At 62.4% G+C, this 103,837-nt stretch carries 102 protein-coding genes and 2 pseudogenes; 64 read left to right on the top strand and 40 right to left on the bottom strand.

The genetic code is table 11. The features are described 5' to 3' along the window. Nucleotides 1-96: 96 nt before the first annotated feature. The 24 genes from AC07XM_RS13130 to AC07XM_RS13015 all read left to right on the top strand — a co-directional run bounded on the left by AC07XM_RS13130 (nucleotide 97) and on the right by AC07XM_RS13015 (nucleotide 24,216). Entirely contained in the window at nucleotides 97-570 is a 474-nt protein-coding gene (locus AC07XM_RS13130) for a terminase small subunit (RefSeq protein WP_064314516.1), read from the top strand. Then, the gene (locus tag AC07XM_RS13125; RefSeq protein ID WP_102690114.1) at nucleotides 567-2,264 is read left to right on the top strand and encodes a terminase large subunit; all 1,698 of its coding nucleotides are present in this window, start codon (nucleotides 567-569) and stop codon (nucleotides 2,262-2,264) included. The genes AC07XM_RS13130 and AC07XM_RS13125 overlap by 4 nt, the downstream gene beginning before the upstream one ends. After that, a complete protein-coding gene (locus AC07XM_RS13120) occupies nucleotides 2,264-3,661 on the top strand; it encodes a phage portal protein (protein WP_256596980.1) in 1,398 nt (465 codons plus the stop codon). The genes AC07XM_RS13125 and AC07XM_RS13120 overlap by 1 nt, the downstream gene beginning before the upstream one ends. Before the next feature lie 13 nt (nucleotides 3,662-3,674). Then, nucleotides 3,675-4,550, top strand: a complete 876-nt coding sequence (locus AC07XM_RS13115) for a head maturation protease, ClpP-related (RefSeq protein ID WP_102690116.1) — start codon at nucleotides 3,675-3,677, stop codon at nucleotides 4,548-4,550. A gap of 14 nt (nucleotides 4,551-4,564) precedes the next feature. Continuing rightward, nucleotides 4,565-5,779 carry a phage major capsid protein gene (locus AC07XM_RS13110; RefSeq protein ID WP_102690117.1) on the top strand — a complete coding sequence of 405 codons (1,215 nt, stop codon included), beginning with the start codon at nucleotides 4,565-4,567 and terminating at the stop codon, nucleotides 5,777-5,779. Nucleotides 5,780-5,822: 43 nt separating this feature from the next. Further along, the gene (locus tag AC07XM_RS13105) at nucleotides 5,823-6,212 is read left to right on the top strand and encodes a hypothetical protein (protein WP_178086255.1); all 390 of its coding nucleotides are present in this window, start codon (nucleotides 5,823-5,825) and stop codon (nucleotides 6,210-6,212) included. 3 nt (nucleotides 6,213-6,215) lie between these two features. Next, a complete protein-coding gene (locus AC07XM_RS13100) occupies nucleotides 6,216-6,692 on the top strand; it encodes a head-tail connector protein (protein WP_102690118.1) in 477 nt (158 codons plus the stop codon). Continuing rightward, nucleotides 6,692-7,033 (top strand): phage head closure protein, encoded by a 342-nt coding sequence (locus AC07XM_RS13095; RefSeq protein WP_102690119.1) that lies wholly within the window; start codon nucleotides 6,692-6,694, stop codon nucleotides 7,031-7,033. The genes AC07XM_RS13100 and AC07XM_RS13095 overlap by 1 nt, the downstream gene beginning before the upstream one ends. Continuing rightward, on the top strand, nucleotides 7,026-7,490 hold the full coding sequence (locus tag AC07XM_RS13090) for an HK97-gp10 family putative phage morphogenesis protein (protein ID WP_102690120.1): 465 nt from the start codon (nucleotides 7,026-7,028) through the stop codon (nucleotides 7,488-7,490). Before AC07XM_RS13095 ends, AC07XM_RS13090 begins: the two co-directional genes overlap by 8 nt. A gap of 7 nt (nucleotides 7,491-7,497) precedes the next feature. Further along, nucleotides 7,498-7,866, top strand: a complete 369-nt coding sequence (locus AC07XM_RS13085; RefSeq protein WP_102690121.1) for a DUF3168 domain-containing protein — start codon at nucleotides 7,498-7,500, stop codon at nucleotides 7,864-7,866. A 52-nt stretch (nucleotides 7,867-7,918) separates the two neighbouring features. After that, entirely contained in the window at nucleotides 7,919-8,434 is a 516-nt protein-coding gene (locus tag AC07XM_RS13080; RefSeq protein ID WP_102690122.1) for a phage tail tube protein, read from the top strand. 9 nt (nucleotides 8,435-8,443) lie between these two features. Continuing rightward, nucleotides 8,444-8,782: a phage tail assembly chaperone family protein, TAC gene (locus AC07XM_RS13075; RefSeq protein ID WP_102690123.1), complete on the top strand. Its 339-nt coding sequence runs from the start codon at nucleotides 8,444-8,446 to the stop codon at nucleotides 8,780-8,782. A 29-nt stretch (nucleotides 8,783-8,811) separates the two neighbouring features. Next, nucleotides 8,812-9,066, top strand: a complete 255-nt coding sequence (locus AC07XM_RS13070; RefSeq protein WP_102690124.1) for a phage tail assembly protein T — start codon at nucleotides 8,812-8,814, stop codon at nucleotides 9,064-9,066. A 35-nt stretch (nucleotides 9,067-9,101) separates the two neighbouring features. Then, on the top strand, nucleotides 9,102-9,488 hold the full coding sequence (locus tag AC07XM_RS13065; RefSeq protein WP_102690125.1) for a hypothetical protein: 387 nt from the start codon (nucleotides 9,102-9,104) through the stop codon (nucleotides 9,486-9,488). Nucleotides 9,489-9,542: 54 nt separating this feature from the next. Beyond that, on the top strand, nucleotides 9,543-12,947 hold the full coding sequence (locus AC07XM_RS13060) for a phage tail tape measure protein (protein WP_102690126.1): 3,405 nt from the start codon (nucleotides 9,543-9,545) through the stop codon (nucleotides 12,945-12,947). A 9-nt stretch (nucleotides 12,948-12,956) separates the two neighbouring features. Then, entirely contained in the window at nucleotides 12,957-13,541 is a 585-nt protein-coding gene (locus AC07XM_RS13055; RefSeq protein ID WP_102690127.1) for a hypothetical protein, read from the top strand. Continuing rightward, nucleotides 13,542-14,138 carry a hypothetical protein gene (locus tag AC07XM_RS13050; protein ID WP_172455963.1) on the top strand — a complete coding sequence of 199 codons (597 nt, stop codon included), beginning with the start codon at nucleotides 13,542-13,544 and terminating at the stop codon, nucleotides 14,136-14,138. 5 nt (nucleotides 14,139-14,143) lie between these two features. After that, nucleotides 14,144-14,542 carry a DUF6950 family protein gene (locus AC07XM_RS13045; protein ID WP_063426714.1) on the top strand — a complete coding sequence of 133 codons (399 nt, stop codon included), beginning with the start codon at nucleotides 14,144-14,146 and terminating at the stop codon, nucleotides 14,540-14,542. Between the two features lie 95 nt (nucleotides 14,543-14,637). Further along, nucleotides 14,638-22,353 (top strand): carbohydrate binding domain-containing protein, encoded by a 7,716-nt coding sequence (locus AC07XM_RS13040; RefSeq protein ID WP_408981011.1) that lies wholly within the window; start codon nucleotides 14,638-14,640, stop codon nucleotides 22,351-22,353. After that, nucleotides 22,350-22,709 (top strand): hypothetical protein, encoded by a 360-nt coding sequence (locus tag AC07XM_RS13035; protein ID WP_102690359.1) that lies wholly within the window; start codon nucleotides 22,350-22,352, stop codon nucleotides 22,707-22,709. Before AC07XM_RS13040 ends, AC07XM_RS13035 begins: the two co-directional genes overlap by 4 nt. A 59-nt stretch (nucleotides 22,710-22,768) precedes the next feature. After that, complete coding sequence (locus tag AC07XM_RS13030; RefSeq protein WP_061202690.1) at nucleotides 22,769-22,993, top strand: hypothetical protein; 225 nt, start codon at nucleotides 22,769-22,771, stop codon at nucleotides 22,991-22,993. Nucleotides 22,994-23,054: 61 nt separating this feature from the next. After that, nucleotides 23,055-23,498 carry a structural protein P5 gene (locus tag AC07XM_RS13025; RefSeq protein WP_102690094.1) on the top strand — a complete coding sequence of 148 codons (444 nt, stop codon included), beginning with the start codon at nucleotides 23,055-23,057 and terminating at the stop codon, nucleotides 23,496-23,498. A 26-nt stretch (nucleotides 23,499-23,524) separates the two neighbouring features. Further along, a complete protein-coding gene (locus AC07XM_RS13020; RefSeq protein ID WP_256596977.1) occupies nucleotides 23,525-23,878 on the top strand; it encodes a hypothetical protein in 354 nt (117 codons plus the stop codon). Further along, the gene (locus AC07XM_RS13015; RefSeq protein ID WP_102690092.1) at nucleotides 23,875-24,216 is read left to right on the top strand and encodes a hypothetical protein; all 342 of its coding nucleotides are present in this window, start codon (nucleotides 23,875-23,877) and stop codon (nucleotides 24,214-24,216) included. Before AC07XM_RS13020 ends, AC07XM_RS13015 begins: the two co-directional genes overlap by 4 nt. Here the strand turns inward: AC07XM_RS13015 and AC07XM_RS13010 are convergent, their stop codons facing one another. The 6 genes and pseudogenes from AC07XM_RS13010 to AC07XM_RS12985 all read right to left on the bottom strand — a co-directional run bounded on the left by AC07XM_RS13010 (nucleotide 24,217) and on the right by AC07XM_RS12985 (nucleotide 27,548). After that, nucleotides 24,217-24,534: a hypothetical protein gene (locus tag AC07XM_RS13010; protein ID WP_102690091.1), complete on the bottom strand. Its 318-nt coding sequence runs from the start codon at nucleotides 24,532-24,534 to the stop codon at nucleotides 24,217-24,219. Between the two features lie 400 nt (nucleotides 24,535-24,934). Continuing rightward, nucleotides 24,935-25,285: an addiction module antidote protein gene (locus AC07XM_RS13005; RefSeq protein ID WP_102690090.1), complete on the bottom strand. Its 351-nt coding sequence runs from the start codon at nucleotides 25,283-25,285 to the stop codon at nucleotides 24,935-24,937. Continuing rightward, nucleotides 25,282-25,573, bottom strand: a pseudogene (locus AC07XM_RS13000) (type II toxin-antitoxin system RelE/ParE family toxin). Before AC07XM_RS13000 ends, AC07XM_RS13005 begins: the two are co-directional and overlap by 4 nt. A 363-nt stretch (nucleotides 25,574-25,936) precedes the next feature. Continuing rightward, entirely contained in the window at nucleotides 25,937-26,209 is a 273-nt protein-coding gene (locus AC07XM_RS12995; protein ID WP_096426658.1) for a DUF3077 domain-containing protein, read from the bottom strand. Nucleotides 26,210-26,342: 133 nt separating this feature from the next. Next, on the bottom strand, nucleotides 26,343-26,606 hold the full coding sequence (locus AC07XM_RS12990) for a hypothetical protein (RefSeq protein ID WP_063427412.1): 264 nt from the start codon (nucleotides 26,604-26,606) through the stop codon (nucleotides 26,343-26,345). A gap of 324 nt (nucleotides 26,607-26,930) precedes the next feature. Next, nucleotides 26,931-27,548 (bottom strand): LysE family transporter, encoded by a 618-nt coding sequence (locus AC07XM_RS12985; RefSeq protein ID WP_102690089.1) that lies wholly within the window; start codon nucleotides 27,546-27,548, stop codon nucleotides 26,931-26,933. A 499-nt stretch (nucleotides 27,549-28,047) separates the two neighbouring features. Here AC07XM_RS12985 and AC07XM_RS12980 point away from each other — a divergent pair, with 499 nt between their 5' ends. From AC07XM_RS12980 to AC07XM_RS12965, 4 genes are all read left to right on the top strand, one after another. Beyond that, nucleotides 28,048-28,908: an SH3 domain-containing protein gene (locus AC07XM_RS12980; RefSeq protein WP_070086720.1), complete on the top strand. Its 861-nt coding sequence runs from the start codon at nucleotides 28,048-28,050 to the stop codon at nucleotides 28,906-28,908. 8 nt (nucleotides 28,909-28,916) lie between these two features. Continuing rightward, on the top strand, nucleotides 28,917-30,806 hold the full coding sequence (locus AC07XM_RS12975; protein WP_102690088.1) for a hypothetical protein: 1,890 nt from the start codon (nucleotides 28,917-28,919) through the stop codon (nucleotides 30,804-30,806). 10 nt (nucleotides 30,807-30,816) lie between these two features. After that, entirely contained in the window at nucleotides 30,817-32,025 is a 1,209-nt protein-coding gene (locus AC07XM_RS12970; RefSeq protein ID WP_023047029.1) for a hypothetical protein, read from the top strand. Between the two features lie 204 nt (nucleotides 32,026-32,229). Continuing rightward, nucleotides 32,230-32,421 (top strand): YhfL family protein, encoded by a 192-nt coding sequence (locus AC07XM_RS12965; RefSeq protein WP_003254720.1) that lies wholly within the window; start codon nucleotides 32,230-32,232, stop codon nucleotides 32,419-32,421. 89 nt (nucleotides 32,422-32,510) lie between these two features. On the opposite strand, the gene AC07XM_RS12960 is transcribed toward AC07XM_RS12965, so the two are convergent. From AC07XM_RS12960 to AC07XM_RS12950, 3 genes are all read right to left on the bottom strand, one after another. Further along, nucleotides 32,511-34,952, bottom strand: a complete 2,442-nt coding sequence (locus tag AC07XM_RS12960) for a TonB-dependent siderophore receptor (RefSeq protein ID WP_102690087.1) — start codon at nucleotides 34,950-34,952, stop codon at nucleotides 32,511-32,513. Between the two features lie 258 nt (nucleotides 34,953-35,210). Beyond that, complete coding sequence (locus tag AC07XM_RS12955) at nucleotides 35,211-36,176, bottom strand: FecR domain-containing protein (protein ID WP_102690086.1); 966 nt, start codon at nucleotides 36,174-36,176, stop codon at nucleotides 35,211-35,213. 4 nt (nucleotides 36,177-36,180) lie between these two features. Beyond that, complete coding sequence (locus tag AC07XM_RS12950; RefSeq protein WP_016488625.1) at nucleotides 36,181-36,711, bottom strand: sigma-70 family RNA polymerase sigma factor; 531 nt, start codon at nucleotides 36,709-36,711, stop codon at nucleotides 36,181-36,183. A 332-nt stretch (nucleotides 36,712-37,043) separates the two neighbouring features. Between AC07XM_RS12950 and mqo the strand changes: the two genes are divergently transcribed. Further along, complete coding sequence (mqo, locus tag AC07XM_RS12945; RefSeq protein ID WP_016488624.1) at nucleotides 37,044-38,681, top strand: malate dehydrogenase (quinone); 1,638 nt, start codon at nucleotides 37,044-37,046, stop codon at nucleotides 38,679-38,681. An 86-nt stretch (nucleotides 38,682-38,767) separates the two neighbouring features. Here mqo and AC07XM_RS12940 read toward each other — a convergent pair whose 3' ends face one another. Beyond that, nucleotides 38,768-39,103 (bottom strand): ArsR/SmtB family transcription factor, encoded by a 336-nt coding sequence (locus tag AC07XM_RS12940; RefSeq protein ID WP_016488623.1) that lies wholly within the window; start codon nucleotides 39,101-39,103, stop codon nucleotides 38,768-38,770. A 49-nt stretch (nucleotides 39,104-39,152) separates the two neighbouring features. Between AC07XM_RS12940 and xenA the strand changes: the two genes are divergently transcribed. Next, on the top strand, nucleotides 39,153-40,244 hold the full coding sequence (xenA, locus tag AC07XM_RS12935) for a xenobiotic reductase XenA (RefSeq protein WP_016488622.1): 1,092 nt from the start codon (nucleotides 39,153-39,155) through the stop codon (nucleotides 40,242-40,244). 118 nt (nucleotides 40,245-40,362) lie between these two features. Here the strand turns inward: xenA and AC07XM_RS12930 are convergent, their stop codons facing one another. The 5 genes from AC07XM_RS12930 to AC07XM_RS12910 all read right to left on the bottom strand — a co-directional run bounded on the left by AC07XM_RS12930 (nucleotide 40,363) and on the right by AC07XM_RS12910 (nucleotide 46,941). Beyond that, nucleotides 40,363-41,610, bottom strand: coding sequence for an NAD(P)/FAD-dependent oxidoreductase (locus AC07XM_RS12930; RefSeq protein WP_102690085.1), 1,248 nt, complete (start codon nucleotides 41,608-41,610; stop codon nucleotides 40,363-40,365). 2 nt (nucleotides 41,611-41,612) lie between these two features. Beyond that, complete coding sequence (locus AC07XM_RS12925) at nucleotides 41,613-43,190, bottom strand: aldehyde dehydrogenase (NADP(+)) (protein WP_102690084.1); 1,578 nt, start codon at nucleotides 43,188-43,190, stop codon at nucleotides 41,613-41,615. Nucleotides 43,191-43,386: 196 nt separating this feature from the next. After that, a complete protein-coding gene (locus AC07XM_RS12920; protein WP_016488619.1) occupies nucleotides 43,387-44,334 on the bottom strand; it encodes a dihydrodipicolinate synthase family protein in 948 nt (315 codons plus the stop codon). Between the two features lie 44 nt (nucleotides 44,335-44,378). Continuing rightward, nucleotides 44,379-45,305, bottom strand: a complete 927-nt coding sequence (locus tag AC07XM_RS12915) for a 4-hydroxyproline epimerase (RefSeq protein ID WP_023047730.1) — start codon at nucleotides 45,303-45,305, stop codon at nucleotides 44,379-44,381. A gap of 22 nt (nucleotides 45,306-45,327) precedes the next feature. Beyond that, on the bottom strand, nucleotides 45,328-46,941 hold the full coding sequence (locus AC07XM_RS12910) for an APC family permease (protein WP_102689715.1): 1,614 nt from the start codon (nucleotides 46,939-46,941) through the stop codon (nucleotides 45,328-45,330). Nucleotides 46,942-47,320: 379 nt separating this feature from the next. On the opposite strand from AC07XM_RS12910, the gene AC07XM_RS12905 reads away from it, so the two are divergent. Continuing rightward, a complete protein-coding gene (locus AC07XM_RS12905; protein ID WP_016488616.1) occupies nucleotides 47,321-48,103 on the top strand; it encodes an AraC family transcriptional regulator in 783 nt (260 codons plus the stop codon). Here the strand turns inward: AC07XM_RS12905 and AC07XM_RS12900 are convergent. Continuing rightward, complete coding sequence (locus AC07XM_RS12900; protein ID WP_016488615.1) at nucleotides 48,091-48,978, bottom strand: LysR family transcriptional regulator; 888 nt, start codon at nucleotides 48,976-48,978, stop codon at nucleotides 48,091-48,093. The two genes, AC07XM_RS12905 and AC07XM_RS12900, sit on opposite strands and share 13 nt — an antisense overlap. Before the next feature lie 140 nt (nucleotides 48,979-49,118). On the opposite strand from AC07XM_RS12900, the gene moaB reads away from it, so the two are divergent. Then, nucleotides 49,119-49,685, top strand: a complete 567-nt coding sequence (gene moaB / locus AC07XM_RS12895; protein ID WP_016488614.1) for a molybdenum cofactor biosynthesis protein B — start codon at nucleotides 49,119-49,121, stop codon at nucleotides 49,683-49,685. Between the two features lie 30 nt (nucleotides 49,686-49,715). Here moaB and AC07XM_RS12890 read toward each other — a convergent pair whose 3' ends face one another. The 3 genes from AC07XM_RS12890 to moaA form a co-directional block, all read right to left on the bottom strand. Further along, nucleotides 49,716-50,777: an RHS repeat-associated core domain-containing protein gene (locus AC07XM_RS12890; protein WP_080641082.1), complete on the bottom strand. Its 1,062-nt coding sequence runs from the start codon at nucleotides 50,775-50,777 to the stop codon at nucleotides 49,716-49,718. 113 nt (nucleotides 50,778-50,890) lie between these two features. Then, nucleotides 50,891-51,790: a bestrophin family protein gene (locus AC07XM_RS12885; RefSeq protein WP_016488612.1), complete on the bottom strand. Its 900-nt coding sequence runs from the start codon at nucleotides 51,788-51,790 to the stop codon at nucleotides 50,891-50,893. Nucleotides 51,791-51,810: 20 nt separating this feature from the next. After that, on the bottom strand, nucleotides 51,811-52,812 hold the full coding sequence (gene moaA / locus AC07XM_RS12880) for a GTP 3',8-cyclase MoaA (protein ID WP_016488611.1): 1,002 nt from the start codon (nucleotides 52,810-52,812) through the stop codon (nucleotides 51,811-51,813). A gap of 225 nt (nucleotides 52,813-53,037) precedes the next feature. Between moaA and AC07XM_RS12875 the strand changes: the two genes are divergently transcribed. Then, nucleotides 53,038-55,368: an FdhF/YdeP family oxidoreductase gene (locus AC07XM_RS12875; protein ID WP_102689714.1), complete on the top strand. Its 2,331-nt coding sequence runs from the start codon at nucleotides 53,038-53,040 to the stop codon at nucleotides 55,366-55,368. Between the two features lie 126 nt (nucleotides 55,369-55,494). On the opposite strand, the gene AC07XM_RS12870 is transcribed toward AC07XM_RS12875, so the two are convergent. Next, nucleotides 55,495-55,956 (bottom strand): Lrp/AsnC family transcriptional regulator, encoded by a 462-nt coding sequence (locus AC07XM_RS12870; protein ID WP_016488609.1) that lies wholly within the window; start codon nucleotides 55,954-55,956, stop codon nucleotides 55,495-55,497. Nucleotides 55,957-56,048: 92 nt separating this feature from the next. Here AC07XM_RS12870 and AC07XM_RS12865 point away from each other — a divergent pair, with 92 nt between their 5' ends. Then, entirely contained in the window at nucleotides 56,049-57,230 is a 1,182-nt protein-coding gene (locus AC07XM_RS12865) for a trans-sulfuration enzyme family protein (protein WP_102689713.1), read from the top strand. A 157-nt stretch (nucleotides 57,231-57,387) separates the two neighbouring features. Here AC07XM_RS12865 and AC07XM_RS12860 read toward each other — a convergent pair whose 3' ends face one another. Beyond that, nucleotides 57,388-57,624 carry an HP1242/YdcH family protein gene (locus tag AC07XM_RS12860; RefSeq protein ID WP_016488607.1) on the bottom strand — a complete coding sequence of 79 codons (237 nt, stop codon included), beginning with the start codon at nucleotides 57,622-57,624 and terminating at the stop codon, nucleotides 57,388-57,390. Nucleotides 57,625-57,876: 252 nt separating this feature from the next. On the opposite strand from AC07XM_RS12860, the gene AC07XM_RS12855 reads away from it, so the two are divergent. The 4 genes from AC07XM_RS12855 to AC07XM_RS12840 all read left to right on the top strand — a co-directional run bounded on the left by AC07XM_RS12855 (nucleotide 57,877) and on the right by AC07XM_RS12840 (nucleotide 61,988). Then, entirely contained in the window at nucleotides 57,877-59,514 is a 1,638-nt protein-coding gene (locus AC07XM_RS12855; RefSeq protein WP_016488606.1) for a phosphoethanolamine transferase, read from the top strand. Between the two features lie 115 nt (nucleotides 59,515-59,629). Further along, the gene (gene rnd / locus AC07XM_RS12850; RefSeq protein WP_016488605.1) at nucleotides 59,630-60,763 is read left to right on the top strand and encodes a ribonuclease D; all 1,134 of its coding nucleotides are present in this window, start codon (nucleotides 59,630-59,632) and stop codon (nucleotides 60,761-60,763) included. Continuing rightward, nucleotides 60,760-61,053 (top strand): YcgL domain-containing protein, encoded by a 294-nt coding sequence (locus AC07XM_RS12845; protein WP_016488604.1) that lies wholly within the window; start codon nucleotides 60,760-60,762, stop codon nucleotides 61,051-61,053. Before rnd ends, AC07XM_RS12845 begins: the two co-directional genes overlap by 4 nt. Nucleotides 61,054-61,055: 2 nt before the next feature. Next, on the top strand, nucleotides 61,056-61,988 hold the full coding sequence (locus AC07XM_RS12840; RefSeq protein ID WP_016488603.1) for a D-2-hydroxyacid dehydrogenase: 933 nt from the start codon (nucleotides 61,056-61,058) through the stop codon (nucleotides 61,986-61,988). A gap of 21 nt (nucleotides 61,989-62,009) precedes the next feature. Here the strand turns inward: AC07XM_RS12840 and AC07XM_RS12835 are convergent. Further along, a pseudogene (locus tag AC07XM_RS12835) lies at nucleotides 62,010-62,561 on the bottom strand (nitroreductase family protein); the annotation flags it as partial. Between the two features lie 144 nt (nucleotides 62,562-62,705). On the opposite strand from AC07XM_RS12835, the gene AC07XM_RS12830 reads away from it, so the two are divergent. Continuing rightward, nucleotides 62,706-63,155: a YcgN family cysteine cluster protein gene (locus AC07XM_RS12830; RefSeq protein WP_016498373.1), complete on the top strand. Its 450-nt coding sequence runs from the start codon at nucleotides 62,706-62,708 to the stop codon at nucleotides 63,153-63,155. A 41-nt stretch (nucleotides 63,156-63,196) separates the two neighbouring features. Next, complete coding sequence (locus tag AC07XM_RS12825) at nucleotides 63,197-64,405, top strand: hypothetical protein (RefSeq protein ID WP_016488600.1); 1,209 nt, start codon at nucleotides 63,197-63,199, stop codon at nucleotides 64,403-64,405. A gap of 89 nt (nucleotides 64,406-64,494) precedes the next feature. Here the strand turns inward: AC07XM_RS12825 and AC07XM_RS12820 are convergent, their stop codons facing one another. The 3 genes from AC07XM_RS12820 to AC07XM_RS12810 form a co-directional block, all read right to left on the bottom strand. Beyond that, nucleotides 64,495-64,833 (bottom strand): YgaP family membrane protein, encoded by a 339-nt coding sequence (locus AC07XM_RS12820; protein WP_102689711.1) that lies wholly within the window; start codon nucleotides 64,831-64,833, stop codon nucleotides 64,495-64,497. Between the two features lie 79 nt (nucleotides 64,834-64,912). Next, complete coding sequence (locus tag AC07XM_RS12815; protein WP_016488598.1) at nucleotides 64,913-65,383, bottom strand: RNA methyltransferase; 471 nt, start codon at nucleotides 65,381-65,383, stop codon at nucleotides 64,913-64,915. Nucleotides 65,384-65,455: 72 nt separating this feature from the next. Next, on the bottom strand, nucleotides 65,456-65,827 hold the full coding sequence (locus AC07XM_RS12810) for a YajD family HNH nuclease (protein WP_016488597.1): 372 nt from the start codon (nucleotides 65,825-65,827) through the stop codon (nucleotides 65,456-65,458). A gap of 132 nt (nucleotides 65,828-65,959) precedes the next feature. On the opposite strand from AC07XM_RS12810, the gene AC07XM_RS12805 reads away from it, so the two are divergent. Further along, a complete protein-coding gene (locus AC07XM_RS12805; protein ID WP_095116753.1) occupies nucleotides 65,960-66,238 on the top strand; it encodes a hypothetical protein in 279 nt (92 codons plus the stop codon). Nucleotides 66,239-66,374: 136 nt separating this feature from the next. On the opposite strand, the gene AC07XM_RS12800 is transcribed toward AC07XM_RS12805, so the two are convergent. Further along, entirely contained in the window at nucleotides 66,375-68,417 is a 2,043-nt protein-coding gene (locus tag AC07XM_RS12800; protein WP_102689710.1) for a S9 family peptidase, read from the bottom strand. A 138-nt stretch (nucleotides 68,418-68,555) separates the two neighbouring features. On the opposite strand from AC07XM_RS12800, the gene AC07XM_RS12795 reads away from it, so the two are divergent. Genes AC07XM_RS12795 through AC07XM_RS12785 form a run of 3 tightly spaced genes read left to right on the top strand, consistent with a single transcriptional unit; the run spans nucleotide 68,556 to nucleotide 70,375 of the window. After that, on the top strand, nucleotides 68,556-69,053 hold the full coding sequence (locus tag AC07XM_RS12795; RefSeq protein WP_016488594.1) for a hypothetical protein: 498 nt from the start codon (nucleotides 68,556-68,558) through the stop codon (nucleotides 69,051-69,053). Nucleotides 69,054-69,070: 17 nt separating this feature from the next. Next, on the top strand, nucleotides 69,071-69,844 hold the full coding sequence (locus tag AC07XM_RS12790; RefSeq protein ID WP_016488593.1) for a class II glutamine amidotransferase: 774 nt from the start codon (nucleotides 69,071-69,073) through the stop codon (nucleotides 69,842-69,844). A 9-nt stretch (nucleotides 69,845-69,853) separates the two neighbouring features. Then, nucleotides 69,854-70,375 carry a DUF2937 family protein gene (locus AC07XM_RS12785; RefSeq protein ID WP_095116757.1) on the top strand — a complete coding sequence of 174 codons (522 nt, stop codon included), beginning with the start codon at nucleotides 69,854-69,856 and terminating at the stop codon, nucleotides 70,373-70,375. Nucleotides 70,376-70,404: 29 nt separating this feature from the next. On the opposite strand, the gene AC07XM_RS12780 is transcribed toward AC07XM_RS12785, so the two are convergent. Beyond that, nucleotides 70,405-71,316: a LysR family transcriptional regulator gene (locus tag AC07XM_RS12780; protein WP_095116810.1), complete on the bottom strand. Its 912-nt coding sequence runs from the start codon at nucleotides 71,314-71,316 to the stop codon at nucleotides 70,405-70,407. A 130-nt stretch (nucleotides 71,317-71,446) separates the two neighbouring features. Between AC07XM_RS12780 and AC07XM_RS12775 the strand changes: the two genes are divergently transcribed. The 4 genes from AC07XM_RS12775 to AC07XM_RS12760 are packed head-to-tail and all read left to right on the top strand — an operon-like array spanning nucleotide 71,447 to nucleotide 75,119. Continuing rightward, nucleotides 71,447-72,733 carry an MFS transporter gene (locus tag AC07XM_RS12775; protein ID WP_023048404.1) on the top strand — a complete coding sequence of 429 codons (1,287 nt, stop codon included), beginning with the start codon at nucleotides 71,447-71,449 and terminating at the stop codon, nucleotides 72,731-72,733. Between the two features lie 9 nt (nucleotides 72,734-72,742). After that, a complete protein-coding gene (locus tag AC07XM_RS12770; protein WP_016488589.1) occupies nucleotides 72,743-73,522 on the top strand; it encodes a 5-oxoprolinase subunit PxpA in 780 nt (259 codons plus the stop codon). Then, entirely contained in the window at nucleotides 73,519-74,205 is a 687-nt protein-coding gene (gene pxpB / locus AC07XM_RS12765; RefSeq protein WP_102689709.1) for a 5-oxoprolinase subunit PxpB, read from the top strand. The genes AC07XM_RS12770 and pxpB overlap by 4 nt, the downstream gene beginning before the upstream one ends. After that, nucleotides 74,202-75,119, top strand: coding sequence for a 5-oxoprolinase subunit C family protein (locus AC07XM_RS12760; protein WP_102689708.1), 918 nt, complete (start codon nucleotides 74,202-74,204; stop codon nucleotides 75,117-75,119). Before pxpB ends, AC07XM_RS12760 begins: the two co-directional genes overlap by 4 nt. A gap of 111 nt (nucleotides 75,120-75,230) precedes the next feature. Here AC07XM_RS12760 and AC07XM_RS12755 read toward each other — a convergent pair whose 3' ends face one another. The 3 genes from AC07XM_RS12755 to AC07XM_RS12745 form a co-directional block, all read right to left on the bottom strand. Next, complete coding sequence (locus AC07XM_RS12755; protein ID WP_016488586.1) at nucleotides 75,231-76,409, bottom strand: vWA domain-containing protein; 1,179 nt, start codon at nucleotides 76,407-76,409, stop codon at nucleotides 75,231-75,233. A 13-nt stretch (nucleotides 76,410-76,422) separates the two neighbouring features. Next, the gene (locus AC07XM_RS12750; RefSeq protein ID WP_016488585.1) at nucleotides 76,423-77,268 is read right to left on the bottom strand and encodes an AAA family ATPase; all 846 of its coding nucleotides are present in this window, start codon (nucleotides 77,266-77,268) and stop codon (nucleotides 76,423-76,425) included. A gap of 227 nt (nucleotides 77,269-77,495) precedes the next feature. Then, entirely contained in the window at nucleotides 77,496-78,569 is a 1,074-nt protein-coding gene (locus tag AC07XM_RS12745; protein ID WP_016488584.1) for a DUF748 domain-containing protein, read from the bottom strand. 134 nt (nucleotides 78,570-78,703) lie between these two features. Here AC07XM_RS12745 and cysK point away from each other — a divergent pair, with 134 nt between their 5' ends. The 4 genes from cysK (at nucleotide 78,704) to AC07XM_RS12725 (ending at nucleotide 82,102) form a co-directional block, all read left to right on the top strand. Then, entirely contained in the window at nucleotides 78,704-79,678 is a 975-nt protein-coding gene (gene cysK, locus AC07XM_RS12740) for a cysteine synthase A (RefSeq protein ID WP_016488583.1), read from the top strand. 173 nt (nucleotides 79,679-79,851) lie between these two features. After that, entirely contained in the window at nucleotides 79,852-80,787 is a 936-nt protein-coding gene (locus AC07XM_RS12735) for an aspartyl/asparaginyl beta-hydroxylase domain-containing protein (protein WP_016488582.1), read from the top strand. Between the two features lie 156 nt (nucleotides 80,788-80,943). Next, nucleotides 80,944-81,105 carry a hypothetical protein gene (locus AC07XM_RS12730; RefSeq protein ID WP_158248167.1) on the top strand — a complete coding sequence of 54 codons (162 nt, stop codon included), beginning with the start codon at nucleotides 80,944-80,946 and terminating at the stop codon, nucleotides 81,103-81,105. Between the two features lie 115 nt (nucleotides 81,106-81,220). Next, nucleotides 81,221-82,102, top strand: a complete 882-nt coding sequence (locus tag AC07XM_RS12725; protein ID WP_016488580.1) for a DMT family transporter — start codon at nucleotides 81,221-81,223, stop codon at nucleotides 82,100-82,102. A 3-nt stretch (nucleotides 82,103-82,105) separates the two neighbouring features. Here the strand turns inward: AC07XM_RS12725 and AC07XM_RS12720 are convergent, their stop codons facing one another. Both AC07XM_RS12720 and AC07XM_RS12715 read right to left on the bottom strand, forming a co-directional pair. Further along, complete coding sequence (locus tag AC07XM_RS12720) at nucleotides 82,106-82,564, bottom strand: DUF4265 domain-containing protein (RefSeq protein ID WP_024718078.1); 459 nt, start codon at nucleotides 82,562-82,564, stop codon at nucleotides 82,106-82,108. A gap of 13 nt (nucleotides 82,565-82,577) precedes the next feature. Next, on the bottom strand, nucleotides 82,578-83,453 hold the full coding sequence (locus tag AC07XM_RS12715; RefSeq protein WP_016488578.1) for a DMT family transporter: 876 nt from the start codon (nucleotides 83,451-83,453) through the stop codon (nucleotides 82,578-82,580). 184 nt (nucleotides 83,454-83,637) lie between these two features. Here AC07XM_RS12715 and aceK point away from each other — a divergent pair, with 184 nt between their 5' ends. Further along, complete coding sequence (aceK, locus tag AC07XM_RS12710; RefSeq protein WP_102689706.1) at nucleotides 83,638-85,347, top strand: bifunctional isocitrate dehydrogenase kinase/phosphatase; 1,710 nt, start codon at nucleotides 83,638-83,640, stop codon at nucleotides 85,345-85,347. A 129-nt stretch (nucleotides 85,348-85,476) separates the two neighbouring features. Here aceK and AC07XM_RS12705 read toward each other — a convergent pair whose 3' ends face one another. Beyond that, nucleotides 85,477-86,337 carry a DUF6279 family lipoprotein gene (locus tag AC07XM_RS12705; RefSeq protein ID WP_102689705.1) on the bottom strand — a complete coding sequence of 287 codons (861 nt, stop codon included), beginning with the start codon at nucleotides 86,335-86,337 and terminating at the stop codon, nucleotides 85,477-85,479. A 130-nt stretch (nucleotides 86,338-86,467) separates the two neighbouring features. Between AC07XM_RS12705 and AC07XM_RS12700 the strand changes: the two genes are divergently transcribed. Further along, nucleotides 86,468-87,304: a CvfB family protein gene (locus tag AC07XM_RS12700; protein ID WP_016488575.1), complete on the top strand. Its 837-nt coding sequence runs from the start codon at nucleotides 86,468-86,470 to the stop codon at nucleotides 87,302-87,304. A gap of 5 nt (nucleotides 87,305-87,309) precedes the next feature. On the opposite strand, the gene AC07XM_RS12695 is transcribed toward AC07XM_RS12700, so the two are convergent. Further along, on the bottom strand, nucleotides 87,310-87,690 hold the full coding sequence (locus tag AC07XM_RS12695) for a hypothetical protein (RefSeq protein ID WP_016488574.1): 381 nt from the start codon (nucleotides 87,688-87,690) through the stop codon (nucleotides 87,310-87,312). An 86-nt stretch (nucleotides 87,691-87,776) separates the two neighbouring features. Next, entirely contained in the window at nucleotides 87,777-89,249 is a 1,473-nt protein-coding gene (locus tag AC07XM_RS12690) for a right-handed parallel beta-helix repeat-containing protein (RefSeq protein WP_102689704.1), read from the bottom strand. A 243-nt stretch (nucleotides 89,250-89,492) separates the two neighbouring features. Between AC07XM_RS12690 and AC07XM_RS12685 the strand changes: the two genes are divergently transcribed. From AC07XM_RS12685 to def, 3 genes are all read left to right on the top strand, one after another. After that, the gene (locus AC07XM_RS12685) at nucleotides 89,493-89,672 is read left to right on the top strand and encodes a CsbD family protein (protein ID WP_016488572.1); all 180 of its coding nucleotides are present in this window, start codon (nucleotides 89,493-89,495) and stop codon (nucleotides 89,670-89,672) included. Nucleotides 89,673-89,827: 155 nt separating this feature from the next. Beyond that, nucleotides 89,828-90,787: a YihY/virulence factor BrkB family protein gene (locus AC07XM_RS12680; RefSeq protein WP_016488571.1), complete on the top strand. Its 960-nt coding sequence runs from the start codon at nucleotides 89,828-89,830 to the stop codon at nucleotides 90,785-90,787. Continuing rightward, on the top strand, nucleotides 90,784-91,320 hold the full coding sequence (def, locus tag AC07XM_RS12675) for a peptide deformylase (protein WP_016488570.1): 537 nt from the start codon (nucleotides 90,784-90,786) through the stop codon (nucleotides 91,318-91,320). Before AC07XM_RS12680 ends, def begins: the two co-directional genes overlap by 4 nt. On the opposite strand, the gene AC07XM_RS12670 is transcribed toward def, so the two are convergent. After that, nucleotides 91,275-91,679, bottom strand: coding sequence for a GNAT family N-acetyltransferase (locus AC07XM_RS12670; protein WP_256596964.1), 405 nt, complete (start codon nucleotides 91,677-91,679; stop codon nucleotides 91,275-91,277). The two genes, def and AC07XM_RS12670, sit on opposite strands and share 46 nt — an antisense overlap. A 321-nt stretch (nucleotides 91,680-92,000) precedes the next feature. On the opposite strand from AC07XM_RS12670, the gene AC07XM_RS12665 reads away from it, so the two are divergent. The 5 genes from AC07XM_RS12665 (at nucleotide 92,001) to AC07XM_RS12645 (ending at nucleotide 95,054) form a co-directional block, all read left to right on the top strand. Next, nucleotides 92,001-92,258, top strand: coding sequence for a DUF2790 domain-containing protein (locus tag AC07XM_RS12665; protein ID WP_016488568.1), 258 nt, complete (start codon nucleotides 92,001-92,003; stop codon nucleotides 92,256-92,258). Nucleotides 92,259-92,494: 236 nt separating this feature from the next. Beyond that, nucleotides 92,495-92,920, top strand: a complete 426-nt coding sequence (locus AC07XM_RS12660) for a YybH family protein (RefSeq protein ID WP_016488567.1) — start codon at nucleotides 92,495-92,497, stop codon at nucleotides 92,918-92,920. A gap of 44 nt (nucleotides 92,921-92,964) precedes the next feature. Continuing rightward, a complete protein-coding gene (locus tag AC07XM_RS12655; protein WP_016488566.1) occupies nucleotides 92,965-93,309 on the top strand; it encodes a YciI family protein in 345 nt (114 codons plus the stop codon). A 21-nt stretch (nucleotides 93,310-93,330) separates the two neighbouring features. Continuing rightward, nucleotides 93,331-93,816 (top strand): SRPBCC family protein, encoded by a 486-nt coding sequence (locus tag AC07XM_RS12650; RefSeq protein ID WP_016488565.1) that lies wholly within the window; start codon nucleotides 93,331-93,333, stop codon nucleotides 93,814-93,816. After that, nucleotides 93,816-95,054 (top strand): RNA polymerase sigma factor, encoded by a 1,239-nt coding sequence (locus tag AC07XM_RS12645; RefSeq protein ID WP_102689702.1) that lies wholly within the window; start codon nucleotides 93,816-93,818, stop codon nucleotides 95,052-95,054. Before AC07XM_RS12650 ends, AC07XM_RS12645 begins: the two co-directional genes overlap by 1 nt. A gap of 127 nt (nucleotides 95,055-95,181) precedes the next feature. Here AC07XM_RS12645 and AC07XM_RS12640 read toward each other — a convergent pair whose 3' ends face one another. Together AC07XM_RS12640 and AC07XM_RS12635 are read right to left on the bottom strand one after the other, a co-directional pair. Further along, nucleotides 95,182-95,652: a MaoC family dehydratase gene (locus tag AC07XM_RS12640; RefSeq protein WP_016488563.1), complete on the bottom strand. Its 471-nt coding sequence runs from the start codon at nucleotides 95,650-95,652 to the stop codon at nucleotides 95,182-95,184. Nucleotides 95,653-95,686: 34 nt separating this feature from the next. Continuing rightward, nucleotides 95,687-96,631, bottom strand: a complete 945-nt coding sequence (locus AC07XM_RS12635; RefSeq protein ID WP_102689701.1) for an alpha/beta hydrolase — start codon at nucleotides 96,629-96,631, stop codon at nucleotides 95,687-95,689. A gap of 218 nt (nucleotides 96,632-96,849) precedes the next feature. Between AC07XM_RS12635 and fadD2 the strand changes: the two genes are divergently transcribed. Then, nucleotides 96,850-98,538 (top strand): long-chain-fatty-acid--CoA ligase FadD2, encoded by a 1,689-nt coding sequence (fadD2, locus tag AC07XM_RS12630; RefSeq protein WP_095116770.1) that lies wholly within the window; start codon nucleotides 96,850-96,852, stop codon nucleotides 98,536-98,538. A gap of 359 nt (nucleotides 98,539-98,897) precedes the next feature. Then, nucleotides 98,898-100,595: a long-chain-fatty-acid--CoA ligase FadD1 gene (fadD1, locus tag AC07XM_RS12625; RefSeq protein ID WP_016488560.1), complete on the top strand. Its 1,698-nt coding sequence runs from the start codon at nucleotides 98,898-98,900 to the stop codon at nucleotides 100,593-100,595. Between the two features lie 157 nt (nucleotides 100,596-100,752). Here fadD1 and AC07XM_RS12620 read toward each other — a convergent pair whose 3' ends face one another. Next, nucleotides 100,753-102,060, bottom strand: a complete 1,308-nt coding sequence (locus AC07XM_RS12620; protein ID WP_096426622.1) for an NAD(P)/FAD-dependent oxidoreductase — start codon at nucleotides 102,058-102,060, stop codon at nucleotides 100,753-100,755. A gap of 24 nt (nucleotides 102,061-102,084) precedes the next feature. Further along, nucleotides 102,085-103,449 (bottom strand): glutamine synthetase family protein, encoded by a 1,365-nt coding sequence (locus AC07XM_RS12615; protein WP_102689700.1) that lies wholly within the window; start codon nucleotides 103,447-103,449, stop codon nucleotides 102,085-102,087. Between the last annotated feature and the right edge of the window lie 388 nt (nucleotides 103,450-103,837).

Raw genomic sequence — 103,837 nt, 5'->3', positions numbered from 1 at the left:
GTGGGGTGGGGTGGGTCGAGAGTTCATGGCTTTTCGCTTCCAGACCACCTGCCCCCGCACGCGTGAAATTTTTCCCTGTTTCAGAGGTTTTTGTTAATGGCGTTAACATCGAAAAAGCGCCGTTTTGTCGAGTCCAAGGCTGCTGGTGCCTCGAATCGCGAAGCGGCGGAAGCCGCAGGTTACGCGGCGGGCAGCGCTTCGGCTGCAGGTTCTCGGCTCGCCAAAGACCCTGACGTTGTTGCCGCCCTGGAAAAGTTAAAGGCGCCCCGAAATGTTAAGCCTGAGCCGGAGCGCGAGACCTTCGAGGCCGACCCGCCAGGTGACGAGTCGGGCGACCTGGTTGACCTACCCAACACCGATGATCCGCTCGTTTGGTTACTGGCGCTGATGAACGATCCCCAGGCCAAGATCTTTGATCGGCGCAACGCCGCCCAGTCGGCGCTCCCGTACTTTCACGGCAAGAAGTCCGGCATGGGCAAAAAGGAACAGAAGCTCGAAGAAGCGGCGAAGGTGGGAGCTAGCGGCAACCGCTTCGGGCTGCGTGAGCGCCACTTGAAGGCCGTCAAATGAAGAAGTGGTCTACCGCGTGCCCCGACTGGGAGAGCAGGATCGTCCGTGGCCAGGCACTCGTGCCGGTGGAGCCCATCTTCCCCGAGCAGGCAGAAGATGCTCTCGACGTGTTCTGCAACCTTCGAATGGTTGATGCCGACGGTAGCCCCCTGATGGGGGATACCTGCCGCAGCTGGGTGCTTGATGTTGTGGCCGCGCTCTTCGGCGCGTACGACGCCGACGCCGGCCGCAGGCTGATCACCAACTACTTCCTGATGGTGAGCAAGAAGAACGGCAAGTCGACGATCGCCGCGGGCATCATGCTCACGGCCCTGATCCTGAACACCCGGCCCTCTGGCGAGTTCCTGATCCTGGCGCCCACGAAGGAAGCGGCTGACAACGCGTTCAAGCCGATCCGGGACATGATCGATGCGGACGAAGACCTGCAGGCCAGGTTCCATGTGCAGGAATACAACCGGATCGTCACCGACAACCTGAACAAGGCAAACCTGAAGGTGGTGGCGGCCGACTCGGCCACTGTCACTGGCAAGAAAGCGACTGGTGTGTTCATCGACGAGCTCTGGGAGTTCGGCAAGCAGGCCAAGTCGGCGAAGATGCTGGTCGAGGCCACTGGCGGCCTAGCGTCACGCCCAGAGGGGTTCGTTTTCTACTGCACCACCCAGTCCGATGAGCCGCCGGCCGGCGCCTTCAAGGCCAAGCTGGACTACGCGCGCAAAGTGCGTGACGGGGAGATCGAGGACCGGCGCTTCCTGCCGGTGATCTACGAGTTCCCGAAAGAGATGATCGAGCGGAACGAACATCGTGACCTGGCAAACGCCCATGTGACCAACCCCAATTGGGGGCTTTCTGTCGATCAGGAGGTGATCGAGCAGAAGTATCAGGAGGCGCAGGCAGAGGGCGAGGGAGCAATTCGCGGCTTCTTGGCTAAACACCTCAACGTCGAGATTGGGCTGGACCTGCGGTCGGACCGCTGGGCGGGCGCTGATCATTGGGAAGCTGGAGCCGAGGCTGGCCTGACTCTGGAGAGCCTGCTGCAGCGTTCTGAAGTGGTCACGGTGGGGATCGACGGAGGCGGCCTTGACGACTTGCTCGGCCTGACTGTGCTCGGTCGCGAGCCCTTCACTCGCCAATGGCTCCACTGGGCTCACACCTGGGCGCACAACATTGTGTTCGAGCGGCGGAAGGATATCGCCAGTGCGCTGAGGGACTTCGAGAAGGCGGGCGATCTGACCGTCGTTGATCGACCAGGTGATGACGTCCAGCAGGTGGCTGACATCATCTGCGATATCAGGGACCGCGGCCTGCTGCCGGAGAAGCTGGCAATCGGTGTGGACTCGGCCGGTATCGGCGACATCGTTGACGAGCTGACCACCCAGGAGCGCGGGATCACCATGGAGCAGATCGTGGCCATCTCGCAGGGCTGGAAGCTCAACGGCGCGATCAAGACGACCGAGCGCAAAGTGGCTGGGGGCGAACTGGTCCACTGCGGCAGCGCGCTGATGAACTGGTGTGTCGGTAATGCCCGTGTCGTTCCGCAAGGCAATGCCATCACGATTACCAAGCAGGCCAGCGGCTCGGCAAAGATTGATCCGCTGATGTCGACATTCGATGCTGTTTCGCTGATGGCGCTGAACCCGGAAGGCTCTGGTGATCTCCAGGGCTTCTTTGACAACCCGATCATGGTAGGAATCTGATGGCCGACAAGAAACCGGGCCGGGTGAAGGCTGCGCTGCAAAACTGGCTCGGGGTGCCGATAGGCCTGAAGGACGGCGCATTTTGGCAAGAATGGTTCGGCAGCTCTGCATCTGGAAAGCACGTATCAGTCGACAAGGCCATGCAGTTGTCCACGGTATGGGCATGCGTAAGGCTGCTGTCCGAGTCCGTCTCTACGCTGCCGCTCAAGCTTTTTCGGCGCCTTCCCGACGGATCACGCGAGGTTGCCAAAGACCATCCGTTGTTCCGTGTGCTGTGCCGAATCCCAAACGCCGAGATGACCCCGCAGCGCTTCATGCTGCTGGTGGTGGCGAGCATCTGCCTTCGAGGTAATGCGTTTGTCGAGAAGAAGATGATCGGCAGCCGGATCATCGCCCTGGTGCCGCTTCTCCCCCAGTCCATGAGGGTGAAACGGCAGGACAACGGGCGTCTGAAGTACACCTACAACGAGAATGGCGTGGACCGCGACATTCCCGAGAAGAACCTGATGCACATCCGCGGCTTTGGCCTGGATGGGGTGTGCGGGATGCTTCCGGTAACCACCGGGCGCGAGATCTTCGGCTCGGCGATGGCGATCGAGGAGGCCGCGGCGAAGGTGTTCGCACAGGGCATGCAGGCGTCCGGCATCCTGAGCAGCGACGCCAAGATCACACCGCAGCAGCGCGAGCAGCTTCGGGCCAGCATGCAGGCGTTCATGGGGTCGAAGAACGCCGGCAAGATCATGGTGGCGGAGGCAGGCTTCAAGTACCAGGGCATCACGATGAACCCTGAGGCCGCCCAGATGCTGGAGTCCAGGTCTTTCGGGATCGAGGAAATGTGCCGTTGGTTCCGTGTGCCGCCCTTCATGGTCGGTCACATGGACAAGCAGTCCAGCTGGGCTGCTTCGGTTGAGGCGCAAAACCTTCACTTCCTCACCAACAGCCTGCGGCCGCTACTGGTCAACATCGAGCAGGAAATCACTCGTTGCCTGATCGGCGAGGCCGATGCCGACGACTACTTCGCCGAGTTCGCGGTGGAAGGCTTGCTTCGCGCTGACAGTGCTGGCCGCGGGGCCTGGTACAACACGGCTCTGCAAAACGGTTGGATGTCTCGCAACGAGGTGCGCCGGCTTGAGAACCTGCCACCAATCCCGGGCGGCGACACATACACGGTCCAATCCGCACTGGTGCCATTGGACCAGCTCGGGAAGCCGAGCGCAGGGGTCTCGCCGGCTGCCTCGGCTTTCATGCTTCGGCTGGTCTCGGCACGCAACAACGACGACCGAGAGGCCATCAACAATGCGGTCGACCTGGCTTCCCAGGCATTGGCAACCGGAAACCCAGACGGGCCTATGATGGCCCACGCGCTGATATCGATGCCGCTGCTCAAAGCGGCCTGACCTGGAGTAACCCATGACTCTCAAGACACTACCGGCGGCGCCGGCGGTGCGGCCGCACGCGCGCGTCGAGTCCGATCTGCTGCCGAAGGCCATGGAGCGCTGGAATCCGGCGATCAAGGCGGCGGCCGGCGACGACTCCACCACCATCACCATGTACGACCCGATCGGCATGGATTGGTGGACAGGCGAGGGCGTCACCGCCAAGCGCGTCAGTGCCGCTCTGCGCAGCATCGGCGACAAAGACATCACCGTGAAGATAAACAGCCCAGGCGGCGATGTTTTCGAGGGCCTGGCGATCTACAACCTGCTGCGCGAGCACAAGGGCAAGGTAACCGTCCAGGTGCTTGGTCTGGCTGCCTCGGCCGCGTCGTTCATCGCCATGGCAGGCGATGAAATCCAGATCGCCCGAGCCGGTTTCATGATGATCCACAACGCTTGGACCATCGCCGCTGGCGACCGAAACGACTTCACCGAAGTCGCTGACTTCCTCGACCAGATCGACGCAACCCTGGCCGACATCTACGCGGTCAGGACGGGCGATGAAGCCGCAGCAATGCGCATCCTGATGGACGTAGAGACCTGGATGGGCGGCAGTTCGGCAGTCGAGGCCGGATTCGCGGACGGCCTGCTCCCATCTGATGCGGCACAGGAAGACCCCCAAGCCAGCGCGGCTCAGCAGGTCGCAGCGCGACGCCTGGACACGATCCTAGCCAAACAGGGCATGCCTCGCTCCGAGCGCCGAGCCCTGATTCAAGAACTCAAGGGGGGTAAGCCTGGCGCTGCCCCCTCCGGTACGCGCAGCGCTGCCGAAAACCAGGCCGATCTGGCCAACCACTTTGCCGATTTGCAGGCCGCCATGTCGCGGTTTTCGGCAGCAGCCCTCAAGTAACCGGAGAAGATCCTATGGCAGACAACACCGCCGACCTGCTTAAGCAGGTCTCCAACGAGCTCAAGCAGGCCACTAGCGATTTCAGCAAACAGGCTGAAAACGCCCTGGCCGAGGCCAAGAAGGCCGGCAGCCTTTCCGAAGAAACCAAGAACGCTGTCGACGAGCTGGCGACCAAGTTCAACAGCCTGACCGAGGCCGAGAAGCAGCTGAAGGCCCAGCTGGGCGAGCTCGAACAGGAGTTCGCGCGCCTGCCTTCGGCTGGCACCCCGCAGACCCAGGACAGCCTCGGTGGCGTGGTGATCAAGAGCGAAGCGCTCAAGCAGTTCGCGGCCAGCATCGAAGGCGGCAAGCGTGTCAACATTCCGGTCAGCGCCGCGCTGCTGTCCACCGATGTTCCCGCCGGCATCGTCGAGCCTCAGCGCCTGCCTGGCATCGACACCGCGCCGAAGCAGCGGCTGTTCATCCGCGACCTGATCGCCCCGGGCCGAACCACTGCCCCGGCGATCTTCTGGGTACAGCAGACCGGCTTCACCAACGCCGCCAAAGTCGTGGCCGAGGGCACCGCCAAGCCCTATTCCAACATCGAATTCGCGTCGAAACTCACTGCAGTTTCGACCATCGCCCACATGTTCAAGGCCTCCAAACAGATCTTGGACGACTTCGCCCAGTTGGGTTCGACCATCGATGTCGAAATGCGATACGGCCTCAAGTACGTCGAGGAGCAGGAGATCCTGTTTGGTGACGGCACTGGCGTTCACCTGCACGGCATCGTCCCTCAGGCCTCGAAATACGTCCCGGCATTCGAAGTGGAGAAACGGTCGGGCATCGATGATCTCCGCCTGGCGATGTTGCAGGCCCAGCTAGCGCGCTTGCCGGCTTCCGGTCATGTCCTGCACTTCATGGACTGGGCCAAGATCGAACTGACCAAGGACACGCTGGGTCGCTACATCCTCGCCAACCCGCTGGGTCTGGCTGGCCCCGTCCTGTGGGGCTTGCCGGTGGTGGCCACCGAGGTCGCCGCCTTCCTAGGCAAGTTCCTGACCGGCGCATTCCAGACTGGCGCTCAGCTGTTCGACCGTGAAGACGCCAACGTGGTGATCTCGACCGAAAACGCCGACGACTTCGAGAAGAACCTGATCTCGATCCGCTGTGAAGAGCGCGCTGCGCTGGCGGTGAAGCGTCCGGAAGCGTTCATCTTCGGTGAATTCGCCGCCCCGGTCACTCCGTAACCCAATGTGAGGGCCGCACAAGATGCGGCTCCTGGAGGCATTCATGAAGCTGAAAACCCTGAAACCTCTGTACCTGGGTGGCCAAACGCTGGTGGAGGGCACGCCCTTCGAAACCATCGAGCAGCACGGACGCCAGTTGATCCAGAAGGGCTATGCAGAGCTGGACGACTCGGAAAGCAAGGTGGTGGTTACCATTTCGCAGGAAGATGCAGCTGGCGCGGGCGTGCTGACCACCAGCAGCCTGGGGGCGGTAGCCTTGCCGATTGCTCCGCCAGTCGCTGCCTTCAAGGCTAAGCACAAGGGCGCTGGCAAGTACATCGTGGTGGACGCTGAAAGCAACCAGGTTGGCGAGTTCTCCGGTAACCAGGAAGAAGCCAATGCGGAAGCTGAGCGACTGATCGCCGGTGGTGAGCCGGCGCAGGCCGAGGAGTAACCCATGCCCGTGATCGCCATCGATCTGGCCATGCATCACCTGCTGGCCGAGCCGGAAGATCAGGTGCTGGTCGAGGCGCAGCTTGGTGCAGCGGAAGATGCGGCGATGGGTTTCCTCAACCGCCGCTTCTACCTGGATCAGGTGGCCCTCGACCAGGCCCGCGCCGGATTGTCGGCTTCCATGCGGCAAGCCAGGGAGGCGAACGCGGCGGCGGTTGCTGCTGCGGAAGCCGAGCAGGATCACACCCTGCGCTGTCGTCTGCTTGAACACGCCCGGCAAGCACTGGCCGAGGCTTACGACCATGCCGACGCCATCGCGTACGGCATGGTGCTCAACCCAGCGATCCAGGCTGCCTGCCTGCTCAAACTGGGTCATCTGTTCTCCAATCGTGAGGAGGTGGTCACCGGAGCGACCGCTGTCGAGCTGCCGCTGGCCTCCCAGCACCTGCTGATGCCGCACCGCATCCGGATGGGTGTGTGATGCAGGCCGGCAGGCTCCGGCACCGCATCGACATCGAGGAAATGACCACTCCCCGAGATCCGGTGACCGGTGAGTACGGCGAACCCCAGTGGGTGGCGCGCTGGTCCAAATGTCCGGCGAGTGTTCAGGATCTATCCGCACGAGACTTCATTGCTGCCAAATCTCAGCAGGCTGAGGCGACCGGACGCATGGTCATCCGCTATCGCACCGGTGTTGAACCCACCATGCGGATTCGTTTCAGGGGCGAGATTTACAGCATTGTCGGGCCCCCGCTGGCGGACCCGAAGTCAGGCCTCGATTTCCTGACCATTCTGGTCTCCAAGGGGGTGAAAGATGGCTGACCAGATCAGCGTGCGCCTGCAGGGATTGAAGGCCGCCACCGACAAGATGGCCGGCCTGACGCCGAAGCTGCGTCGAGGCGCCCTGCGCAAGGCAGCTCGCCAGGCCATGAACATCGTTAGGGACGACGCCAAGGCGCGGGCACGGGCGCTGGATGATCCAGAAACCGCCGAGAAGGTCTGGAAGAACATCGTCACCCAGGAATCGGCCCGCCAAGGGCGACGCGAGGGCGGCGTAGTGATGAAGGTCGGCATTCGCGGCGGTTCCAGTTCCAACCAGCACAGCAAGGACGCCACCGGCAACCCCGGCGGTGATACCCGGCACTGGCGGTACTTGGAGTTCGGCACCCAGTACAACCCGCCGGCCCCGTTTATGCGCCCTGCATTCTCGACGAACGTCAACGCCGTAACCGATCGCTTCGTGCAGGTGTTCGGCCAGGAAATCGAAGCGGCACTGTGAGGAGCCTATGGAAGCGCCAATTTTTGCCGTTTGCTCGGCTGACCCAAGTGTGGCTGCGCTTCTCGGCTCCGGCATTGATTGCCGGCTGTACTCCTTCGGTGAGGGGCCGGAAAAGCCGATCAAACCGTATGCGGTCTGGAGCGTGATCGCTGGCAGCCCTGAGAACTACTTGGCCGGCCGCCCCGACGCCGACGGCTTCACCCTGCAACTGGACGTGTATGCCGCAACTGGCGGGCCGGTGTTGGCCGTCACCAAGGCGCTGTGTGCAGCTATCGAGTTGCGCGCTCGCATCGTCCGCTGGGGCGCAACTGATCGCGACCCTGACACAAAGGACTACCACCGAAGTTTCGACGTGGACTGGATAGTCCGCCGATGAATCCACCGAGCCCGCCTAGTGCGGGCTTTTTTTTGCCCGACAGGAGACCACCATGTCGATTTTGACCCAAGGCACCCAGGTATTTGCCCTGATGCCGCCACTCACCGGCACCGGCCCTTTCACTGTGGTGGAAGTCGAGTGCGCCACTGCCTTTAACCCTGGTGGTGCGCCCAAGGAGCAGATCGAGGACACCTGCCTCAGCTCCAATGAGCGCACCTACAAGCCAGGTTTGCGTACCCCGGGCCAGGCCTCGCTGACCATCAATGCTGACCCAAACAGCCCGAGCCACATCCGGCTACATCAGCTGTCAGAGTCGAACGGTGACACTACCCTGAAGTGGGCGGTGGGCTGGTCTGATGGTCCTCTGGATGTCGATGGCAAGCCAACCGCTGTGCCAACCGTGAGTGCCGAAGGCGATGATTTTGAACTGCCGGCGACCCGCACCTGGTTCGTATTCCAGGGCTATGTGGCCGACTTCCCGTTTGACTTCGCTGCGAATGCAGTGGTCAGCACCGCGGTTTCCATTCAACGCTCGGGCGGTTCCGCCTGGATCAAGAAAACCACCTAAGGGGCCAATATGGATCTCGCACAACTGAAGAAGAAGGGGGGCGTCATTGCTGACGCCCTGGTACCGAAAAAGGTCGAGTGGAAACACAACGACGATACCGGCAAGCCCATCACCGACAAGTTCACTGTGCATGTGCGCCGACATGCCTTTGGTGTCATGGAGGCTATGTTTGCCGGAGGCGAAGCCGAGCGCTTCAAAAACGCCCGCTACCTGGCAGCGTCGATCATGCTCGGCAAGGACGGGACCGAAGAACTTCCATTCGATGACGCAGTGAACCTCGACTCGGCGCTGGGCATCGTCCTGCTCAATGCCGTTAACGAGGTGAACAACCCTCCAGCAAAGACCTGACCCCGGCCGACGAACTCTGGCATGAGCTGGTGCTGAACGGAGTTGGTGGAAGCACAATTGCAGAAGCCAAGGCCACTCTATCCTATGCGGAAGTCCTGGCCTGGGTTGCATACCGGGACAAGCACGGTTCGCTCAGTCTGTCGCGCCGGATTGAACTTGCAGCTGGGGTTGTCGCCCTGCAAGTCAACCGGAGTGGTGGAGGCAAGGCGGATCTATATGACTTCCTACCGCACCATGCCCGGCCGGGGAGCGATCTTGAGCAGGCAATGAGGGAATGGGCGTGATCTGGTAGCATTCGGCTTTTTTTGGGAGGGACTCCATGCAGATCGCCATCCTTGTTGTGCTCGTATTGATCCTTGTCGTCATAGCCCCCTGGATGCTCGCTGTCCTGGCCGCGGCGGCAGTTGCATATGGCTTGTGGGTTGTCGTCACTGGTTTGGTTTTTTTTGTTCTATTTGTCGGGATAGTGGGCTGGCAAGGAATTCAGGCTCGCAAGCCTGTAATTTCTTCCAAAACCGAGAAGGCTATCGAGCGCGCGAATGAGGACTTCAGGCGGAAGGAGGCCGAAAGGGCCACCGTTACTTCTGCTATCTCCAGCGAGACAGTTAAAGACAAACCGAGAAAGCAGATCATCTGCCGATCATGTTCGGCAGAGATCGAAAAATTCAGCATGTTCTGTCCCGTTTGCGGCAAAAAGCCCATATAGACGAGCAAATTACGAAGCCCGCGAAAGCGGGTTTTTTTATGCCCGGAGAAAACTATGGCCAGCAGATCGCTTGGCACGCTCACCCTCGATCTAATAGCTAGGATTGGCGGTTTTCAGCAAGGGATGGACCAGGCAGCCCGTTCAACACAGAGAAGCATGGGGCAGGTTGTTAGGCACTCCGAGTCGGCCTCGGAGAGTGTTACGGGGTCGTTCAAGGCGATCGCCGGGGCTGCAGCTGCGTTTCTCAGCGTTCAACAGCTTGTCGAATATTCGCAGACGTGGCTCGGCGTACAGAACCGCATCAAGCAGGTTTCTGAGACGTTTGACGAGTTCTCCAAGCAGTCGTCTGCAGTTTTTTCGATTGCGCAGAACTCGCAGTCCTCCCTGGAGGCAACGGCCGAGCTCTACCAGCGGATCGCAGCTTCATCGGGACAGCTCGGCGCAACCCAAGAGAAGGTCGCCCAAGTCACGCAGAACATCAGCAAGGCTATGTCTGCCAGCGGGGTGTCCGCTGAGTCAGCCCAGGCCGCCCTGGTCCAGCTCGGTCAGGCTTTTGCGTCGGGCGTGCTTCGCGGGGAAGAGCTCAACTCTGTACTCGAGCAAGCTCCTGGGCTGGCACAGGCTATTGCTGACGGATTGGGAGTAGCCCGGGAGTCGCTTCGTTCAATGGGCGAAGCTGGAAAACTGACCTCGAAGGAGGTGTTCTCCGCCATCCTGAGCCAGACCAGGTCGATCGATGATGCTTTTGCGAGATCCCAGACAACGGTGTCCGGCGCCTTCCAGGTTATGGAAAATAGTGCTGCCAAGTTCTTTGGCACGCTGGACGAGACGCTTGGAATCACCAAGAGCTTCGTTCAAACCGCGCTCTCGGCCTCTGCAGCCTGGGATGCCTCTGGCGTCGAGAGCTTCACCCAGGTACTGAAAACCGGTCTGTACGTTGCGCTCGCGCGCGTCGCAGCTGGATTCGTGAGCGCTACCGGTGCCAAGTATCTCGACATCAAGGCTACGCAGGAGCAGTTGTATGCGAATTCCCTTGCCACAGCTGGCGAGCTCAGAAGGGCGGAAGCAGTAAAAGCTGGTGCAGTAGCAGATGTCGAATCTGCGGCCAGGGCTGTGGCCAATGCCAAGGCCAAGGTAACAGCCGATCGGCAGGTGATCACCTCAGAGGTTGCCAGGCTCGAATCTGTGCAGGCCGCGCTGGCAGCAGAGAAACTTCTTGAAGCGCAGCGCCTACAGGCACAGATATCGGATGTTGGTCGGCAGCAGACCATTGCTCGCATGGCAGAGCTGCGGCTTGCCGAGGTTGCGATCACAAATCAGCTGACCGCTGCCGAAGCGAAGCTGGCGACAACAACGCTGGCAACGTCCGCCCAAGTTACCGCAGCCATCAACCAGCAGACGGTCGCCAAAGAGGCTCTAGCGGTAGCCAACACCAAGGTCAACGCGACACAGATTGCAGCGACGGCATCCATGGGGGCCTGGTTCTCCGCGAGCACAGCCATGGGAGCGTCAATGCTCACCCTGCGCAACGCTGCAAGTGGTGTTCTACGCATGGCCGCCGGGTGGCCCGGTCTTATTCTGACCGTCGGTGCGCTGGCGCTGTCGTTCATCGACTTCGGCGATAAGGCTGAGGAGGGCGCCGGCAAGGCAGCGAACGTCTTCGAAGACGCCTCGGCTCGCATCCGCCAGGCTTCCCGGTCCATGCTGCCGAAGAACCTAAGCACCCAGTCCTACGAACAGCTGCAGGATCGACTGAAGGGGCTGCAGGGCGAGCTTAAGGAAACCGAGAAGCTGCAGGAGCGGTTCCAGAAAGGGGTCGATGACAAGAGCGATGTGCCGTTCGAAACGTCGCTCGACGCCTCGAAGGAGAAAGCAGACGCGCTCAGGCTGGCCATCCAGTCGGTGCAGAAGGAGCTGAATAGTTCCCGTTTGGCATCGGATAAAGAGGGCAGCACCTACCTCAAGAACCTTGAAAAGCAGGCCGTGGTTGCGGGCAAGCTGACCGAGGTGGAGAAGTTGCGAGCCCAGATTGCTGCTGGTGCGGTCAAGTTCTCGCCAGATGACGAAAAGAAGGCCCTGGCCGCCGCAGAGGCAATCGACAAGGCGAACAAGGCTCTGAAGGGGTCGAAGGCTGGCGACAAGGACAGCAAGGCGCTCAGTCGGCGCTTCGAGGAAATGGAGGAGGGTTATCAGCGGCAGATCGAGCTGATCAACACCTCGACCGACAAGCGCAAGAATGCGAGCGAGGTCGAGAAGCTGGCCTTCGAGGTCTCCACCGGCAAGCTGGAGGGCGTCAATGCCCAGCAGCGCAAGCGCCTGGAAGGCCTTGCGGCTGAACTCGACGCGCTGAAGAAGCTGAAACAGGCCGAGGAAGATGCCAATAAGCTGGCCTCCTTCCGATCCAGCGTAAACGAGGACTACCTGACAGCCAAGAATGGTTTCGATCAGGAGCTTGCTGGCGCCGGCCGTGGCGACAAGTACAAGGAGCGGATGAAAGAGCGGCTGTCGATCGAGGAGGATTTCAATCGCCAGCAGCGCGAGTTGGTCCTGCAGCGCAACAGCGGCGACATCAGCCAGGGTCTGTACGACCAGGAAACCCAGGTGCTCAGCGCAGCCCTGGCCGAGCGCCTGGAGCTGCAAAACGACTATTACAGCCAGCTCGATGAGGCGCAGAGCAACTGGATGGATGGTGTCACCAGCGCCTGGGAGAACTTTGCTGACGCCGCGACCGACTACTCAGCCATGGCCGCTGACGCCACCACGTCTGTCCTCGGTAGCGCCAGGAGCGAGCTCGGGTCGTTCCTCTCTGATGTGGCTACGGGCTCGAAGGATGCCGGTGATGCGCTGATGGATATGGTCGGCGGGTTCGCCAGGTCGATGGTTGATGCGCTGGCAGACATGGCTGCCCAGTGGCTGGTGTATCAAGCGGTGCAGCTGATGGTCGGTAAGACGACACAGGCCAGCGCGGTACCGACTTTGATTGCCAACGCTCAGGCAACGTCGTTCCAGGCCCAGCTCGCAGCCTTCGCCAGTACCGCTGCGATACCTATCGTGGGGCCGGCACTGGCACCTGGTGCTGCAATTGCCGCAGCGATGGCTACTGCCCCCCTGGTGGCCGGTGTAGCGAGTTCCGCTCTGGTGGGTATGGCGCACGACGGTATCGATAGCGTTCCTCGCGAAGGTACCTGGTTGCTTCAAAAGGGCGAACGCGTCACCACGGCATCGACCAGTGCAAAGCTGGATAAGACTCTCGACGAGGTGAACAAGGGCAGCAGAGGAGGTCAGCCGGAGGGCACAGGCCAGCCGGTAGCTGTGCACCAGGTCTTCCATGTGAATGGAGATGTGAGCCCTCAGACGGTTGCCATGATTCAACAGGGCATGCGCCAAACGATGTCCGCAATCCTGCAGGACGTGGGCCGAAACGGCCAAATCATGCAGAGCATCCGCAAGAAACTTTAAGGTGGAACGATGGCGATCGAATGGCCAACCCAGGTGTGCCCGGCTGAGATGAGTTGGGGCATGGTCTATAACAACCGCGACTTCAGCTCCACGCTGAATAACAGCCAGCAGATCGTGGGCTATCCAGGTTCGTACTGGAAATGCTCACTTTCGCTACCTCCGTTGACCCGCGACCGAGACCGGATCGTGACTGCTTTCATGGGGCGCCTGCAGGGCCGCTTTGGCACGTTCAAACTGCCCGCGTTCACCCGTCGGCGCACTGACAACATCGGCGCTCCCGTGGTGCTGGGCGGCCTCGCAATGGCCTCCCACATCACGCTGGGGGCTGTGTCGGTAAACCGGAAGGTCTTTAGTCAGGGCGACTACATCACCATTGACGGCGTGATGCATGAGGTGGTTGAGGACGTGGTTTCGAGCGCGCAAGGGGTGGCGGTGCTGCCCCTCAACAGGCGCTTGCGAGCGGCCTTGATTTCCGGCACCCCGGTTGAGTATCGAAACCCTTACTCGATCATGCGCCTGTCTGAGGACAGCTACACCCTGTCGGTCAGGCCCGTAGTGGCTGAACTGACCATCGAATGCCGGGAGGCGTTTTAAATGGCATTGGTTTTCCCTTTCTCGCCGTCGGTGCTGAACATCATTGCCGCCGGCAACTTCACGCCGGTTTTCGCCTGCGAGCTGGATTTTGCCGATGGCATGGTCCGGGCGCATACGGGTACCGGCCAACTGACGATCAACGGCCAGGCCTACGATGGTGTTGGCACCTTCGGGGAAGTGGGCGCGGCCAGCGAGAGCGCAGAATCGGGGTCATCGCTGTCTATTGACCTGACGCTAAACGGCCTGGACAGCTACATCCTTTCCCAGACCTCGGTGGCTGGCTGCCGGGGCCGGCTGGCTCGCCTGATGTTCGTCGTCTATGACGAGGCGGGGAATTACGCCGCCGACATCCTGTTCAGCGGTCGTATGGACGCCGCCAAGTTGTCCTATGGCGGTTCGGCAGGCGACAGCTCGATCACGGTCACCATCATTGACCGGATGGCTGAGTGGAACCGGATTGGTACTGAGCGCTGGACCGACGAGAACCACCGTGCCCGGCATGACGGTGACCGCTTCTTCTACGCCGTTGCCCAGATGGCGGAATGGCCCATCTACTGGGGCGCCAAGAAAGACGCGCCGTCCTTCACCTACGAGTAAACGCCATGCGCTATCGAGACTGGCCCACGAGGCTACACGAGACCATCCAGGCCGCTTTCGAGCGGCCTTTTTTGTGGGGCGAATTTGACTGTTGCCTGTTTGTAGCGGACTGCGCGGTGGCGATCTGCGGCGTTGACCCGGCGAAGGAGTACCGCGGGCGGTACAAGACAGAGATCGGCGCCAAGCGCGTGATGGCGTCGACGCACGGATCGGTCGAGGCGGCGCTGGACACCTGCTTCGAAAGGGTTGATGTGCAGTTCGCTCAGCGCGGCGACATCGTCACGTTCGAAAACGAATCGGGGAAGTGCGTGGCAGTGCTCTGGAGTGGCCGGTATTGGGCGGCTACCGAGTCTGGTGCTGCAGCCGTTGATTGCGAGCCCTTGGTGGCCTGGAGAGTTGAATAGTGGGAAGCTCGATCAAATCAGTCGTGAAGCTCGTCACTGCGCCCATCAAAGCGCTTTACGACCCGGTGGGCGCCTTCAAGGACGTGTTCGGCGGCGTGCAGGGTATCTTCGCGGGCCTGACCGGTGCGGCCAAGGTTTCGGGGGCCGGCAGCTCGGAGCCCAGCTCACAGACTGTCCGCTCCTCCAAGGCCCCGGTGCGCTTCATTCTCGGTCGGGCCAGCACCGGTGGTGTGCTGGCCTGGATTCAGGAGCAGCCTGGCGACCAGACCAGTGGCGAGTGGCTGCACATCGTTTACGTGCTGTCTGAGGGGGCCATCGCGGGCGTCGATCAGATCTACGTAGATGAGCGCCCGCTGTCTGAGCTGGGGGAGAATGCCACGTCTGAGGTGATCATTGACCCGGCCCAGGTTAACGCCTTCCTTTTGGCCAACTGCCCAGACTGGCGCCAAGAGCAGATCGGTCGGGGCCTGTCGTTTGTCCGGCTGTCGTTCAAGTACGACGCCGAGAAGTTTCCGTCGGGCATACCGGATGTGCGTTTCGTGGTTCGTGGGCGACGCGACATTTATGACCCCCGCAACGGGAGCTCCGGCTATTCGGCCAACACAGCGCTGCTGATCCTCTGGTATCTGCGCAACCGCTGTGGCATTCCCGACGACGAGATCATCTTCCAGTCCTTTGCCAGTGCGGCCAACATCAGTGATGAGGCCGTTGGTGGGCCGGACGGCACAGTGACACCTCGCTACTTTGCAGGTGCCGTCATTGGCGCCGACGAGAAGCGCAATACCGTTTTGGACAACCTGCTGTCGGCCTGTGCCGGCACCTTGATCCGGGTCGGCGGGCGCTGGTCGCTCCAGGTGGGCGCCTACTATGGGCCGGCCGACTTCACCATCAACGAAGACATGGTGATCGGTACCGTTGAGGGCACGACCGAGGTCAGTAACAGCGATGCCATCAACACCATGCGCGGGACGTTTGTTGACCCTGCACAGGCCTGGGCTGAGACCGACTACCCCGAGGTCGCGATTCAGGACTGGATCACCGCAGACGGTGGCGAGCTCGCTGAGTCGCAGTCGTTTGCCTATGTGACAGACGCCTACCTGGCGCAGCGGCTCGCAAACATCAGCCTACGACGCCGACGCTCCGGCGGCTCTGTATCCATGCCGTTGAACTTCAACGGCTACAACTGCCGCCCGGGGCGTGCAGTCAAGGTCGATCTGCCTTCGCTGAACATTCTGGGCGAGTTCATGGTCACGGAGTGGACCATGGGCGCTGCCGATGCCTGCAAAGTGACCCTCAAGCCCTACGAGCAGGCCATCTTTGATGATGCTGTGGGCCAGCCCTACGACCCGCTGGGGTTCATCAACCTGCCCGTGGGCGGCCTGGCTGCAGTCACCGGCCTGGCGTGGACGCCCAGCAGCGTGGCCGAGATCATCCAAGGCGTTCTCAGCTGGGTGTCCCCGGCGCAGACCGTGCTGAGCTACACCGTGACGATCCGCAAGGGCACTGAGGTCGTCCAGTCGCTCAAGGTGGGCGGGGAGGCCGTAAGCTGCAACATCAATGGCCTGGCCTCCGGCACCTATGCCATGAGCGTCGTTGCCTTCGGCCCGGGTACCCGATCGGGCGAGGCGAGCATCAACGTGAACGTGGGCGGTCCGCCCGTGCCAGAGAGTTGCGATTATTTCGCCTCGGTGGACAGCATCACCCTGGTACCGGTCAACCGGCAGAACAGCCTGAACGGCGGGACGTACGAATACTTCCATGCGACCAACCCCCAAGCGCCCATCGCTGATGCCGTGTACCTGGGGCAGGGACTGACCTTCACCCACACGGGGTTGGCGTTTGCCAAGCAGTACTTCTACTACGTGCGTTCGGCCAACGCTTATGGGAAGAGCGATTTCCTGTACGTGGCTGCCGCAACGTCCGATGACCCCACGCAGATGCTCGAGGTGATCAAGGGCGAGATCCTCGAAAGCCACCTTGGCCAGCAACTCACCGAGAAGATCGACCTTATCGATGGCAATGGCCCTGGGTCGGTGAACGAGCGAGTGGGTTCCGCCAAGACCGAGCTGGCTCAGCAAATCAGCGAGGTCAACAACGCGCTGGCCACCGCCAAGGGCAACCTGGAGCAGCAGATTACTGCTACAAACCAGAATGTCGCGGACGCTAAATCTGCCCTCGAGCAGCAGATCGCCGTGGTGGATGGGGAGGTTGACGCTGCCAAGGCCGACCTGCAGCAGAAAATCGACTCGGTATCTGTACTGGCCGGCTCGTTGCCGTACAACAAGGACAAGACCTACACCACCAATCAGGGGGTGCTGGGTGCTGACGGCAAGCTGTATCAGGCGCTGAAAGCGGTACCGAAGAACACTCCGCCACCGAACGCGACCTATTGGACCGACGTTGGCCAGGCCATTGTCACGGCGGCCGGCACAGCTTCGCGCGTGTCGAAGGTCGAAACCGACGTGTTCACGCTGGACGGCAAGAGCACGGCCCAGGCGTCGCAGATCGGCGGGTTGCAGTCAGGGCTGACGGCAACCAACCAGAACGTGACCGCCGCCCAGCAGGCCGCAGATGCGGCAAACACGCTGGCGGGTGGCAAGGGCAAGGTGATCATCCAGGCAGCGGCCCCGGCCGTTGCTGACCGTTTGGCGCAGAACCTGTGGATTGATACCACGGGCAACGCCAACACCCCGAAGCGCTGGAACGGTACCACCTGGGTGGCGGTCACGGACAAGGCGGCTTCCGATGCGGCGGCCGCCGCCCAGTCGGCGCTGTCTCAGGTCGCCTTGAAGGCCGATGCCACCGTGGTCAACAACGTTGCCACCCGGGTCAGTGAGGCCGAGGGCAAACTGTCGTCCCAGGCCACCCGCATGGATGGGATGCAGACCAGCATCGACGGCAAGGCCAGCTCACAGGCGCTGCAGCAGGTCACGAGCCGCGTCACGGGCACTGAGCAAAAGGATGCCGAGCAGGATCAGAAGCTGACGTCGCAAAGCCAGGCGCTTGTCTCGCTCAGCGACAGCGTGTCCAAGAAGGCCGAGGCGGCCACCGTCCAGGCCCTGAGCAACGAGGTCAACCAGCACGGCCAGGACCTCAGCGCGCAGGGGCAGTCGCTGACCAAGATCAATGCGGCCTTGCCGCTGGTGGGCGGTGAGAACCTGGTTTACAACCCGTCGTTCGAAAGGCAGACCGATAATAACGGCACGGCCCAATACTGGTGGTACGACAGTTCGAGCAACGTTGGCAGCCGAGCTCCGAGCCTGGTCCCTTCGACGCTGGCAGCTGGGGTCGCGCAGCGCCTCGATGTCACCGGTATTCCAACCAATGGCTGGGCGCGGGTTTACCTACGCGCATCGCTCAAGGCAATCAAGGTTCGAGCGGGCGCCGTCTACACCGCCTCGGTCTACATGCGAGGTACTGCAGGGCTGCGGATCCTGGCGCAGGTTTATAGCCGGAATGCTGCTGGCGTCAACGGCGTTTCATGGGCGGGCGCTCGCATCGATGCTGCTGAAACATGGCAGCGGGTTTCGGTTACGTTCACTGCTACTACCGAGACCTTCGACGTCTGGCCAGCGGCGGTTGTTTACGGTGGGGACGGGGTTACGGCCGGATTTGTCGAAGTCGACCAGTACCAACTAGAGGAAGGCGCCCAGGCAAGTGGTTGGCGCGACAATGGACAGGTCGAGGCCAGCAACCAGGCGGCTACAGCGGCCGCTGTCGATGCCATGTCCGCCAAGGTGATCCAACACGGCGCTGACCTGGCCAGCGTATCGAGCAAGACCACCTCACTGGAAAACAGCCTCACCACTACCAACGGCAACGTCACTACGGCCCAGCAGGCCGCCCAGGCGGCTGCCGATGCTGCAGGCGCCAAGGGCAAGGTGCTGTACCAATCGACCGCGCCGGCTGTAGCGGACCGGTTGGCTCAGAATTTGTGGATCGACACCACCGGCAACGCCAACACGCCGAAGCGCTGGAATGGCACAGCCTGGACGGCCGTGACGGACAAGGTGGCCACGGATGCGGCTGCAGCGGCCCAGTCGGCGCTGAGTCAGGTGGCGCTGAAGGCGGATGCCTCAGCACTGCAGACTTTAGGCTCTACGGTCTCGCAGCAGGGACAGCAGATCACCGCCGATGGCCAGTCGATCACCCGAATCGACACCTCGTTGAGCCAGCTGAAAGGGGATGTCGCAGCGAACGCCTCGGCCACTGCTGGGCTGTCGGGGCGGGTCACCGCCAACGAGAACGCACTGACCAGCGTGTCCGGTCAGGTCGTGCAACTGAGCAACAGCCTGGGTGATGTGGGCGCCGAGAACCTGGTCTATAACCCCTCGTTCGAAAAGCAGGATGCCGGTACCCCTGGCATGGCGGATGGCTGGTGGCACGACGCCTCGGGCACATCGGTCACCCGTACACCTTCGCTGGTGCCATCGACGTTGGCGTCGGGTTTCGCCCAGCGGCTGGAGGTAGCGGGCCTGACGCCGAGCACCTGGGCGCGGGTTTACCAGCGGTCCACACGCCGATTCAAAGTGGTTCCGGGCAAGACGTACACTGCTTCGGTGTACCTGCGCGGCACGGCCGGTCTGCGTATCCTGCCGCAGGTATACGGAGTCAATGAGGCCGGCAGCAGCAGCGGATCGTGGGCCGGCTCTCGTGTCGACGCAGGCGAGGCGTGGACTCGGCTTTCGGTCACATTCACTCCTGACGCAAATACCTCCGTGGTCTATCCGGCGTTTGTGGTGTATGCCGGCGCATCAGCTGCAGCTGGGTTTATCGAGGGTGACCAATACCAGCTGGAGGAAGGTGCTGTAGCGACGGGCTGGCGGGATAACGGCCAGGTCAACAGTGCCAATCAGGCGGCGACCGCGACGGCGGTGGAGGCTTTGAATTCCAAAGTGACCCAGCAGGGCGCGGACTTGGCCAGCACGTCGAGCAAGACCACCAGCCTGGAAAACAGCCTGAGCACCACCAATGGCAACGTGACGGCCGCGCAGACAGCGGCGCAGAACGCGGCCGCACTGGCAGGCAGCAAGGGAAAGGTCATCGTCCAGGCGGCCGCGCCTGACGTAGCGGACCGTGTTGCACAGAACCTGTGGATCGACACCACGGGCAACGCCAACACGCCGAAGCGCTGGACCGGCACGACTTGGCAGGCGGTGACGGACAAGGTGGCCACGGACGCGGCGGCAGCGGCGCAGTCGGCACTGTCGCAAGTGGCGCTCAAGGCGGACGCGTCGGCTCTGCAGACCATGGGTTCTACCGTGTCGCAGCAGGGCCAGCAGCTCATCGCTGACGGCCAGGCGATCACGGGTATCAACGCATCGTTGACCCAAGTGAAAGCGGACGTGGCGGCGAATGCGTCGGCCACCTCGGGGCTGTCGGGGCGGGTGACGGCCAGCGAGAACAACCTGGCCAGCGTGTCCGGTCAGGTTGTGCAGCTGAACAACAGCCTGGGCGATGTGGGCGGCGAGAACCTGGTCTACAACTCGTCTTTCGAGGAAGTAGACCCCGGTACGCCGGGGGTCGGCAACGGTTGGTGGTACGACGGCAGCGCCGGTACACGGGTGCCTAGCCTCGTTCCCTCGACGGTCGCGCCGGGCAACGCCCAGCGCCTTGACATCACAGGCCTTTCGCCAAGTGCCTGGGCCCGCGTTTACGTGAAGCAGAGCATGCGCTTCAAGGTCACCCCCGGGCAGACCTACACGGCTTCGGTTTACGTCCGGGGCACCCCTGGGCTGCGAGTGTTGGTAGCGGTCTACAACCTCAATGCGGCGGGCAGCAATACGGCTTCGTGGGCTTCGGTCCGGCAGGACGCCACGCTGGATTGGGTGCGCCTGGCCGTGACCTTCGTCGCTAGCTCCGACACCGTCCTGCTGTATCCGTCGGTGGTGGTGTACGGCGGCGCCAGTGTCACCGGTGGTTTTATCGAGGCCGACCAGTACCAAGTGGAGCGTGGAGCGGTGGCCACGGGCTGGCGTGATAATGGGCAGGTAAGCGCGGGCAAGTTGGCGGCTAACGCCAGTGCGACCGAGGCCTTATCGTCCAAAGTGACCCAGCAGGGCGCGGACTTGGCCAGCACGTCGAGCAAGACCACCAGTCTGGAAAACAGCCTGAGCACCACCAATGGCAACGTGACGGCGGCGCAGACAGCGGCGCAGAACGCGGCCGCACTGGCAGGCAGCAAGGGCAAGGTCATCGTGCAGGCGGCGGCGCCCGATGTGGCGGACCGTGTGGCGCAGAACCTGTGGATCGACACCACGGGCAATGCCAACACGCCGAAGCGCTGGAATGGCACGACCTGGCAGGCGGTGACGGACAAGGCGGCCACGGATGCGGCGGCAGCGGCGCAGTCGGCGCTGTCGCAAGTGGCGCTCAAGGCGGATGCATCGGCCCTGCAGACGATGGGCACCATTGTGGCGCAACAAGGGGCCGAGCTGGTGAATCAGGCGGCATTGACCACGCAGCTCAAGGCGTCGATGGCGCAGCAGTCTGACAACCTGATCTTGAGAGGCACGTTCGAAGACGGGCTCGTGCAGCCTTGGACGGCCAGCCCTGTGGTTGTGGCCGTTTCGGCGCACGCGTCGGCCGGCAAGGCGATTGCGTTCTATGGCAACAGCTTCTGCGGACTGGAGCGCAACGTGTTGACCAAGGGCGGCGAGCAGTTCGACCTGTCGGCCGATATCTTCGCGGGCTACATGACCAGCGGGCAGATTGCCCGGATGCAAATGCAGTTCTTCGACAAGGCCGGCGCGGCCATCAGCTACTTGGACGCCTTTGCGGTGGTGTCCGGGCTTGGTTCTTTCAAAGCCTATTCCGGCCGTATCACTGCCCCGGCCGGCGCTGTATCGGCCCGATTCTTGACCCGCCTGGAACCCTCGGACGGCAGCGGCCGGGCGCTGTGGTGCAACCTCGTGGCGCGCCGGGTATCGGAGGCCGAGGCCGCCACGGCGAATGCTGTCAGCAGCGTGACCAGCACCGTCAACCAGCAGGGTGAAAAGCTCACTGCCGAGACGCAGCGAATCGATGTCTTGTCCGCATCGGTAGGCAGCGCCCAAGCAGCGATTCAGAACGAGATAACCGCGCGCACCAACGCTGACTCGGCACTCAGCCAGCAGATCCAGACCACGCAGTCGACCTTGGGGGACACGACTGCATCTGTACAGCGAGTCAGCACGACGCTCAACCAGCTCAATGGCGTGGCGAACGCCTCGGAAGTGGTCAAGGTTCAGATCACTGCCAATCGCATCCGCCATGTGGCCGGGTTTGGCCTGAGCATCGACAACTCCAAAGGTGCGGTTCAATCCACGTTTGCGATCCTGGCCGACAGGTTTGCGATTCTCAACCCTTCTGGCGATGCAGTTTCAAGCCCGTTTGCGGTGGTCGGCAACCAGACGTTCATCAGTGATGCGTATATCCGGGACGCAAGTATCGGTAATGCCAAGATCACGAATGGTGCCATCACTACCGCGAAGATCGGCGAGGCGGAGGTGGACACGCTGCGTATTCGGGGTAACGCAGTGACCATTCCGGTAGGTGCCTTTGCATCTGCCAGCTCGGTCAGCGTGACGGTAACGCTCGACGGTAATTACCCCGTGTTTTTGCTCGGATCGCTCACGCAAACCTATTACTCGGACATTTCGATGACCAGGAATGGGGTTGCGCTGTGGGTCGAGCGACCGCAAGGGAGCAGCATCGCCAGCCGCGGAGTGATGGACTACCCAGGGCCAGGCACGCACACCTACACCCTTTCCTCAAACCACGCCGGTAACACTAACGGCGCCTCGATTCTTGCGGTGGTATGCAAACGATGAGCAGTTTGACCTTGGATGGGGACGATCCGTATGAGGTCGTCTCGTACTTTGTTACGGACCAGCAGAATGTGGTTATTCAGTCAGGCACCTCCCAGCGCCTGCACCTGAATGACCACGCCACGGGCGGCGTGCTGCACCTTGGCACGGCGCCTCAGGGACGCTTCAAGTACATCGACGGTGAGTTTGAGCCCCATGCGCCCGATGTCAGTTATGACCTGGCGCGCCGGGGCGGGTACCCGCCCATTGAGGAGCAGTTGGACATGCTCTGGCACGCCATGGACCAAGGGGCGATGCCCAAGGCCGAACCCTTCTACACGACCCTGCAACGGGTCAAGCAGCAACACCCTAAAACCTGAACGCAACACCTACCCAATGCCCGCCGTCGAGCGGGCTTATTTTTATCTGGAGAAAACCTATGCCATTTGTCGCCATCAACCTGAGCAATGACTACGAAGTTGCCAACAAAACCCGCTACGCCACCCAAGAGGAGGCTGACGCCCGGGCCCGCGAGATCCTGACCCAGTTCCCGGCAGCCCAGGTCTGTGTCGCGCAGGTGCTGAAGGACTACACCGCCAAGGTCTCCATCAGCGCGAAAGATCCGGCAGAGCCTGCACCGGAGCCTGAAGCGCCTGTCGCCTGACGATACTAGTAACAAACCTATGCCCGCCGAGTGCGGGCTTTTTTACGCCTGGAGAAAACCCATGTCCGCACGCGGCATCCGCAACAACAACCCGGGGAACATCGATTTCAATCAACGCAATGCCTGGCAAGGTCAGATTGGTTTGGAGGTCGGCGTGGCCAAGCCGCGCTTTGCCCGCTTCGATGAAGCCGAGAACGGTATCCGCGCCCTAGGCAAGCTCCTGCTCAACTACCGGGGCAAGGACGGCATGCCCGGGGTTGGCCGCCCAGGTATCGACACCCCGCTGGAGTTCATCAGTCGATGGGCTCCGTCCACTGAGAACAACACCCTGGCCTACGCACAGGCCATTGCCAAGCGCCTCGGCGTTGGCGTGCGCGACTCCATCGACATCTCCAAGCCGCGGGTGCTGCGCGAGGCGGTGGTGGGCATTATCGTCCACGAGAACGGCGGCAACCCGTATAAGGCTGAGGTGATCGATGAAGGCATTCGGCGGGCACTGGCATGATGCTGTCGACGGTGGAGGGCAGTCGTATGGCCGCCGTACTGTTTGGTTCGGCGCTGCTGATCGGTGCTGGTGCTGCAGGTGGTACCTGGTTGGCGGCCGACCATTACCGTCCTCTGTTGGATCAGGCCAATAAGGAGGCGGCGACCTGTGTTGCTGCCCGGGACAACCTCAGCGGGCTGGCCGCAGAGCAGGGGAAGGCTTTGGGCGACCTGACACAGGCCGCGAACGAACGCCAGGCCAAGGCTGAGCAGGCGGTAACCGAAGCCAAGATTAGCGCTGGATCCGATTACGCCGCAGCGAACCGGCTGCAGCAGGAGCGCACCGGTGGCGACCAGTGCGCCGCTGCTATATCAATCATCGACAAGGAGCTGGGGTTATGAGCCCGGGCCTGAACTCGCGCTCCTGTGGGAGCGGAATAGGGTGGTTTCGATCTGCAGGCCGCGCAATCCGTGGCCTTGCCCGTAGGAGCGGACTGGTGCTGACCCTGGGCCTAGCAGGGTGCGTCGGCAAGGTAGAGCCGCAGATCCAGTACGTGCGCGTCGAGGTGCCAGTACAGGTGCCGTGCCGCACGCCGGAGGTGGCGGTACCGGCTTGGTCGGCCGCCGGCCTTCGAAAGACCGACAGCCTGGAGGTGAAGGTGCGAGCGCTGCTGGCCGAGCGTCGGCAGCGCATTGGGTACGAGCGACAGTTGGCAGCGGCCTCTGTTGCTTGTCAGTGATCAGAACTCAGGGAGCTCGCCAAGGTTGTCACGTTTTTTGTTGTTCGGCTCGGTAGTCAGGAATAGATTCTCAATTACCGTCACCTGAGAACCCTTATCCCACTTGCCGTTTGCATTCAGAGTTCGGGTTTGGAACGTCGCTTTGTCTAGGCGGATGAGATCTGCCACAAATGCCCGTGATACAAGCCGCCATTTGCCTATGAAAATTTTGGTCCGGCCGTCTTCGCCAACTACGCGCTCCTCCTCGCGAACTCTGACCTGATCGATGTGCTTCCGATCTTTGGTGTACCTTACCGCCGTGATGCAAAAGTCCGCCATGCTCATCTCCTGCTGGCTGCCGCCTCGACGCTGAGGCTATGCGTATCTGATGGCTGGAAGCGCCCTATTCAAGGGTGAGAGTGTCAATTTGATGGCATTGCAAGCGGTTCGCAAAGCTGGGGGAATTTTGGGGGAATCGATCCCCCCAATGATGTGGAATGCTGTTGTGTTGTGCTGCGTTGAAGTGCCTAATTTTATTGGGTTTTACAAAATAAGCTCAAAAAAATATGAGGGCGAAAACGGATTCGAAATCCGTTGTACTGGCAACAGTACCTAGGGTTCAAATCCCTATCTCTCCGCCATACAAGATCAAGCCCCTGAAAGCGAAAGCTTCAGGGGCTTTTTCGTTGTGCGTCGCTAAAGTGGTTGAAGTCAGCAGCCCCAATTGCGCGGGGCGAGCCTATGAGGAAGCGGGGAGTTTCTTGAGCGGTCTGACCGTGAGCTCTACACCCAAGGCAAGCATGAGCTTCTGAATAGTAGTGAAACGGGTTTTATCGCCGCCCTTCAACGTTTTGTAAAGCGACTCACGATTCACGCCTGCGTCTTGCGCAAACTGATTCATGCCCTTGGCTTTTGCCACTTCCCCCAAGGCATGCATCAGGGTTTGCGCATCGTTAGCCTTCATTGCCTCTGCCAGGAAAGCCGCAATGGTTTCGGGACTGTTCAGAAACCGGGAGGCCTCGAAGCGTTTGGTACTGCTCAAATCGAGTTCAAGGATGGGCATGTCTTCGGCGGTGAATGTGTCGCTCATCGTTGTTTACCTCGTATAACATCAAGGATTTGCTTGGCGCGCTTAATGGCTCTGAGCTGGTCCGCTTTATCGCTACCGTAGAGCATCAGGTAGCGGGTTGAGCCCGTTATAACCGGGGCCGACAAACACTCGCATCTCACTGACGCCATCGCCAACAGACTCGATATCGCCAAAGCTGCCATTTTCCGCTCGTGCGAGTCTTGCGGTGACTGCACCTTTGCCGATCGGATCTTTCACGCCATCCAGCCAATCGTCAAATTCCGACGTAGTGTCGATCTGATTCGGCATGCATTAAATGTAGCCTAGTGGCTACTCCTTGTATATGAGAGATCGACGGAGTTGCGTTGCAGTCCTGTGTGGACGTAGTAACCGCCACGAAAAGGGGCGCATAGAAGTGATGGCCGCCTGTCATCGTCAGTCGTTGAATGGCCATGACGTGATGAGGCTGACGTGATGAGGCTAAGGCGCAAGTTGAGCACTGGCAACGGTTGGAGCGGGATTGGTCTGGGTTTGGGAAATGGACTACATCGCCGTGGAAGATGTCGCAGCCCTGCCGTCGGCCGATGGCGCTTTTGGGGTCCTTTTGCGCTGAGACGCGATAAATGAAACCCCTGGGTGCATCGCGTCTCCAGGGGCTTTTCCGTTCCGGCCTTACTTTTTCATCATCCCCAATTCAGCATCATCCAGCAGCGCCTTGGCCATGGCACTCAGGTAGTGCGAGGCCCAGATCAGTTTCTGGTCGCCGTCCATCAGGCCGGTGATGATCAGGTCGCGCACGTAACCCATCAGTTCGGATGCTTGTTCGCGGGCGTTCTCGCAGGGGATGCCGGGTTCGATGCGGAACAGCGGGTGGGTGTTGTTTTCGCCTTGGTAGAAGCAGGTCTTGCCGACTGTGGTGGGTTCTTGTGTGTTGTCGGTGGGCATTGATTTGTTTCCCGGTTCTGGTTGCCTGGGCTGGCCTCTTCGCGGGTGAACCCGCTCCCACAGGTGGTGTGCAGTGCCTGAGGTCGGAGATAACCCTGTGGGAGCGGCTTTAGCCGCGAAGAGGCCCGGCCTGCTAGTGCAAGGTGTACGGCTCAGTGGGTAAGTGCGGCCGCATCTGCAATTGCATCAATGCCGACTCGACCAGGCTCTGGACTGCCTCCATTTCATGGATCACGGCCTGCATCACAATCGAGCTGTGGGCGGTAGGCTTGAGTTGCACGGACTGGCGGGCGACGGACAGGGCGCAGAGTACGTACTCTGAGGACTGGACCAGGGTGTCTTGCAGGACCTGGGTGGAATCGAGGGAGTAGGGTGGATCAGGGACCATCTTGCGCATACACATCTCCAGGATCATTGGAGCTGCCGCAAGCTTGCTGTCAAACAAGAGGGTGGCAGCTGTACATGGGTTGACAGACCGAGGATCCCGGAGTAACTCGGCGCACACGACGGTGCCCCACGTACAGCCGCCATAAACAGTGCACGTGTGCGGGAAATCGTCGGCCTGTCAAAGCCGGCCGTTGATTTTGCAACGACAAGCCGAGACTAGAGCGTGACCGAGTCCGTCGCAACAGTTAGAGCGGGTTGCCAGTATGTTTGGGAAACGCCCTACAAGGAAGGGAATAATTCTGAGTTCAAGTTGTAGAACATGGTCTGGCCACGCTCAGCGCATCGCCGCCAACTTGATACCAAACCCTACCAGACAAGCCCCCGCCAGCCGTTCGAACAGGTTGCTGATGCGCGGGTTTGCACGCATGCGTTCAGCCAACTGGTGCGTCAGCACCACGGCAATCAGCCCATACGCGAAGGTCACCACCGCCACCGTCGCAGCCATGAAACCGAACGTCACCAGCCCCTGGTGCTTCACCGGGTCGACGAACAGCGGGAAAAACGCCATGTAGAACATGATCGCCTTGGGGTTGAGCAGGGTGATCATCATGGTCTGGCGCAAGTACTGGCCGTTGTCCATGCGGCAGTTGTGTGCGGAGCCACCGGGTTTGCTCAGTAGCATGCGCAGGCCCAGGTACGCCAGGTACGCAGCACCGGCCCATTGCACCATATGGAAGGCCGTGGGGTAGGTGGCCAGCAAGGTGGCGACGCCGGCTACCGCCAGCCACAGCAGCACCTGGTCACCCACGATCACCCCAAGTGTCGCGGCCAGGCCAGCCTTGATACCGCCCTTGCCGGTGGCGGTGATCAGGGCGAAATTGCCCGGGCCGGGGATGGCCAGAAGGATGATGAAGGCGATGACGAATGCGCCGTAGTCGGTGACGCCGAGCATGGTGAGTTCCTGTTGGGCAATACGAAGGCAGTGCCCTGAACTATCGTCGGCAAAGGCTCGCTTTACAACCCAGTCGAGCGCTTTGCTGGCCTCTTCGCGGGTGAACCCGCTCCCACAGGGACTGTGCAGTGCCTGAGGGCGGCGAGGCCGGAGTGCAAACGCTGCCGGCTTGTACTCGTAGATCACACCGGCTTCTCGCAACATTTTGTCTTGAACTGTCAATGGCACCTTGCGCTACAATGCGCCCCCTACAAGCCCCTCACGCCCAGGCCAAACGCCGTAATGATTACGTGCGCTGGGCGGTGACCTCTTCCTGACATGGATTCGTTGGATGCTTCGCGCCGTACTGGTATGCCTCTGCGCCCTTCGCTCGACGGTTGAATTGCCGTTCGTGGCCAGTGCTGCTCTCTCACCCCAAAAACTGCACAACTCTGAATGCTGCCGCCAACTGTTGGCTGCGGTACGCGGCTGTGCGACCCCCGAAAATGGAGTGCTCCACTTGCGTAAGAAATTCGTCGCGTCCCTTCTGGCGGTCGCCATCGCCTCTACCACGGCCTGTGCACAGCTCGGGATCAGCAAAGAGCAAGCGGGCACCGTGATCGGCGGCCTGGCCGGTGTGGCCATCGGCTCGACCATGGGCAGCGGCAACGGCAAGATCGCCGCAGCCCTGATTGCCGGTGGCATCGGTGCCTACGTGGGTAACCGCATCGGCCACATGCTGGACGAGAAGGACCAGCAGGCCCTGGCGCTGCGCACCCAGGAAGTACTGAGCCAGCAGCAGACCACTGCCAGTACCCAGCCAGTGACCTGGAAGTCTGACCACTCGGGCGCCACCGCCCAGATCGTGCCGGGCAAGGAATACACCCAGACCAAAAAGGTTGAGGTCAAGCGTGCGCCGAAGATTCAGGCGGTGCCGTCGATGAAGCTGATCAACGAGCCATACGTGACCATCAGCGACAACCTTAACGTGCGCGCCGCTCCGAACCAGACGGGTGAAAAAGTCGGCAGCCTGAAGAACCATACCGAGTTCACCGCCGTCGGCGCCACTGGCGACTGGATCCTGGTCGGGCGCAAGGGCGTGACCGTGGGTTACGTGCACAAGAACTACGTCGAGCCCAAGGCGCAGGCCTTGGCCAAGCGCGTGACGCCAGCGGTGAACCTGGACGAGCTGGACGTTGCCGCCAACAAGGAAACCCAAGGCTTCGACCTGGATTCGGTGCAGTCGCTGCCGACCGAAACGGTCGCCGCCGAAGCTGCCTGCCGCCCGGTCACTGTCAGCCTGAAGTCGCAAAGCGGCAAGACCGAGCAAGAGCAGAACACCTTCTGCAAACAAGCCAACGGCACCTGGGAACTGATCTGAGGAACTCCATGAAAAAGCACGCGCTCGCGCTGGCTGTGGTCGGCGCTTGTGGTCTGGTACCGCAGGCGTTCGCCCACGAGCTGGCCTTCTCGAAGAAAGAAAACATCAAGGTCGAAGTGCCAGGGGATGCCACCACGTGGTGCAAACCCGAGGTTGAACTGACCATCACCCGCCCGGCGTGGGACAACCAGGAACTGCTATCGGGGTTGCTGACCAAGCTGCCGTTCGTGTTTGCCAAGGACTGCTCGACTGCCAAGGTAAGCTGGAAGGCGGTTGATGCCAAGGGTAACCTCTACGCCAGCGGCTCGGGCAATGCCGGCAACCTGGGCCTGGTGACCTTGGCTGCTGCGCCTGCTGCACCTGCCGCCGCCGCCGCCCCGGCGCCCGCCCAGGCAGCACCTGTTGCAACTGCCCCGGCACCTGCTGCTTCGGCACAAGCCCCGGCCGCCGCGGCCGCTGCGCCAGCCCCAACCGCTGAGCCGGCCCCCGCGGTCGTTGAAGCAGCGCCGGCGAAAGCAGAAGTTGCCCCAGCCCCTGAAGTTGCCGCAGCACCTGCGCCAGCACCGGCTGCCGAAGCCCCGGCAGCAGCCCCCGTCGTTCCGCCCGTGCCTGCACCTGCCGCTGCAGTAGCCGCTGCCCCCACGTCGGACTTCGGTCGCGCCGTGGTGCTGGAGAACCGCAACCTGATGCAGGTAACGGACGGCGCGGGCTGCAAATGGGTGCTCAGCCGCGAGATCATCGGCAATGGTGACACCCTGTCGTTCGGCACCACCCCGGCCATGCCCTGCCCGGCGTCCGGCTTTGGTGAAGGCAGCTTCGAAAAAATCACCTGGAAGGCCGTGGGTACCTACCGTGGCGATAACTGGAACCGCGTTTACGCCCACCCGAGCGGCTTGATCTTCAACAAGAACCTCGAGCCTGCGGTAAAGGACAAAGCCGTTTCCTACCTCACGGCGCAAGCCGACCAGGCCGCATTCCTGGTTGGCGAAATCCCCAGCCGGCAGATGAAGGTGTACCTGACGTTCACCCGTTCCAGCTACGGCGTGCTGCGCCCGTTTAGCAGCGACCCTTACTACGTGGCGGTCACCCCTGACGAGTCGTTCGCCCTGGACGCGGCCAAGTACAAGGAAGCCGCGCTGGAAATCTTCGACCTGATCAAGGCCACCTCGCCGACCACCACCGATGTGGCCAACCTGTTCATCGTCAAGGACCTGTCGGCGATTTCGAACAACATCTGGGGTAACGATGCCCAGAAGATCACCCGCAACCGCATCGGCATCAACCGCCAAGGCCTGTTCTTCGATGTGCGCGATGGTGCGAACTGGGCGGTTCAGCGAGAGCAGCAGCGTGTGCGTGAAGAGCGTCAGCGCCAGCAGGAACTGGCCCGCGTGCACACCCGGGTGCTGGAGCGTTACCAGCAGTTGCAAGACGGCATGAGCGACTTCAAGGGGCGCGAAACCGAGGCCCTCGCGCAGATGGCCGGCATCAAGGTGCGCTTCGCTTCGCCGCTGGCGCAGCAAGACCCTGCGACGTCGGCCCGGGTGGCGCCGATGATGGTGCACGTGACCGGCAAGAAGGGCGACTTCTACACCATCGACTTCCCGAGCACCGGCCGTCTGGTCGCCGACGAGGAATACAGCGAAGGCTGGTACGTGACCCAGGTGGCGAACGCCACGCCGTACTACCCGCTGGACGATGGCCGCGCCGTGCCAACCTACCGCGCCTACAGCGTGGGTGAGCCTGAGGCCTGCAAGCAGGACCACTGTGCCGACCGTGTGTCGTTCGGCGCCGTGCTGGCCAAGGAATTCCCCAACGCCGGTATCGATTTCAGCTGGACCCCCGAGGTCTCCCAAAAGTACGTGAACGACTGGAACAACGCTTCCGCGATGGTCCAGTGAGGCAAACACCATGATCAAACAGATGAACAAGAAGCAGCTGCTGATTGGCGGTGTTGCCGCGGCGGTGCTGGTGCTCGGCGGTGGCTATGCAATGGTTGCCAGCTCGGGCAAGAAGGCTGCGCTGGCCTATTACGAGGACTTCAAGGAGCGCTACTTCCTTGAGGATGTGCTGTCCGAAGGCGATATTTCCTACTCGGCGTTCTCTGGCAACCTGACTGTTGCCGACCCTGAGATCCGCAAGGCAGCCGCGCAGACCAATGGCGCGCAGCAGTTCATGCGCGGGCTGACCAGCCTGGTGGAGTCCGCTCGCGGTGGTTCGCCGGAAGAAGGCCTGGCGGGTTGGGCCAAGTACCAGCTCAACGTCAGCCGTAATGTTGCCGGCATTTACCTGAAGGCTGACGCGCTGAAGCTGTCCCACGACGGTGATAGCAAAGACGGTAGCATTCACATCCAGCTGGTGGGCATGCAGATGGGCAACCCCTTCGTTGCCAGCAAGGGCGCTGAGGTGGTGCTGGTGGCTGATGTCAGCGACGAGATCCAGCCCCGCGCAGAGCTGGCCGCCAATGGCCGCGCCACTGAGTCGAATTTCGACTGGGGTGCCAACATGGCGGTGCGCCAGCCCTTGACTGGCGCGTTCCTGGTCAGCAGCACGGGCGATTTTGGCACCACGGTTGACCTGGACTTCACCATCAAGCGTTCCAGTGACGGTGAAGGCTCGATGGAGTTTGTCGTGACCCACCGTAACGACGGTTCCAAGGTGGGTGAGATCGTGCGCAAGGCCGACTTCGAGTCGCTGCCGGAGCTGGACGATGTCGAAACCCAGCTCAAGAGCGCGCTTAGCGCCATGCTGATTGGTGCATACAGCCCGTACACCGGTCAGGCGGTATTGGCCGAAGCGGTGAGCGGTTTTGCCCGCAAAGCCAAGGTTGAGAACTACTCGGTGAGCTACAGCGGCTTCAAACCGCTGAAAGAGGCTTACAATGCCTTCCAGCAGCATGTACCGAAGGCGAAGTTCGCTGCCTTCTGTGAAGAGGTTGGCCTGTCGTCGTGGAGCAGCGATTTCGGCGCCAAGGGCAAGAACCACAGCGACTCGGAATGTGCCATCGGGCAGAAACTGGTCGAGGAAGGCAAGTTCGAAGAGCAGTACACTTTCAAGCAAGGCAAGAGCCTGTTTGCAGCGTTGTTCGTAAGCAAGGCGTATCAGCTGGAAACCAATTGACTGGGTGATCGCTGATTGAGGAAGCCCTCGGGAACCATGAGTTGCCGGGGGCTTTTTATTGTAACTAACTATTGGGCAGCCACCTGTCAGTTGCACGCTTGCAACGAAGTTGTGCCACGCACGGCTTGGATCCAAAGCTGGGAGTCTGTATGATCCCGCAGCCATCAGACGATGGTCGAAGATGATTCATTTAAAGGACTTAGTATGAAAAAGCTGTTCAAGGCCACCGTAGCCGTTGCCGTTGTTTCGGGTGTTGCCCTGCTGTCGGGTTGCACTGGCCAAGTTTACAACCAACCGAAAAACTGCACTTACGACTACCTGTTCCACCCTTCGGTTTCCATCTCCAAGATCATCGGTGGCTGCGGCCCGATCGATAAACTGCCTCAGCAGCAGTAATCTTGGCGGTACCCTGATCGCGACGCTTGCGGCGTGATCCAAAGCCCCCGGTCATGTAAATGTCCCGGGGGCTTTTGTTTGAGGGCGGTTTACCAGCGCAGCGACACGGTTCCCAGCAGTGTGCGCTCTTCACCCCAATAGCAGCGCCCGGCGTTGTTGCAGCCTGCCACGTACTCTTTGTCGAACAGGTTGCGGGCATTGACCTCCACCGACCAGTTTTCGTCGATCTCATACCCGACCTTGGCATCCACCAGCGTGACATCGCCGGTATCCAGCTTGCCGTACAGGCTCGCCGGGGTGTACGCGAATGTGCTGTCGAAATGGCGCACGCCGCCCCCGATCTGCAGGCCCTTGAACAGCCCGTCCCGGAAGCGGTAAGTGCTCCATACCGAAGCCTGGTTGCGTGGTACGCCGGTCATTTGGTGGTCTTCATACAGCGACCCGGCCACGTCCTTGGTAATACGCGAATCGGTGTAGGTGTAGGCGGCGGTGAGGTTGAGGTTTTCGCTCAGGTCGCTGATCAATTCCAGCTCCACGCCCTTGGCCCGGCTGGCACCGATCTGGCGGTAGTCACCCACGGCGGAATCGAACAGTACATCGTCCTTCTTGCGCAGGTCGTACACCGACGCGGTGAAGGCGGTGTTCCAGCCTTTGGGTTCGTACTTGATGCCCACTTCGTACTGCTCGCTGGTGGTGGGGTCCAGCGGGCCGTTCCTGCTTTCGGTCTGCTGGGTCGGGGCAAAGGCCGTGGAGTAGCTGAAGTACGGCGACAGGCCGTTTTCGAACTGGTACATCACCCCGGTCTGCCAGGTGAACTTGCTGTCCCAGCTGTCCATGTCGGCTTGCGCGTTAAGGGTACCGGCCTTGTTGCGGAACTGGCTGTTGACCCGGTCCAGGCGCCCGCCCAGCAGCAGTACCCAGTTGTCGACCTTGGTTTGCAGCTGGCTGTAGAGGCCGTACATGGTCTGTTCGAGCAAGGCGTTCTGCACATGCAGGGGCGTACTCGGCTTGCCGTTCCACACCGGGTCGAACACATTGATGGTGCCGCCGTTGCCTGCGTCCCAATCCTGGTTGAACGAGGTGCGGTCCAGGCTCGCACCGATCAGGAAGGTGTGGTCGAACGCGCCGCGGGTAAAGTGGCCTTCGAACTGGTTGTCCAGCGAGTAGGCGATGGACTTGTTGTAGCGGTCGTAGGCCGTGTTGCCCAGGGTGGTGCCGAAGCCGCCATTGTTCAGGTTACCTGGCCACATTTCCTGGCGGTCGATGCGCGACTGCATGTAGCGCGAGTTCTGGCGGAACTGCCAAGTGTCGTTGAAACGGTGGCTGAACGCGTAGCCCAGGCTCCAGGTTTCCCGTTCGAAGTTGTCCCAGTCCGGGTTGCCGGACAACTGGTCTTTGTCGATCTTGCCGTTGGGGTTGTGCAGCAGTGTGCCTGCGGCCGGGTAACCGAGCTCCATCAAGGTGCGGTCGCGCTGGTAGGTCGCCAGCACGGTCAGGCTGTTGAAGTCGTCGAAGTTCAACGTCAGCGACGGCGCGATGTACATGCGGTCGTCGGGTTGATGGTCGACCTGGGTGTCAGACTTGCGGCCCATCATCACCAGGCGGCCGAGCACATTCCCCTCATCGGTCAGCGGGCCGGAAACGTCGACGCCCAACTGGCGCCGGTTGTGCGAGCCGTAGCTCAGTTGCACTTCGCCGCGCGCGTCGGCAGTAGGCCGCTTGCTGACCAGGTTGACCACGCCACCTGGGGCGTTTTCGCCATACAGGATCGAAGTGGGGCCGCGGAACACTTCCACCCGCTCCAGGCCGTAAGGCTCGCTGCTGGTGTCGTAGCGGTTGCCCTGCACCCGCAGGCCATCGCGCAACAGGCCGTAGCCATAGTCGGTGGCATTGAGGCCGCGGATGAAGAACAGGTCACCCGCCTGGCCATCACCGCCGGCAAACGGCGGCGAGAAAATGCCTGGTACATAGCCCAGCACCTCGGTGAGGGTTTGCGATTGCTGGTCATCCATGCGCTGGCGGGTTACCACCGAAACCGAGCGCGGGGTGTCGGCCAGGGCGCTGCTGGTTTTGCTGGCAGTGGCACTGGCTACGGCGCGGTAACCGCTGTCGCCCTGGCCGTCGCTGGCGACCAGGGTAGCGGCGTTGATCGACGTGGCATCCAGTTGCAGGGCGGTGCCATCGGCAAGCGGTTGCAGCACATAGCCCGCGCTGCCTTGGGGCACGGCTTGCAGGCCGCTACCCTGCAGCAGCCGGGCCAGGCATTGGGCGACGCTGTAGCGGCCCTGCAGCCCCTGGCTGGTCTTGCCGGCGGCCAGTTCGTTGCTGCCGGCCAGGTAGATGCCGGCCTGGCTGCTGAACTGGTTGAGGGCGCTGGTGAGCGAGCCGGGGGCGATGTTGAAGCGGGTTTCGGCGCTGGCCGCCTGTTCGGCGTGGGCCAGGGTTGCCGGCAACATCAGTGGCGCGGCAGCAAAAAGCGAAAGTGGCGCGGCAAGCGCCAGGCGGAACGCGGGGTGGAAGGGCGTCGGCATGCTGGTCTCTGGAATCGGTAGGGTGAGTTGGAAGCGCTATGCCGGGTTAACCGAACGAGATTGGAAAAAGGGAACCGGGTTGGAAGATTTTTTGACCGGCTCCAACGAATTTGCCAGCACCGGCACAGCGGGATCCAACTACCGTGTCGCCTGCTTCGCGGGCTTGCCCGCTCCCACAGGTACTACGCAGGCTGCGGGTTCACACCGCATCTGTGGGAGCGGGCATGCCCGCGAAGAACCCAGCGCGATGTACCGGTATCAAACCGGCTCGACTGTGACCCACCAAGGCGTCAGCCGCTGCACCCGCACCGGTAATGCCGCTTGCAACAAGGCCAGTGCGCGATCGGTATCGTTGAGCGGGAAGGCACCCATCACCGACAGCTTGGCGACATCCGGGTGCCAACCCAGGTGCCCGTGGCGATAGCGTCCCAGCGTTTGCAGCAAATGCCCCAATGGCATGTCTTCGGCATTGAGACGGTGATAAATCCACGACTCGCCGGCGCTTTGGGCCGGGCGGGTGGTGCTGATTGCCTGAGCGCTAAAGTCCACCTGCTGGCCCGCTGGCACGATGCAGCGCTCGCCGCTTTGCGCCGTGCATACCTCAACAGCGCCGGCGTATACATCCAGCCGGGTATTTTCGCCCAGCTGGCACACTGCAAAGCGTGTTCCCAGGGCCTGCATGCGGCCTTGCGCAGTGTCGACGAAGAAAGGGCGGCGCGGGTCGTGGGCGGTTTCCACCAGCAGCTCGCCAAAGCGCAGCCGCAGTACCCGGCTGAATGTGGAGAACTGCGTGTCCACGGCACTCTGCGCCCCTAGCCACAACTGGCTGCCATCGGCCAGACGGGTTTCGCGCACTTCACCAATGCCGGTGGCCATGTCGGCACCCCAGCCCGACAACGGCGCGCCGTGCGACGCCCGCCAGCCAAGCAGGGAGCCTGCGCCAAGCACCAGCAGCGACTTGAGCCCGGTGCGCCGGGTGAAGCGACGCGCATCGTGCTCACGCAGTGCCCGGCCCGCAGCCGCACCTTCGGCCTGCAACGGGGCAAAACGCTGGCCGACCCGTTGCACATAGTGCCAGGCCGCCTGATGGTCGCCGTGCTGGTCAAACCAGAGTTGCCATTGCGTGCGCAACTGCGGTGCGGCGTTTTCGTCCTGCAATTGCACGTACCAGTGTGCGGCTTGCTGCAGGCTGGCGTGGCTGAGTTTGTGCACGGGCGAGGTCATGGCGTCACTCCACCAGCAAGCCGTCGAGTTCGGCTTCAAGAATCGCGCAATGCACAAACGCCTGGGCCAGGTACTTTTTGATCATGCGTTCGCTTACCCCGACGTGCGCGGCAATATCGCGGTAGGCCAGGCCATCGATCTGCGCCAGCAGGAATGCCTGGCGCACTTTGCCCGGCAAACGCTGCAACATTGCGTCCACCTCGTGCAGGGTCTCGACAATGATCGCGCGCTGTTCGGGGGAGGGCTGCAGGGCCTCGGGCTGCAAGGCCAACTGCTGCAACCAGGCTTGTTCCAGCTTCTGCCGGCGCCAGTGGTCCACGCACAGGCCGCGGGCGATGGTGGCCAGGTACGAGCGTTCGCCACGTTCGCCGTCGAACTGCCGTGGGCGCTTGAGGATGCGCACGAAGGTGTCTTGCACCAGGTCGGCCGCATCGCAGCGGCTGCCCAGCCGGCGATACAGAAAGCCGAGCAACCAGCGTGAGTGGCTGTGGTACAGGCTATGGAGCGAGGTGTTCAACTCTGGGATCGAAACCACGGCGGCATCCGGCGCAAGCGCATACTGGTGCGAATGAGAAATGATCTCAATATTAGGGGCGCCAGAAAAATACTGCAATCACTGCAAAGCTTGCGGGCATCCCCTGGGACAACCCGTCACCTTGACGCGAGGACCGACAATTTGTTTGCGCTGGCATTTCGGATACAATCAGAAAAACGATTCAGCCCTGTCGGTCAATTCGACAAAAGGCCGAGTCGTTTTCTGGTTCTCTGGCTGCCGAACAATGATCAACAACAAGCCTGCGCTGAAGAACACGGAACACCTGGGCCAGCCACAGGCCCTCCCTCCGTTCTCCTGACTGGAATAGATCAATGTTCAAGAAAGCTGGCAAGACCTTGCTGGGTCTGGCTGTCGCTGCGAGCTTCATGCAAGCGCACGCCGCAGAAACCAAAAAAGTAGACGTGCTGCTGGTCGGCGGCGGCATCATGAGCTCCACCCTGGCCGTGTGGCTGCACGAGCTGGAGCCAAGCTGGTCGATGGAAATGGTCGAGCGCCTGGACGGCGTGGCTGAAGAAAGCTCCAACGGCTGGAACAACGCCGGTACCGGCCACTCCGCGTTGGCCGAGCTGAACTACACCCCGGAAGACAAAGACGGCAACGTCAACATCTCCAAGGCCATCGAAATCAACGAAGCCTTCCAGATTTCCCGTCAGTTCTGGGCCTGGCAGGTCCGTCAGGGCGTGCTGAAGAACCCGCACTCGTTCATCAACACCACACCGCACATGAGCTTTGTGTGGGGCGATGACAACATCAAGTTCCTGAAAAAGCGCTACGACGCGCTGCAGGCCAGCCCGCTGTTCCGCCCGATGCAGTACTCCGAGGACCACGCGCAGATCGCCAAGTGGGTCCCGCTGATGATGGAAGGCCGCGACCCGAACCAGAAGCTGGCCGTGACCTGGACGCCAATCGGCACCGACGTCAACTTTGGCGAGATCACCCGCCAGATGGTTGGCCACCTGAAGACCCAGGACAACTTTGACCTGAAGCTTTCCAGCGAAGTGCAAGACATCACCCGCAACAAGGACGGCTCCTGGCACGTCGAGTACAAGAACCTGAAGGACGGTACTGAATCGGCTACCGATGCCAAGTTCCTGTTCATCGGTGCCGGCGGTGGCGCACTGAAGCTGCTGCAGAAGTCGGGTATTCCTGAAGCCAAGGAATACGCAGGCTTCCCGGTGGGCGGCTCGTTCCTGGTGACCGAGAACCCGACCGTGGCCATGCAGCACATGGCCAAGGCTTACGGCATTGCCTCGACCGGCGCGCCACCCATGTCGGTACCGCACCTGGACACCCGCGTGCTGGACGGCAAGCGCGTGATCCTGTTTGGCCCATTCGCCACGTTCTCGACCAAGTTCCTGAAGAATGGCTCGTACCTGGACCTGCTGAGCAGCACCACCACCCACAACGTGTGGCCGATGACCAAGGTCGGTATCGACCAGTACCCGCTGGTGGAATACCTCGCTGGCCAGCTGATGCTGTCTGACGATGACCGTTTCGAAGCCCTGCGCACCTACTTCCCGAATGCCAAGAAGGAAGACTGGCGCCTGTGGCAGGCCGGCCAGCGTGTGCAGATCATCAAGCGTGATGCCGACAAGGGCGGCGTGCTGAAGCTGGGTACCGAAGTGGTTGCGTCCGAAGACCGTACCATTGCCGGCCTGCTGGGCGCCTCGCCCGGTGCTTCGACTGCTGCGCCGATCATGCTCACCGTGCTGGAAACCGTGTTCAAGGAGAAGGTCGCTACCCCAGAGTGGCAGGCCAAGATCAAACAGATCGTGCCGAGCTACGGCACCAAGCTGAACGACTCGGCAGCGGCCACCCAGAAAGAGTGGAACTACACCGCTGAAGTGTTGCAGCTGGAGAAACCGCCGGTGATCGACGCCAGCGTTGACTTCGGTGGCGCGGCAAGCCAGCCGGTTGAAAGCAAGCCTGAGAACGACATGGCGCTGTAATCGGCCATTGTTGTGAAAGAAGCCACGGGGGTGACCTCGTGGTTTTTTTTTGGCGCTTCACTAACCGCCAGGGCGTGCGGCAAACATCATCGCTGGCGCAGGATGCATTCCAGCAGCCCGGGAAACCGCTCGCCCAGCATTTCGCTGCGTAGCGAATTCATGTGGGTGGTCCCCACATTGCGGGTATGTACCAACCCCGCATCACGTAGCACGCGGAAATGGTGGGACATGCTCGACTTGGGCCGCCCCCCGTCCAGCTCGCCACAGCTGGCTTCGGCGACGCCGGCCAGATGGCGGACGATTTCCAGGCGCACGGGGTCGCTGAGCGCATAGAGCAGGCGTTCAAGAATCAGGTCTTCAGCGTTGGGATGTTTATAGGCTCGCATGGCCGACATGATAACGGGGGTTTCACTAATTGCCATAGTTCGATTATGATCGAACAACAGTATTCAGATGAACCCGGAGTTTCCCATGTCCGCACTGTTCGAACCCTATACCCTCAAAGACGTTACCCTGCGTAACCGCATCGCCATTCCGCCGATGTGCCAATACATGGCCGAAGACGGCATGATCAACGACTGGCACCACGTGCACCTGGCCGGCCTGGCCCGTGGGGGGGCCGGCCTGCTGGTGGTCGAGGCCACTGCGGTGGCACCAGAAGGGCGCATCACCCCCGGGTGTGCCGGTATCTGGAGCGATGCTCACGCCCAGGCGTTCGTACCCGTGGTGCAGGCCATCAAGGCTGCTGGTGCCGTGCCGGGCATCCAGATCGCCCACGCCGGGCGCAAGGCCAGCGCCAACCGCCCATGGGAAGGTGACGACCACATCGCTGCCGACGACGCCCGCGGCTGGGAGACCATTGCTCCGTCCGCCATCGCCTTTGGCGCGAACCTGCCGAAAGTGCCACGCGAAATGACGCTGGGCGACATCGCCCGGGTCAAGCAAGATTTCGTCGATGCCGCCCGCCGAGCGCGTGATGCCGGCTTCGAGTGGATCGAGCTGCATTTTGCCCACGGTTACCTGGGCCAGAGCTTCTTCTCCGAGCACTCCAACAAGCGTACCGACGCCTACGGTGGCAGCTTCGACAACCGCAGCCGCTTCCTGCTGGAAACCCTGGCTGCGGTGCGTGAAGTGTGGCCAGAGAACCTGCCTTTGACCGCGCGTTTTGGTGTGCTGGAATACGATGGCCGTGACGAGCAGACCCTGGAAGAGTCGATCGAACTGGCGCGCCGCTTCAAGGCCGGTGGCCTTGACCTGCTGAGCGTGAGTGTCGGTTTCACCATTCCCGAGACCAACATCCCGTGGGGCCCGGCGTTCATGGGGCCGATTGCCGAGCGTGTGCGCCGTGAGGCGAAGCTGCCGGTGACTTCGGCGTGGGGCTTTGGCACGCCGCAACTGGCGGAAGGGGCACTGCAGGCCAACCAGCTGGACCTGGTGTCAGTGGGGCGCGCACACCTGGCCGACCCGCACTGGGCGTACTTTGCGGCCAAGGAACTGGGGGTGGAGAAAGCTTCCTGGACCTTGCCGGCGCCGTATGCGCACTGGCTTGAGCGTTATCGCTGAGGCTTGTAGGGGCTGCCATGCAGCCCATTCGCGGCACAAGGCCGCTCCTACAGGATAACGCGAGCTCTTTGTAGGAGCGGCCTTGTGCCGCGAATGGGCCGCCCGGCGGCCCCCGAATCTAGAACCGATCCAACCGGTAGGCTCCCACCGCTGGCCCCGCGGCCCGCTCAGCCAACCGCCCCACCCATTCCGCCGTCACCGCCGCCTGGGTCAACCCCAGGTGCTGATGCCCAAACGCCAACAGCACCCGCCCATCGCACACCCTGTCGATCACCGGCAACGAGTCCGGCAACGAAGGCCTGAAACCCATCCACGGCGTTGCCCCGTCGATGCTCAAGTCGTGCCGGAACAACCCCTTGCTCAACCGGTGCAACTGCCACGCCCGCTGCATGCTCGGCGGTGCTTCCAGCCCGGCAAACTCCACCGTGCCAGCCAGGCGCAAGCCTTCGGCTATGGGCGTCATGATGAACTTGCGCTCCAGCGAGGTGACTGCAAACGGCAGGCGCTGGTGCTCACCCGGCAACATCAGGTGGTAGCCACGTTCTGTGTCCAGCGGCACCCGCTTGCCTGTCAGCGCAGCGGTCAGTTTCGCAGAATGGGCACCACAGCTGACAAGCACCTGGCGGGCATTGAGCGTGCCCTGGTCGCTGGCCAGGCTCACGCCGGCACTGTGCAACTGCCCGCCATCGACCTGCGCCTGGACAAAGCGCACGCCGCTGGCCTTGGCCGCCTCGAACAGTTCGCACACTACCCGGTAAGGGTCGATGAAGTGCCCGGTGCGCGGAAAGAACAGCCCGCCCAGCAGTGACGGGCTCAGTTGCGGCGCTGCTTCGCGCACGGTTTCAGCCGACCAGAAGTCCACCGGAACCGCCTGCTGTTGCATGCGGGTGCGCAACGCCTGCAGTGCCTGGCGTGACTCAGGCTTCTCGAACACCAGCAGTGAGCCATCCTCTTGAAACAGTTCGCTGCGCCCGATCGAGCCCAGCAGCCGCTGCCAGGCACCCAGGCTGCCTTCGTTCAGCGTGCGTATGCCGGCCACACTGCGCTGGAACGGCGCCGGGCGCAGGTTGAGCAGCAGGCGGGTGAACCAGGGCAAGGCCTTGGGCAGGTACTTCCAGTCCAGGCGCAGCGGGCCCATCGGGTCTAGCAACATGCGCGGCAGGCGCTTGAGGATCGACAGGTCGGCAATCGGGAACACCTGCTCGGTGGCCAGGTGCCCGGCGTTGCCCCAGGACGCGCCCAGGCCGGGTGCCTGACGGTCTACCAGCAGTACCCGGCGGCCCTGGCGGGCCAGTTGCAGGGCACAGGCGACGCCGACAATGCCGGCGCCAACCACGGCGATATCGGCTTCAGGGGTTTGGACCATGCTCAGCCTTCCCGTTTGCCGTCAAGCAGGCGCCGCAGCTGCAGCGGGTTGCCGTGCTTCAGCGCCTGCGGCAGCAGCGCATCGGGGAAGTCCTGGTAGCACACCGGGCGCAGGAAACGCAGGATCGCCGCCGTGCCCACCGAGGTGGTGCGGGCATCGGAGGTGGCCGGGAACGGCCCGCCGTGGACCATGGCATCGCACACCTCGACACCGGTCGGCCAGCCGTTGACCAGAATGCGCCCGGCCTTGCGTTCAAGGGTTGGCAGCAGCGCGCGGGCGCTGTCGATGTCGGCATCGTCCAGTTGCAAGGTCGCGGTCAACTGGCCCTCCAGATGCTCGGCCACTCGGCGTACCTGTTCATCGCTCGCGCAGGCCACCACCAGCGACGCTGCGCCGAACACTTCGGCCTGCAAGGTCGGGTCGGCCAGGAAGGCTTCGGCCTCGGTCACGAACAAGTGCGCCTGGCATTGGTTGGGGCCTTGTCCGGCCTGGCCACTGGCCGCCACCCGGGCATTGGCGTTTTCCGCCAGGTCACCGACACCGGCCTGGTAAGCACTGAAGATGCCAGGGGTGAGCATGGTCTGCGCGGCAGCCTGGCGAACGTGCTTGCAGGCGGCGTCGATAAACCGCTGTAACGCCGGGCCTTGGCGGGCGATCACCAGGCCGGGGTTGGTGCAGAACTGGCCGGCACCTTGGGTCAGCGAGGCGACGAAGCCTTGTGCCAGCGCATCGCCGCGGGCCCGCAGGGCCGCCTCGAACAGGAACACCGGGTTGATCGAGCTCATTTCGGCGTACACCGGGATCGGTTCCGGGCGTGCCTGGGCCGCCTGGCACAGCGCGATACCCCCGCTGCGTGAGCCGGTGAAGCCAACGGCCTTGATGCGCGGGTCGCTGACCAGCGCAATGCCGACTTCACGGCCGGAGCCGTACAGCAGCGAGAATACCCCGGCCGGCAAGCCGCACAGCTTCACCGCTTGCGCCACCGCCTGGCCGACCAGTTCGCTGGTGCCCGGGTGGGCGCTGTGGGCCTTGACCACCACTGGGCAGCCAGCAGCCAATGCCGACGCGGTGTCGCCACCGGCCACCGAGAAGGCCAGCGGGAAATTGCTGGCGCCGAATACGGCTACCGGCCCCAGGGCAACCTGGCGCTGGCGCAGGTCGGCGCGCGGCAAGGGCTGGCGGTCTGGCTGGGCGTTGTCCACCCGCACATCCAGCCATTCACCGGCCCGCACTACCCGGGCGAAGGTACGCAGCTGGGTGCAGGTGCGGCCACGCTCACCCTGAATGCGAGCCTTGGGCAGGCCGCTTTCGGCCACGGCGCGGTCGATCAGGGTATCGCCCAGCGCTTCGACCTGCGTGGCGATGGTTTCGAGGAACTGGGCCCGTTGTTCGAGCGTGGTTTCGCGGTAGGCATCGAACGCCGCCCAGGCCAGGGCGCAGGCTTGCGCCACCTGTTCGCCAGTGCCGCCGAGGTAGGCGGGTTCCAGCGCCTGGCCGGTGGCCGGGTCGATGGCGTGGATGGCTTCGCGGCTGCCGGTTACCGGCGTCTGGCCAATCAGCAGGTTGCCTGTGAGGGTCATGTAGCCTCCTTGTGAATCGAATTCGGGTATCAAGGGCTTGTGGGAGCAACTGTCTTGCTCAATAGCTGGAAGCTTGCGCGATCATTGGGGGAGCGGGCTTGTGCCGCGAACACCGGCAAAGCCGGTGCCAGGCACCGCGTCGCCTGCTTCGCGGGCCAAGCCCGCTCCCACAGAGAACGCGGCGGGGCCTTGGTAATCAGGCGATGTTCTGCTCGGCCGACCAGTTGGCGTACCAGCTGCGGAACAGCGCGTATTGCTGCTCGGCATAGTTGCGCTGGGCGTCGGTCAGCACGTCGGTTTCGTTGAAATGCAGGCTGTACTCGCTGTCGCCGTTCAGCACCATCAGGTGCTTGTAATACAGCACCAGGTCGCAGCCCTCATCGAACGACGACAGCACCGCCAGCGCCGCTTCCAGTTCGCGCGCCAGGCGACGGGCCTTGGCATCGCCTTTGGCCGCCTGCTTGCTCAGGCTCACCAGGTGCAGCACCTCACGCGGAAGGGCATTGCCGATGCCGGTGATGGCGCCGGTGGCGTTGCAGTTGACGAAGCCATGCACCACCTGGGTATCCACGCCCACCATCAGGGTCACGTCGTCATCCTTGGAGGTGATGTGCTCGGCGGCATAACGCAGGTCGGCACCACCGCCGAACTCCTTGAAGCCGATCAGGTTGGGGAATTCGCGACGCAGCTCGAAGAACAGATCGGCGCGGGTGGCGAAGCCGTAATAGGGGCTGTTGTAGATCACCGCTGGCAGCTTGGGCGCGGCGGCGAGGATGGCCGAGAAGTGGTGCTTCTGGGCGATCAGCGAGGCACCGCGGCTGAGCACGCGGGGGATGACCATCAGGCCGGCGGCGCCGACCTTGGCGGCGTGGGCGGCATGGGATACCGCTTCACGGGTGTTCACCGCGCCAGTGCCGACAATGGTCGGGATGCCGGCGGCCACCAGGCGCGCCACGCCTTCCTGGCGCTCGGCCTCGGTCAGCAGTGGCCAGTCGCCCATCGAACCGCAGTACACCACGGCGCTCATGCCGGCCTCGATCAGCTGGTGGCCCTTGCGCACCAGCGCGTCAAAGTCCGGCTTGCGCGCGGCGGTGCACGGGGTCATCAGGGCGGGCATGGTGCCGGTGAAGAGGTTGTCAGTCATTGTTGTTACTCCTGGCGAAATGGGGTTTTCGGAAAAGCCGGGGCTCAGATGCCCCAGGCGAACGGGTCCTGTTCGTCGATCAGCAGGGTGCTGTCGGCGGTCATGTAGGCGCGGCCGGTGATGAACGGGCGAATGTGCTCGCCGTCGCGCTCGTAGCGGCCATGGAACTGGCTACCGGTGATACTGGCCTGTACCCAGGTCTGGCCCTCGGCAAGCTTGCCGTCGGCGGCCAGGCAGGCCAGCTTGGCGCTGGTGCCGGTGCCGCACGGGGAGCGGTCGTAGGCCTTGCCGGGGCACATCACGAAGTTGCGGCTGTCGGCGTTGGCGTCGTCGGCAAACAGCTCGACGTGGTCGATAGGCGCGCCGTTTTCGCCGGTGATGCCCTGGGTTTCGAGGGCTTTGAGCATGGCCCAGGTGTACTCGGTCAGCGCTTCACGGTTGGCCAACTCGATACGCTGGCCGTGTTCGGAAACGAGGAAGAACCAGTTGCCGCCCCAGGCGATGTCGCCGCGCACCACGCCATGGCCGGGCACGTCCACCGCAACCTGCTGGCGGTAGCGGTAGGAGGGCACGTTGCCGATGGTGATGGCACCGTCTTCATGCAGGGTGGCGCTGACCTGGCCAACCGGGGTGTCAATCTTGTGTACGCCCGGTGTGATCAGGCCCAGGTGCTGTAACGAGGCGACCAGGCCGATGGTGCCGTGGCCGCACATGTTCAGGTAGCCGGCGTTGTTGAAGAAGATCACCCCGCAGGTCGCATCAGCCGACACCGGCGGGCAGTACAGCGCGCCGACCAGCACATCGTTGCCGCGTGGCTCCAGCAGGCAGGCACGGCGCCATGGGTCGTGCAGCTCGCGCAGCTCGTCGCGCTGTTCGGCCATGCTGCGGCCGTGCAGTTGCGGGAAGCCCTTCATCACCAGGCGGGTTGGCTCGCCGCCAGTGTGAGAGTCGATGACGTGAATCTGTTTCATGGCTTGTCCCTTGCGTAAAAGATCAGGAAGCGACGGCAGCAGGGCGGCCGGTGTGGGTTTCAGCGCTGGCTTCGCTTTCGTCTTCACCTTCCAGGCGCACAAGGTGGGCAGGCACGCCCGTCGCGGCGCCCCAGTAGTAGATGCCCAGCGCGCAGGCGGCCACGGCCACGGTGTCGAGCGGGTGGCCGATTACCCCCAGGCCGCCAAAGCTGCCCAGCCACGACAGCAGGATGGTCACCGCGTAGAAACCGATCAGCCATGCCGAGGAGCGAACTTGCTGGGCCAGCGACAGGTGCTGGGTGGGTACGAAACGGCCACACAGCAGGTACAGCACGAACATCACGATTTGCAGGGCCAGCAGCCACGACACGGTGTTCCAGCCCGACCAGTACACGATCAGCCCGGCGATGATGAACGACAGCGGGCCGAGCACGGCCATGCCCTTGACCCGGAACGGGCGCGGCATCTGTGGCGCATTGCGGCGCAGGGCGGCGACGGTGACCGGGGCGACGGCGTAGCTCAGGACCAAGGCAGCGGAGACCACGTTGATCAGCGCTTCCCACGATGGGAACGGCAGGGTCCAGAACACCGACAGGCCAAACGTCAGCCACAGGGCCGGGCGCGGGATGCCGGATTCTGCATCGATGCGGGTGAAGTACTTGAAGAAGGTGCCAGTCTGCGCCCAACCATAGATCACCCGCGGGGTGGCGTTCATGTAGATGTTGCCGCAGCCGCTGGGCGAGATCACGGCGTCGGCCACCACCAGGTAAGCGAGCCAGCCGACGCCCAGGGCCAGGGCGATGTCACGGTAAGGCAGGGCCAGTTCCTTGGTCACGCTGGCCCAGCCGTTGGCCAGCATTTCGGTCGGCACGCTGCCGAGGAAGGCCAGTTGCAGCAGGGCGTATATCGCGGTGGACAGCAGCACCGACAAAATCAGTGCAATAGGGATGGTGCGCTGTGGGTTCTTCACCTCGCTGGCCACTGAAATGATCGGCGTCAGGCCCAGGTAGGCGAAGATGATGCCGCCGGCCGATACGGCCATTTCCACGCCGGACAGGCCGAACGGGGCAAAGCCCTGGACCTCGAAGTTTTCTGGCTTGAAGAAGGTGAACAGTACGCCGATCACCAGCAGCGGCACGATGAACTTGAACACGCTGACCAGGTTGTTGGCCTTGGCGAAGGTTTTCACGCTGCGGTAGTTGAGGAAGAAGAACAGCCCCAGCAAGGCAAACTGCACCAACCAGCCGAGCACGGTCGGGTCGCTGGAGCCGGCCTTGGTGAGCCCGGGGAACCAGGCGGCGGCGTATTGGCGTGAGGCGACCACTTCGATGGCGATCAGGCTGGAAAAGGCGATCAGGGTGATGAAACCCATCAGGTAGCCGAGCAGTGGGCCGTGTGAGTAAACGGGGTAGCGCACCACGCCACCGGCGCGGGGCAGGGCAGCGCCCAGCTCGCAGTAGATGATGCCCAGCAGCAGTACGGCAAAACCGCCGAGGAACCAGGAGAGGATGCCGGCCGGGCCTGCGATGGCCGACACGTGGCTGGCGGCAAACAGCCAGCCGGAGCCGAAGATGGCACCCAGGCCGATGAAGGTGAGGTCCAGCAGTGATAACTGTTTTTTGAATTTGCCTGACATGGGTTCGCCTTTTTGTTGGTTATTGGATAGGCAGGTCTGATGTCACGAGATGCGGCTTTTTGGGCCGCGCTCTTGTAGGACTTGGGCGGCTTGCGTGGGGCATAGAGTGAACCGGTCGGGGCGACGGTTCTTGATGGTTTTCTGCAGGGGGGATGACGAAATCGGCACAGTTGCAAAAAATGCTGGCGGCCAGGGTGTGCTGGTGGATAGGCTGTAGGCCATACCGGATAAGGGTTTGAGAGAGACATTGCCAGTGCTGGCCTCTTCGCAGCACAAGGCGGCTCCTACAAGAACCGCATGGCTATCAAGCCTTCTGCGGTCGCTGCAGGAGCAGCCGTGCGCTGCGAAGAGGCGGGCCCAGCAAACCGAGATAGAGAAGATGACCAATACCCCCCTGGCAACCCTCTACCAGTCCCTCGACCAGCACCGCCCCGCCACCCTCGAGGCCCTGCTCGCCGGTGTATCGCTGCTGCTGCCGATCCTCGACGCCATCCCCAACGCTGCGATCTTCATCAAGGACCCGGCCGCCCGCTATGTGCTGGCCAACAACACCCTGGTCCAGCGTTGCGGCCTCAAGCGCCTGCAACCGCTGCTGGGCAAGACCAGCGCCGAAGTGTTCCCGGCGCAGCTGGGGCCCGGCTACACCGAACAGGACCGCCGGGTGCTCAAGGAAGGCAGGGTGCTGGAGGACCAGCTGGAGCTGCACCTGTACGGCAGCCGCGAGCCTGGTTGGTGCCTGACCCACAAGCGCCCGTTGTACAACCAGGCGGGTGAGATCATCGGCCTGGTTGGCATTTCGGTCGACCTGCAATCAGCCGCCGACAGTCACCCTGCCTATCAACGCCTGGCCGCGGTGGACGAGCACATTCGCCAGCATTTTCACCAGCCGATCAGCATGGGCGAGCTCACCCGTATCGCCAATATTTCCGTGGCCCAGCTGGAGCGCTACTGCAAGCGGGTGTTCCACCTCACGCCCCGGCAGATGATCCACAAGGCGCGCCTGGAGCACGCCCACCGCCTGTTGCATTCGGACCTGCCCATCACCGAAGTGGCAATGTGCTGCGGCTATACCGACCACAGCGCCTTCAGCCGCCAGTTCAAGCAACTGACCGGCTTTACCCCGCGCCAGTACCGCCAGGCAACCAGCGATCAGGTGGCTTGAAACAGCACCCGGGCCTCGGCAAAGCACTGTTCGGCAATCGCCGAGCGCGGCTCGCTGCGGCGCAGCAGCAGGCCGACCGGGCTGTGAATGGCGGCGTCGGCCACCGGCAGGATGCGCAGGTGCTCGCTGAGGTCTTCCAGGCCGCAGTCCAGCGGCATGATCGCGCAGCACATGCCGGTATTGATGGCCTGGATCAGCTGGAAGGTCGAGTCGCTTTCCAGCACCGCATTCGGCTCCAGACCGCGGCTGCGGAAGCTCAGGTCCAGCGATTGACGGTAGTGCATGCCCTTGCTCAGCAAGCCCAGTGGTATGTCACTGAGGGCATCCCAGCGCAGCGGGGCGTCGGCGAATTGAAAGTGCCGGGTGTCGTGCAACAGGCCCATGGTGGTGGTGCCCAGTTCGATCACTTCGAAAAAGCTGGTGTTGACCTGGTCCAGGTAGCAGATACCCAGGTCGAGCTGGTTGCGGCTGAGCCCGTCGATGACTTGTTCCGAGCTTAGCGAGCTGAGCTGAAAGTGCAGTTCGGGGTATTTTTCGCGCAGTGGCAGCAGCAGGTGCATGGGGTTGAAGCTGGCCAGCGGCACCGTACCCAGGCGCAGGCTACCGACCACTTGGCCGCGGCAGCTGGCGGCCTCGGCTTGCAGGCCATCGTGGGCTGCGAGCAAGGTGCGGGCCCAGGCCAGGATGCGCTCGCCGGCCTCGGTAAAACCTTCGAAGCGCTGGCCGCGCTTGACCAGCACCAGCTCCAGTTCGTCCTCCAGGTTACGCAGGCGCATGGACAGCGTTGGCTGGGTGATATGGCACAGCGCCGCCGCCTGGCCGAAGTGGCGGGTCTGGTCGAGGGCGATGAGGAACTTGAGCTGCTTGATGTCCATGAAAGTGCCTGGCGTCTGGTTATGCAGACCTTAACCCACGTCTGCGATAGATGTCATTGATCGCCCGGTACGCCATATCGATTGGACGCCCTCGGGCCGTGCCTCTAGCGTGTCGACAATGCCATTCAAGGAGTTTTACCGTGCGCGTCCAACCCGATGCGGTCTTCGTACCGCTGAACATCGCCGTGCTGACCGTCAGCGACACCCGTACCTATGACAATGACACCTCCGGTGAACTGCTGGCCAGCCGTTCGGTAGAGGTCGGCCACCGGCTGGTGGCGCGGGCGTTGCTCAAGGACGACCTGTACAAGATTCGCGCGCAGGTGGCGACCTGGATTGCCGACGAGCAGGTGCAGGTGGTGCTGATTACCGGCGGCACCGGCTTTACCGGGCGAGACAGCACGCCGGAGGCAGTTGAGTGCCTGCTGGACAAGCGCATCGACGGTTTTGGCGAGCTGTTCCGGGCGTTGTCAATTCTGGATATCGGCACCTCGACCGTCCAGAGCCGGGCATTGGCCGGGTTGTCCAACCGCACGTTGGTGTGCTGCCTGCCGGGTTCGACCGGCGCCTGCCGCACGGGGTGGGAGGGGATTCTGGCCGAGCAGCTGGATGCCCGGCATCGGCCTTGTAATTTCGTGAAGCACCTGACCCCGGTAAGAGTGATGTCGGGGCGTAGTAACGACTGCCATCATCAGATATACATTTAAGGCGCAAAGCCTCAGTGAGCTGATAGACGGTCAGCGGCCGCTAGGGTTGAAGCGTGATAATATACGCCCTTGCCGAATTGAAATCATGTAGCGTTGGCTATCGACACTTGAGTCTAGCTTGTAAGTGCGACCATGGTATAGGGGCTCCATCCCGCCCTCCTGGTGTAGAAGGTCGGCCAGGGTTCTGAGTGTTTTATTTTGATCGGCATTGTAGTACTTGCTGGTTACCGAATCGAGAGGCAATGGTAATGTTGGGAGTTGCTCAAATCGTTCGGCGGCAGTTAGAAGAGGGCGATCGAGTCGTTTGCTTCCCGATATTTTTCCTTCGGCAAATCCCCAAACGGAGCCGAATTTCATGCCATCCTGCTTTCCGATTTCATGTCCTTTAATGAGTCCTTCTTCATACCCAGCCCTGCGGCCGGCATTGAGTCCTTCGTCATACCCAGTCTTGCGGCCGGCATTGAGTCCTTCGTCATACCCAGTCTTGCGGCCGGCATTGAATCCTTTGTGATATTCACTACTGGCGGCAGCGCTTCCCTCGTTGTAGCCTTGTTGTCGGCCATGCTCAAAAGCGACATCATATTTTTTTGTATTAGGGGTTCGGAGTATATGTTTCTTGAACCAACCCCATCGCGATCTCCCGGAAGGGTCAGTGTAATTTATAGGGTCGCACCCACAATAAGCATACCCATTGATATTACCTTCTGCAAAAGGGCTTCGGTCGTCATAACTGTTGAATCTCATTGTTATCGGGTTGAAGGCTCGGCGGCTGCCTAATAGATAGCATCCTGTCCCGGCTTGCCGCAGTTGGCCGGTAAAGCCCAGTAGTGATTTGATTAGAAGTGGATCGATATACCCGTATGGGGTGAATGCTAATTCGTGCTGCTCAGCGTTTATCGAGCTAACTATTGTAGAACCTAGGCGGTCAGTGCTTAGCATGCGGGTGTGGGCTATTGCGTCCCCGCCTGCTAGTACCTTTTCAGCAAGTGGCAATTTTCCGCCGTGCATGATAGCAGTGTGTTCTTTGCCTTGAATAAGTAAGCTTAATTTGTTTCCGTTGTAAAATACGCGTTGAGGACTTGGGCTTTTCATGGTGGCGCTTCCGTAGAAATAACCTCACCTTAACTCGTCTCTGGATACTGTAAACTGGTAAAAATGCTAGTGGCTTTAAGGCTGGATTCTATGCGAGCAGGCTTTTTAATTACTCAGCGCAATACATAGTCCACAGGTAGGAGCAACGGCGGCAGCGGCTCGACTCCAAGAGCCCCAAGCACATCGCGCTCCACAGTCCGCACCATGGCATCAGTAGGCAAGTCGTTCTCATCGCGCCCGAACGGGTCTTCCAGCTCGTTGCCAATGGCATCCAGTCCGAAGAACGTGTACCCCACGATGGTGGTGAACAGGGGTGCCAGCCAGCCCAGCGGCTCGGCCAGGGCAAACGGTAACAGCAGGCAGAAGATGTAGATGGTGCGGTGCAGCAGCAGCGTATAGGGGAACGGCAACGGGGTGCCCTTGATCCGCTCACAGGTGGCCTGTACTTCGGTCAGCCCCACCAGCCGTTGCTCCAGCAGGCTGTAGCGCCAGTCGCTGATCTGCTGTTGTGCGGCCAACTGCGAACAGTGTTCGCCAATCTCACGCAGGATGCCGTCGCACACGTTGTGCGGGCTGATCCTCTCAGGCCGGGCCAGCCACGGCCGAGCGGCTGCCAGATCATCCTCGTTACGAAGCCGTGCATTCAGTGCATGGGCAAAACCGCACAGGCTGCGCAGCAGCTCCGTACGCAGGTGGTCGTCAGCAATCACCACGCTTTCGCGCACGAACGAGCGGGTTTCGATGATCAGCTTGCCCCAGGCCTTGCGGCCCTCCCACCAGCGGTCATAGCAGGCGTTGTTGCGAAAGCTCATGAAGATCGACAGCGACAGGCCAAGCAAGGTGAACGGCGTGGCGCTCACCGGGTAGAAAAACGCCGGGTAATGGCGCTCGATCAGCACGATCAGCGCTGCCAGCAGGGTCACCATCAGGCAGCGCAGGGCAATGCGCTTGACGATCGAACCCTTGAGGGTGAACAGCACACGCAGCACATCAGGGGTTGGGTGGACGATCATGGATATCCAGAGACGGCCGCTTAGCCGCCGGTCATGTTCATGAAGCGCAGGATCTGCACGTCGCCACCGACTTCGAAGTGATGGCGGTACGGCTTGAGGTGCAGCGAATCGCGGATGGCCTTTTCCAGGCGTTCGGCGTTGCCGGGGTGGGCGCGTAGCACGTGCTTGAGGTCCACCGAGTGTTCATTGCCCAGGCACAGCAGCAGCCGGCCTTCGACCGTCAGCCGTACGCGGTTGCAGGTGGCGCAGAAGTTGTGGCTGTGCGGCGAAATGAAGCCTACCCGGGTGTTCGCTTCTGCCAGACGCCAGTAACGGGCGGGGCCCTGGGACGACTCGGTGGATTCGATCAGGGTGAACTGCTCGGCCAGGCGCGCGCGTACTTCGTCGCTGGAGCAGAACGACTCGCCGCGCTCGTGTTCGCTGATCACCCCTAGCGGCATTTCTTCGATGAAGGTGATGTCCAGTTCGCGATCGATGGCAAAGCGCACCAGGTCGACCAGTTCATGGTCGTTGCGCCCTTTGAGCACCACGCAGTTGAGCTTGGTGCGCTTGAAGCCGGCTTGGCGCGCGGCGTCGATGCCAGCGATGACCTGATGCAGGTCGCCGGTGCGGGTCAGTTGCTTGAAACGGTCGGCATCCAGGCTGTCGAGGCTGATGTTCAGGCGCGAGACCCCCGCGTCGAACAGTGGCTGTGCCAGGCGCCCGAGTTGCGAGCCGTTACTGGTCAGGCACAGTTCGCGCAGGCCGGGCAGGGCTGCGATGCGCCCGCACAGGTCGACGATGCCCTGGCGTACCAGTGGTTCGCCGCCGGTCAGGCGGATCTTACGGGTGCCCAGGGCGACGAAGCGCTCGGCCACCTGGAACAGTTCTTCGAGGCTGAGGATCTGCTGGCGCGGCAGAAACTGCATGTCTTCGGCCATGCAGTAGACGCAACGGAAGTCACAGCGGTCGGTGACCGACATCCGCAGGTAGTCGATTTTCCGGTTGAAGCCGTCAATCAGGGCCCGGCTGTTCTGTTCCACGTTCGCGCTCGAATGGGTTGGGACACATCTCCAAGCTATAACCTGGCCGCAGGGGCGTCAAATTGCTTTGTCCGACTGCTTGATCGACGGCCTCTATCATGGCTGCAACCACATTCCCGGCCCATGATCGAAACCGCTTATCACACCGTAAGATCTTTCGATTGGACGCCCCTGCCTCACGCTCAATAGGCTGGAAAAAAGCATCGAAGCGTGAGGATTCATCGCATGAGCCAGGACGAACACATCAGGGACTACAAGGGCGCCGCCGCCGGTTGGGGGGCGCTCAAGAGCGTCACCAAAAGCTGGCTGGGCAGCGAAAATGCCTTCAAGAACCTGCGGGCCATGCTCAAGACCAACCAGAACGGCGGCTTCGACTGCCCCGGCTGTGCGTGGGGCGAGTCGCCGGAAAGCGACATGGTCAAGTTCTGCGAAAACGGCGCCAAGGCGGTTAACTGGGAGGCGACCGGTCGCTCGGTCGACCCGGCTTTCTTCGCCAAATACAGCGTCAGCGCGCTGAGGGAGCAGACCGACTACTGGCTCGAATACCAAGGCCGCCTCACACACCCGATGCGTTACGACGCTGCCATCGATCACTATGTCGAAACCACCTGGCAGGAGGCCTTCGAGCTGGTCGCCAGGCACCTGCGTGCGCTGCAGTCGCCAGATGAGGCCGAGTTCTACACCTCGGGCCGGGCCAGCAACGAGGCGGCGTTCCTCTACCAGCTGTTCGTGCGCGCTTACGGCACCAACAACTTCCCCGATTGCTCGAACATGTGCCACGAAGCCAGCGGCGCAGGCATGTCGGAAACCCTCGGGGTGGGCAAGGGCACCGTGGTGTTCCACGACCTGGAGCTGGCCGACGCCATCTTTGTCATCGGCCAGAACCCCGGCACCAACCACCCGCGCATGCTCGAACCGCTGCGTGAAGCTGTCAAGCGTGGGGCACAGGTGGTCTGCTTCAACCCGCTCAAAGAGCGTGGTCTGGAGCGCTTCCAGCACCCGCAGCACCCGTTCGAAATGCTCAGCAACGGCTCCGAGCCGACGTCCAGCGCCTACTTCCGCCCGGCCTTGGGGGGGGACATGGCAGCCATGCGCGGCATTGCCAAGTTCCTGTTGCAGTGGGAGCGCGAAGCCCAGGCCAAGGGCGAGCCGGCGGTGTTCGACCATGCCTTCATCGCCGAGCACACCAGCGGCGTCGATGACTACCTGGCAGCGGTGGACGCCACCTCTTGGGAACACATCGTCAAACAGTCGGGCCTGACCCTGGCCGAGATCGAGCTGGCCGCACGCATGTACCGCAAGGCCGAGCGGGTGATCATGTGCTGGGCCATGGGCGTCACCCAGCACCGCCATTCGGTGCCTACCGTGCAGGAAATCGTCAACCTGCAGTTGCTGCGCGGCAACGTTGGCAAGCCTGGGGCCGGCCTGTCGCCGGTGCGCGGCCACAGCAACGTGCAGGGCGACCGCACCATGGGCATTGACGAGAAGCCCAAGCCGGCGTTGCTCGACGCCATCGAAAAACGCTTCCAGTTCCGTGTGCCGCGTGCCCACGGGCACAACGCGGTGCTGGCGATCAAAGCCATGGAGGAGGGGCGGGCCAAGGTGTTCATCGCCCTGGGCGGCAACTTCGCCCAAGCCACCCCGGACACCCCGCGCACCCACGCGGCATTGCAGAACTGCGCGTTGACCGTGCAGATTTCCACCAAGCTCAACCGCTCGCACCTGGTCACCGGCCGCGATGCACTGATCCTGCCGTGCCTGGGCCGTACCGAAATCGACCTGCAGGCCGAAGGGCCGCAAGGCGTGACCGTGGAGGACACCTTCAGCATGGTGCACCTCTCCAACGGCCAGTTGCGCCCACGCTCGCCGCACATGCGCTCGGAGCCGTGGATCATCGCCGGCATGGCCAAGGCCACGCTGGGCAACCAGCCGATCGACTGGGAGTATGCGGTGGCCGACTACAACCGCATTCGTGACATGATCGCCGACGTGATCCCAGGTTTCACCGGCTTCAACGAACGCCTGCATAGCCCGGGCGGTTTCCACCTGGGCAACAATGCCGCCGATCGCAACTTCCGCACGACCACGGGCAAGGCTCGCTTCATGCCCCACGCACTGCCGGAAGAGTTGATCAACGCCAAGGTATTGGCCCGGGGTGACAAGCCCGACCTGATCCTGCAGACGCTGCGCTCGCATGACCAGTACAACACCACCCTGTATGGCCTGGATGACCGCTACCGCGGGGTGTTTGGCCTGCGTGAAGTGGTGTTCGTCAACGAGGCCGACATCCGCCGCATGGGCTTTGAGCCGGGTGAGCAGGTGGACCTGGTGTCGCTGTGGGAGGACGGCGTGGAACGGCGCGTTTCTGGGTTCCGCCTGGTGGCGTATGACGTGCCTGAGGGGCAGGCGGCGGCTTATTACCCGGAGACCAACCCACTGGTGCCGCTGGAAAGTTATGGCGAGGGGACCTACACCCCTACCTCGAAATTTGTGGCGATCAAGGTCGAGAAAGCCAAGGCAGGGAACCGCATTGCGGCGGTGTTGGCCGCGGATTGACGGGTTGCCTGCAAGGGCCCTATCGCCGGCAAGCCAGCTCCCACAGGGACTGCACAGCTTTCAGAACCTGTGATAAACCTGTGGGAGCTGGCCTGCCGGCGATAGGGCCGGTGCAGCCATACAGAATCAGGAACGATGCACCGGATAAGCCGTGGTGTACTTCATCTGCTCCATGGCAAAACTGGAGGTGATGTTCGACAGCCCATCGGTGCGGGTAATCAGCTTTTTGTAGAACCGGTCATACGCCGCAATATCCCCCACCACCACCCGCAGCATGTAGTCCCAGTCCCCCGACATGCGATAGAACTCCATCACTTCCTCAAACCCGGTCACGGTCGCGGCAAACTGCTCCAGCCAGGCGCTGTCATGGCGCTGGGTCTTGAGCTGGACGAACACCGTCAGCCCCAGCCCCAGGCGTTCGGGGTCCAGCAGGGCGACACGGCCGAGTATGTAGCCTTCTTCTTCCAGGCGCTTGACCCGCTTCCAGCACGGCGTGGTGGACAGGTTGACGGCCTCGGCCAGGTCCTTGAGCGCGATCGAGGCATCGCGCTGAAGCAGGGTAAGTATGTGCTGGTCGAAACTGTCCATATCGCGCGCGGGCCGTGTAGAAAAATTTTTCACAGATTACCCCAAGGCCAGACGATTTGGGTTGTGCGATAGTTGCAGCCTTCACTCTGCCAATGGGCCTGACCATGTCCGACAAGCCGCGCAATTTCGCCACCCGTACCATTCACGCCGGGGAGCAGTTCAGCGTTGCCGAAAACGCCATTTTCCCGGCTATCGTCACCGCCAGCTCTTTCACCAAGCGCAGCCTGGACGACAAGCCGGAATACTCCTACAGCCGCGTCGGCAACCCTACCCGGCATGCCTACGAAACCTGTGTCGCTGCCCTTGAAGAAGGCGTGGGCGCTGTGGCCTGTGCCTCGGGCGTCAATGCCACCGCAACCGTGCTTGAGCTGCTGCCCAAGGATGCCCACGTGGTGGTGATGAACGGCGTGTATGGCGGCACCTTCCGCATTCTGGAGGACTACCGCAGCCGTACCTCGGGCCTGACCACCACCTATGTCGACCTCAACGACCTTGAGGCTGTGGCCGCCGCCATCAAGCCGCAAACCCAGCTGATCTGGATCGAGTCGCCGACCAACCCGTTGCTGCACCTGGTCGACATCAAGGCGGTGTGCGACCTGGCCAAGGCGCGGGGCATCCTGACCTGCATCGACAACACCTTCTGCTCACCGTGGAACCAGCGCCCGATCACCTTGGGCGTGGACCTGGTGATGCACTCCGCCAGCAAATACATCGGCGGCCACTCCGACCTGACCGGTGGCGTGGTAGTGGCGGCCAATGATGCACTGCTGGCACGCCTGCGCCGCTTCAGCATGGCGATTGGCGCGGTGCAGGGGCCATTTGACTGTTACCTCGCCCTGCGCGGCCTGAAGACCCTGGATGTGCGCATGGAGCGCCAGTGTGCCAACGCCCTGCAGGTGGCACGCTTTCTCGAAGGGCATGCGCAGATCGAGCAGGTGTATTACCCGGGGCTGGAAAGCCACCCCCAGCATGAACTGTGCAAACGCCAGATGCGCAGTGGCGGGGCGGTGGTGGCGATGAAGGTGAAGGGCGACCGCGCCGCGCTCAACCGCCTGGTGGAGGCGTTGCAGATCTTTGTGCTGGCCGACTCGCTGGGCGGGGTGGAGAGCATGATCAACCACTCGTGGACCATGTCGCATTGCTCGCTGAGCCCGGAGCAGAAAGGCGTAATGGGGATCAGCGAGAACCTGCTGCGGTTGTCGATGGGGATCGAGGATTACCGCGACCTGATCGAGGACCTGGATGGTGCTTTGAAGGCATCAGCGGCGGGCTGATATAAACGCGGTCTTGTGGGAGCGGCCTTGTGCCGCGAAAGGGCCGCAGCGCGGCCCCGGCAATCTATGCGTTATTGCTGAAACCTTGGGGCCGCTACGCAGCCCTTTCGCGGCGCAAGGCCGCTCCCACATGGCGCGTTCAGGCCTGTGAAATCAATCAGGATTTGGGCGGATGGATGATCCGTTCGATCTTGTCCTTGATCAGCAACCGTTCCTTGCGCAGCCGGTTGACGGCGTCGTCGTTGGTACCGTTGCCTTCGGCGGCGACCACCTCCTTGTCCTTGGCGTTGTATTCCTTGTGCAGCGCGTGCAGCGCCTGGTCCTTGTCAATGAGCGCCTGGAATGCATCAGCGGTAACGTGCAGGTCAGCGAGCAGATCATGCGGAACTGGCATTTCTTCACCTCTGTCAGGGTTGTCGGTAAGGTCCTGACCACTGAGGATAGCCGCGTTTGCGCAGGCTTGTGAGGGCGGCCACGCTGAATGGCAGCTGAATGACTTTCACGAAATTGATAAAAGACCACGCTTCACGAAATTGTTACCGTCTTTTTCACAAAAAATTGATGATGCGCTTTCTAGAGTTCGCCCAACTTTCCCACGGTGCCATCCGGCCTGGGGGCTGATAATCACTCTTGATTGCGAACGCTGATGCTCAACCTTAAATCCCTGCGGACTGAATGGGTCACGCTGCTGGCCAGCCTTTACCTGCTGATTGGCTTGAACATGTTTCTCTGGGAGCACTTGCAAGAGGTGGTGCCCGCCGGCCTGTCAGGGCTTTGGCTGAGCCTGGCGTTTGCGGTGCTGATGCTGTTCGCCTTCAACCTCATTCTCACCCTGGTTGCCTTCCGTTATGTATTGAAGCCGGTACTCATCGTGTTGTTCATGAGTGGCGCGGGCGCGGCTTACTTCATGAACCAGTACGGTGTACTGATTGATGCCGGCATGTTCCGCAATATGGCTGAGACCAATGTTGCAGAAGTGCGCGATCTGATGTCGCTGAAGTTTGCTGCCTATATCCTGTTATTGGGTGTCTTGCCGTCAGTGTTGTTGTGGAAGGTGCAAATCGCTTACCGCCCCTGGCACCGCGAGCTGCTGGGCAAGCTGGTGGTCAGTGGTGCCTGTGTCGTGGCCCTTGGCTCGGTAGCGCTGGTCAATTATCAAGGGTTGTCGTCGCTGTTTCGCAACCACCACGAACTGCGCCTGATGCTGACCCCGAGCAATATCGTTGGGGCCTCCATCGGTTATGTCAGCGAGCGGGTCGGTACTGCCTCGCGCCCATTCCAGTCTTATGGCGAAGATGCCAAGCGAGATGCCGCCTGGCAAAAACACGAGCGCAAGTCGCTGACGGTGCTGGTCGTCGGCGAAAGTGCCCGGGCAGACCATTTCGGCGTGCTGGGCTACGAGCGCGATACCACGCCGAACCTGGCCAAGGAACAAGGCCTGCTGGCGTTTTCCGATGTGCACTCGTGCGGCACGGAAACCGCAGTCTCGGTGCCGTGCATGTTCTCGGGCATGAAGCGCAAGGATTACGATGCCCGCGTGGCGAAGAACCGCGAAGGGTTGCTGGACGTTCTCCAGCGTGCCGGCCTGGCCGTGCAGTGGCGTGACAACCAGTCGGGCTGCAAGGGTACCTGCGACCGCGTGCAGTTCATTGATGTCAGCAACCTCAAGGACCCCCAACTGTGCGCCAATGGCGAATGCCATGACCAGATCCTGCTGCAAGGTCTGGACGAGCTGATCGACAACCTCGACAGGGACACCGTGCTGGTGCTGCACCAGATGGGCAGCCACGGGCCGGAATACTTCAAGCGCTACCCCAGTGGCGGCGAGCGCTTCACGCCGGTATGCCAGAGCAACGCACTTAACCAGTGCAGCGAGCAGGAGATCATCAACGGCTATGACAACACCCTGGCCTATACCGACAAGGTGCTGGCTTCGCTGATCGACACCTTGCGCAGCAAACAGGACAAGGTCGACACGGCCATGATCTACCTGTCCGACCACGGCGAGTCGCTGGGCGAGTACAACCTGTTCCTGCATGGCACGCCTTACCCCATCGCCCCTGAGCAGCAAAAGCACGTGCCGCTGCTGACCTGGTTCTCCGACAGCTACAAGGAGGACTTCGGCCTCGACACCGACTGCCTGGCCAAGCTCAGCGATGCCCCGCTGTCGCAGGACAACCTGTTCCACTCCATGCTCGGCCTGTTGCAGGTGCGCACCGAGGTCTACCAGCAGTCGCTGGACATGTTCGCCAGCTGCCGGCCTTGGCTGGCGGCCAAGCGCTGAAATGCCGTTCCTTCACTCACAAACAGCACCACTGATCGATATCAAGGATGGCCCGGGTTTCACCAGCAGTGCCCGCGCCGTATATACTGCGCGCCAATGTTAGTGGGAGAGCCTCGTGGCCATCGAAATTCACTGGATCCGTGACGACCAGAGCCTGGCCGAACACTGCCGCGACTGGCACCAACTGCCCTTCGTCGCCGTCGACACCGAATTCATGCGGGTCGACACCTTCTACCCGAAAGCCGGGCTGATTCAGATCGGTGACGGCCAGCGGGCCTTCCTGATCGACCCGCTGCTGATCGGCAACTGGCAACCCTTGGCCGATCTGCTGGAAGACTGCGGTGTGGTCAAGGTGCTGCACGCCTGCAGCGAAGACCTTGAAGTGCTGCTGCGCCTGACCGGCAAGCTGCCGCAGCCGCTGTTCGACACCCAGCTGGCTGCCGGTTACCTGAACCTGGGCTTCTCCATGGGCTATTCGCGCCTGGTGCAGGAGGTGCTGGGTATCGAGCTGCCCAAGGGTGAGACCCGCTCCGACTGGCTGCAGCGCCCGCTCTCTGAAACCCAGATCAGTTATGCGGCCGAGGATGCCGTGCACCTGGCCGAGCTGTTCACGGTGCTGCGCCCGCGTTTGTCCGACGACAAGTACGCCTGGGTGCTGGAAGACGGCGCCGAGCTGGTGGCCGCATTGCGCCGTGAAGTCGAGCCCGAAAGCCTGTACCGCGACGTCAAGCTCGCCTGGAAGCTGGCCCCCCAGCAACTGGCGGTGCTGCGCGAACTGTGCGCCTGGCGCGAGCGCGAAGCGCGCAACCGTGATGTGCCGCGCAACCGCATCCTCAAGGAACACTCGCTGTGGCCCATGGCCAAGAGCCAGCCGAACAACCTGTCGGCGCTGGCCAAGATCGACGAGATGCACCCGCGCACCATTCGTCAGGACGGTGAGTTTCTCGTGCAGCTGATCAAGCGCGCCGGCAGCCTGCCTGCCGAGCAGTGGCCAGCGCCGTTGCCTGAACCACTGCCGATCGAGGCTGCGGGCATTCTCAAGCAACTGCGTGCCATCGGCCAGGCCGAAGGCGAGCGCCTGGGCATTGCCCCCGAGCTGATGCTGCGCAAGAAAGCCCTGGAAGCGCTGCTCAAGACCGGCTACCCCCATGGCCCTTATCAACTGCCCGATTCGCTGCGCGGCTGGCGCCGTGAGCGCATGGGCCAGGCCCTGCTGGACAACCTGGCAGCTGCCGGAGAAACCCGATGAAACGCATTTGCTCGATCTACAAGAGCCCCCGCAAGAACGAAATGTACCTGTACGTGCTCAAGGCCGACGGCCTGGAGCGTGTGCCCGAAGGCCTGTTGCCGGCCTTTGGCACCCCCATGCACGCGTTTGACCTGGTGCTTAGCCCCGAGCGCAAGCTGGCCCGCGAGGACATCACCAAGGTGCTGGAAAACCTCGATAACCAGGGCTACCACCTGCAGATGCCGCCGCTGGAAGATGAGTACATCGAGCACCTGCCCGAAGAGCTGTTGCGCCGTAACGACCCGGTCTGACCATGCGTGTACTGATTGCTGAGCATGACCATGCTCGTTACGCCGGGCTTTTGCGCGAAACAGCGCCGAACGTGGAAATCCTGACCAGCGGTGACTCCGCCGAGCTGGCCCGTCAGGCAGCGCAGTGCACGGTGTGGCTGGGCCAGCCGGACTTGCTGGCGAGCTTGCTACGCCAGGGCCTCAAACCGGAATGGATGCAATCGACGTGGGCCGGTATCACGCCGTTGCTGGCCGATGGCCTGCCGCGTGACTATCGCCTGACCCGTGCGGTGGGCATATTCGGCCAGGTGATGGCCGAGTACATGCTGACCTACATGCTCGGCCATGAGCGCGAGGTGCTGTCGCGCCTGGTGAGCCAGGTCGAGCGGCGCTGGGATGACCGCCCGGGGCGCACGCTGGAAGGGCGCAAGGTGCTGATTGTCGGCACCGGCGACATTGGCCAGCGGGTGGCCGAGTTCCTGCAGCCGTTTGGTGTGGTGCTGTACGGCGTAGCCAGCAGCGCCCGGGAACAGGCACCGTTCGTCGAGGTGGCTGCGCTGGCCGACTTGCCACGCATGGTGGGCCAGGCCGACTACGTGCTCAACCTGCTGCCGGACACCCCTGCTACCCACGACCTGTATGACGCGGCGCTGTTCAAGTGCTTCCAGGCCACGGCGTTGTTCATCAATGCCGGGCGTGGCGCGGCCGTGGTCGATGCCGACCTGGTAGAGGCACTGAAGCAGGGCCATCTGGCCGGAGCGGTGATCGATGTCTGCCGGCAGGAGCCGTTGCCCCGGCAGCACCCGTTCTGGACCGCCTGGGGGCTATTGTTGACCGGGCACAGCTCGGCACCCACCTCGCCGGCAGCGATGGTGCGGTTGTTTGTCGAGAATGTGCGGGCTTATGAAGCGGGGCAGGGGTTGCGTGGGGAAGTGGACTTTGCCCGGGGCTACTGATTGATGTTGCCTGTGCCGGCCTCTTCGCGGGCTCGGTACTTCACGCGACTGCAGCGCTTCATCCAGGCTGGCCTTGTCACCCAGCTTGCCGATCGCCACCATGGCATGCAGCACGTAGCCCTCGGGAATCTTCAGTTCCTGACGCGCCAAGTCCTGGTCGAAACCAGCCATGCCATGGGTATGCCAGCCGCTGATGCTGGCCTGCAGGGCCAGGTGGCCCCAGGCGGAGCCGGTGTCGAAGGTGTGCCACAGCGCCGGTTTTTCTTCCGTGGCGCCCGGGGCTGCAAAGGTGGTCTTGGAAATGATCAGTACCAGCGCCGAGGCCTGTTGCGCCCAGCTGCGGTTGAACGGCACCAGCAGGTTCAGGTAGCGCTCCCAGTTTGGCGTGTCGCGGCGGGCATACAGGAAGCGCCAAGGTTGCGAGTTGTACGCCGACGGTGCCCAGCGTGCGGCTTCCAGGAAGCTCAGCAGGGTCTGTTCGCTGATCGGTTCGGCGGTGAAGGCGCGTGGCGACCAGCGGTTGATGAACTGTTCGTTGATGGCGTAATCGGCAATGCGGGGGTTGGCGCTCATGACAGCTCCTGCAAACGGACGGGAAACCCGCACGCTACTGCGTCCCGTCGCGACTGACAAGCGGTCTGGCTTTGCCGATGGCCAGGCTCTAGACTGGCGCCGCCGCGCGCCGTGGCCCTAAAGATGAATGCAGGAAACCGTGTGATGATCGCTGAAAACGCGCCGTTCTGGCGGCGCAAGACCCTCGAGCAACTCAGCCCGCAAGAATGGGAGTCGCTGTGCGACGGCTGCGGCCTGTGCTGCCTGCAAAAGCTTGAGGACGAAGACGACAACAGCGTCTATTACACGCGTATCGCCTGCAAATTGCTGGACATGGATACCTGCCAGTGCAGCGACTACCCCAACCGCTTCGCGCATGTACCGGACTGCATCCAGCTCACCCCGGGCAAGGCCGACCAGTTCACGTGGCTGCCAAGCACCTGCGGTTATCGCCTGGTCAGCGAGGGCAAGGACCTGCCGGCCTGGCACCACCTTGTCTGTGGCGATCGCCAGCAGGTCCATGAACAGCGCATTTCCCAGTCGGGGCGTATGCTCAGGGAGCAGGATGTGCACGAAGACGACTGGGAAGACCACCTGATCTTCCGCGCCAGCTGACCGGCGCGGCCCGCTGCCACGGGGAAACAAGGAGTTTCTGTATGCGTTGCCAGCTGTTGTTGCTGTTGGGCCTGATGGCCAGTTCGCCAGCCTGGGCGAAAAAGGTCGACCTTGACTACCAGGTGCGCCTGTTGCCCGCCAGTGGCCAAGCGGAAGTCCGCCTGACCCTGGCTGAAGGCAGTGCCGTGCGCAGCCTCGACTTCGACCTGGGCAAGGCGGCGGCCTTCAGCGGCTTCCAGACCGATGGCCAATGGCAACTCAAGGGCCAGCGTGGCGTGTGGCAGCCGGCGGCCGGCAAGACCAGCCTCAGCTACCGCGTGCAGTTGGACCAGAAGCTCGCCAGCGGTGCCTATTCCTCGCGTGTTACCCCTCACTGGGCGTTGTTCCTCGGCGACCAGCTGGTACCGCCTGCGCGGCTTGACCAGCAAGATGGCACGGAGCTTGTGGCACGCCTGGCGTTCGACTTGCCCGAGGGCTGGAAGAGTATCGAGACGTCCTGGCCACGCATTGGCAAGGACAAGTTCCGCATCGACAATGTTTCGCGCCTGTTCGACCGCCCGACTGGCTGGATGCTGGCCGGCGACCTGGGTAGCCGCCGTGCCCGCCTGGGCGATACCGAGGTCACTGTGGCCGCACCGGTCGGGCAGGGCATGCGGCGCATGGACAGCCTGACCTTGCTGACCTATGTCTGGCCGCAGTTGCAGGCCGTGTTCCCGCGCAACCCGCCAAAGCTGCTGCTGGTCGGTGCCCGTGACGGCATGTGGCGCGGGGCAATGGCAGCGCAGGGTTCGCTGTACCTGCACAGCGCCCGGCCGATGATCAGCGAGAACGGCAGCAGCCCGTTGCTGCGCGAAATGGTGCAGCTGTTCGCGCAGATCCATGGGCGTGACGGCAGTGACTGGCTGGTGGAAAGCCTGACCGACTACTACGCCAGCGAGTTGCTGCGCCGTTCAGGCGGGGTGAGCGACGACCGCTATCAGGCCTGGCAGGCACGCCTGAGCAAGCAGGGCGCCAAGGTCACCCGGCTCAAGGGCGAACGCGCCAGCCCCGCTCAGGTGGCCCGTGGGGTGATCTTGCTGCAGGCACTGGACAAGGAAATCCGCATCCACACACAGGCCAAGCGTTCGCTGGACGATGTGGTACGCGGGCTGATGCGCTTGCCCAGCGTAAGCACTGAAGACTTTGTGCAAATCAGCGAGAACGTCATGGGGCGCAAGTCCGAGGTGCTGCAGAGCAAGGTGTTGCGCTAGACATCCCTGGGGCCTGTACCTCGAACCCTGTGCGGTACTTGTGGGAGCGGGCTTGCCCCGCGAAGAGGCCAGCCCAGACGATACAAAGATCAGCTGTCTGCCAACGGATCCTTCCCGGTCACCGTCACTCCCCGTGTCGCCGCCTTGGCACTGGCCTTCAACGCCTCCAGCTCCACCGCACTGCGTTCTATATCCGAACGCAACCGGTGGTACTCCTGCCGATGTCGCTGCCACCACGCCTTGGTCGAGCAATGCCCGCTGACCCCGCGTGCCACCGCAATACCTCCGACCACGAGCTGCAGCAAGCCGATAAAGCCACCCTGGCGCAGCCCTTTGCTCACCATCAGTGCTCCTCCAGCCAGCGAACTGACCCGTTCCAGGCCATGGACATTGTGCTGCGAAGACGCAGCAGAATGGATATCGAACATGGCAAGACCTCCGTGTGAAATGTAAGCAGCTGACCAGCAGGGTGTCAGCCGCGTTCACTCGGGGCGCTCACCGGCAACTTTATTTGAACTTGGGCCCAGAGCGGGTATTCAGCCCTTTGGCCAAACGGTCATACAGCACTACATTCACGGTCGCGGCCAGGTTCATGCAACCCTCGGTGGGGATGTAGATGGTCTCTTCACACCATGCCCGCACCTCGGGGCTGAGGCTGCCGTCTTCCGGCCCGAAGATGTAGATGGCCCGGTCCGGGTGGGTATATTCCGGCAGTGGCCGCGCACCTTCCACCAGCTCGACCGCCACCGGGGTACAGCCCAGCGGAACGATGCGCTGCAGGTCATCGATGCCGATCAGCGGAATGTCGTAGTGCACGCGCTTGGTGTCAGTGACAAAGTCACGCGCACGTTCGTAGCGTTTGCCGGTGTAGAACACCGAATTGACGCCATAGCAACCCGCAGCGCGCATCACCGAGCCCACGTTTTCTGGGGACTTGGGGTTGAACAGGCCGATGCAGCTGTATCGTTTGTTTGCCACGTACCGGGGCCCTTCGCGAAAAAAAGCGCGATTATACGGGCTGCCCGGTAGCAGTGGGGGCCGAATCGATGGTCAGTCTTTCTTCAACATGCCCGCCAGCGCGGCGAACGGGTTGTGGGTAGCCTTGGCGATGCTCGGTGTGCTGGTGGAACCTTCGCTGAAGTACTGCTGGTCGGTGTAGCGCGAGTGCTCGTTGTCGTGGCAGTACAGGCACAGCAGCTCCCAGTTGGAGCCGTCCTGCGGGTTGTTGTCGTGATTGTGGTCACGGTGGTGCACAGTCAGCTCGCTCAGGCGCTTGCCAGCGAATTCGCGGGCGCAACGGCCGCAGACGTGCGGGTACATTCTCAGGGCCTTGTCGCGGTAGCCCATTTCCTTGTCACGCTTGGCATCGGCCAGGATGCGATCAAGGCGCGCGGTGGCGGCGGCGGAAGAGGTGGAGCTCATGGTGTTTCCTTTGTTCTGATCAGGCAAATGACGGTTATGGTATTGAGTCTAGCGCGCTTGCAGGGCAGGCGGACAGGCGAAAGCGGTGATTTAGGCGTAGCCTGTAGAAAGGTTCCCGACAGGAGGTTGCTGATGTTTCACGCGATCCTGACCGCGCTGCTGATGGCTGGCCTGCCCCTGGCCGAAGCTGCCAGCACGCCACCTCGCCTCACTACGCCAGTGCCGGGTGCACCGGGCACCCCCACACCCACGCCATACCCGCAGATCACCCCGAGTACACCGCCCAAAGCCTACGACAGCCAGCCGGGGGCGCCCTTGTTGCCGCCAATGCCAGTGCCCGGGCCGCCGAAGGACCAGCCATTGCCGGGGTTGCGCCAGGACCCACCGAAGCCGGCGGTGCAGGATGATTGAGCATGAGCGGCCTGCGCCGGTCCTGTGGGAGCGGGCATGCCCGCGAACACCGGCGTAGCCGGTGCCAGGCACCGCGTTGACTGCTTCGCGGGCATGCCCGCTCCCACAGATATCGCGCAGGTGCTCAAACCTCCCTTCAGGCGATACCTAATTCGCCAAACACGAACGCATACTCCAGGGCCACATCTTTCAACCCCTGGTACCGCCCGCTCATCCCACCATGCCCAGCTCCCATCTCGGTCTTGAGCAGCAGCAGGTTGCTGTCGGTCTTGTGCGTGCGCAAGCGCGCCACCCATTTGGCTGCTTCCCAGTACTGCACGCGGCTGTCGTTGTAGCCCGCTACCACCAGCATCGCCGGGTAGGCCTGCGCTTTTACATTCTCGTACGGCGCATAAGCCTTGATCCGTTCATACACCTGCGGCTCCTCAGGGTTGCCCCATTCGTCGTACTCGGTCACGGTCAGCGGCAGCTCGGGGTCGAGCATGGTATTGAGCACGTCGACGAACGGTACTTCGGCAATCGCACAGCGGAACAGCTCGGGCCGCAGGTTGAGCACTGCACCGATCAGCAGGCCGCCAGCGCTGCCGCCGCTGATGGCCAACTGCTCGGCAGTGGTCACACCCTCGGCGATCAGGTGTTCGGCGCAGGCGATGAAGTCGTTGAAGGTATTGGGTTTGTGCTCCTGCTTGCCGGCGCGGTACCAGGCTTCGCCCAGTTCGCCACCGCCGCGCACATGGGCGATGGCAAAAGCCACGCCGCGTTCCAGCAGGCTCAGCCGCGCATGGGAGAACCAAGGGTCCAGGCTTTCGCCATAGGCGCCGTAACCGTACAGGTACAGCGGCACGGGTTGGCCCAGGTCCTGGCGGCGACGCACCAGGCTGATCGGCACCTGGGTGCCATCCGCTGCGGTTGCCCACCGGCGCTCGCTCACGTAGTCATCAGCATCGAACGCACCCAGCACCGGGGTTTGCTTGAGCACGGCCTGGGCGCCGCTGGCCAGCTCCAGCTGGCGCACCTGGGCTGGGCGGTTGAGCGCTTCGTAACGCAGGCGTACGCGTGTGCTGGCAAACTCCAGGCTGTCTTGCACGTACAGGCTGTAGGCGGCGTCGGGGAGTTCCACACGGTAGCATGGCAGGCCTTGCGGGCGTACTTCGATGATCGGCAAACCGCCTTCGCGCAGGCTCAGGGTCAGCGCGCCGGCATTCAGGCTGAGGCCTTCGAGCATGATCGCATCGCGGTGTGCCACCAGCACCTGCCAGTGTGCACGGCTGGGCACCGGTGTGGCCGGGGCCTGGTACAGCGCGAAGTTGATACCGTCCTGGTTGGTGCGGATGAACCAGCGCCACTCGCCATCGAGCTGGCCATGGTCGGGGAAGTACTCATGGCCTTCGACACGCGGCGCCAGGCAGGTGAACGGCGCCTGCGGCGTTTCGGCGTCCAGTACCCAGGCCTCGCTGGTGGTCTTGCTGTTCAGCAGCAGCACCAGTTGGCGCTCGGAGCTGGTGCGGTAGCAGTGCAGGAAGAAGCGCCCGTCGGGCTCTTCGAACACGGTCTGCGCAGCGTCGCTGCCGAGGGTATGACGGCGCAGGCGCCAAGGGCGGTGGGTGTCGTCCAGTTCAGCGAAGAACAGCGTCTGGCTGTCATTGGCCCAGGTCAGGCTGCCGTCGCAGTCGTCGAAGGGCAGGGCGGTGATGCTGCCGGTGGCCAGGTCCTTGACGTACAGGGTGTAGATTTCATCGCCGCTGGTGTCGAGGCTGTAGGCAAGCAGGCGGTGGTCGGGGCTGACGTTGAACCCACCCAGCGACAAAAAGCCGCCATTGGCCAGGGCGTTGGGGTCGAGCAGCAGTTGCTCCTGGCTTTCATCGACGGTGTTCGAGTCGTCTGCCGGGCGCGGGCAGCGGTAGTGCCGTGGGTACTCGTCGCCTGCGGTGGTGCGGGTGTAGTACAGGTAGGGGCCCCAGGGGGCCGGCAGTGACAGGTCGGTTTCCAGGATGCGGCCCTTGATCTCTTCGAACAATTGCTCACGCAACGGTGCCTGGTCGGCCAGGCAGGCTTCCTGGTAGGCGTTTTCGTCTTGCAGGTAGGCGAGTACCTCGGGGGTGTCGCGCTGTTGCAGCCAGGCGTACGGGTCGGCGGCGTTATCGGCGTGGGCGATGGGAGGTTGGGGCTTGGTTTGCATTGAGGGTCTCTTCGTTGGGTTTGCCTGTACCGGCCTCTTGGCGGGCACGCCCGCGAAGAGGCCGGTACAGGCAAACACTGTCTGCGCCCGGAAAAGTGTTTATCATAGGCATCTCTTTGCCTGGCTTGCACGAACACCATGACCGAGAACGACTACACCTTTGCCTGGGGCCTGTACGCCGTGGCCGCCTTGGGCTGCCTGCTGGTGGCCTTCAAGCTTACCGGCTGGATGTGGCGCTGGCTGCGCGAACCGCTGCGGGTGGTGCTGGCAGTGCTGCTGCTGACCCCGACTGTCGTCGACCCGGTCAAGGACAGCTTCGCCCCGGCCATCGCCATCACTGCCCTGGACCTTGCCTTCAAGGTGGGCAACAACGCCTGGCGTGCGGTGTCCGACTTCGCCATGTACGGCATGATTGCCTTCGGCCTGTATTTTCTCTTCGTGCTGGTGCGCTGGCCGCTGGAAAAACGCGCCAGTGAGCGGCGTGTGCAAGCCGAGGCGGCCGCCAAGCGCCAGGCGGATGAAGATGACCAGGTCGCCGGGCAAGCCCCCTTGGCCGCCGAGCGCGGCGACCGTTACCGCGACGACCCACGCCCTGCCGTTCCCCGCGGCAATGGCCGGGTCGAGCCCCGTCTGTAAGCGGAGGAGACACGCCTGTGTGCGAACTGCTGGGCATGAGTGCCAACGTCCCCACCGACATCGTTTTCAGCTTTACCGGCCTGATGCAGCGCGGGGGCCGTACCGGCCCGCACCGTGACGGCTGGGGTATCGGCTTCTATGAAGGCCGCGGGCTGCGCCTGTTCCAGGACCCGGCCGCGAGCAGCGAGTCGGAAGTGGCCAACCTGGTGCAGCGTTACCCGATCAAGAGCGAGGTGGTGATCGGGCATATCCGTCAGGCCAACGTCGGCCGGGTGTGCCTGTCCAACACCCACCCGTTCATGCGGGAAATGTGGGGCCGCAACTGGTGCTTTGCGCACAATGGGCAACTGGGCGATTTCAAAGGGCAGGCCAGCTTCTACCGGCCGGTGGGCGACACCGACAGCGAAGCGGCTTTTTGCGACTTGCTCAACCGCATCCGCAGTGCTTTCCCCGAGCCGGTGCCGGTAGAACAGCTGCTGCCGGTGCTGGTGGAAGCCTGTGCCGGCTACCGTGGCCGGGGTGTGTTCAACTGCATGCTCAGCGATGGCGACTGGCTGTTCTGCTTCTGTTCGACCAAGCTGGTGCACATTACCCGCCGTGCGCCGTTTGGTGCCGCGCGGTTGAAAGATGTCGACCTGATCGTCGATTTTCATACCGAAACCACCCCCAACGACGTGGTCACGGTGATTGCCACCGAGGCCCTGACCGAGAACGAGACCTGGCATCGCTACGAGCCCGGTCAATGGGCCCTGTGGCGGCACGGCGAGTGCGTGGCACACGGCCAGAGCTAAGGACGCTGCATGTTCAGAAGTTACCTGCGGTTGCTGCTGTTCACCTTCGGCCTGCTGGCCGGTATCCAGGTCCCTGGGCTGGTCAAGGACTATAGCCAGCGGGTCGAGGCGCACCTGTTCGAGTCGCGCGAGGCGCTGGATGGGTTCCGGCAAACGGCCGAGCGATTTTTCAAAGGCGATTTGCAGGCGCTGCTGCAGCATTACCGCAGCAGTGACGACCCGGTGTTCAACAGTGATGCCAACAGCATCGAAAGCCTGATGATCCGCAACGAACTGCTGGAAAAAGAATGGCAGGCGTTGCAAGGGCCGTGGGCCCAGCGTACCTGGCATGTGCTGGTGCAGGCCGACCCACAACTGCGCGAGGAAACCCTCAATGCCTACAGCTACCAGATTCTGCTGGTGCCCGAGGCAATTGGCTGGGGTGTTGGCGCAGGGTTTGTGCTGGCCTTTGTGGTCGAAAGCCTGTTGCTGGGGATTGGCTGGGTGATCCTGGGCGGGCGGCGCAGGGCGGTGAAAGAAAGCTGGCGCTAGGCTGCTCCCACAAAGACCGCGTTAGCCGGTCAGATGAGTGCTATCCGCTGCCCACCCACATCCCGCGCATACCGCTCCAGCACCTGTCGGCACACCCCGACCACTTCATCGACCAACGCCACCCCTGTCTGCCACGCCACCACCAGTTCCAGGCTTGGTGGCGGTTGCAGGCCTTGCAGCAACACCAGCTCGCCCCGACCCAACTCGGCATCCACCAGCGCCGGCGGCAATGCGCCAATGCCAAAACCGTCGCGCAACAGCCGGGTGATCGCCGCCACCGAGTTCACGCAATTCAACCGCGGCGTCTGCGCCCCCGCAGCCTGCAGCAAGCTCAGCACCTCCTGGTGCGGCCGTGAATTCTTCGAGAAGGTGATGATGCGCTCGCGCCCAAGCTCGGCCAGCGACGCATAGTCCCGGTGCTGGTGCGAGCCAGCCGCCACCACCCAGCCCATGGGGTAGCGCGCCAGGTCGAGGCTGCGAATCGACTGCTCGCGCAGCAGGTCGGTCTGCAAAATCACGTCGAGAAAGCCTTTCTGCAACTGCTCGCGCAAGTTCAGCGCGGTGTCGGCCACCAGCTCGATTTCGACCTGCGGGTAGCGCTCGGTCAGCTCTGCCACCAGCGCACTCATCCAGGTGTGGATCACCGTGTCCATCACGCCGATGCGAATGCGCCCGATCTTGGCCCGGTCGCTGTCCAGCGACTGCTTCATGGCTTTGGCGGTATCCAGCATGCGCTCGGCATACTCCAGCACCTTGCCGCCTTCCGGGGTCAGGCTGACCCCACGTGAGTCACGCAGCAACAGCTTCACGCCCAGGTCTGCCTCCAGCGCGGCAATGCGGCTGGATACCGAGGCTTGGGTGGTGAACAGCTTTTCTGCCGTCAGGCGGAAGCTTTTGAGCCGGGCGACCCAGACGAAGGTTTCGAGGAAGCGAAGGTTCATGATCAGTTTTTCTTGTTCCAGACCGGCGGTTTTTCTCGTTGGACGCAGGCGGCGTGGCCTTTGAACAATGGTGCCCAGGCCGCGACGCTTCATGTCGCCCATAAAACAATACCAACAAGCCGAGGCATCCATGAACCCCACCGGCGTGCAGCAGCAGGTCAGCTCACCTTCTTCGTCCGGGCCTTTCGCCTGGTACCGCGACATCGACAAACAGCAACGGCGCACCTTCTGGAGCTGCAAGATCGGCTATGGCCTGGACGGCATGGACACGCAGATGCTCAGTTTTGTCATCCCCACGCTGATCATGCTGTGGGGCATCACCACCACCGAAGCCGGATTGATCCATACCAGCACCTTGATCGCCTCGGCCGTGGGGGGCTGGGTCGCCGGTATCCTCTCCGACCGCATCGGCCGGGTGCGCACCTTGCAACTGACGGTATTGTGGTTCGCCTTTTTCACCTTCCTGTGCGGCTTCGCCCAGAACTACGAACAGCTGCTTATCGCCCGCACGCTGATGGGCTTTGGCTTCGGCGGTGAATGGACCGCTGGTGCAGTGCTGATTGGCGAGGTAATCCGCGCACAGGACCGCGGCAAGGCAGTGGGCATGGTGCAGTCCGGCTGGGCCATCGGCTGGGGCCTCACGGCGATTCTCTACGCACTGCTGTTCTCCTGGCTGCCGCCAGAGCAGGCCTGGCGTGCACTGTTCCTGTTGGGGCTGGTGCCGGCGATATTCGTGATCTTCGTTCGGCGCCTGGTCAAAGACCCTGAAGTGTATCGCCAGGCCAAGGCAGTGGAGACCGCCGAGGCACCTTCGCACTTCTACGAAATCTTCGCCCCGGGCATGCTGTGGACCACTGTGCGTGCGTCCCTGTTGACCACTGGCGCATTGGGCGGTTACTACGCCATCACCTCGTGGCTGCCGACCTTCCTCAAGAACGAGCGCGGCCTCAGCGTGCTGGGCACGGGTGGCTACCTGGCCATGGTGATCGTGGGTTCGTACGTGGGCTATGTGGTCAGCGCGTACTTGTCCGACCTGCTGGGGCGCAAGAAGAACTTCATCCTGTTCGCCGTGGGCTCGTTCGTGATCGTGCTGCTGTACACGCAGCTGCCGGTCAGCGATGGCGTGATGCTGTGGCTGGGCTTCCCGTTGGGCTTCTTCGCCTCGGGCATCTTCAGCGGCATGGGCGCGTTTCTGACCGAGCTGTTTCCTACGCGCATTCGCGGTTCGGGGCAGGGCTTTTGCTACAACATCGGTAAGGTCATTGCGGCTCTGTTCCCGTTGCTGATCGGTATGCTCGGCCAGAACGTGCCACTGGGCCTGGGTATCGGCATGTTCGCTGCCGTGTCCTACGGAATTGTGATCGTGGCGGCCTTGAGCCTGCCGGAAACACGCGGCAAACAGCTGCAGGCGCGGTAAGGTAAGCCTGTGAACAACAACAAGGGAGACCGCGTGGTGGAACGCCTGCTACTCAATTGCGACATGGGTGAGAGTTTCGGCAGCTGGCGCATGGGCCTGGACGCCGAGGTAATGCCCTACATCGACTGCGCCAACATCGCCTGTGGCTACCACGCCGGCGACCCCGGCATCATGCGCCGCACCGTGGCGCTGGCGCTGGCGCATGGGGTGACCATTGGCGCGCACCCGGCCTACCCGGACCTGGTCGGCTTCGGCCGCCGCTCCATGGCCTGCAGCCCCGAGGAAATCCGCGACCTGCTGCATTACCAGATCGGCGCGCTGGACGGCATCTGCAAAGTGCTGGGTGGCCGCGTGGCCTATGTGAAGCCCCATGGCGCGCTGTACAACGACATGATGGCCGACCCGCTAAAGCTGCGTACCGTGCTGGAGGCCGTGGCGGCCTACGACAGCACCTTGCCATTGATGTTGATGGCCACCGCTGACAACCGCGCCGCCCAGGCCCTGGGCGATGAAATTGGCGTGCCGTTGTGGTTCGAGGCCTTCGCCGACCGCGCCTACACCGCCAGCGGCCACCTGGTGTCGCGCCGCTTGCCTGGGGCAGTGCATCACGACCCGGCGCGGGTGGTGGAGCAGGCAGTGCGCCTGGCCCGTGGCGACGCGCTGATGGCGGACGATGGCAGTGCCCTGCGCCTGCAGGCCAGCACGCTTTGCGTACATGGCGACAACGACAGTTCGGTGGCAGCGGTGAGGCAGATACGCCAAGCCCTCGATGCTCTGGAGTCGCAATGAAGGCGCGTATTGAAGTGGTCGCCATCGACAGCCTGATGGTGCGCCTGTTCGACCGTATCGACGAGGCCAACATGCCGTGGATGCTCGCCGCCAGCCAGCGCCTGAGCGCCGTGTTCGGCGAGCACCTGCTGGATCTGGTGCCGTCCTACACCACGCTGATGGTGCAGTTCGACCTGCCGCCAGGCGAGGCGAGGGCGCTGATCACGCAGGCGCTGGAGGGTTTGCAGCCAGACACCGGCAGAGGCGGCCGGCGCCACGAGATCCCGGTGTGGTACGACCCCAGCGTGGGCCCTGAACTGCCTGTGCTGGCGGCGCGCAGCGGCATGAGTGAAGCCGAGGTTGTGCGCTTGCATTGCGCACGTGATTATCCTGTGTTCGCCTTGGGCTTCGCCCCCGGTTTCGGCTTTATGGGCCTGGTCGACGAACGCCTGGCTAGTCCGCGTCTGAGCACCCCGCGCAAGCGGGTGGCGGCGGGTAGCGTGGGCATCGCCGAGCGCCAGACGGCGGCGTATCCGGCAGTATCCCCAGGTGGCTGGAACCTGATCGGGCGCACGCCGGTGCGCCTGTTCGACCGTGAGCGTGACGGCTACAGCCTGTTGCAACCCGGCGACCGGGTGCGTTTCGTGCCGGTTTCGCGCAGCGAGTTCCTGGCGTTGGGCGGCGATGTGGAGGCACAAGGATGAAGCAATTGAAGATCGAGGCCAGCACGCCGCTGTGCCAGTTGCAGGATGCTGGCCGTTTTGGCGTGCGTCACTTGGGCGTGACCCAGGGCGGGGCACTGGACTGGGTGGCGATGCGCTGGGCCAACTGGTTGCTGGGCAACCCGTTGGAGGCGCCGGTGGTCGAGGTGGCGTTGGGGGGCTTTTGCGTGGTGGCCGAACAGGATTGTGTGCTGGCCCTGGCCGGTGCCGACCTGGACGCGCGCGTCGATGATCAGCCCGTCGTGCCCTGGCGCAGCTTTGCCTTGAGCAAAGGGCAGCGCTTGACCCTGAAGCAGCCAAAGCAGGGTGTGCGGGCTTACCTGGCGGCACCGGGCGGGTTTCAGGGTGAGGATGTACTGGGCAGCTGTGCCACCGTGGTACGTGAAGCGCTGGGTGGCATCGATGGTCAGGGTGCTGCGCTGGTTGAGGCCCAGGCACTGGCGTTCACCGCTAGCCATGCAACCCTGCGCGAGGTGCCACAAGCGCTGCGCCCGCAGTACGCAGAAAAGCCAGTGCTCGACCTGGTGATAGGCGCACAGATCGGTGATTTCAGTGGTACCAGCCTGTTCGAAGCCTTCAACCGGGAGTGGACGCTGGACAGCCGAGCTGACCGCATGGGCATCCGCCTGTTGGGGCCGCAGCTGGTTTACCAGGGGGCGCCGATGATTTCTGAAGGGATACCGCTGGGGGCGGTGCAGGTGCCGCCGGATGGGCAGCCGATTGTGTTGCTCAATGATCGGCAGACCATAGGCGGGTATCCGCGGCTTGGGGCGTTGACGCCGTTGGCGCTGGCGCAACTGGCGCAGTGCATGCCGGGGGCGGTGGTGCGCTTCAGGGCGGTGGTGCAGGATGAGGCCTGGCGGGAGCAGGAGCTATACCTGGACCGTTGGCGGTGACACTGCCGGCCCCTTCGCGGGCTTGCCCGCACACAGGTATTCCACACACCTCAGGATCTGTGGGGTACCTGTGGGAGCGGGCGAGCCCGCGAAGGGCCGGCACAGGCAACATCACTTGGACAGGTAGCGCATCCCTTCTTCCAGCCCCTGCAAGGTCAGCGGGTACATCTTGTCTTCGATCAGGTCCCGCACCAGGTGGGTCGAGGCGGTGTAGTCCCAGGCCTGCTTGGGGTACGGGTTGATCCAGATGATCTTCTTGAATTTCTCCATGAAGCGCTGCAGCCACACATACCCGGCCTCTTCGTTCCAGTGCTCCACGCTGCCACCCGGCTGGGTGATTTCATAGGGCGCCATGGCCGCATCGCCGACAAATACCACTTTGTAGTCGTCGCCATACTTGTGCAGCAGGTCGAAGGTGGAATAGCGCTCAGAGGTGCGACGCAGGTTGTTCTTCCACACCGACTCGTACACGCAGTTGTGGAAGTAGTAGTACTCCAGGTGCTTGAACTCGGTCTTGCAGGCCGAAAACAGCTCTTCGCAGACCTTGATGTGGGCGTCCATCGAGCCGCCGATGTCGAACAACAACAGCAGCTTTACCGTGTTGCGCCGTTCAGGGCGCATCTGGATGTTCAGCAAGCCGGCGTCCCGCGCGGTATGGTCGATGGTGCCGTCGATATCCAGCTCTTCGGCGGCGCCTTCGCGGGCAAACTTGCGCAGCCGGCGCAGGGCCAGCTTGATGTTGCGCGTGCCGAGCTCCACCTGGTCGTCGAGGTTCTTGTACTCGCGCTGGTCCCACACCTTTACCGCCTTGCCCTGGCGTTTACCGGCCTCACCCACGCGGATGCCTTCGGGGTTGAAACCGCCCGAGCCAAACGGGCTGGTACCGCCGGTACCGATCCACTTGTTGCCGCCGGCGTGGCGTTCCTTTTGCTCCTCAAGGCGTTTCTTGAATTCCTCGATCAGCTTGTCCAGGCCACCCAGGGACTGGATCTGCGCACGCTCTTCATCCGTGAGCGAACGCTCGAACTCCTTGCGCAGCCAGTCTTCGGGGATTAGCGCCTCGATGTGCCGGTCGAGGTTTTCCAGGCCCTTGAAGTAGGCGGCGAAGGCCCGGTCGAACTTGTCGAAATGGCGTTCGTCCTTCACCAGGATGGCGCGGGCGAGGTAGTAGAACGCGTCCATGTCGGCGAACACCACGTGCTTTTGCAGGGCCTGGTGCAGGTCCAGCAACTCACGTACCGACACCGGCACCTTGGCCGCGCGCATTTCATTGAACAGGTTGAGCAGCATGGCCCGGCTCCTGTCAGCGGTTGCCGCGCCGGCTCATGAAGGCCAGGCGTTCCAGCAGTTGCACGTCCTGCTCATTTTTCACCAGCGCGCCGGCCAGCGGCGGGATGGCCTTGGTCGGGTCGCGTTCGCGCAGTACGGCTTCACCAATGTTGTCGGCCATCAGCAGCTTGAGCCAGTCGACCAGTTCGGAGGTGGACGGTTTTTTCTTCAGGCCCGGCACTTTGCGCACGTCGAAGAACACATCCAGCGCCTCGCTGACCAGCGACTGGCTGATGTTCGGGTAATGCACGTCGACAATCTGCTGCAGCGTGGTGCGGTCGGGGAAGGCGATGTAATGGAAGAAGCAGCGGCGCAGGAAGGCGTCCGGCAGCTCTTTTTCGTTGTTGGAGGTAATGATGATGATCGGGCGCTGCCTGGCCTTGATGGTCTCGTCGATTTCATAGACGTAGAACTCCATCTTGTCCAACTCTTGCAGCAGGTCGTTGGGGAATTCGATGTCGGCCTTGTCGATTTCGTCGATCAGCAGGATGACCCGCTCATCGGCCTCGAAAGCTTCCCACAGCTTGCCTTTTTTCAGGTAGTTGCGCACATCGTGCACCTTGTCTACGCCCAGCTGCGAGTCACGCAGACGGCTGACCGCATCGTACTCGTACAGGCCCTGGTGGGCCTTGGTGGTGGACTTGATGTGCCAGGTGATCAGCCGCGCACCGAACGAGGCCGCCAGCTGCTCGGCGAGCATGGTCTTGCCGGTGCCGGGCTCGCCCTTGACCAGCAGTGGGCGTTCGAGGGTGATGGCCGCGTTTACCGCCAGTTTCAGGTCGTCTGTGGCGACGTAGTCGCGGGTGCCTTCGAACTTCATGGGTCTGTCCTCTGCTGTAAGCCTGTACTGGCCCTTTCGCGGGTGAACCCGCTCCCACAGGAACCCCACATGGCCAGAGCTTTGTGGGTCTCTGTGGGAGCGGGTTTACCCGCGAATAGGCCGGCACAGGCAACACATGATTTGATTTGTTACCGACTATAACGCGGGGTTGCGCGGCTGGAAACGCAGACCGGGTATTCAGTCCCTGAATGCCCCGTCACGCAATCTCAGTCGGAATCCGGCGCGCCGCGCTCGTAGCGGGCATTGAACGCCTGGATAAACCCGTTACGCAGGATCTGCAGGAATGCCTCAAACGCGCTGACATCCTGCTTGCGCACGCTGCCACTGAGTTCCACCCGGGTAGCGAACTGGTTTTTTGGCTGGTTCTTCAGCACCGTTTCGGTCGCCCCCACCACTGCCTCCCACACCGAGCGGAAGAAGCCCTTGTCCTTTTCCTCGACGTCCTGTTGCCAGTCGAATACATCGACATCGCGCAGCAGCGGCTTTATGTAGCCGTTCAGCCGACCGTTTTCCGCCTGCGCCTCGATGACTACGTCCCCGTGCCCGGCGTTGAAGTCGAATTTGCCATAGGCGCTGGCGAAGTCGTTCAGCTTGCGCAGTTCGATGCCGGTAGCACGAAGCCTGAATTCGAAGTCATCGAAATCACTGAACGGGTCGAACGTCGCACGGCTTTCCACCTTGGCATCGCCTGCGATGAGTGCAGTACCTTCGAAACTCGCATCGCGACGGCCCTTGGGGTCACGAACATTGGTCAGGTTGCGGATGTTGGCGTTCAACTGAGTGGCCTTGAGGTCGACCGGTGGCTTGGAGTTGAAGTTGCGGAACGTCAGTACGCCGTTGTCGATGCGCACGTCATTGAGGGTGATGGGCAGCAGTTTTTCCAGTTGCTGGCGCCAGTCGGTACCCCGACCGGTCTGCGACGCCTGTTTGCTGCCACCGTCGACGAAGTTCAGTTCTGGGCGTACAAAGGTCACTTCGGCCACCACGGCCTTGTCGTACCACAGCGAATGCCAACTCACCGAAAGGTCGATCAGTGGCGCGTCGAGGAACGGTACCGGCACCTTGCCGCTGGTCTTGACGATCTTCAGGCCGTTGATCTGGTAAGCGCCGCGCCACCAGGCCAGGTCGACGTCGGCCACCTGGCCGCGGTAATCGCCCATGTCGGCCAGTTTTTCGTTCAGGTAGTTGCGCACCAGGTAGGGCAGGGCAAAGTGCAAGGCTGCCAGCAACACGACCAGGCAGCCCAGGCCGATCAGCGGCCAGCGATAACGGGCTCTCATCAGGGCGTCTCCAAGGCGGGATGTGCGGTTGACCGCAACACGCCCGGCCGAGTTCGAACAGGCTTTACGGGCCACCGGCCGGGGCTTACCCTTGAGGTCTTTCCGTGCTGTTTTTCATGCCAAGGACTCCTGCCATGAGCCGTATCTTTGCAGACAATGCCCATTCCATCGGTAACACGCCGCTGGTGCAGATCAACCGCATCGCCCCGCGTGGCGTGACTATTCTGGCCAAGATCGAAGGGCGCAACCCGGGTTATTCGGTCAAATGCCGCATTGGCGCGAACATGGTCTGGGACGCAGAGAGCAGCGGCAAGCTCAAGCCGGGCATGACCATCGTCGAGCCCACCTCGGGCAACACCGGTATCGGCCTGGCTTTCGTCGCCGCCGCCCGTGGCTACAAGCTGATGCTGACCATGCCTGCCTCCATGAGCCTGGAGCGCCGCAAGGTGTTGAAGGCGCTGGGTGCCGAACTGGTGCTGACCGACCCGGCCAAAGGCATGAAAGGCGCGATCGAGAAGGCCAACGAAATCGTCGCCTCCGACCCGGCCCAGTACTTCCTGCCGGGTCAGTTCGAAAACCCGGCCAACCCGGCCATCCACGAAAAAACCACCGGGCCGGAAATCTGGAACGACACCGATGGCGCCGTCGACGTGCTGGTGGCGGGCGTGGGGACGGGCGGCACCATTACCGGTGTGTCGCGCTACATCAAGCACACCCAGGGCAAGGCAATCCTGTCGGTGGCGGTCGAGCCCTTGGCATCGCCGTTGATCACCCAGACCCTGGCGGGCGAAGAACTCAAGCCCAGCCCGCACAAGATCCAGGGCATTGGCGCCGGCTTCGTGCCGAAAAATCTCGACCTGTCGATTGTCGATCAGGTGGCGACAGTGACCGATGAAGAGTCCAAGGCCATGGCCATCCGCCTGATGCAGGAAGAGGGCATTCTCTGCGGGATTTCCTGTGGTGCAGCCATGGCCGCCGCCGTACGCCTGGCCGAAAAACCGGAGATGCAGGGTAAGACCATCGTCGTAATCCTGCCTGATTCGGGCGAGCGTTACCTGTCGAGCATGTTGTTCAGCGACATGTTCAGCGAGCAGGAAAACCAGCAGTAATCGACCTTGCCGCTGACCCGGCGCAATAATCGCCGGAGTGGTTTATTGCACAATCTTCATGAATGCGATCCCGCCCGGGTTGTTTGTACCTCGGCGGGATCGGTTTATGATGGCAGGATGATTTTCAGAAGAGCAGGTGGTGCAGCCCTGGCTCTTCCCCAAGGAGTGAAAGCATGACCTTTTCCTTTGCAGCCAAGGCGGGTGTCTTGCTGGTGTTTTTCGGCAGCGTGTTGTTCGTGCACCTGCGCGGCAAGGCCCGCCTGCCGGTGTTGCGCCAGTTCGTCAACCATTCGGCGCTGTTCGCTCCCTACAACGCGTTGATGTACCTGTTCTCCGGCGTGCCGTCCAAGCCCTACCTGGACCGTCAGCGCTTCCCTGAACTGGACGTGCTGAAAGACAACTGGCAGGAAATCCGCGAAGAGGCCATGCGCCTGTTCGATGAAGGCTACATTCGCGCCGCCGAAAAGGACAACGATGCCGGCTTCGGTTCGTTCTTCAAGAAGGGTTGGAAGCGGTTTTACCTGAAGTGGTACGACAAGCCGTTGCCTTCGGCCGAAGCCCTGTGCCCGCGCACCGTCGAGCTGGTCAGCAGCATTCCCAACGTGAAGGGCGCAATGTTTGCCCTGTTGCCCGGCGGCAGCCACCTGAACCCGCACCGCGACCCGTTTGCAGGCTCGCTGCGCTACCACCTGGGCCTGTCCACGCCGAACTCCGATGCTTGCCGCATCTACGTCGATGGCCAGGAATACGCCTGGCGTGATGGCGAAGACGTGATGTTCGACGAAACCTACGTGCACTGGGTGAAGAACGAAACCGACTTCACCCGGGTGATCCTGTTCTGCGACATCGAGCGCCCGCTGAGCAGCCCGCTGATGACCCGCATCAACCGCAAGGTCAGTGCCTTCCTCGGCCGCGCCACCGCGCCGCAGAACACCGACGACGAGCGCGTGGGCGGGATCAACCAGGCGTATGCCTGGAGCAAGCGCTTCAGCAATAAAATCAGCACCCGTGTGAAGCAGTTCAAACGCGCCAACCCCAAGGCCTACCGCATCCTGCGGCCGGTGCTGGCGGTGGTGGTGGTGTACCTGCTGTATCACTGGTTGTTCTGATTTTTTGTTGTCTGACCCGTCCTCTTCGCGGGACAAGCCCGCTCCCACAGGTTCTCCTCATCCTTCGAGGACGATGGCGCTCTTGTGGGAGCGGGCTTGTCCCGCGAAGAATCCCACGCTATATTCCAGGCATTCACCTCCTCAAAGAGCCCGTTCATGCCAGCCACCCCTTCCACCACAAGCTTTGCCTTCGCGCCAGTCGCGGGCAGGGTCGTGCGTGGCAGCCAGCAGCCGGTCATGATCAGTCATTACCCACCACCTGTCAGTGGCGTTGTAGGCGGCGTAGCTCCGCCTCCTTGCGTGGTCGTGCTGGGCTGATCGGCTTGTTGCCGAACCCCTACGCACACGCAACCTACTGAACACGGTCGGCTACTTCCCCGCTGAAGCGCACGCCGTCCGTTTGGCTTTTCTGCCTACTATCAGGTGGCAATATATGTCTGTCTTTACCAAAGCATCCGTGGCCTCGGCGGCCACGACCAGCCTGTTCGTCCTGCTGTGGAGCAGCGGGGCGATTGTCTCCAAGCTGGGCCTGGCGCACGCCAGCCCGTTCGCCTTCCTGCTGTTGCGCTCGTCGTTGGCCCTCGCGGGCCTGCTGCTGATCGGCCCGCTGCTGGGGCTGCGCTGGCCGCGCAGCCGAGGGGCGATTCTGCGCGCCTTGGGTACTGGGTGCGTGCTGCTCGGCGCCTACCAGATCTTCTACTTGCTGGCGCTCAACACCCATGTCACCCCTGGCGTCATGGCCACGGTCATGGGGGTACAACCAATCCTTACCGTGGTGCTGATGGAGCGTCAGCGCTCATGGAGCCGTTTGTTCGGCCTGGGGCTGGGGTTGGCTGGCCTGATCATGGTGGTGTACCAGGGTATCAACCTGGGAGGGGTGTCGCTGGCGGGGATGCTGTTTGCCCTGCTGGCGCTGGCCAGCATGACCCTGGGCTCGATCCTGCAAAAGCGCATCACCGATAACCCCATGGGCACGTTGCCGCTGCAGTACCTGGCCGGCTTTGCCATGTGCGCGCTGTTCGCACCGTTGCAACCACTGCATGTCGAGTGGGCCGGCGGCTTTGTCGGCGCGTTGCTGTGGATGGGCCTGGTGGTTTCATTGCTGGCGACGTTGCTGCTGTATCGGCTGATCGCCAAGGGTAACCTGGTCAATGTCACCAGCCTGTTCTACCTGGTGCCGGCGGTGACCGCAGTGATGGACTTCCTGATCTTCGGCAACCGACTGGCACCGCTCAGCCTGCTGGGCATGGGGTTGATCGTGGTGGGCCTGCTGTTCGTGTTTCGCAAGCCCGCCGCGCGCCTGGCCGAGGCGTAAGTCCTAGCGGAACTCTTCGGGGATGGCGTGGCGCAATACGCCTTCCTCGAAGTCCAGCAGGCCGGCCTCGCGCTGGGTGAGCAGGTAGTAGAGCAGGGTGTCGAGTGAACGCGCTGGCGGGACTTCGACGGCCAGCATTCTCACGGCCTGCTCGGTTTCGCACTTGCAGCCGAAGTCCTGCAAGGCCGTGCATACCTGGTCCAGGGTTTCCGGTGGCTTTACCAGCACCCGGAATACCGAGCTGCCGCTGCCGCAGCGCAGTGCGTCGAACCAGGTTTCGCCGTTTTCTTCACGGGTGGTTATCACATCACCCGGGGCAATGCCGTAGACATGGAAGGGGATGTTGTCGACGGCATAGCCGCCTTCCACGGCTTTGGCCCATAGGCCTTCGACCGAGGCCGGTGGGTAGCCGTTCTCGTCCTGTTCCAGGCGGAACAGGACCTTCTTGTACGCGCCGTTCATCATGTGCCCCACTTCAGCTGCGCGCCGGGCGCAGCACCAGCCACAGTGCCATGCCAATCAGCAAACCGCCATACAGGTGGCCCATCGACAGTGACTCATCCAGCAGCCAGGCGCCCCACAGTACACCGAACACCGGAATGAGGAAGGTCACGGTGCTGGCCTTTACCGGTCCGATTTCTTCCAGCAGGCGGAAGTAAAGGATGTAGGCGAACGCCGTGCACAACAGCCCCAGGCCCAGCAGCGACAGCCACACCTGCCAGCCGCCCCAGCTGGCGGGTGGCTGGCTCAGCGCGCTCCAGGCGAACACTGGGCTTAGCAGCAAGGTAGCGCCGAGCATGCTGCCCAGCGCCGAAAGGCGGCTGTCCAGGCCGCTGATCCAGCGGCGGGCAAGGAAGCCGGCAAAGCCGTAGCAGGTGGTGGCCGCCAGGCAAGCGAGGGCGCCTTGCAGCAGGGCCATGTCCAACGCGACCGGGCCGGCGCCGCTGAGGATGCCGACGCCAAACAGGCCCAGGAAGATGCCGCACAACTTGGGCAGGGTCATGGGCTCGCGGAAGAACAGCATGCCGATCAGCACGCCCATCAGTGGCGTGGTGGCGTTGAAGATCGCCGAGTAGCCGGCTGGCAATACCTGAGCGGCAACGGAATAGAAGGTGGCGGGGATACCGGAGTTGATCATGCCCAGCACCAGGCAGGCACCCAGCTTGCCCTGGAAGTCCCAACGCACGCGGGCGACCGCGACGATGCCGATCAAGCCCAGGCAGGCAATGGATACCCGGAAGAACGCGGTCGGCACCGTGCCCAGCTCGGGGGCGATGATGCGCATGAACAGGAAACTCGCCCCCCAGACGGCAGCAAGGGTCAGCAGGCGGGCTAGGGCGATGGGGCTCACGGCGGTCTCCGGGTACAGGGCAGGGCGCGAGTGTACGCCAGGGGGCGGGGGGATTCTTGTGCTTTCTTGCGGTGCAATCCATTGCGGCCTGCAAGGGCCATGCAGGCCTTCGAGGTGTGGCATTAACCCTGCACCACAAGGGCGGCTAAGCTCAGTACTCAATCTTTGCACCGAGGCCCACCGCATGACCCAGCACTGGCCTGCCGGCGAGATCGCCCGGATGATCCTCGATGGCTTCGACGACTATCGCGAGCATTTTCGCCGCATCACCCTAGGCGCCCGCGAGCGCTTCGAGCAGGCGCGTTGGCAAGATAGCCAGCGGGCAGCCGCTGCCCGTATCAACCTGTACGAACAGAAGGTCGGTGAGGTCAACGGCTGGTTGCGTGATGCGTTCGAAGACGAGGTGCTGCTGGAGGTCGAGCAGTGGCCTCTGGTTAAAAGTGCCTACATACGCCTGATCGACCCGCGCCTGGACGATGAGCTGTCAGAGACCTGGTACAACTCATTGTTCTGCAGCCTGTTCAGCCATGACCAGATCAGCGACGGCTGCATGTTCATCCACACCACCCGGCCGTCCATCCGCAGCCACCAGCGCGCCACGCAAACCTGCACCTATCGCCCCGATGGCAATCTGCAGGGCCTGCTACGGGCGATTCTTTCCGACTATGCATTCGCCTACGGCGACCTTGAAAGCGACGTGTCACGCCTTGAGGAGCAACTGCGCGAATGCCTGCCGGATTGGGTGTGCAAAGACCCGATGCTGGCAGTGGAGCTGTTTTCGCCGGTGCTGTACCGCAACAAGGGTGCCTACCTGGTCGGCCGGTTGTACAACAGCGATGAGCAGTGGCCGCTGGTGATACCGCTGCTGCACCGCGAAGGGCATGGTATCGAGGCCGATGGGCTGATCACCGACGAGGCCGAGGTGTCGATCATCTTTTCCTTCACCCGCTCCTATTTCATGGTCGATGTGCCGGTACCGGCAGAGTTCGTCAACTTCCTCAAGCGCATCTTGCCGGGCAAGCACATTGCCGAGCTGTACACCTCCATCGGTTTCTACAAGCACGGCAAGTCGGAGTTCTACCGGGCGCTGATCAACCACCTGGCCGGCAGCGAAGACCGCTTCGTCATGGCGCCTGGGGTGCGCGGCATGGTCATGAGCGTGTTTACCCTGCCGGGCTTCAACACCGTGTTCAAGATCATCAAGGACCGCTTCTCGCCGTCTAAAACCGTCGACCGCGCCACGGTGATCGACAAGTACCGGCTGGTGAAAAGCGTCGACCGCGTGGGGCGCCTGGCCGATACCCAGGAGTTTGCCGATTTTCGCTTCCCACGGGGCAAGTTCGCGCCCGAGTGCCTGGCCGAACTGCTGGAGGTAGCACCGTCGACGGTGGTTTTGGAGGGTGACACGGTACTGATCCGCCACTGCTGGACCGAGCGGCGCATGACGCCGTTGAACCTGTACCTGGAGCATGCCAGCGAAGGCCAGGTGCTGGAGGCGCTGGAGGATTACGGCCTGGCCATCAAGCAACTGGCGGCGGCTAACATTTTCCCCGGCGACATGTTGCTGAAGAACTTTGGCGTTACCCGCCATGGCCGGGTGGTGTTTTACGACTATGACGAGATCAGCTTCCTGACCGAAGTGAACTTCCGCCACATTCCGCCACCGCGTTACCCCGAAGACGAGATGTCGGGCGAGCCGTGGTACTCGATCGGGCCGCATGACGTGTTCCCCGAAGAGTTTCCGCCGTTCCTGTTTGCCGATATTGGCCAGCGGCGGTTGTTCAGCCGCTTGCACGGGGAGTTGTATGACGCGGATTACTGGAAGGGGCTGCAGGCAGCGATTCGTGAGGGGAAGGTGATTGATGTGTTTCCCTACCGGCGCAAGGCCCGGTAAATGCTTGGCCTGTCTTGGCCCTATCGCCGGCAAGCCAGCTCCCACAGGATTACCACAGGGCTGAGCGTTCTCGGGGACCTGTGGGCGCTGGCTTGCCGGCGATAGGGCCAAGGCAGGCAACCAGTGACTTCACCCCTTCAAACACTTCAATTCACCGAAATCAGTCCGCACCTTGCCCAGCTTTTCTTGCAAGAACCGCCGCTGTTGCGGGGTGCTCAGCTGCACCAGGTCCACCAGCAGGCTGCGCGCCTGTTGTTCGGTATTTTGAAACGCTGAGCGGTATTCAGGCGTCCACAGACTTTCCTTGCGCTGCAACAGTGTCGCCAGGCGTGGTTCAAAGCTGGCGTCATTGCGCTGGTTCATCGCCAGCAACAATTGCTGCTGCCAGTGGGCGCGGTTGGCGATCCATTCGCGGTTCTGGTCGCCCAACGCTGTGGACCAGGCCTGGACCCGTTGCTTCTGTGCTGCCGACAACTCGCCGAACCACGGGGTCAGGCGTTTCTCCATGCGTTCGCTACGGCGGGCGATCTGTTTGGGCAGCGGCGTATCCACGTACTTTTTCTGCCGTTCGCTGATGTCATCGCGGAACGCTTCGCGCATCTGCGCCACTTGGGTATCGCTCATGCCGCGCAACAGTTCAGTGGCCGATGGGGTGATTTCCTCTGCCACCCGGCCAATCGCCTCACGGGCCTCACGGGTACGTTGCTGCAGGGCCTGGTCGGTCACTTGGCCATCGGCGACCATGCCGCGTACCCGGTCCAGCCAGTCGAGGTAGCCGGGCAGCTGGGTCTTGCAATGCCAGGCCAGGTGCTCGCGCAAGCGGTCGTCGAGCAAGGCCTTCTGCTCGCTGTTCATGTCCAGGTAATCGCCCAGCGACCACGGCACCAGGCGGTCGAGGTTGCGGTAGGCCAGGTCGATGCGGCTGCAGGCGGCCAGGGCCAGTGCGAAGCCGACGGCGACAAGCAAGGCTTTGAGCAGGCGTAGCGGCATGTGCTGTTCCTTCCTCAGTCTGGCCAGAGGGTAGACGCAAGGGCGGGCTGGCGGTTCAACTGTATCAGTGGTCGGGCCATGCGGTGGCTTCAGGTGTAGAATAGCCGCCTTGTCTTGAGGATCATCGGAAATGGCTCTGCTTGGGCGTTACAACAGTTTGCAAATCGTGAAACACGTGGACTTCGGCCTGTACCTGGACGGCGGCGCCGATGGCGAAATCCTGCTGCCGGGGCGCTACATCCCGAAAAACGCCGAAACCGAGGTGGATGACTGGCTGAACGTGTTCATCTATCTGGACAGCGAAGACCAGCTGATCGCTACCACTGAAAAGCCCAAGGTTCAGGTGGGTGAGTTTGCCAGCCTCAAGGTCAAGGACATCAACGGGGCCGGTATCTTCCTGGACTGGGGCCTGCCCAAGGACCTGCTGATGCCGTACTCGGAAGAGGCTCGGCAGCTGAAGATCGGCGATTACTGCGTGGTGCACGTCTACCTCGACAAGCGCACCCGCCGCATCACCGCTACGTCGCGCCTGGACCGTTACCTCGACGTCACCCCGGCCGACTACAAAGTCGGGCAACCGGTCGAGTTGCTGGTGGCCGGCGAAACGCCGATGGGCTTCAAGGCCATCATCAATAACCGCCACTGGGGCCTGATCCACAAGAATGAGGTGTTCAAGTTCCTGCGTTCGGGCATGCACGAAAAGGGCTTCATCAAGGAAGTGCGCCACGACGGCAAGATCGCCCTGAGCCTGCAACCGGTGGGTGCGGCCCTGGCTGACAGCCTGCAAGAGCAGATCATGGCGCGTCTGGAGGCTGAAGGTGGGGTGTTGGGCGTGTGCGACAAGAGCGACCCGGCGCTGATCAGCAAGCTGTTCAACGTCAGCAAGGGCAACTTCAAGAAGGCCATCGGCGCGTTGTTCAAGCAGGGCCTGATCGTCATCCATGACGACCGTATCGAGAAGGTCTGACCGCCTTAAGCCTGCACGAAGTTGCGGAAGTCCAGCTGCTCGCCACCCGGGCGGGTGTCGCGCAGCAGCGAATCGCGGTCGGCGCTGAGCGCAAGGCTGATGGTGGAACGGCGCTTGCCGGGCTTGCGCACTTCCATCTGCTCCAGGTGAGCCTTGAGGAAGTTGGTGGGCACCTTCAGGTGCTGCAGCTCATCGCTTTCTGGCGTGTGCAGCAGCAGGTTGACCCAGTCGGCCTGGCCCTTGCCCAGCAGCGCCACAGGCACTTCGAACCACCACAGGTTGCGTTTGTTGTCCAGGATGGCGAACAGCGTATTGCTGCTGTTCAGCACCGGCTTGGCCAGTGCTTCGTTGCGCCGGGCGATGGCGGCGGGTTTGTCGAGTTTCATGCAGGTTCCTGCGGGTTGACGCTATGAAGGCCTGCATTGTGAGGGGTGGCACCGGGCGGGGCAAGCCCGCGAACAGGCCGGTAGCGTTAACGCCGAACCGGCAGGCTCAACTCGGATGTTGCCCCGTCAGCTGTCGTCACGGTCGCAGTAAAACTGCGCAGCCCGCCGATGCCCTCCAGCACCTGCGCAAACCGCGCCTGGCCCTGCTTGTCACTGTTCACCAGCACCTCCCCGAGGTACTGCTGCGCCTCGGTGCCATCCGCCTCGGCATTGCCAAACAACTCCACCCGCAGCAGGCTCGACGCCGGCCCCTGCACTTCACCACGCAACACATTGCCTTGCAGCGCAATCAGGTGTGGCGCTTGCTGGTTATGGTTGGGCAGCGGTTGGCAAGGCTTGGGCTCGCCGTTGGCATCGCAGATGATTGCCTGGTCTTTCTTCGGCAAGTCGGCCCCCACGCCGCGCGAGCCCACATACAGCGCATGCGCCTGGGCCGGTACGCCAAACACGATGGCGCCTGTGCGCTGGCCCGGCACGCACGAACCGCCAGCTTCGCAGCGGCGGATATCCTGGCTGTTACCCCAGATGCGATTGCCGCTCAGGCGTGTGGCGGTGGCCTCCGGCTCCGGGCGCAGTGCCACGCCGATGCGGTTGCCGTGGATCAGGTTGCCGTCGAGGATGTTGCCATCGCCGGTAACGCTGACGCCGATCGAGTTACCAGTGAACGTGTTGGCAGCCAGGTAGTTGCGCTTGCCCCAGTTGATCTGCAGGCCGTCGGAGTAGTTTTCGAAGCGGTTGCGCACCACGCTGTTGTCGTTGCCCAACAGAATCTCGATACCCTGCGATGGCTCGGGGTTGGCCGAGGTGGAGCGGAACAGGTTATCGGCCACCAGGTTGAATGCCGCGCCGCGGGTCAGCTCCAGGCCGTCGCCATTGTCGATCAGCTGGTTGCGCAGCACCTTGTTGTTGTTCGTGGTGGTAGCGGTGGGGTTACCCGCGCCGTCGTCACCGGTCAGCATGATGCCAGCGCCGCCCTTGTTGGCGATGATGCGGTTGTCTTCGATCACGTTGCCACTGGCGCGGTTGACCAGGATGCCGATGCAAAAGTTGCGCACTTCCAGGCCGCTCAGGTGCACGCCCTGGGTGTCGCGCAGCACCAGCCCGGGGTTGGTGGTGGTGCGCACGTTGGTGCCGAACTGGCCGGGCAGGGCGCCGGGGCAGGTGCGTACGCCCTGGTCCTTGATGTAGGCCGAACCGTCGATGGCGATGTACTGGCCATCGCGCGCCCAAGGCAGGCCGGTGATGCGCACTGGGCCCTTGATGTCTGGGAGCGCACGGCTGGGGCGAATGATGTAAGGCGGTTTGCCGACAGCGGCAATGTCGATGCTGTAGTGGCTGGGGTTCTGGTTGCTGGTTTCGATGGCCCAGCGCAGCGAACCGGGTTGGCCGTCGTCGGCGTAACGCTCGACACGCAAGGTTTCGGAGTTGGCCGGTGCAGCGGCCAGGGCGGGCAGGGGGAGCAGTGGCAGCAAGGCCACCAGTGCAGGCATCAGACGCATGGGTGCGGGTATCCGGAAAACATTGTTCTTATCGAGTGCCAGCCTGCTGTGGGCGGACGTTTGCGGGCATTCTAGGGCAGCTGTGCTGGCTGCGTAGGTGCGCCGGGGTGATTTGGTGCGGTATTCGCCCGCAGTTTTACCGTTCGGCTTGCGAATGGAAAATTCGTTGAAACTCCTGGCGAGGGTGTTGGGTCCACCTTCTGTCGACACGGTTCACGTGTCTCCATTTGCAGGAGTTTTGCCATGAGCGGTACTAAAGACAAAGCGAAAGGTCTGGCCAACGAAGCAATCGGCAACGTGAAACAGGGTGTTGGCAAGGTAACCGGCAACGACAAGCTGCGTGCAGAGGGCAAGGCGCAGGAAGTCAAAGGCGAGGCGCAGCAGATCAAGGGCGATGTAAAGGACGCGGTGAAAAAGCCTTGATTTGAGCAACCTGTACCGGCCTCTTCGCGGGCAGGCCCGCGAAGAGGCCTATAAGGGCTTGAACCTTTTCTGATGCATTGGCCGGGAGCAGCACAGCAGCGGTATGGTCTATTAGACTTGTCTGTTGAATCGATCGAGCGGCGAAAGGAGACGCTATGATTTTTTCCGCCCTGCAGGGCCTGCCCTTGCACCGCGTGCTGGTGCGCACCGTCAAGGAATTCCTTGATGACGAAATGTCCACCTATGCCTCTGCGCTGGCTTACCAAGCACTGTTTTCGCTGTTCCCTTTCTTGCTGTTCCTCATTGCCCTGATTGGTTTTCTGCATTTGCCGGACTTCTTTTCCTGGCTGCGGCTGCAGTCGGAACTGGTACTGCCACCGCAGGCGCTGGAACAGGTCAACCCGGTGATCGACCAGTTGCAGCAGTCCAAGGGCGGGCTGTTGTCGGTGGGTATCGTGATTGCCTTGTGGACCGCATCGGCCGGCGTACGCCTGATGATGAGCGCGATGAACGCTGCTTACGATGTGCCCGAAGGCCGCCCGGTTTGGAAGCGTATCCCGCTTTCCATTTTCTACACCATCGGCCTGGCCGGCATGTTGCTGGCGGCCGCAGCACTGATGGTACTGGGCCCGCAGGTGATGGAATGGATCGCCGCCCAGATTGGTATGCAGGAGTTCATCGTCACACTCTGGACCATCCTGCGCTGGCCAGTGATCATCATCTTGCTGATGGTGGCAGTGGCCCTGATCTACTACGTCATGCCTGACGTGAAACAAAAGTTTCGCTTCATTACACCCGGTTCGGTGCTGGCAGTGGTGGTGTGGATCGTGGCTTCCCTGGGCTTTGCTTATTACGTGAAAACATTTGCCGACTACAACGCGATGTACGGCAGCATTGGTGCAATCATCGTGCTGTTGCTGTATTTCTATATTTCCGCTGCCGTATTGCTGCTGGGCGCGGAGATGAACGCGGTGATCGAGCACATGTCGAGCGAGGGTAAAAACCCTGGTGAGAAAGATTTCGAAGGGCACAAGGCTCCGCAAACCATCACCGTGCTGGGCCATGAGCACCCGCAACCCAGCGAGCACCAACCTTCCGAGCCGAACCCCAGATGATCCGTGACATTCTAAAGATGGGCGACGAACGCCTGCTGCGCATCGCCCCGCCCGTGCCCGAGCACATGCTCGGCACTGTCGAACTGCAGCAACTGATCGACGACATGTTCGAAACCATGCGCCATGTGGGCGGCGTAGGCTTGGCCGCGCCACAGATTGGTATCGACCTGCAGTTGGTGATTTTCGGCTTCGAGCGCAGCGAGCGCTACCCGGATGCCGAAGCGGTGCCGCAGACCATTTTGATCAACCCGGTCATCACGCCGATGTCCACTGAAGTGGAGGACGGCTGGGAAGGTTGCCTGTCGGTACCGGGCCTGCGCGGTGTGGTGCCACGCTTCAAGCATATCTGCTACGAAGGGGTCGACCCCCAAGGCAACCCGATCAACCGCTTTGCCGACGGTTTCCATGCGCGGGTGGTGCAGCACGAGTGTGACCACCTGATCGGCCGGCTGTACCCATCGCGTATCCAGGACTTTGCCAAGTTCGGCTACACCGAGGTGCTATTCCCCGGGCTCGAGGTCAGCGACGATTGACCCCGCTGCAGGGCTACCAGGCGTTTGCTGCGCTGGTAGCGCTGCAAGCGGCTGGCCAGGGTTTCGGGCAGTTGCCCGGCTATGTGGAAACCCAGGCGCTGATAGAAGGGCGCCAGGTCCGGGTGGCAGAACAGCCAGGTTGGTCCGCCCGCGTGTTGCAGCGCCGCGTCGATCAACCGCCCGGCCACCCCTTGGCCGCGCAGTTGCGGGTCGACGAACAGCCCCGTCAGCCATAATCCTTCGCCTACCGCACTGAGGCTCAAGCCCGCAATGATGCCTGGGGCGCGTGCCACCCACAGTTCAGCGTCGCTTGCAGCACGCATGCGCGAGCCGTGTTGGCGGTAAAAATGCTCCAGCAGCCGGCGTTCTGTGGCCGCAAGTGTCGAGCAGTGAATATTTTTTAATGAGATGACGCGTCCTTCCCTGAAAGCTGGCCAAAGGCTCTGGCCTGAGATGTTGCGGCCATTTTGACGCAGATTGTTGCAAATCGGGCAACGGTGAATATCCGAGTTCAGGGTTCAACTATTGGCAACCGGGAGTAGAATTTTACTCATCCCCCCTGGCAGTACGAAGCGGGATCGGTACTTCGTGCCATCTTCACCGTAGATGGCAACTTCTCCGCGCCGGGTACGGCAATAGAAGTCAATCGATCAGCTTGAATGCTCAAAAGGCACACTCACATGAAACCATTACTGATTCTTGCATTGGTCGGTATGTCCTCGTTCGCCCTTGCCGATGAGGTCAAACCCGTCTCCAGCGAGCCTGTGGCCCAGCAGTACGACTACTCCATGAACCTGGACATCAAGCGGGTGATCAACCTGTCGACCATCCCCAATGTCTGCGAAGTGGTACCTGCGACCATGACCTACGAAGACCACCAGGGCCAGGTGCATACCATCCAGTACCGGGCTATGGGTGAAGGTTGCCAGCAAGGTTGACCGACAGGTATCCAATGTAGTTGCTGATGGCCTCATCGCCGGCAAGCCAGCGCCCACAAGGTTGTCGCAGCATTTGCATGTTGTGCTACCCCTGTGGCAGCTGACTTGCCGGCGATGGGGCGATCAGCATTCAGAATATTTTCAAGCGTTGTCGATTACTCTGCTCTCCGTTCGACCATAGGTGAAGGCACGCCGCACTGCGTGTCAAAACCCTACGTACTGTCGGAGGCACCCCGATGAGCACCGCAGCCGAAACCGAGATCCGCCAACTGATCGAGCGCTGGATGCAGGCCGTGCGCGATCGCGACATCCCCAGCATCACCGCCCCCTATGCCGATGACATCGTTGCCTTCGATGCCATCCAGGCCCTGCAATTCAAAGGCAAGGCCGCCTACACGGCGCACTGGGAAATGTGCATGGGCATGTGCACCGGGCCCATGGTCTTCGAACTTGCCCAGCTTACCGTCCACGCCGATGGCGACCTGGCCCTGGCCCACTGGCTGAACCGCTGCGGCCCAGGCGACGACGAAAGCCAGTGCGGCTTCATGCGCGCGACCGTGGGCTATCGTCGTCAAGGTGGCCAGTGGCGGGTGATCCACGAACACTGGTCGGCACCCTTCGACATGGAGACGCAAAAAGCCCTGTTCGATCTCAAGCCCTGAGCCGTTATCGCCAAACGCACTTTGCCGATGCCCTGGAGGCGACCATGAAATACCTGTGCCTGGTCTATTGTGACGAGGGGCTGCTGCATAGCTTGCCCGACAGCCCGGAAGACGCCGAATGCCTGGCCTACGCCGAAGCTGTACATGGCTCGGGGCGAATGCTGGCGGCCGAGGCGCTCAAGCCTGTGCAGACCGCCACCACGGTACGTGTGCGTAACGGGCACATGAGCCTGACCGACGGCCCGTATGCCGAAACCAAGGAGCAACTCGCCGGCTTTTACCTGGTGGAGGCCCGCGACCTGAACGAAGCGCTGAATATCGCCAAGGGCATCCCTGCGGCACGGGTCGGCAGTGTCGAGGTGCGACCGGTGCGTGAACTGCAACCCTGACAGCTACGGAGAACCATCAGCATGAGCCTTGCACACCCCGCGCAAGCGCAACACGAGTTGTCCATCAGCCGCCTGATTGACGCACCGCCGGCCAAGGTGTTTCGCGCCTGGAGCGAACCCCATTGGCTGATGCAGTGGTGGGGGCCGCATGGCATGACCACCCCGGAGTGCGAGATGCAGTTGTGGATCGGGGGGGTATTCCGCACCCTGATGCGAGCGCCGGATGGTAGCGAATACCCGACCCAGGGCGTGTTTCTTGACATTGCCGCGCCGCGACGGTTGGTGTTCACCGATGCCTTTGGCCCCGGTTGGGTGCCGTCAGAAAAGGCCTTCATGACCGCCGTGATCAGCTTTGACGAGGAGCAGGGCAAAACCCGCTACACCGCCCGCGCCTGGCACTGGAATGCTGCTGACTGCCGGGCCCATGAAGAAATGGGTTTTTATCAGGGCTGGGGAGAAAGCCTGGACCGCCTGGTGGAGGTGGTGACCCAGCGGATGCCCGACTGATGACAGCCCTGGCGCAGGTGCGCGCCGAAGTCGAGTCGGTGTACCGGCGGGAGTCGCGGCGCATCCTGGCGACATTGATCCGCCTGCTGGGTGATTTCGACCTGGCCGAGGAGGCCATGCATGATGCCTTCTTCATCGCCGTCGAGCGCTGGCAGCGTGATGGCATCCCCGAGAACCCACGGGCGTGGCTGGTCTCCACCGGGCGCTTCAAGGCCATCGATGCACTGCGCCGACGCGCACGTTTCGATCGCTCCCAGGCAGACTTGAGCATGCTGCTCGACGGCCAGGGGCAGGACCCCAGCGAAGAAGAGTTGTTGGCGGATGACCGCCTGCGGCTGATTTTCACCTGTTGCCACCCGGCGCTGTCGGCCGATGCCCAGGTACCGCTGACCCTGCGCGCAGTCTGCGACTTGACCACCGAGCAGATTGCCCGCGCCTTCCTGCAAAGCCCGACTACCATCGCCCAGCGCATCGTGCGCGCCAAAGCCAAGATCCGCGATGCCGGCATCCCCTACCAGGTACCAGCGTTGAGCGAACTGCCCGAGCGCCTGGAGAGCGTGTTACGGGTGATATACCTGGTGTTCAACGAAGGCTATTCGGCGTCGTCGGGCGAGTCACTGCTGCAGCAGGAGCTGAGCGATGAAGCCATTCGCCTGGCGCGGCTGCTGGTGCAATTGTTGCCTGACGCGGAGGCCAACGGCCTGCTGGCCTTGATGCTGCTTCAGGCATCGCGGCAGCAGGCGCGCACCGATGCCCAGGGCAACCTTGTGCTGCTGGAACAACAGGACCGCAGCCTGTGGGACCGGCAACGCATTGACGAGGGCTGCGAGCTGGTGCGCCAGGCCCTGCAAAGCCGGGCGTTCGGTGCCTACACGGTGCAGGCAGCGATCGCCGCTGTGCACGCTGAAGCGGCAACCGCAGAAGAAACGGACTGGGTGGAAATCGTCGGGCTGTATGATGTGTTGCAGCGGCATTGGCCGTCAGCGGTGGTGGAACTGAACCGGGCGGTGGCGCTGGCGAAGCGCGATGGGCCGCAAGTGGGCCTGCGGGAAGTCGAAGGGATTCTGGCGCGCGGTGATCTGCTGGACTATCACCTGGCGCACGCGGCGCGGGCCGAGCTGCATTACCAGTTGGGGCAGGTGGAGGAGGCGCGTGCGGCCTGGCGCCAGGCGCTGGCGCTGACCCGGCAGGCGCCGGAGCGGCGGCATATCGAGCAGCGGCTGAAAGTCATCGAGTGATGTTGGCTGCGCTGGCCTCTTCGCGGGTAAACCCGCTCCCAGCAGGATCACCACAGACTTGAGCATGGTGCTGTACCTGTGGGAGCGGGTTTACCCGCGAAGAGGCCGGTGCGGTCTACATCAATCTTCAGCTAGCCACGAAATTCGGCGGCGACACCAGCTCGACTGTCTGCTGCTTGCGCGGCGCCAGGATTTCGGCCTCACCCTGGACCACCAGCTCATCGTTCTGGTTGTACACGTTGGTGGCAATGCGCACCTTGAACTTGGGCAACTTCTCGAGAATCTCCAGGCGCACGGTCAGGGTGTCGCCAATCTTCACCGGCTTCTGGAAGCTCATCTGCTGGCCCAGGTAGATGGTGCCAGGGCCTGGCAGGGTGCAGGCCACCGCAGCACTGATCAGCGCGCCGCTGAACATGCCATGGGCAATACGCTCGCGGAACATGCTCTTGGCGGCGAACTCGGCATCCAGGTGAACCGGGTTGTGGTCACCGGACATGGCAGCGAACAGCTGGATGTCGCGTTCTTCAACGGACTTCTTGTACTCGGCCGTCTGGCCAACTTCGAGGGCTTCGTAAGGCGTGTTGGTGACCTGGGACATCGGTGCTTCCTTAAGCGTTAGGCGAGGGCGGCTATCATTCACTGCGCACGGGGCGGCCAAGGGCCAGCGCCTGCTCAAGCCAGCCGAGAATATCGGCGGTGACCTCGTCACGGTTGGTTTCGTTGAGTACTTCATGCCGCGCCTCAGGATAGACGCGCAGCTGTACATGTCGATTGCCGGTCGCGCGCAGGGCGTCGGCCAGATGGGTTAGACGCTTGCCGGCACTGACCGGATCACATTCGCCACCGATTACCAGCATGGGCAGGTTCGGATCGATCTGCGCGAGGTTACCCGGCTGGCTGATCTGCGCCAAGCCTTGCAGCAGGTCGAGCCACAGCTGGTTGCTGCAGCGAAAGCCGCACAACGGGTCGTTGACGTACAGGTCGACCTCGGCTGGGTCGCGGCTAAGCCAGTCGAACGCCGTGCGGTTGGGTTTGAACGCTTTATTGAACGACCCGAACGACAACCATTCGATCAACGCACTCTTGCCTTGCGGCCCTTGGCGCCAGCTCTCCAGCCGGGCAATCAGCCGCGCCAGGCGGTACAGCGCCGCCGGTTGGTAGTTGGAGCCACTGAGAATCGCCCCGTGCAGGCTGGCGCTGTGGTGCAGCAGGTAAGCCTGGGCAATGTAGCTGCCCATGCTGTGGCCGAACAGAAACAGCGGCGTGCACGGGTACTGCTGGCCGATGTGCTGGGCCAGCAACCCAACGTCATTGACTACGGCATTCCAGCCATGATGGCGGGCGAACAGGCCGCGGCTGCCCAGCTCGGCGCTGCGCCCGTGGCCGCGCTGGTCGGCAGCGAACAGGGCAAAGCCGGCCTCGTTCAGGGCATGCCCCAGGCGCTGGTAGCGCCCGGCATGCTCGGCCATGCCATGGGCCAGCAGCACCACGGCCTTTACCGGTGTGGCCGGCAGCCATTGATGTACATACAGGCTGCAGTGCTCGCTGGCGGGGAGCCAGAAGGCGTCGTGGGGCATGGCGGGTCCTTGTGCGCGCGGGTACCCGAACAGTGTATGCACAACCGGCCGGATTGCAGGAAGGGCACAAATAAGATTCACAATGTTAATGGCGGCACTTGGCGTATATGCCGCCTTGGGCTTACCTGCTAACGTCGGAGCAACGCCTTTTTGCCGGCAGGCAATCAGGTAAAGGACTAAAGGACGCAGTGCAGGTCCAGGCAGAGGAACAATAATAAATGCAAGCCGACTTCTGGAATGACAAGCGCCCGGCGGGCGTGCCTTCCACCATCGACATCAATGCCTACACCTCGGTCGTCGAGGTATTCGAGCGCTCCTGCAAGCGCTTTGCCGACCGCCCGGCGTTCAGCAACCTGGGCGTGACCCTGACCTACGGGGAGCTGGAGCGCCACTCGGCAGCCTTCGCCGCCTGGTTGCAGCAGCACACCGGCCTCAAGCCGGGTGACCGCATCGCGGTGCAGATGCCCAACGTGCTGCAATACCCGATCGCGGTCTTTGGTGCCATGCGTGCCGGCCTGATTGTGGTCAACACCAACCCGCTGTACACCGAGCGCGAAATGCGCCACCAGTTCAAGGACAGTGGCGCACGTGCGCTGGTGTACCTGAACATGTTCGGCAAGCGGGTGCAGGAAGTGCTGCCCGATACCGGCATCGAGTACCTGATCGAGGCGAAGATGGGCGACCTGTTACCTGCCGCCAAGGGCTGGCTGGTCAACACGGTGGTCGACAAGCTGAAGAAGATGGTGCCCGCTTACCAGCTACCCCAGGCGATATCGTTCAAACAGGTGCTGCGCGAGGGCCGCGAGCACTCGCCCAAACCGGTGCCATTGAGCCTGGACGACATCGCCGTGCTGCAGTACACCGGCGGCACCACCGGCCTGGCCAAGGGCGCCATGCTCACCCACGGCAACCTGGTGGCCAACATGTTGCAGGTGCTGGCCTGCTTCTCGCAGCACGGCCCCGACGGGCAGAAGCTGCTCAAGGACGGCCAGGAGGTGATGATCGCACCCCTGCCGCTTTACCATATCTATGCCTTTACCGCGAATTGCATGTGCATGATGGTCACCGGCAACCACAACGTCCTGATCACCAACCCGCGTGACATCCCCGGCTTCATCAAGGAGCTGGGCAAGTGGCGTTTCTCGGCGCTGTTGGGGCTGAACACCCTGTTTGTCGCATTGATGGACCATCCCGGTTTCCGCCAGCTGGATTTCTCGGCGCTGAAGGTCACCAACTCTGGCGGCACGGCGCTGGTCAAGGCCACCGCCGAGCGCTGGGAGGCGCTTACCGGGTGCCGCATTGTCGAAGGCTACGGCCTGACAGAAACCTCGCCGGTGGCCAGCACCAACCCCTATGGCCAGCTGGCGCGCCTGGGTACGGTGGGCATCCCGGTAGCGGGTACCGCCTTCAAGGTAATTGACGACGATGGCAACGAATTGCCCCTGGGCGAGCGGGGCGAGTTGTGCATCAAGGGGCCACAGGTGATGAAGGGTTACTGGCAGCAGCCTGAGGCCACTGCCCAGGCCCTGGATGCGGACGGCTGGTTCAAGACGGGTGATATCGCGGTGATCGACCCGGACGGTTTCACCCGCATCGTCGACCGCAAGAAGGACATGATCATCGTCTCGGGCTTCAACGTGTACCCCAACGAGATCGAGGACGTGGTGATGGGCCACCCCAAGGTTGCCAACTGTGCCGCCATCGGCGTGCCGGACGAGCGTTCTGGCGAGGCAGTGAAGCTGTTCGTGGTGCCGCGCGAGGGCGGGCTGAGCGTGGAAGAGCTCAAGGCCTACTGCAAGGCCAACTTCACCGGCTACAAGGTACCCAAGCACATCGTGCTGCGCGAGTCGTTGCCGATGACGCCGGTGGGCAAGATCTTGCGGCGGGAGCTGCGCGACATAGCTTGAGTCTGTGTTGGCTGTTTCGCGGGTGAACCCGCTCCCACAGGTACTGCACAGCCTCCAAGCTTTGTGCGGTCCCCTGTGGCAGCGGGTTCACCCGCGAATGCGTTCAAGGTGGTCTAACAGGCCTGTTTCAGCCTGATCTGCGACATTTTGGTTAAAAACTCTAAAAATGACCTGTATTGTTCATTGAGTCATTTTTGTGACTGCAAGGCCTGTTTTGGCCTCTAGGCGACCCCAGGCAAAGCTGTTACTCTCGGCCCGCTTTCAGACGATCCGGTTTGCAACGAACCGCCGTCTCATATCAATAATAAGCGCATCGACGCGCCAATCGAACTTCGCTGTTGCTGAAGGAGTGGGCTTCCATGATCGAAAATTTTTGGAAGGATAAGTACCCAGCCGGGGTTACGGCGGAAATCAATCCTGACGAATTCCCCAATATCCAGGCAGTACTCAAGCAATCCTGCCAACGCTTTGCCGACAAACCGGCCTTTAGCAACCTGGGCAAGACTATCACTTATGGCGAGCTGTATGCGCTGTCGGGGGCGTTTGCCGCCTGGCTGCAGCAGCATACCGACCTCAAGCCGGGTGACCGCATTGCCGTGCAGCTCCCCAATGTCCTGCAATACCCGGTCGCGGTCTTCGGCGCCATGCGTGCTGGGCTGATCGTGGTCAACACCAACCCGCTGTACACCGCGCGGGAGATGGAACACCAGTTCAACGACTCCGGCGCCAAGGCTTTGGTGTGCCTGGCCAACATGGCCCACCTGGCCGAGAAGGTGGTACCCAAGACCCAGGTCAGGCACGTCATCGTCACCGAAGTGGCCGACCTGCTGCCCCCGCTCAAGCGCCTGCTGATCAACAGCGTGATCAAGTACGTGAAGAAGATGGTGCCGGCCTACAGCCTGCCGCAGGCCGTGCGCTTCAACGACGCGCTGGCGTTGGGCAAGGGCCAGCCGGTGACCGAGGCCAACCCGCAGGCCAACGACGTGGCCGTGCTGCAGTACACCGGTGGCACCACCGGTGTGGCCAAAGGCGCCATGCTGACCCACCGTAACCTGGTGGCCAACATGCTGCAGTGCCGAGCGCTGATGGGCGCGAACCTGCACGAAGGCTGCGAAATCCTCATCACCCCGCTGCCGCTGTACCACATCTACGCCTTTACCTTCCATTGCATGGCAATGATGCTCATCGGCAACCACAACGTGCTGATCAGCAACCCCCGTGACCTGCCTGCCATGGTCAAGGAACTGGGCAAGTGGAAGTTCAGCGGCTTTGTCGGCCTCAACACGCTGTTCGTTGCCCTGTGCAACAGCGAGGCGTTCCGTGCACTGGACTTCTCGGCGCTGAAAATTACCCTGTCGGGCGGCATGGCCCTGCAACTGAGCGTGGCCGAGCGCTGGAAGGCCGTTACGGGTTGCGCCATCTGCGAAGGCTACGGCATGACCGAAACCAGCCCGGTGGCGGCGGTGAACCCGGCAGAAGCCAACCAGGTGGGTACCATCGGTATTCCGGTGCCGTCCACCCTGTGCAAGATCATCGATGACGCCGGCCACGAGCTACCGTTGGGCGAGGTGGGCGAACTGTGCGTCAAGGGCCCGCAGGTGATGAAGGGCTATTGGCAGCGCGAAGACGCCACCGCCGAGATTTTGGACAGCGAAGGCTGGCTGAAGACCGGTGACATCGCCCTGATCCAGCCGGACGGTTACATGCGCATCGTCGACCGCAAGAAGGACATGATTCTGGTCTCGGGCTTCAACGTGTACCCCAACGAGCTGGAAGATGTGCTGGCGGCCTTGCCGGGCGTGCTGCAGTGTGCAGCCATTGGTGTGCCTGACGAGAAGTCAGGTGAAGTGATCAAGGTGTTTATCGTGGTCAAGCCGGGCATGACCGTGACCAAGGAGCAGGTGATGGAGCACATGCGTGCCAACGTTACCGGCTACAAGGTACCGCGCCTGATCGAGTTCCGTGATGCGCTGCCGACCACCAACGTGGGCAAGATCCTGCGCCGCGAGCTGCGCGATGAAGAACTCAAGAAGCAGGGCTTGAAGAAGATCGCCTGACGCCCCGCCAGCGCGGTCCCTGCAGGAGCAGCCGTGTGCTGCGCAAGGGCCGCAAAGCGGCCCCAGCAATTTCAGCATTACGGCTGAGAACCTGGGGCCGCTTTGCGGCCCTTTCGCGGCACAAGGCCGCTCCTGCCGAGGTTGCACCGCTTCAGGCTCAGCGCAGTTTTTCCAGCATCTGGTAGTACCACATCCCCGCCGCCAGCAGCGGGTTGCCCAGCAAATCCCCCATCGGCACCCGCACATGCTTGCACTGGGCAAAGGTGTCGAACTTCTCCAGCGTCCCGGTCAATGCCTCGGCCATGATTTCGCCCATGATGTGGCTGGTGGCAATGCCGTGCCCCGAATAACCCTGGCAGTACCACACGTTGTCCGACAGCTTGCCCAACTGCGGGATGCGGTTGACCACGATGCCCATGGCGCAGCTCCACTGGAACTCGATCGGCACGCCTTTCAATGCCGGGAAGGTGCGCTCGATGCACGGGCGCAGTTCACTTTCGATATCCCGTGAGTCACGGCCGGAATAGTTGGCGCCACCGCCGAACAGCAGGCGCTTGTCGGCGGTCAGGCGGTAATAGTCGAGCACGAAGCGGCAGTCGTACACCGCCAGGTCCTGCGGGTTGATCTGCTCGGCCAGTTCACCCAGCGGCGCGGTGGTGACGATACCGCCCATGGCCGGAAAGATCTTGCCCTTGAGTTGGCGCTTTTCCAGTTTGTGGTACACATCGCCGGCCAGCATCACCTGGCGTGCCTCGACCCGGCCGTGGGCGGTGACCACCGCCGGGCGCGGGCCGTGGACGATGTCCAGCACCTCGGAGTTTTCGAAGATCAATGCACCCAGGCTGTGGGCAGCGCGCGCCTCACCCAGGCACAGGTTGAGCGGGTGCAGGTGCAGGTTGCGCAGGTTCTTCAACGCGCCCAGGTACAGCGGGCTCTGCAGGTGCTCGGCCACTGCGGCGCGGTCGAGCAATTGCACCTGCTCGCCCATGCCCCGGCGCTGGGCCTCGGCCTCGAATGCGCGCAGCTCGTTCATGTGCGAGGGCTTCATCGCCGCGTGCAGGTGGCCGTGCTTGAGGTCGCAGTCGATGCCATAGCGCGCCACGCGCTGTTCGATCACCTGGTGCCCGCGCCAACGCAGGTGCCAGATGAAATCGTCGACTTCGGCGCCCAGGTGGCTACGCATCTGCGTGCGCATGGCCTCGTCGCCCGACAGGCTGCCGGTGACCTGGCCGCCATTGCGCCCGCTGGCGCCCCAGCCGATGCGGTTGGTTTCGACGATGGCGACCTTCAGGCCACGCTCGGCCAGTTCCACCGCCGTGGCGACGCCGGTGAAGCCGCCACCGATGATGGCCACGTCCACCTGTACCGTGCCCTTGAGCTGCGGGTACTCGGTGTGGTCGTTGAGCGTGGCGCTGTAGTAGGACGGCGCACGTTGCGCCGGGCCTTTGTTCAATGCTGCGTTCATGGGTGTTCCTTGTTATGTAGGGGCTCAGGCCTGGTGCAGGTACCAGCGCCAGTCCTGCTCGCTGACTTCGGCCATGAACTGGCGGTACTCGGCGCGTTTGACCTTCAGGTACACGCCAAGGAAGTCTTCGCCCAATGCTTCGCGGGCCCAATGGGAATGTTGCAGGGCGTCGAGGGCAGTCAGCCAGTCGGTGGGCAGGTGTTCGGTGGCCTGGGCATAGCCGTTGCCTTCCACCGGTGCGCCCGGGTCCAGCTGTTCGCGGATGCCCCGGTGGCTGGCGGCGAAAATAGCCGCTGCGGCCAGGTAGGGGTTGGCGTCGGCGCCGCAAATGCGGTGCTCCACATGCCGGCTGTTGGCCGGGCCGCCGGGTACACGCAGGCTCACGGTGCGGTTGTCCACGCCCCAGGTCGGCGCCAGCGGCGCATAGCTGTTGGCCTGGAAGCGGCGGAACGAGTTGGCGTTGGGGCAGAACAGCAGCAGCGAATCGCGCAGGTGGCGCAGCATGCCGGCCACGGCCTGACGCAGCAGCGGGGTGCCGGCTTTGTCTTCACTGGCGAACAGGTTGTTGCCCGCGCTGTCCGCCAGGCTCAGGTGCATGTGCATGCCGGTACCGGCCAGGTTGGCAAACGGTTTGGCCATGAAGCAGGCCTGCATGCCGTGGGCGTGGGCCACGCCTTTCACCAGCCGCTTGTAGCGCACGGCTTGGTCCATCGCCTGCAGGGCGTCGCCGTGCTCCAGGGTGATTTCCACCTGGCCGGGTGCGTATTCCGAAATAGCGGTACGCGCCGGAATGCCCTGGGCCTTGCAGGCCGCGTACAGGTCGGCGAGGAACGGTTCGATCTGCTCCAGTTCACGCAGGCCATAGACCTGGGTGGTGCGCGGGCGGCCACCATCGTTGTCCAGCGCCGGTTGCGGGCGGCCCTGGGCGTCGCGTTGCTGGTCGAGCAGGTAGAACTCCAGCTCGCAGGCCATCACCGGGTGATAGCCGTCGGCTTTCAGCGCTTCGATGGTGCGCAGCAGCACATGACGCGGGTCGGCGACGCTGGCCGGCAGGCCTTCGCTCGGGTGCATGCTGACCTGCACCGCAGCAGTGGGCACCCGGCGCCAGGGCAAGCGCACCAGGCTGCCTTCGAGCGGGTAGGCGCGGCAGTCGATGTCGCCCACGTCCCATACCAGGCCCGAGTTTTCTACGTCGTCGCCGTTCAGGGTCAGACCGAGGATGGTGCTGGGCAGCGGCCGGCCGGTCTGGTACACGGCCAGCAGTTCCTCGCGGTGCAACAGCTTGCCGCGCGGCACGCCGTTGGCGTCAAGGATGAACAGTTCGAACAGCTCGATATCGGGGTTGTCGGCCAGAAAACGGGCAGCCTGCTCTGCGGGTGCAAAGTGCATGATTGATTCGCTCACGTACGCACAGGGCCACCGCACAAGCAGGCGGCCCAGTTGAGTCAAATGGCCAGACGCTGGCCGGGTTTGTTCACAATGGCGTGAGCGAAGTGTCCGGTGGGCGCGCGTGGCGGCAGTGCCACAGGGCCCAGAAGGCGAGGATGATGTGGACCAGCGGATTTTCCCCGGCACGGCTCCGGGCCTTCGGGAGCGAAGGGCGGGAAGACGGTGGCGCGATGGGCTGGACGGGAGTCATGCCTTTGATACTCACATGCGGCGTAAGGTTGATTAAAGCAGTGAATGGCAACCTTCACATATGCCCTTGCTAAACTTTCAGCCGCCATACGATCCCTGCAGGAGCGGGGGGGGGGGGGGGGGGGGGGGGGGGGGGGGG

This window comes from Pseudomonas sp. GW460-LB5 (assembly GCF_059423245.1).
This window is presented reverse-complemented; position numbering and strand designations above follow the sequence as displayed.

Excerpts from the sequence above, each read along its gene's own strand:
- AC07XM_RS13130 (WP_064314516.1), top strand. The coding sequence starts at position 97 with ATGGCGTTAACATCGAAAAAGCGCCGTTTTGTCGAGTCCAAGGCTGCT.
- AC07XM_RS13125 (WP_102690114.1), top strand. The coding sequence starts at position 567 with ATGAAGAAGTGGTCTACCGCGTGCCCCGACTGGGAGAGCAGGATCGTC.
- AC07XM_RS13120 (WP_256596980.1), top strand. The coding sequence starts at position 2,264 with ATGGCCGACAAGAAACCGGGCCGGGTGAAGGCTGCGCTGCAAAACTGG.
- AC07XM_RS13115 (WP_102690116.1), top strand. The coding sequence starts at position 3,675 with ATGACTCTCAAGACACTACCGGCGGCGCCGGCGGTGCGGCCGCACGCG.
- AC07XM_RS13110 (WP_102690117.1), top strand. The coding sequence starts at position 4,565 with ATGGCAGACAACACCGCCGACCTGCTTAAGCAGGTCTCCAACGAGCTC.
- AC07XM_RS13105 (WP_178086255.1), top strand. The coding sequence starts at position 5,823 with ATGAAGCTGAAAACCCTGAAACCTCTGTACCTGGGTGGCCAAACGCTG.
- AC07XM_RS13100 (WP_102690118.1), top strand. The coding sequence starts at position 6,216 with ATGCCCGTGATCGCCATCGATCTGGCCATGCATCACCTGCTGGCCGAG.
- AC07XM_RS13095 (WP_102690119.1), top strand. The coding sequence starts at position 6,692 with ATGCAGGCCGGCAGGCTCCGGCACCGCATCGACATCGAGGAAATGACC.
- AC07XM_RS13090 (WP_102690120.1), top strand. The coding sequence starts at position 7,026 with ATGGCTGACCAGATCAGCGTGCGCCTGCAGGGATTGAAGGCCGCCACC.
- AC07XM_RS13085 (WP_102690121.1), top strand. The coding sequence starts at position 7,498 with ATGGAAGCGCCAATTTTTGCCGTTTGCTCGGCTGACCCAAGTGTGGCT.
- AC07XM_RS13080 (WP_102690122.1), top strand. The coding sequence starts at position 7,919 with ATGTCGATTTTGACCCAAGGCACCCAGGTATTTGCCCTGATGCCGCCA.
- AC07XM_RS13075 (WP_102690123.1), top strand. The coding sequence starts at position 8,444 with ATGGATCTCGCACAACTGAAGAAGAAGGGGGGCGTCATTGCTGACGCC.
- AC07XM_RS13065 (WP_102690125.1), top strand. The coding sequence starts at position 9,102 with ATGCAGATCGCCATCCTTGTTGTGCTCGTATTGATCCTTGTCGTCATA.
- AC07XM_RS13060 (WP_102690126.1), top strand. The coding sequence starts at position 9,543 with ATGGCCAGCAGATCGCTTGGCACGCTCACCCTCGATCTAATAGCTAGG.
- AC07XM_RS13055 (WP_102690127.1), top strand. The coding sequence starts at position 12,957 with ATGGCGATCGAATGGCCAACCCAGGTGTGCCCGGCTGAGATGAGTTGG.
- AC07XM_RS13050 (WP_172455963.1), top strand. The coding sequence starts at position 13,542 with ATGGCATTGGTTTTCCCTTTCTCGCCGTCGGTGCTGAACATCATTGCC.
- AC07XM_RS13045 (WP_063426714.1), top strand. The coding sequence starts at position 14,144 with ATGCGCTATCGAGACTGGCCCACGAGGCTACACGAGACCATCCAGGCC.
- AC07XM_RS13035 (WP_102690359.1), top strand. The coding sequence starts at position 22,350 with ATGAGCAGTTTGACCTTGGATGGGGACGATCCGTATGAGGTCGTCTCG.
- AC07XM_RS13030 (WP_061202690.1), top strand. The coding sequence starts at position 22,769 with ATGCCATTTGTCGCCATCAACCTGAGCAATGACTACGAAGTTGCCAAC.
- AC07XM_RS13025 (WP_102690094.1), top strand. The coding sequence starts at position 23,055 with ATGTCCGCACGCGGCATCCGCAACAACAACCCGGGGAACATCGATTTC.
- AC07XM_RS13020 (WP_256596977.1), top strand. The coding sequence starts at position 23,525 with ATGGCCGCCGTACTGTTTGGTTCGGCGCTGCTGATCGGTGCTGGTGCT.
- AC07XM_RS13015 (WP_102690092.1), top strand. The coding sequence starts at position 23,875 with ATGAGCCCGGGCCTGAACTCGCGCTCCTGTGGGAGCGGAATAGGGTGG.
- AC07XM_RS13010 (WP_102690091.1), bottom strand. The coding sequence starts at position 24,534 with ATGGCGGACTTTTGCATCACGGCGGTAAGGTACACCAAAGATCGGAAG.
- AC07XM_RS13005 (WP_102690090.1), bottom strand. The coding sequence starts at position 25,285 with ATGAGCGACACATTCACCGCCGAAGACATGCCCATCCTTGAACTCGAT.
- AC07XM_RS12995 (WP_096426658.1), bottom strand. The coding sequence starts at position 26,209 with ATGCCCACCGACAACACACAAGAACCCACCACAGTCGGCAAGACCTGC.
- AC07XM_RS12990 (WP_063427412.1), bottom strand. The coding sequence starts at position 26,606 with ATGCGCAAGATGGTCCCTGATCCACCCTACTCCCTCGATTCCACCCAG.
- AC07XM_RS12985 (WP_102690089.1), bottom strand. The coding sequence starts at position 27,548 with ATGCTCGGCGTCACCGACTACGGCGCATTCGTCATCGCCTTCATCATC.
- AC07XM_RS12975 (WP_102690088.1), top strand. The coding sequence starts at position 28,917 with ATGAAAAAGCACGCGCTCGCGCTGGCTGTGGTCGGCGCTTGTGGTCTG.
- AC07XM_RS12970 (WP_023047029.1), top strand. The coding sequence starts at position 30,817 with ATGATCAAACAGATGAACAAGAAGCAGCTGCTGATTGGCGGTGTTGCC.
- AC07XM_RS12965 (WP_003254720.1), top strand. The coding sequence starts at position 32,230 with ATGAAAAAGCTGTTCAAGGCCACCGTAGCCGTTGCCGTTGTTTCGGGT.
- AC07XM_RS12960 (WP_102690087.1), bottom strand. The coding sequence starts at position 34,952 with ATGCCGACGCCCTTCCACCCCGCGTTCCGCCTGGCGCTTGCCGCGCCA.
- AC07XM_RS12955 (WP_102690086.1), bottom strand. The coding sequence starts at position 36,176 with ATGACCTCGCCCGTGCACAAACTCAGCCACGCCAGCCTGCAGCAAGCC.
- mqo (WP_016488624.1), top strand. The coding sequence starts at position 37,044 with ATGTTCAAGAAAGCTGGCAAGACCTTGCTGGGTCTGGCTGTCGCTGCG.
- AC07XM_RS12940 (WP_016488623.1), bottom strand. The coding sequence starts at position 39,103 with ATGGCAATTAGTGAAACCCCCGTTATCATGTCGGCCATGCGAGCCTAT.
- xenA (WP_016488622.1), top strand. The coding sequence starts at position 39,153 with ATGTCCGCACTGTTCGAACCCTATACCCTCAAAGACGTTACCCTGCGT.
- AC07XM_RS12930 (WP_102690085.1), bottom strand. The coding sequence starts at position 41,610 with ATGGTCCAAACCCCTGAAGCCGATATCGCCGTGGTTGGCGCCGGCATT.
- AC07XM_RS12925 (WP_102690084.1), bottom strand. The coding sequence starts at position 43,190 with ATGACCCTCACAGGCAACCTGCTGATTGGCCAGACGCCGGTAACCGGC.
- AC07XM_RS12920 (WP_016488619.1), bottom strand. The coding sequence starts at position 44,334 with ATGACTGACAACCTCTTCACCGGCACCATGCCCGCCCTGATGACCCCG.
- AC07XM_RS12915 (WP_023047730.1), bottom strand. The coding sequence starts at position 45,305 with ATGAAACAGATTCACGTCATCGACTCTCACACTGGCGGCGAGCCAACC.
- AC07XM_RS12910 (WP_102689715.1), bottom strand. The coding sequence starts at position 46,941 with ATGTCAGGCAAATTCAAAAAACAGTTATCACTGCTGGACCTCACCTTC.
- AC07XM_RS12905 (WP_016488616.1), top strand. The coding sequence starts at position 47,321 with ATGACCAATACCCCCCTGGCAACCCTCTACCAGTCCCTCGACCAGCAC.
- AC07XM_RS12900 (WP_016488615.1), bottom strand. The coding sequence starts at position 48,978 with ATGGACATCAAGCAGCTCAAGTTCCTCATCGCCCTCGACCAGACCCGC.
- AC07XM_RS12890 (WP_080641082.1), bottom strand. The coding sequence starts at position 50,777 with ATGAAAAGCCCAAGTCCTCAACGCGTATTTTACAACGGAAACAAATTA.
- AC07XM_RS12885 (WP_016488612.1), bottom strand. The coding sequence starts at position 51,790 with ATGATCGTCCACCCAACCCCTGATGTGCTGCGTGTGCTGTTCACCCTC.
- AC07XM_RS12875 (WP_102689714.1), top strand. The coding sequence starts at position 53,038 with ATGAGCCAGGACGAACACATCAGGGACTACAAGGGCGCCGCCGCCGGT.
- AC07XM_RS12870 (WP_016488609.1), bottom strand. The coding sequence starts at position 55,956 with ATGGACAGTTTCGACCAGCACATACTTACCCTGCTTCAGCGCGATGCC.
- AC07XM_RS12865 (WP_102689713.1), top strand. The coding sequence starts at position 56,049 with ATGGGCCTGACCATGTCCGACAAGCCGCGCAATTTCGCCACCCGTACC.
- AC07XM_RS12860 (WP_016488607.1), bottom strand. The coding sequence starts at position 57,624 with ATGCCAGTTCCGCATGATCTGCTCGCTGACCTGCACGTTACCGCTGAT.
- AC07XM_RS12855 (WP_016488606.1), top strand. The coding sequence starts at position 57,877 with ATGCTCAACCTTAAATCCCTGCGGACTGAATGGGTCACGCTGCTGGCC.
- AC07XM_RS12845 (WP_016488604.1), top strand. The coding sequence starts at position 60,760 with ATGAAACGCATTTGCTCGATCTACAAGAGCCCCCGCAAGAACGAAATG.
- AC07XM_RS12840 (WP_016488603.1), top strand. The coding sequence starts at position 61,056 with ATGCGTGTACTGATTGCTGAGCATGACCATGCTCGTTACGCCGGGCTT.
- AC07XM_RS12830 (WP_016498373.1), top strand. The coding sequence starts at position 62,706 with ATGATCGCTGAAAACGCGCCGTTCTGGCGGCGCAAGACCCTCGAGCAA.
- AC07XM_RS12825 (WP_016488600.1), top strand. The coding sequence starts at position 63,197 with ATGCGTTGCCAGCTGTTGTTGCTGTTGGGCCTGATGGCCAGTTCGCCA.
- AC07XM_RS12820 (WP_102689711.1), bottom strand. The coding sequence starts at position 64,833 with ATGTTCGATATCCATTCTGCTGCGTCTTCGCAGCACAATGTCCATGGC.
- AC07XM_RS12810 (WP_016488597.1), bottom strand. The coding sequence starts at position 65,827 with ATGAGCTCCACCTCTTCCGCCGCCGCCACCGCGCGCCTTGATCGCATC.
- AC07XM_RS12805 (WP_095116753.1), top strand. The coding sequence starts at position 65,960 with ATGTTTCACGCGATCCTGACCGCGCTGCTGATGGCTGGCCTGCCCCTG.
- AC07XM_RS12800 (WP_102689710.1), bottom strand. The coding sequence starts at position 68,417 with ATGCAAACCAAGCCCCAACCTCCCATCGCCCACGCCGATAACGCCGCC.
- AC07XM_RS12795 (WP_016488594.1), top strand. The coding sequence starts at position 68,556 with ATGACCGAGAACGACTACACCTTTGCCTGGGGCCTGTACGCCGTGGCC.
- AC07XM_RS12785 (WP_095116757.1), top strand. The coding sequence starts at position 69,854 with ATGTTCAGAAGTTACCTGCGGTTGCTGCTGTTCACCTTCGGCCTGCTG.
- AC07XM_RS12780 (WP_095116810.1), bottom strand. The coding sequence starts at position 71,316 with ATGAACCTTCGCTTCCTCGAAACCTTCGTCTGGGTCGCCCGGCTCAAA.
- AC07XM_RS12775 (WP_023048404.1), top strand. The coding sequence starts at position 71,447 with ATGAACCCCACCGGCGTGCAGCAGCAGGTCAGCTCACCTTCTTCGTCC.
- pxpB (WP_102689709.1), top strand. The coding sequence starts at position 73,519 with ATGAAGGCGCGTATTGAAGTGGTCGCCATCGACAGCCTGATGGTGCGC.
- AC07XM_RS12760 (WP_102689708.1), top strand. The coding sequence starts at position 74,202 with ATGAAGCAATTGAAGATCGAGGCCAGCACGCCGCTGTGCCAGTTGCAG.
- AC07XM_RS12755 (WP_016488586.1), bottom strand. The coding sequence starts at position 76,409 with ATGCTGCTCAACCTGTTCAATGAAATGCGCGCGGCCAAGGTGCCGGTG.
- AC07XM_RS12750 (WP_016488585.1), bottom strand. The coding sequence starts at position 77,268 with ATGAAGTTCGAAGGCACCCGCGACTACGTCGCCACAGACGACCTGAAA.
- AC07XM_RS12745 (WP_016488584.1), bottom strand. The coding sequence starts at position 78,569 with ATGAGAGCCCGTTATCGCTGGCCGCTGATCGGCCTGGGCTGCCTGGTC.
- cysK (WP_016488583.1), top strand. The coding sequence starts at position 78,704 with ATGAGCCGTATCTTTGCAGACAATGCCCATTCCATCGGTAACACGCCG.
- AC07XM_RS12735 (WP_016488582.1), top strand. The coding sequence starts at position 79,852 with ATGACCTTTTCCTTTGCAGCCAAGGCGGGTGTCTTGCTGGTGTTTTTC.
- AC07XM_RS12730 (WP_158248167.1), top strand. The coding sequence starts at position 80,944 with ATGCCAGCCACCCCTTCCACCACAAGCTTTGCCTTCGCGCCAGTCGCG.
- AC07XM_RS12725 (WP_016488580.1), top strand. The coding sequence starts at position 81,221 with ATGTCTGTCTTTACCAAAGCATCCGTGGCCTCGGCGGCCACGACCAGC.
- AC07XM_RS12720 (WP_024718078.1), bottom strand. The coding sequence starts at position 82,564 with ATGAACGGCGCGTACAAGAAGGTCCTGTTCCGCCTGGAACAGGACGAG.
- aceK (WP_102689706.1), top strand. The coding sequence starts at position 83,638 with ATGACCCAGCACTGGCCTGCCGGCGAGATCGCCCGGATGATCCTCGAT.
- AC07XM_RS12705 (WP_102689705.1), bottom strand. The coding sequence starts at position 86,337 with ATGCCGCTACGCCTGCTCAAAGCCTTGCTTGTCGCCGTCGGCTTCGCA.
- AC07XM_RS12700 (WP_016488575.1), top strand. The coding sequence starts at position 86,468 with ATGGCTCTGCTTGGGCGTTACAACAGTTTGCAAATCGTGAAACACGTG.
- AC07XM_RS12695 (WP_016488574.1), bottom strand. The coding sequence starts at position 87,690 with ATGAAACTCGACAAACCCGCCGCCATCGCCCGGCGCAACGAAGCACTG.
- AC07XM_RS12690 (WP_102689704.1), bottom strand. The coding sequence starts at position 89,249 with ATGCGTCTGATGCCTGCACTGGTGGCCTTGCTGCCACTGCTCCCCCTG.
- AC07XM_RS12685 (WP_016488572.1), top strand. The coding sequence starts at position 89,493 with ATGAGCGGTACTAAAGACAAAGCGAAAGGTCTGGCCAACGAAGCAATC.
- AC07XM_RS12680 (WP_016488571.1), top strand. The coding sequence starts at position 89,828 with ATGATTTTTTCCGCCCTGCAGGGCCTGCCCTTGCACCGCGTGCTGGTG.
- def (WP_016488570.1), top strand. The coding sequence starts at position 90,784 with ATGATCCGTGACATTCTAAAGATGGGCGACGAACGCCTGCTGCGCATC.
- AC07XM_RS12665 (WP_016488568.1), top strand. The coding sequence starts at position 92,001 with ATGAAACCATTACTGATTCTTGCATTGGTCGGTATGTCCTCGTTCGCC.
- AC07XM_RS12660 (WP_016488567.1), top strand. The coding sequence starts at position 92,495 with ATGAGCACCGCAGCCGAAACCGAGATCCGCCAACTGATCGAGCGCTGG.
- AC07XM_RS12655 (WP_016488566.1), top strand. The coding sequence starts at position 92,965 with ATGAAATACCTGTGCCTGGTCTATTGTGACGAGGGGCTGCTGCATAGC.
- AC07XM_RS12650 (WP_016488565.1), top strand. The coding sequence starts at position 93,331 with ATGAGCCTTGCACACCCCGCGCAAGCGCAACACGAGTTGTCCATCAGC.
- AC07XM_RS12645 (WP_102689702.1), top strand. The coding sequence starts at position 93,816 with ATGACAGCCCTGGCGCAGGTGCGCGCCGAAGTCGAGTCGGTGTACCGG.
- AC07XM_RS12640 (WP_016488563.1), bottom strand. The coding sequence starts at position 95,652 with ATGTCCCAGGTCACCAACACGCCTTACGAAGCCCTCGAAGTTGGCCAG.
- AC07XM_RS12635 (WP_102689701.1), bottom strand. The coding sequence starts at position 96,631 with ATGCCCCACGACGCCTTCTGGCTCCCCGCCAGCGAGCACTGCAGCCTG.
- fadD2 (WP_095116770.1), top strand. The coding sequence starts at position 96,850 with ATGCAAGCCGACTTCTGGAATGACAAGCGCCCGGCGGGCGTGCCTTCC.
- fadD1 (WP_016488560.1), top strand. The coding sequence starts at position 98,898 with ATGATCGAAAATTTTTGGAAGGATAAGTACCCAGCCGGGGTTACGGCG.
- AC07XM_RS12620 (WP_096426622.1), bottom strand. The coding sequence starts at position 102,060 with ATGAACGCAGCATTGAACAAAGGCCCGGCGCAACGTGCGCCGTCCTAC.
- AC07XM_RS12615 (WP_102689700.1), bottom strand. The coding sequence starts at position 103,449 with ATGCACTTTGCACCCGCAGAGCAGGCTGCCCGTTTTCTGGCCGACAAC.